The organism is Flavobacterium sp. CSZ (assembly GCF_015350725.1).
GTDB lineage: Bacteria > Bacteroidota > Bacteroidia > Flavobacteriales > Flavobacteriaceae > Flavobacterium.
In genome coordinates this window covers 1-108,761 of record NZ_JADKPQ010000025.1, presented here as the reverse complement: position 1 = coordinate 108,761, position 108,761 = coordinate 1, and the positions used below count along the sequence as shown (strand labels likewise).

Annotated in this window: 78 protein-coding genes; 45 read left to right on the top strand and 33 right to left on the bottom strand. The window is 35.0% G+C overall.

Features of this window, described 5'->3' with window-relative positions; all coding sequences use genetic code 11:
* The 5 genes from IRZ78_RS23085 to IRZ78_RS23065 form a co-directional block, all read left to right on the top strand.
* Positions 1-1,887 (top strand): gliding motility-associated C-terminal domain-containing protein (locus tag IRZ78_RS23085; protein WP_194619382.1); only part of this gene is annotated, 1,887 nt, incomplete at its 5' end.
* Between the two features lie 64 nt (positions 1,888-1,951).
* A complete protein-coding gene (locus IRZ78_RS23080; protein ID WP_194619381.1) occupies positions 1,952-2,857 on the top strand; it encodes a type IX secretion system membrane protein PorP/SprF in 906 nt (301 codons plus the stop codon).
* An 11-nt stretch (positions 2,858-2,868) separates the two neighbouring features.
* A complete protein-coding gene (locus tag IRZ78_RS23075; protein WP_194619380.1) occupies positions 2,869-4,809 on the top strand; it encodes an OmpA family protein in 1,941 nt (646 codons plus the stop codon).
* Positions 4,810-5,173: 364 nt separating this feature from the next.
* Positions 5,174-8,182: a TonB-dependent receptor gene (locus IRZ78_RS23070; protein WP_228520581.1), complete on the top strand. Its 3,009-nt coding sequence runs from the start codon at positions 5,174-5,176 to the stop codon at positions 8,180-8,182.
* 11 nt (positions 8,183-8,193) lie between these two features.
* The gene (locus IRZ78_RS23065; protein WP_194619379.1) at positions 8,194-9,801 is read left to right on the top strand and encodes a RagB/SusD family nutrient uptake outer membrane protein; all 1,608 of its coding nucleotides are present in this window, start codon (positions 8,194-8,196) and stop codon (positions 9,799-9,801) included.
* A 362-nt stretch (positions 9,802-10,163) separates the two neighbouring features.
* On the opposite strand, the gene IRZ78_RS23060 is transcribed toward IRZ78_RS23065, so the two are convergent.
* A complete protein-coding gene (locus IRZ78_RS23060; protein ID WP_194619378.1) occupies positions 10,164-11,006 on the bottom strand; it encodes an AraC family transcriptional regulator in 843 nt (280 codons plus the stop codon).
* A 138-nt stretch (positions 11,007-11,144) separates the two neighbouring features.
* On the opposite strand from IRZ78_RS23060, the gene IRZ78_RS23055 reads away from it, so the two are divergent.
* From IRZ78_RS23055 to IRZ78_RS22990, 14 genes are all read left to right on the top strand, one after another.
* The gene (locus tag IRZ78_RS23055) at positions 11,145-12,059 is read left to right on the top strand and encodes a dihydrodipicolinate synthase family protein (RefSeq protein WP_194619377.1); all 915 of its coding nucleotides are present in this window, start codon (positions 11,145-11,147) and stop codon (positions 12,057-12,059) included.
* A gap of 20 nt (positions 12,060-12,079) precedes the next feature.
* Positions 12,080-13,648, top strand: coding sequence for an aldehyde dehydrogenase (NADP(+)) (locus IRZ78_RS23050; protein WP_194619376.1), 1,569 nt, complete (start codon positions 12,080-12,082; stop codon positions 13,646-13,648).
* Between the two features lie 3 nt (positions 13,649-13,651).
* Positions 13,652-14,662 carry a 4-hydroxyproline epimerase gene (locus IRZ78_RS23045; RefSeq protein ID WP_194619375.1) on the top strand — a complete coding sequence of 337 codons (1,011 nt, stop codon included), beginning with the start codon at positions 13,652-13,654 and terminating at the stop codon, positions 14,660-14,662.
* A 77-nt stretch (positions 14,663-14,739) separates the two neighbouring features.
* Positions 14,740-15,975, top strand: coding sequence for an FAD-dependent oxidoreductase (locus IRZ78_RS23040; RefSeq protein WP_194619374.1), 1,236 nt, complete (start codon positions 14,740-14,742; stop codon positions 15,973-15,975).
* A 619-nt stretch (positions 15,976-16,594) separates the two neighbouring features.
* Positions 16,595-18,010: an amino acid permease gene (locus IRZ78_RS23035; RefSeq protein WP_194619373.1), complete on the top strand. Its 1,416-nt coding sequence runs from the start codon at positions 16,595-16,597 to the stop codon at positions 18,008-18,010.
* A gap of 382 nt (positions 18,011-18,392) precedes the next feature.
* Positions 18,393-20,642: a S9 family peptidase gene (locus tag IRZ78_RS23030; RefSeq protein ID WP_194619371.1), complete on the top strand. Its 2,250-nt coding sequence runs from the start codon at positions 18,393-18,395 to the stop codon at positions 20,640-20,642.
* A gap of 24 nt (positions 20,643-20,666) precedes the next feature.
* Positions 20,667-23,717 (top strand): beta-L-arabinofuranosidase domain-containing protein, encoded by a 3,051-nt coding sequence (locus tag IRZ78_RS23025; RefSeq protein ID WP_194619369.1) that lies wholly within the window; start codon positions 20,667-20,669, stop codon positions 23,715-23,717.
* A gap of 192 nt (positions 23,718-23,909) precedes the next feature.
* Positions 23,910-25,601 carry a DUF885 family protein gene (locus IRZ78_RS23020; RefSeq protein WP_194619367.1) on the top strand — a complete coding sequence of 564 codons (1,692 nt, stop codon included), beginning with the start codon at positions 23,910-23,912 and terminating at the stop codon, positions 25,599-25,601.
* An 87-nt stretch (positions 25,602-25,688) separates the two neighbouring features.
* Positions 25,689-28,379: a DUF5695 domain-containing protein gene (locus IRZ78_RS23015; RefSeq protein ID WP_194619364.1), complete on the top strand. Its 2,691-nt coding sequence runs from the start codon at positions 25,689-25,691 to the stop codon at positions 28,377-28,379.
* A gap of 7 nt (positions 28,380-28,386) precedes the next feature.
* Entirely contained in the window at positions 28,387-30,489 is a 2,103-nt protein-coding gene (locus tag IRZ78_RS23010; protein ID WP_194619362.1) for a beta-galactosidase, read from the top strand.
* Between the two features lie 387 nt (positions 30,490-30,876).
* Positions 30,877-33,027, top strand: a complete 2,151-nt coding sequence (locus IRZ78_RS23005) for a family 43 glycosylhydrolase (RefSeq protein WP_194619360.1) — start codon at positions 30,877-30,879, stop codon at positions 33,025-33,027.
* 190 nt (positions 33,028-33,217) lie between these two features.
* Entirely contained in the window at positions 33,218-34,429 is a 1,212-nt protein-coding gene (locus IRZ78_RS23000) for a Xaa-Pro peptidase family protein (protein ID WP_194619358.1), read from the top strand.
* A 245-nt stretch (positions 34,430-34,674) separates the two neighbouring features.
* A complete protein-coding gene (locus IRZ78_RS22995) occupies positions 34,675-36,873 on the top strand; it encodes an alpha-galactosidase (protein ID WP_194619356.1) in 2,199 nt (732 codons plus the stop codon).
* Between the two features lie 164 nt (positions 36,874-37,037).
* Positions 37,038-39,269 (top strand): DUF6055 domain-containing protein, encoded by a 2,232-nt coding sequence (locus tag IRZ78_RS22990; protein WP_194619354.1) that lies wholly within the window; start codon positions 37,038-37,040, stop codon positions 39,267-39,269.
* Between the two features lie 125 nt (positions 39,270-39,394).
* Here the strand turns inward: IRZ78_RS22990 and IRZ78_RS22985 are convergent, their stop codons facing one another.
* Together IRZ78_RS22985 and IRZ78_RS22980 are read right to left on the bottom strand one after the other, a co-directional pair.
* On the bottom strand, positions 39,395-39,664 hold the full coding sequence (locus tag IRZ78_RS22985; protein ID WP_194619344.1) for a hypothetical protein: 270 nt from the start codon (positions 39,662-39,664) through the stop codon (positions 39,395-39,397).
* A gap of 54 nt (positions 39,665-39,718) precedes the next feature.
* The gene (locus IRZ78_RS22980) at positions 39,719-40,111 is read right to left on the bottom strand and encodes a hypothetical protein (RefSeq protein WP_194619342.1); all 393 of its coding nucleotides are present in this window, start codon (positions 40,109-40,111) and stop codon (positions 39,719-39,721) included.
* 218 nt (positions 40,112-40,329) lie between these two features.
* Here IRZ78_RS22980 and IRZ78_RS22975 point away from each other — a divergent pair, with 218 nt between their 5' ends.
* The 9 genes from IRZ78_RS22975 to IRZ78_RS22930 all read left to right on the top strand — a co-directional run bounded on the left by IRZ78_RS22975 (position 40,330) and on the right by IRZ78_RS22930 (position 51,169).
* Complete coding sequence (locus IRZ78_RS22975) at positions 40,330-41,670, top strand: TolC family protein (RefSeq protein WP_194619340.1); 1,341 nt, start codon at positions 40,330-40,332, stop codon at positions 41,668-41,670.
* Positions 41,671-41,681: 11 nt separating this feature from the next.
* Positions 41,682-42,743: an HlyD family secretion protein gene (locus IRZ78_RS22970; RefSeq protein WP_194619339.1), complete on the top strand. Its 1,062-nt coding sequence runs from the start codon at positions 41,682-41,684 to the stop codon at positions 42,741-42,743.
* Positions 42,744-42,746: 3 nt separating this feature from the next.
* Positions 42,747-44,315, top strand: coding sequence for an MFS transporter (locus IRZ78_RS22965; RefSeq protein WP_194619337.1), 1,569 nt, complete (start codon positions 42,747-42,749; stop codon positions 44,313-44,315).
* Between the two features lie 11 nt (positions 44,316-44,326).
* Complete coding sequence (locus IRZ78_RS22960) at positions 44,327-45,016, top strand: two pore domain potassium channel family protein (protein ID WP_194619335.1); 690 nt, start codon at positions 44,327-44,329, stop codon at positions 45,014-45,016.
* 43 nt (positions 45,017-45,059) lie between these two features.
* A complete protein-coding gene (locus IRZ78_RS22955; protein WP_194619333.1) occupies positions 45,060-46,148 on the top strand; it encodes an AI-2E family transporter in 1,089 nt (362 codons plus the stop codon).
* Between the two features lie 20 nt (positions 46,149-46,168).
* Positions 46,169-46,372 (top strand): hypothetical protein, encoded by a 204-nt coding sequence (locus IRZ78_RS22950; protein ID WP_347349844.1) that lies wholly within the window; start codon positions 46,169-46,171, stop codon positions 46,370-46,372.
* A 388-nt stretch (positions 46,373-46,760) separates the two neighbouring features.
* Entirely contained in the window at positions 46,761-48,809 is a 2,049-nt protein-coding gene (locus IRZ78_RS22945; RefSeq protein WP_194619329.1) for a recombinase, read from the top strand.
* 433 nt (positions 48,810-49,242) lie between these two features.
* Positions 49,243-50,268 (top strand): LacI family DNA-binding transcriptional regulator, encoded by a 1,026-nt coding sequence (locus IRZ78_RS22940; RefSeq protein WP_194619327.1) that lies wholly within the window; start codon positions 49,243-49,245, stop codon positions 50,266-50,268.
* A 385-nt stretch (positions 50,269-50,653) separates the two neighbouring features.
* Positions 50,654-51,169 (top strand): ClbS/DfsB family four-helix bundle protein, encoded by a 516-nt coding sequence (locus IRZ78_RS22930; protein WP_194619325.1) that lies wholly within the window; start codon positions 50,654-50,656, stop codon positions 51,167-51,169.
* 501 nt (positions 51,170-51,670) lie between these two features.
* On the opposite strand, the gene IRZ78_RS22925 is transcribed toward IRZ78_RS22930, so the two are convergent.
* The 8 genes from IRZ78_RS22925 to IRZ78_RS22890 all read right to left on the bottom strand — a co-directional run bounded on the left by IRZ78_RS22925 (position 51,671) and on the right by IRZ78_RS22890 (position 60,715).
* The gene (locus IRZ78_RS22925) at positions 51,671-52,693 is read right to left on the bottom strand and encodes a hypothetical protein (RefSeq protein WP_194619323.1); all 1,023 of its coding nucleotides are present in this window, start codon (positions 52,691-52,693) and stop codon (positions 51,671-51,673) included.
* A gap of 244 nt (positions 52,694-52,937) precedes the next feature.
* Entirely contained in the window at positions 52,938-53,609 is a 672-nt protein-coding gene (locus IRZ78_RS22920; RefSeq protein ID WP_194619321.1) for a hypothetical protein, read from the bottom strand.
* A 78-nt stretch (positions 53,610-53,687) separates the two neighbouring features.
* On the bottom strand, positions 53,688-54,425 hold the full coding sequence (locus tag IRZ78_RS22915; protein WP_194619319.1) for a hypothetical protein: 738 nt from the start codon (positions 54,423-54,425) through the stop codon (positions 53,688-53,690).
* 16 nt (positions 54,426-54,441) lie between these two features.
* A complete protein-coding gene (locus IRZ78_RS22910; protein WP_194619317.1) occupies positions 54,442-55,245 on the bottom strand; it encodes an HmuY family protein in 804 nt (267 codons plus the stop codon).
* Positions 55,246-55,252: 7 nt separating this feature from the next.
* On the bottom strand, positions 55,253-55,972 hold the full coding sequence (locus IRZ78_RS22905) for an HmuY family protein (protein WP_194619315.1): 720 nt from the start codon (positions 55,970-55,972) through the stop codon (positions 55,253-55,255).
* A gap of 27 nt (positions 55,973-55,999) precedes the next feature.
* Positions 56,000-58,384, bottom strand: a complete 2,385-nt coding sequence (locus tag IRZ78_RS22900) for a TonB-dependent receptor (protein ID WP_194619313.1) — start codon at positions 58,382-58,384, stop codon at positions 56,000-56,002.
* A gap of 537 nt (positions 58,385-58,921) precedes the next feature.
* Positions 58,922-59,620, bottom strand: coding sequence for a LytTR family DNA-binding domain-containing protein (locus tag IRZ78_RS22895; RefSeq protein ID WP_194619311.1), 699 nt, complete (start codon positions 59,618-59,620; stop codon positions 58,922-58,924).
* 6 nt (positions 59,621-59,626) lie between these two features.
* Positions 59,627-60,715: a sensor histidine kinase gene (locus IRZ78_RS22890; protein ID WP_194619309.1), complete on the bottom strand. Its 1,089-nt coding sequence runs from the start codon at positions 60,713-60,715 to the stop codon at positions 59,627-59,629.
* 207 nt (positions 60,716-60,922) lie between these two features.
* Here IRZ78_RS22890 and IRZ78_RS22885 point away from each other — a divergent pair, with 207 nt between their 5' ends.
* Positions 60,923-63,271 (top strand): outer membrane beta-barrel family protein, encoded by a 2,349-nt coding sequence (locus IRZ78_RS22885; RefSeq protein WP_194619307.1) that lies wholly within the window; start codon positions 60,923-60,925, stop codon positions 63,269-63,271.
* 138 nt (positions 63,272-63,409) lie between these two features.
* Here IRZ78_RS22885 and IRZ78_RS22880 read toward each other — a convergent pair whose 3' ends face one another.
* Positions 63,410-63,769: a hypothetical protein gene (locus IRZ78_RS22880; RefSeq protein ID WP_194619305.1), complete on the bottom strand. Its 360-nt coding sequence runs from the start codon at positions 63,767-63,769 to the stop codon at positions 63,410-63,412.
* Between the two features lie 96 nt (positions 63,770-63,865).
* Positions 63,866-65,032 (bottom strand): hypothetical protein, encoded by a 1,167-nt coding sequence (locus tag IRZ78_RS22875; RefSeq protein WP_194619303.1) that lies wholly within the window; start codon positions 65,030-65,032, stop codon positions 63,866-63,868.
* A gap of 283 nt (positions 65,033-65,315) precedes the next feature.
* On the opposite strand from IRZ78_RS22875, the gene IRZ78_RS22870 reads away from it, so the two are divergent.
* The 5 genes from IRZ78_RS22870 to IRZ78_RS22850 all read left to right on the top strand — a co-directional run bounded on the left by IRZ78_RS22870 (position 65,316) and on the right by IRZ78_RS22850 (position 69,523).
* Complete coding sequence (locus IRZ78_RS22870) at positions 65,316-65,774, top strand: RNA methyltransferase (protein WP_194619385.1); 459 nt, start codon at positions 65,316-65,318, stop codon at positions 65,772-65,774.
* Positions 65,775-66,379: 605 nt separating this feature from the next.
* Positions 66,380-66,547, top strand: coding sequence for a hypothetical protein (locus IRZ78_RS22865; RefSeq protein ID WP_194619301.1), 168 nt, complete (start codon positions 66,380-66,382; stop codon positions 66,545-66,547).
* A gap of 47 nt (positions 66,548-66,594) precedes the next feature.
* Positions 66,595-67,107 carry a PRC-barrel domain-containing protein gene (locus tag IRZ78_RS22860; protein ID WP_194619299.1) on the top strand — a complete coding sequence of 171 codons (513 nt, stop codon included), beginning with the start codon at positions 66,595-66,597 and terminating at the stop codon, positions 67,105-67,107.
* A gap of 180 nt (positions 67,108-67,287) precedes the next feature.
* Entirely contained in the window at positions 67,288-67,695 is a 408-nt protein-coding gene (locus IRZ78_RS22855) for a hypothetical protein (RefSeq protein WP_194619297.1), read from the top strand.
* A gap of 193 nt (positions 67,696-67,888) precedes the next feature.
* Positions 67,889-69,523, top strand: coding sequence for an NADP-dependent glyceraldehyde-3-phosphate dehydrogenase (locus IRZ78_RS22850; protein ID WP_194619295.1), 1,635 nt, complete (start codon positions 67,889-67,891; stop codon positions 69,521-69,523).
* Between the two features lie 202 nt (positions 69,524-69,725).
* Here the strand turns inward: IRZ78_RS22850 and IRZ78_RS22845 are convergent, their stop codons facing one another.
* From IRZ78_RS22845 to mnmE, 5 genes are all read right to left on the bottom strand, one after another.
* Complete coding sequence (locus tag IRZ78_RS22845) at positions 69,726-72,794, bottom strand: efflux RND transporter permease subunit (RefSeq protein ID WP_194619293.1); 3,069 nt, start codon at positions 72,792-72,794, stop codon at positions 69,726-69,728.
* Positions 72,795-72,802: 8 nt separating this feature from the next.
* Positions 72,803-73,924, bottom strand: a complete 1,122-nt coding sequence (locus IRZ78_RS22840) for an efflux RND transporter periplasmic adaptor subunit (protein WP_228520580.1) — start codon at positions 73,922-73,924, stop codon at positions 72,803-72,805.
* A gap of 16 nt (positions 73,925-73,940) precedes the next feature.
* Positions 73,941-75,275, bottom strand: a complete 1,335-nt coding sequence (locus IRZ78_RS22835) for a TolC family protein (RefSeq protein WP_194619291.1) — start codon at positions 75,273-75,275, stop codon at positions 73,941-73,943.
* Between the two features lie 58 nt (positions 75,276-75,333).
* Positions 75,334-75,951 (bottom strand): TetR/AcrR family transcriptional regulator, encoded by a 618-nt coding sequence (locus IRZ78_RS22830; protein ID WP_194619289.1) that lies wholly within the window; start codon positions 75,949-75,951, stop codon positions 75,334-75,336.
* Between the two features lie 390 nt (positions 75,952-76,341).
* A complete protein-coding gene (mnmE, locus tag IRZ78_RS22825) occupies positions 76,342-77,742 on the bottom strand; it encodes a tRNA uridine-5-carboxymethylaminomethyl(34) synthesis GTPase MnmE (RefSeq protein ID WP_194619287.1) in 1,401 nt (466 codons plus the stop codon).
* Between the two features lie 184 nt (positions 77,743-77,926).
* Here mnmE and IRZ78_RS22820 point away from each other — a divergent pair, with 184 nt between their 5' ends.
* A complete protein-coding gene (locus IRZ78_RS22820) occupies positions 77,927-78,760 on the top strand; it encodes a universal stress protein (protein ID WP_194619285.1) in 834 nt (277 codons plus the stop codon).
* A 65-nt stretch (positions 78,761-78,825) separates the two neighbouring features.
* The gene (locus tag IRZ78_RS22815; RefSeq protein WP_194619283.1) at positions 78,826-80,598 is read left to right on the top strand and encodes a DNA mismatch repair protein; all 1,773 of its coding nucleotides are present in this window, start codon (positions 78,826-78,828) and stop codon (positions 80,596-80,598) included.
* Positions 80,599-80,938: 340 nt separating this feature from the next.
* On the opposite strand, the gene IRZ78_RS22810 is transcribed toward IRZ78_RS22815, so the two are convergent.
* The 6 genes from IRZ78_RS22810 to IRZ78_RS22785 all read right to left on the bottom strand — a co-directional run bounded on the left by IRZ78_RS22810 (position 80,939) and on the right by IRZ78_RS22785 (position 87,297).
* Complete coding sequence (locus IRZ78_RS22810) at positions 80,939-81,568, bottom strand: DsbA family oxidoreductase (RefSeq protein ID WP_194619281.1); 630 nt, start codon at positions 81,566-81,568, stop codon at positions 80,939-80,941.
* 559 nt (positions 81,569-82,127) lie between these two features.
* Entirely contained in the window at positions 82,128-83,246 is a 1,119-nt protein-coding gene (dnaN, locus tag IRZ78_RS22805; RefSeq protein ID WP_065448533.1) for a DNA polymerase III subunit beta, read from the bottom strand.
* A gap of 107 nt (positions 83,247-83,353) precedes the next feature.
* A complete protein-coding gene (gene gldG / locus IRZ78_RS22800) occupies positions 83,354-85,039 on the bottom strand; it encodes a gliding motility-associated ABC transporter substrate-binding protein GldG (RefSeq protein ID WP_194619279.1) in 1,686 nt (561 codons plus the stop codon).
* On the bottom strand, positions 85,039-85,764 hold the full coding sequence (gene gldF, locus IRZ78_RS22795; RefSeq protein WP_194619277.1) for a gliding motility-associated ABC transporter permease subunit GldF: 726 nt from the start codon (positions 85,762-85,764) through the stop codon (positions 85,039-85,041). Before gldF ends, gldG begins: the two co-directional genes overlap by 1 nt.
* A 174-nt stretch (positions 85,765-85,938) precedes the next feature.
* A complete protein-coding gene (locus tag IRZ78_RS22790) occupies positions 85,939-86,235 on the bottom strand; it encodes an antibiotic biosynthesis monooxygenase family protein (RefSeq protein WP_194619274.1) in 297 nt (98 codons plus the stop codon).
* 234 nt (positions 86,236-86,469) lie between these two features.
* A complete protein-coding gene (locus IRZ78_RS22785) occupies positions 86,470-87,297 on the bottom strand; it encodes an SAM-dependent chlorinase/fluorinase (RefSeq protein WP_194619272.1) in 828 nt (275 codons plus the stop codon).
* Positions 87,298-87,570: 273 nt separating this feature from the next.
* Between IRZ78_RS22785 and IRZ78_RS22780 the strand changes: the two genes are divergently transcribed.
* From IRZ78_RS22780 to IRZ78_RS22750, 7 genes are all read left to right on the top strand, one after another.
* Positions 87,571-88,521 (top strand): PhoH family protein, encoded by a 951-nt coding sequence (locus IRZ78_RS22780; RefSeq protein ID WP_078229967.1) that lies wholly within the window; start codon positions 87,571-87,573, stop codon positions 88,519-88,521.
* 135 nt (positions 88,522-88,656) lie between these two features.
* Complete coding sequence (locus IRZ78_RS22775; RefSeq protein WP_194619270.1) at positions 88,657-89,358, top strand: hypothetical protein; 702 nt, start codon at positions 88,657-88,659, stop codon at positions 89,356-89,358.
* 12 nt (positions 89,359-89,370) lie between these two features.
* Positions 89,371-89,733: a DUF1801 domain-containing protein gene (locus IRZ78_RS22770; protein ID WP_194619268.1), complete on the top strand. Its 363-nt coding sequence runs from the start codon at positions 89,371-89,373 to the stop codon at positions 89,731-89,733.
* Positions 89,734-89,872: 139 nt separating this feature from the next.
* Positions 89,873-90,697, top strand: a complete 825-nt coding sequence (locus tag IRZ78_RS22765) for a Cof-type HAD-IIB family hydrolase (protein ID WP_194619266.1) — start codon at positions 89,873-89,875, stop codon at positions 90,695-90,697.
* Positions 90,698-90,908: 211 nt separating this feature from the next.
* Positions 90,909-93,257 carry a prolyl oligopeptidase family serine peptidase gene (locus tag IRZ78_RS22760; protein WP_194619264.1) on the top strand — a complete coding sequence of 783 codons (2,349 nt, stop codon included), beginning with the start codon at positions 90,909-90,911 and terminating at the stop codon, positions 93,255-93,257.
* 211 nt (positions 93,258-93,468) lie between these two features.
* Positions 93,469-94,425, top strand: coding sequence for a phosphoribosylaminoimidazolesuccinocarboxamide synthase (locus IRZ78_RS22755; RefSeq protein WP_194619262.1), 957 nt, complete (start codon positions 93,469-93,471; stop codon positions 94,423-94,425).
* A gap of 352 nt (positions 94,426-94,777) precedes the next feature.
* A complete protein-coding gene (locus IRZ78_RS22750) occupies positions 94,778-95,158 on the top strand; it encodes an ankyrin repeat domain-containing protein (protein ID WP_194619260.1) in 381 nt (126 codons plus the stop codon).
* Between the two features lie 58 nt (positions 95,159-95,216).
* On the opposite strand, the gene IRZ78_RS22745 is transcribed toward IRZ78_RS22750, so the two are convergent.
* Positions 95,217-95,756 (bottom strand): SRPBCC family protein, encoded by a 540-nt coding sequence (locus tag IRZ78_RS22745; RefSeq protein WP_194619258.1) that lies wholly within the window; start codon positions 95,754-95,756, stop codon positions 95,217-95,219.
* 367 nt (positions 95,757-96,123) lie between these two features.
* On the opposite strand from IRZ78_RS22745, the gene IRZ78_RS22740 reads away from it, so the two are divergent.
* Entirely contained in the window at positions 96,124-96,504 is a 381-nt protein-coding gene (locus IRZ78_RS22740) for an ankyrin repeat domain-containing protein (protein ID WP_194619256.1), read from the top strand.
* 173 nt (positions 96,505-96,677) lie between these two features.
* On the opposite strand, the gene IRZ78_RS22735 is transcribed toward IRZ78_RS22740, so the two are convergent.
* The 8 genes from IRZ78_RS22735 to IRZ78_RS22700 all read right to left on the bottom strand — a co-directional run bounded on the left by IRZ78_RS22735 (position 96,678) and on the right by IRZ78_RS22700 (position 107,472).
* Complete coding sequence (locus IRZ78_RS22735) at positions 96,678-97,280, bottom strand: DUF2238 domain-containing protein (protein ID WP_194619254.1); 603 nt, start codon at positions 97,278-97,280, stop codon at positions 96,678-96,680.
* A gap of 145 nt (positions 97,281-97,425) precedes the next feature.
* The gene (locus tag IRZ78_RS22730) at positions 97,426-100,524 is read right to left on the bottom strand and encodes a CusA/CzcA family heavy metal efflux RND transporter (RefSeq protein ID WP_194619252.1); all 3,099 of its coding nucleotides are present in this window, start codon (positions 100,522-100,524) and stop codon (positions 97,426-97,428) included.
* Between the two features lie 59 nt (positions 100,525-100,583).
* Positions 100,584-101,849 (bottom strand): carbohydrate porin, encoded by a 1,266-nt coding sequence (locus tag IRZ78_RS22725; RefSeq protein ID WP_228520578.1) that lies wholly within the window; start codon positions 101,847-101,849, stop codon positions 100,584-100,586.
* A gap of 4 nt (positions 101,850-101,853) precedes the next feature.
* Positions 101,854-102,939 carry an efflux RND transporter periplasmic adaptor subunit gene (locus IRZ78_RS22720; protein WP_194619250.1) on the bottom strand — a complete coding sequence of 362 codons (1,086 nt, stop codon included), beginning with the start codon at positions 102,937-102,939 and terminating at the stop codon, positions 101,854-101,856.
* Between the two features lie 11 nt (positions 102,940-102,950).
* Positions 102,951-104,195 (bottom strand): TolC family protein, encoded by a 1,245-nt coding sequence (locus tag IRZ78_RS22715; RefSeq protein WP_194619248.1) that lies wholly within the window; start codon positions 104,193-104,195, stop codon positions 102,951-102,953.
* Positions 104,196-104,278: 83 nt separating this feature from the next.
* On the bottom strand, positions 104,279-105,640 hold the full coding sequence (locus IRZ78_RS22710) for a HAMP domain-containing sensor histidine kinase (RefSeq protein ID WP_194619246.1): 1,362 nt from the start codon (positions 105,638-105,640) through the stop codon (positions 104,279-104,281).
* A complete protein-coding gene (locus IRZ78_RS22705; protein WP_194619244.1) occupies positions 105,637-106,317 on the bottom strand; it encodes a response regulator transcription factor in 681 nt (226 codons plus the stop codon). The genes IRZ78_RS22710 and IRZ78_RS22705 overlap by 4 nt, the downstream gene beginning before the upstream one ends.
* 60 nt (positions 106,318-106,377) lie before the next feature.
* Positions 106,378-107,472 carry a M42 family metallopeptidase gene (locus tag IRZ78_RS22700; protein WP_194619242.1) on the bottom strand — a complete coding sequence of 365 codons (1,095 nt, stop codon included), beginning with the start codon at positions 107,470-107,472 and terminating at the stop codon, positions 106,378-106,380.
* Positions 107,473-107,553: 81 nt separating this feature from the next.
* On the opposite strand from IRZ78_RS22700, the gene IRZ78_RS22695 reads away from it, so the two are divergent.
* Positions 107,554-108,234 (top strand): DUF4294 domain-containing protein, encoded by a 681-nt coding sequence (locus tag IRZ78_RS22695; protein WP_194619240.1) that lies wholly within the window; start codon positions 107,554-107,556, stop codon positions 108,232-108,234.
* The last annotated feature ends 527 nt before the right edge of the window (positions 108,235-108,761 follow it).

The window sequence follows — 108,761 nt, the reverse complement described above, 5'->3', positions numbered from 1 at the left end:
ACAGGGTTAACTTTAAATTCAGATGGAACAATAACGGTTGATGCTAATACAACACCGGGTACTTATCCTATTACATATTCAATTTGTCAGGTTGCCAATCCATTAATTTGTGATACAGCAACTACTACAGTAATTGTAACTACAATAGATGCTACAAACGATACACCAACACCAATCAACGGAACAACGGGAGGAACAATCCCAACTGTTTTTGCAAATGATACTTTGGATGGATTACCATTCTTGCCAGCAGATGTAACATTAACAACATCAACAGCGCTTCCAACAGGATTAACTTTAAATTCAGACGGAACAATTACGGTTGATGCTAATACGACGCCGGGAACTTATCCTGTTACCTATAGTATTTGCCAAAAAGCGAATCCAACGATTTGCGATGAGGCTACAATAGATGTTATAGTTCAGGTGCCTACTATAGAAGTTATCAAAAAAGGAACTTTTAATGATGCCAATGGTGATGGCTTTGCTCAAAAAGGAGAAACGATTACTTATAATTTTTCAGTAGTAAATACGGGAACAATGCAATTAACCAATGTTGTTGTAACCGATCCAATGGTTACTGTAACTGGCGGCCCAATTGCGGTATTAAATGTTGGCACAAAAGACGATACCACATTCAGCGCGACTTATGTAATTACACAGGCAGATGTTGATGCAGGAACTGTAAACAATCAGGCTTTGGTAACAGCAACTCCAATTGTTGGAACTCCAATATCTAATTTATCAGATAGCAATGATCCTGCGTTACCAGGGAAAAATGATTCAACAATAACGAAGTTATCTCAGAATCCTGGCTTGAAATTATTGAAACACGGAATATTTGAAGATGCAAATCATGACGGATCAGTAAGTGAAGGCGACCGTATTAATTATGTTTTTAGAGTAATCAATACAGGAAACGTTACCATCAAAGATATTGTAGTAACTGATCCTATGGTTACAGTTACAGGCGGACCAATTTCACTGGAACCACTAGCTTTTGATATAACAACTTTTACAGCAAGTTATGTACTTACGCAATCAGATATCGATTTGGGAGCAGTGTATAATTTAGCTCTGGTTACCGGAAATGATCCAAAGGGAGTAAGTATCGATAATGATTCTGAAGATATTTCACCATTAACTCCACAAGATAAATTTTACGAACCTACTTGTCCTACTTGTACGGTTACTGTTTTGGAACAAAAATCAGGAATTGCCTTAGTTAAAACAGCGGTATTTAATGATGAAAACAATAATAAAAATGCCGAAGCAGGTGAAACCATAACCTATAGTTTTGTTGTTACCAATACAGGAAATGTGAGGCTAACAAATGTTGTTATTAACGATCCCTTACCAGGAATTGTTATGACAGGAGGACCAATCTCGTTATCTCCCGGAGAAAGTGATAATACTAGTTTTAAAGGAATTTATGCCTTAAAACAAAGTGATATCAATGCAGGAAAAGTTTCTAATCAGGCTTTTGTAACTGCAAAAAATCCTCTGGGTGTTACGGTAAGTGATGCTTCTGATGACAATGATAACACTGGAAATAATCCAACTGTTTCACAAATCGAAGGCTGTGTAATCAAGATCTTTAATGCGATGTCTCCAAACGGAGATACCAAAAACGAACGATTCTATATTCAGGGGATAGAATGTTATCCTGATAATACAGTAGAGATCTACAACCGTTGGGGAGTTTTGGTGTTCGAGCGCGAGAATTATAATAACGAAGAACGTGCTTTTAGAGGAATCTCTGAAGGACGCACAACAGTAAAGCAATCAGACGGATTACCGGTTGGAACGTATTACTATATTCTTAAGTACAAAGACAGCGATTCAAACGCACATCAGGAGGCAGGATATTTATACCTGAGTAAATAATAGTTAGAACAAATTAAAATGGCTTAGTCCCTAAAAAGCTAAGCCATTATTAAAAGAAAAATAAATGAGAAAATTAGTTTTAGTTTTTATGTTTTTTTCCGCTGTAGGATTTGCACAACAAGACGCGCAGTACACACAATACATGTACAACACCATCAATATAAACCCTGCTTATGCGGGTTCAAGAGGAGCAATGAGTCTTTTTGGCTTGTACCGTACGCAATGGGTGGGTCTTGACGGAGCACCGGAAACCAGTAGTTTTTCAGTAAATACCCCTTTAAGCAACAGTAATCTGGGAATGGGAGTTTCATTGGTAAACGATAAAATAGGACCAACAAACGAGAACACCCTATCTGCTGATTTATCGTATACAATCCCGACATCTGAGACTTTTAAGCTGTCTTTTGGAATCAAGGCAACGGCCAACCTTTTTAGTCTTGACGTAAACAAACTGCAGCCAGAACATCAGGGCGATCCGCAATTTCAGGATCTCAACAGTAAATTTTCGCCAAATATTGGAGCAGGGGTATATTGGCATTCAGATAAAGCCTACGTAGGATTATCAGTTCCTAATTTTATCGAAACCAATAGATACGATGATAATGATACGGCGATTTTCAAAGACAAAATCAACTACTATTTAATAGCAGGTTATGTATTTGATTTAGATCCTTACATTAAATTCAAACCGGCAGTACTGACCAAAATGGTCGAAGGGTCTCCGTTACAAGTAGACCTTTCGGCAAACTTTATGTTCAATGATAAATTTGTAGCAGGTTTAGCCTACCGATGGAGCGCTGCATTAAGTGCAATGGTTGGATTTCAGCTAACCGACGGATTGTTTATTGGATATTCGTATGACCGCGAAACAACGAGATTAAATAATTATAATTCAGGTTCACATGAGATATTCCTGCGATTCGAATTCTTCAATAATTATAGCCGTATCACTTCACCAAGATTCTTCTAAATCCTTTACAGATGAAAATTAAACATATAGTTTCTTCCATTTTTTTAGCACTTATAGCGCTAAAAGCAAACGCGCAAACAGCTAGTCAGAATAAAGCAGATAAAGACTATACCCAATATGCTTATATTGATGCAATTGGAACTTATGAAAAAGTTGCAGAAAAAGGATATAAAGATCAAACAATGTTTCAGAGACTTGGTAATGCTTATTATTTTAATGGTGAATTAATTAAGGCTTCCAAATGGTACGATGCCCTTTTTGAAATGAATGCCGAGCAGGAACCCGAATATTATTACCGCTACGCACAAACGTTGAAAGCAATGGGAGATTACGCTAAAGCGGATAAAATCCTCGAAGCCTTCAATAAAAAGACTACAACAGATAAAAGAGGTATTTTATTCGAAAATAATAAAAACTATCTCGAGCAAATAAAAGCCAATTCAGGAAGATTCCAAATAGCGAATGCAGGAATAAACTCCAAACAAACAGATTACGGAAGCGCTTATTTCAACAACAAAATTGTCTTTGCATCCGCCAGAGATACAGGAGGGGTAAGTAGAAAAACATTCAAATGGACCAATAAAGCGTTTACCAATTTATATTTGGCGGAATTAAAAGAAGACGGAACATTAGGAGAACCAGAACGATTTGAAAAGAAAATCAATTCTAAGTTCAACGAATCGACACCTGTTTTTACAAAAGATGGAAAAACAATGTATTTTACAAGAAACAACTATCTAAAAGGAAAAAGAGGTAGAGATGATCAGAAAATTACATTGCTAAAGCTTTATAAAGCTGAATTTATTAATGATAAATGGATAAATATAACCGAACTACCTTTCAATAGCAACCAATACAGCACGGCACATCCTGCACTTAGCAATGATGAAAAAAAGCTGTATTTCGCCTCTGATATGCCCGGAAGTTTAGGACAATCTGATTTGTATAGTGTTACTATTAACGATGATAAAAGCTTTGGTAAGCCAGAAAATATGGGGCCCGCCATTAATACCGAAGGAAGAGAAACTTTCCCTTTTATTGCCGCAGACAACCAATTGTACTTTGCCAGTGACGGACGACCAGGATTAGGCGGACTTGACGTATTTGTAGCGACAATTAAAAGCGATGGTAGTTTTACGGCAGTGCAAAACGTGGGCGTGCCAATAAACAGTAAACAAGATGATTTTGCCTTTATCATCAATAGCGATACCAGCAACGGATTTTTCTCTTCTAACAGAGAAGGCGGAATTGGAAACGATGATATTTACAAAATTACCGAAACAAGAAAACTGCTTTGCGAGCAAAAACTAAAAGCAACAATTGTTGATTTAGAAAACAGCAAAGTATTAGACAATGCCAAAGTAACTTTGCTCGACGAACAATTTAAAGTTATCAATGAGGTTGTTACACAAGCAGATGGAAGTTATACATTTAATGTAGAATGCAATAAAAAATACTATGTAAGAGCCACAAAAGAAGACTACGAAACCAAAGAAGTTCCGGTAACTATAATAGGAGAAGAAGGCGATACAAGTGTTGTAGTGGCATTAGAAAAACGAATAAAACCAATAGGGGCAGGAACTGATTTAGCTAAAACGCTCAACATACCTATTATCTATTTTGATTTGGATAAATCATTCATCCGTAAAGATGCAGCTTTTGAACTGGAAAAAATTCTGGCAGTAATGAAACAATACCCAAAGATGAAAATCGATGTTCGCTCTCATACAGATAGTAGACAAACCGAAGAATACAATAAGGCCTTATCCAACAGAAGAGCCAAAGCAACCGTGCAATGGTTAACAAAAAATGGTATCGCTTCAAATCGATTAACCGGAAAAGGATATGGCGAGAGCCAGCTCATTAATAATTGTGCAGATGGAGTTTCTTGTACAGAAGCTGAACATCAGTTAAACAGAAGAAGTGAGTTTATCATTATTTCGATGGAATAATTCTGATCAAATAAATTTCAATACAATGCCCTTTCTATAATTTTAGAAAGGGCATTTTCTATTATAGCACTTCAATTAAAAGTGCAATAGCGATTTAGGAAGACATTTCTATAAGACAATCATAAGAGATTTATTATCTTATAGTTACATTGAATACTTATAGGTGTTTTGCGTGTAAAATGATAGATAATATATTTTTTGATGTAATTTTTTGTTAAATAATTAACTGATTTGCTAAATAAGGATGCTTTTAGTAAAAAGAAGATAATATAGTATTATCATGTGGTAATATCAACAATTTTGTTAACTCCAATTTAACATAATTTTACAAGTGTTAAAAATACACTAACCAAAATGTTAAATTATGAAACCAACCACGCATGTTTTTAAAAGTACTGCAACATCCTCTCACCGAGACAAGATGTTCTTTACGATTTTGTTTTTGTTTGTTGTTTTTAGTTCGTTTTCACAACAGAAAATCAGCGGTAAAATTACAGATGCAAATAATATTCCTATACCGGGAGTATCAGTTCTAGAAAAAAACACGTCTAATGGCGTTGTAAGTGATTTCGATGGTAATTTTCAGATTACGCTTAAAAATAAAGATTCAAAATTGGTTTTTAGCTATATGGGCTTTGTAACTCAGGAAATTGCTGTTTTGAATAAAAATGTAGTAAATGTTGCACTTCAGGAAAGTAAAGAAGAGTTAAATGAAGTAGTTGTTGTAGGATACGGAACTCAGAAAAAATCAAGAGTTACCAGTGCTATAGCCAGTGTAAAAGAAAAAGATTTTACAAGAGGAGCTATTAATGATGCTTCTGATCTTATTAAGGGTAAAGTTGCAGGTTTAAGTATTAATAACGGTTCAGGAGATCCAGGTTCAACACCCAATATTACATTACGTGGATTCTCAACTCTAAAAGGAGGAACAGGGCCTTTGGTATTAATTAATGGAGTACCCGGAAGTATTGATACGGTAGCGCCAAATGAAATTGCTTCGATAGATGTTTTAAAAGATGCTTCGGCAGCAGCAATTTATGGAACCAGAGGAGCTAATGGAGTAATTCTTATTACAACAAAAACAGTAAATAGCGAAATAGCGCCAACAATTACGTACTCAACATTTGCTACAACATCAAGTTTTGCTAATAAAGCTAAATTTTTAGATGCGAGTCAGCAAAGAACTTTACGTTCTCAAGGTGTTACCCTTCCTTTTACAGACGGTGGTGCCAGTACAGATTGGTTAGATGAAATCTCAAGAACCGGATTTACTCAAAATCATAATTTAGCTTTAAAAGGCGGAACTGCTAAAACAAATTATATCGTAAACCTTAATTACGTAAATCAAACAGGAGCTTTTATTAACACCTATAATAAAGAGTACCGATTTTCATTTGATGTCAATCATACCATGTTCAATGATAAGTTAAAGATCAACTTAAGCTTACTAAACGGGACACAAGATATGGGACTTGAAGAGCCAATTACTGCTTATGCTTACAGACAGGCAATGATCAGGAATCCTACTGCTCCGGTATACAACCCAAATGGGACTTATAACGAAGATCTAAACAAGCTTCAGTATTACAACCCGGTAGCGATTTTGAATGAAACAACACAGGACAGAAATAGTACTTGGCAAAGATTTACGGCTAATTTAACTTTGGATTTATTACCAGGATGGGATGTAAGTGCACAGCTTTCAAAAAATAAAAATACAGCTTTAAATGGATATGCTGAAAGCAAACAACATTATTCAAATACTATAAATAAAAGAAATGGAGTTGCCTCAAGAAGTACAGGAGTTACAGATAATGATTATGTAGAAATTACATCAAAATACCATAAAGATTTAGGCAAGCATGATTTTACAGTACTAGGTGGATACAGTTATCAATATACCGTAAATCAGGGATTTGAGGCAAGGAATTCTGATTTTCCAACAGATGCCTTTTCCTATAATAATTTAGAGGCAGGAAATGGTTTGTCAGATGGTATTGGATTCATGGATAGTTATAAAAATGACAGTAAATTAATCGGATTCTTTGGCAGGCTTAACTACAATTTTGATAACAAATACGATTTGTTATTTAGTATCAGACGTGAAGGTTCTTCTAAGTTTGGAGACAATCACAAATGGGGTAATTTCCCGGCCGTTTCTGCAGGATGGAGTATCAATAAAGAGTCTTTTCTAAAAGATGTTGCGGCTATAAATACTTTGAAATTAAGAGGAGGTTACGGAGAAACAGGAGTAATACCTAATGATCCTTATATGTCTATGACTTTGTACAATTATGACGGCTATTTCTTTAGTAACGGAAAATGGGTCAAAGGTTTAGAGCCGGTAAGTAATCCAAATCCTGATTTGCGTTGGGAGAAAACGGCCGAGGTAAATATTGGTCTTGATTTTGGATTTTTCGACAATAGAATTTCAGGAAGTTTTGATATCTATAATAAAAAGACAAGTGATATGTTATGGGATTATGCTGTACCAACTCCTCCTTATTTGTTTCCTCAAATTACGGCAAATGTTGGAAAAATGGAAAACAAAGGATTTGAAATCCTTCTAAATACAATCCCTGTTAAAACAAAAGATTTCGTTTGGAACTCTTCTATGACTTTTTCGCACAATAAAAATAAGCTAACAAGTCTTTCGAATGATTTATATAAAATAGAAGGAGATTTCCTGAACACAGGAAACACAGGAGATCCAATTTCGTTTGAAACACACAGATTAGAAGTAGGACAATCAATAGGTAATTTCTGGGGATTAAAATCTGTTGATATCACTGGGGCTTCATCTGTACCGGAAGAGGATAGAAAATGGATAGTAGAATTACCTGACGGTACAAGAAAAACACTTACCACAGAAATGTATAACGATGCCAATAAGCAATATTTAGGAAATGGTATTCCGCAATACTATGCAGGGTGGACCAATACTTTCACATATAAAAAATTTGACTTAAGTGTGGTACTAACAGGAGCATTCGACTTTCAAATCCTAAATACCCAGCGTATGTTTTACGAAAACCCAACAATTGCTTACAATGTGTTAGAGAGTGCATATGATAAAGTTTATGGTAAGGAGATACTAAACTACAATCAAACCTATGTAAGTTATTATGTTGAACAAGGAGATTATGTAAAGGTAGATAATGTAACCTTCTCGTATAATTTTGATGTAACACCATTCAAAATTATAAACGCAATGCGCTTGTATGTATCCGGAAATAACTTAGCCACATTTACAAAATATAAAGGATTAGATCCTGAAATAAAAAGACAAGATCCTTTGTCGCAAGGAATGGACGGAAGGGATAAATATCCAAGTACAAGAGGTATTACACTAGGTTTAAATGTAACTTTTTAAATTAAATCAAAATGAAAAATAAAAATATAGTATACAAAATTCTTATTTCGGGCTTATTGCTTTTAGGAACAGGATGTACAAATTTAGATGAGACCGTTTACGACAAAGTAAGTGCCGAGGATACTAAATTAACTTCGGAAGATTTAGCCAGTATTGTTGCACCGGCATACAATTCATTCAGACAAATTTATTCAGATTGGGATGCTATTTACAACCTTTATGAAGATTCATCAGATCTAATGGTAACCCCTCAAAGAAACGGTATTGGCTGGGGAGATTACTATATTACAATGCATAAACATACCTGGGGTACCGCACTTCCTATGGCCGAAGGTAACTGGTATTATATGTTTACAGGAGTAAATAAAGTCAATAGAGCGATATATCAAATAGAGCAATTAGAAGGCGTTGACAACAAAGAAAATGTCATTCAGGAACTCAGAGCATTACGCGCCATTTATTATTACTTGTTATTAGATAATTTCAGAAATGTTCCTATTGTAACTTCATATATCAACCCTCCGGGATATTTACCGGTTCAAAATACAGGAAAAGAAGTCTATGATTTTGTAGAAAGCGAATTAAAAACAGCTTTGCCTTATTTAAGCGATAAGAATAATTCTTCGACTTATGGTAAAATCAATCAGTGGGCTGTAAAAATGACTTTGGCAAAATTGTATCTCAATGCCGGTGTTTATTTAGGAACACCTAAATGGGATGAAGCTTTGGCTCAGGTTAATGATGTTATCAATAATGGCGGGTTTAGATTGAATACTAATTATCGAGACAACTTCATGATAAAAAATGAATTTTCTACAGAACAGATACTATCAATCCCTTACGATCAGGTAAAAGCTCCGGGAACAAGCTGGCCGTACAGAACATTGGCAGCGGCAAGTCAGGCCACTTATGATTTGGCAGGAGGTCCATGGAACGGAACTGGCGGAATCCCTCAGTTCATCGATACTTACGATCCGGATGATCAACGATTAAAAGATTGCTGGATAGGAGGTAAGCAATTTACAAGTAAAGGAGAGCCAATAATGTTAGACGATAAAGTAACACAATTCGAATACATTAATTACATGACCAGCGTAGATGGTTGTGAGCCAAATGAAGGTTACCGAATGGTGAAATACGAAATTGGTCCTGGTGTTGTAGGACAAGCCAGTAACGATGTTCCTTTTTATAGATTAGCCGATGCTATGATGATCAAAGCGGAATGCTTACTAAGAAAAGGCGATGCCGGTGCAGCCGCAGCCATTGTTAGTGAAGTCAGACAAAGAAATTTCAAAAACACCAATCCTGCCAAGGCTGTAGTATCAGGCGCAAAACTTTTGGGAGGCAGCGTGTATAAATACGGAACTTATAAGGCCGGAGTAATTACAAATTACGAAGGAGGTGCTGATATTCAGTACGGCGGTTTCCTTGACGAACTGGCATGGGAATTTGTTGGAGAAGCCCATAGAAGACAAGATCTAATACGATTCGGAATATACTCAACAAAATCATGGTTTTCTAAAAAAGCAGATGCTAATGATAGTTTTAGAGCTATTTTCCCAATTCCTCAGTCAGAAATGGCTAAGAATAGCAATTTAAAACAAAATCCTGGTTACTAGAAATTAATATGAAGATTTTGCAAGTTGGTTGCTTGTAATTATAAGTGTGTGAAAAGCTGTTCCTTGTTTAGGAATGGCTTTTCATTTTTTTAGGAGCTAATCCCGCACCCCAGCCTGAAAGTACGAACTGGCGAAGCAATCTCCACAAGAAACTCACACAAAGTATTTCAAAAATTCTCGAGCGACTAACGGAGATCCCACGTTCCGGGATGACAAAAATGCGCAGACAACTATAGTCTTTAGCCAAATGTTTACATTTAGCTAAAGCCTTATTTTTTTGACAATTTATAAAAACAAGTTTAATAAAAACTTTGCGCCTTTGCGTCTTTGCGCGATTAAAAAAAATCTGCGTGAAAAAAAACTTAAAACTGAGCGCGATAATGCGAAGGCGAAATTCCTTTCAACTCCTTAAACTTTCTGTTGAAATTAGCAATATCCTGAAAACCGCAAAGTTCAGACACAGAAGCAATCGAAAGATCTTTTTTGTTGTGGAGTAACTTACAGGCATTTTCAATTCTGATTTCAATCAAAAACTGAAAGAAAGTTTTGTTGGTTCGTTTTTTAAAATAACGGCAAAAAGCATTTTTACTCATATTGGCTTTCTCTGCCACTTCATCAAGAGTAATATTCTGATGATAGAATTCTATGGCATATTCAAAAACAGCACTCATTCTGCGGCCTTCATCATCAGTATATTTCTTTTTGTAAACAAAAGACGAAAGAGGCGTTTTCTCCGAAGAAATAATAATATTGATAATTTTCAGGAAAGAAGCAATACGCTGAATTTTATTCTGCTTTTTTAATTTATTAAAATGATGTGTAATTTTCTTTTGATTCGAAAGGATTTTCATACCATACTCAGAATCTTTAAAAAAATCATCTACAGAACTCATATCATTAAGACTAAAAAAATCTTTACCAAAAGAAGTTTTCGTAAAGAACAAAGTCAGCATTACCGATTCCGGATTTGCCTCTACATTACTTCTAAAAACATGAGGAACATTCTCACCAATTACCAGGATATCCTCTTCCTTATAATCATTTATAGAATCTCCCACAATTAAAGTTCCGGAACCTTTTGCAATATAACTAATCTGAATTTCTTCATGCTGGTGCAATTGGTCATAGAAAACACGCTCGATATCTTCCTGATAAATTAGAGCTTCTCTTTCGGTTTTAGGTATTTTAAAAGGTAGAATTTTCAACGTGATATTTTTAGGATATGTAAATATTAACAAAAAAAACAGATTATACAATAGATGTGGTAATATAGTATTGATAAAGGCTAATAATCACACAGGAGCTCTTTTCTTTAAGCTTTATTTTTGATAAAAATTAAGAATATGAAAATAAATTGGGAAGGCGTAATGCCAGCTGTAACAACAAAGTTTACAGCAGAAGGTCAACTGGACCTCGTAATGTTCGAAAAGAATATTAAAGCACAAATTGATGCTGGAGTTAATGGAATCATTCTGGGAGGAACCCTTGGAGAAGCCAGTACATTAACTAAAGAAGAAAAAGAAGTTTTAATAAACAACACTTTACGAATCGTCGAAGGAAAAATTCCGGTTATTGTAAATATTGCCGAGCAAACTACCAGCGAAGCCATTACTCTGGCAAAACGTGCAGAAGAATTGGGCGTAAATGGTTTGATGCTTTTGCCGCCAATGCGATACAAAGCAACAGATCATGAAACAGTAGTTTATTTTAAGGAAATTGCTAAAAGCACTTCATTGCCTATTATGATTTACAATAATCCTGTAGATTATAAAATTGAGGTAACATTAGACATGTTTGAAGAACTTTTAAAACTCGAAAACATTCAGGCAGTAAAAGAATCCACCAGAGACATTAGTAATGTAACAAGAATCAGAAACCGTTTTGGAAACAGACTAAAAGTGCTTTGCGGAGTCGATACTTTGGCACTTGAGAGTTTAGTGGCCGGAGCTGATGGTTGGGTTGCAGGTTTAGTAGTGGCATATCCGGCAGAAACAGTTGCTATTTACAAACTGGTAAAAGCCGGAAAAGTAGCCGAAGCGTTAGAAATTTACAGATGGTTTATGCCATTATTAGAATTGGATATTTCTCCGCAATTGGTACAAAATATAAAACTGGCCGAAGTAGCCACCGGACTTGGAACAGAAAATGTAAGAGCACCAAGATTGCCATTGCAGGGTAAAGAAAGAGAACGCGTTTTGTCTATCATTGATTTTGCAATGAAAAACAGACCCGTATTGCCAGGTTATAAAAGTATTTAATTAAAGTTTAAAAGAAAGCGATGACTACAGGAAAAAATTATATTGGAGATGTGCTTTCGGCAAAAGGTAAAACGACCTATAAAACAATCAACCCCGAATTAAACTCGGAGAATGAAACTGTTTTTTACGAAGCTACAGACGAAGAAATTTCGCAAGCTGTAGCATTAGCCGAAGAAGCTTTTAAGACTTACGCAACAATTTCAGACGTAAAAAAAGCCGATTTTCTGGACGCGATTGCCGAAGAAATTGAAGCCCTTGGCGAAGATTTATTAACCACTTATATTCAGGAATCAGGACTTCCTGCCGGAAGAGCAAATGGGGAACGTGGCAGAACAACCGGACAACTTAAAGCATTTGCCACTATGTTAAGAGAAGGTTCGTGGGTAGAAGCAATCATTAATAAAACAGAAGGCAAACCCGACATCCGAAGATTGCAGATTCCAATTGGGCCTGTAGTTGTTTTTGGAGCAAGTAATTTTCCGCTTGCATTCTCTACTGCCGGCGGAGACACCGCCAGTGCATTAGCTGCCGGTTGTCCTGTATTGGTAAAATCGCATCCGCTTCATGCCGGAACAGGCGAATTAGTAGCTTCGGCAGTTATAAAAGCAGCCAAAAGAACCGGAATGCCAAATGGTGTGTTTTCTAACCTGAACAGTAGCGGTATAGCAGTGGGGACAGCTTTGGTAGAACATCCTTCCGTGAAAGCAGTTGGGTTTACAGGAAGTATAAAAGGCGGAACAGCACTTTGCAAAATTGCGGCCAATAGAGCTATTCCAATTCCGGTTTATGCAGAAATGGGAAGTATCAATCCCGTACTTATTTTGCCTTCAGCTTTAAAAAGGGAAAGCGAAAAATGGGCTAAAAATTATGCCGCATCAATTGTGGCAGGAACAGGGCAATTTTGTACAAATCCAGGCCTTATTTTAGGAATAAAAAGCGCTGAGTTAGATAATTTTATTGCTATTTTAGCTTTAGAGACAGACAAATTATCCCCAACCTGTATGCTGCATCCTACTATAAAAAAGCAATACGAAAACCTGAAATCAGAAGTGCTTGACCAGGAAGGATATACGCAGGAAACCAGTTTGGAGAAAGTGGTAAAACCAAATTACGCATTGCAAAATATAATTGCGGTGGATGGTGAAACCTTCTTAAAAAATAAAACATTTCACAAAGAAGTTTTCGGGCCATTTTCTGTAGTAGTCAAATGCGATGATGTGCAGCAGCTCAACACCATTATTCTGGAGTTAGAAGGTCAATTGACAGGAACAGTTTTAAATGCTGATTTACAGGAATGGGACAACTTCAGCGAAGTAATCGAAAGCCTTAAAAACAAAGTCGGACGATTGATTTTTAATAATGTCCCAACAGGGGTAGAGGTTTGTTCAGGAATGACACACGGCGGACCTTTTCCTGCAAGTTCAGACAGTAAATTTACATCTGTAGGATTAACAGCGGTGAAAAGATGGGTTCGTCCGGTAACTTTTCAGGATTGGCCAGATCAATTATTGCCAGGCGCTTTACAGGATAAAAATCCTTTAAATATTACCAGAACTGTAAACGATATACTAACAAAGAACCCAATATAATTTATGCCAAGAAAAACCTTTTTTTGTGTTGATGCACATACGTGTGGAAATCCGGTAAGAGTTGTCGCTGGTGGCGGACCCAATTTGGTTGGAAACAACATGAGCGAAAAACGACAACATTTTTTAAAAGAGTACGACTGGATTCGTAAAGGACTTATGTTTGAACCCCGCGGTCATGACATGATGAGCGGCAGTATTTTATATCCGCCAAGCGATCCAGAAAATGATTTCGGAATTTTGTTTATCGAAACTTCAGGTTGTTTGCCCATGTGCGGTCACGGAACTATCGGAACCATAACTATCGCAATCGAAGAAGGTTTGGTGACACCCAAAATTCCGGGAAAAATTAAGATGGAAGCTCCGGCGGGACTTGTTCAGATCGAATACCAGCAAACCGGTAAAAAAGTAGACTGGGTACGATTGACAAACGTAAAATCATATCTGGCAGCAGAAGGCCTTACTATTGATTGTCCGGAATTAGGCGAAATTGTTTTTGATGTCGCTTACGGTGGAAACTATTATGCCATTGTAGATCCGCAACAGAATTTCTCGGGCGTTCAGGATTTTACAGCCGGAAAAATTGTGCAGTACAGTCAGGAAGTGCGCAAACGCATCAACGAGAAATATCCAAATCTTTTTATTCATCCAGAGAATGATACTATTCGTGATGTAAGTCATATGTTGTGGACAGGAGATCCTATCGATCCAACTTCGTCAGGAAGAAATGCCGTTTTTTATGGAGACAAAGCCATCGATCGTTCACCATGCGGCACCGGAACTTCGGCAAGAATTGCACAGCTTCACACCAAAGGAAAACTAAAAAAAGGAGAAGATTATATACACGAAAGTTTTATTGGAAGTAAATTTATTGGCAGAGTAGAAGAAGAAACTTCTATAGGAAATATCAAAGCCATAGTACCAAGTATTCAGGGCTGGGCAAAAGTTTACGGTTACAACAATATCATTATTGATGAAGATGATGATCCGTATGCTTTTGGTTTTCAGGTGATTTAAAAAAAAATGATAATATAAAAAAATCATTGGTTTACAGAAAAACTTCTTGCCAATGATTTTTTAAATTTATAATACTAATGAAAAAAGTAAGTATAATTGGCGGAGGAATAATAGGTTTGTGTTCAGCCTATTATTTAGCCAAAGAAGGTTATGAAGTAGTTGTTTTTGATAAATCAGATATGAGTGACGGCTGTTCTTATGGAAATGCAGGAATGATCGTTCCGTCGCATATCATTCCGCTCGCACAGCCCGGCATGATTGCGCAGGGAATAAAATGGATGTTTGATAGTCAAAGTCCGTTTTATGTAAAACCCAGATTAAACATGGATTTAATGAAATGGGGATTACAATTCTACAAACACGCCAATTTAAAGCATGTTGAAAAAGCCATGCCTGCACTTTGTAATTTATCGCTTTTAAGTAAAGACTTGTATCAGGATTTTGCCAAACAAAACAACTCCTTTTTTTATGAAGAAAAAGGACTTTTGATGCTTTTTAAAACCGAAAAAACAGGCGAAGAAATTCAACATGAAGGAATATTGGCAGAAAAATTAGGATTAGAAGTCGATTTTCTTTCGAAAGAAGAAGTTTCAAAATTAGAAACAGGAACCGCTACAAACGTAATTGGTGGTGTGCATTACAAAAGTGACGCGCATGTTTATCCGCAAAAATTCATGCAATTCATCAAAGAAGAACTGAATAAATTAAACGTAAAAATTCATTTGCAAACTACCGTAAGTGATTTTGTTTTAAAGAATAACGCAGTCGCCGAAATCATCACCGATAAAGGCAATTTTACAACAGACCAAGTGGTTTTAGCAACAGGATCGTGGAGTCCTCATATTGCCAAAAAATTGAATGTAAACATTTCGATTTTACCGGGAAAAGGATACAGTTTTACGCTTAACGATCAAAACCATAAACCGTCGATCCCGACAATTTTATGCGAAGGAAAAGTTGCCGTAACCCCTATGAATAATGATATCCGTTTTGGAGGAACCATGGAAATTACTCACACCAATGACACCAAAATCAATCAAAACAGGCTACAGGGAATTGTCAATTCAGTAAATGACTTTTATCCGGATTTAAAAATTGAAATGCCAAAAGTAGAAGATACCTGGTTTGGTTTCAGACCTTGTACACCTTCAGGAATGCCAATTATTACCAGAGATAAAAAACTTAAAAATTTAACGTTAGTCACAGGACACGCCATGATGGGATTAAGTCTGGCGCCTGCCACAGGCAAAATAGTAGAAGAAATCATTTCAGGAAAAACGACTTCTGTAGATACCCAAATGTTTCAACTCTAATAAATCAGCTTCATTTTTAACCAAACATGAAGCTGATTTTTTTTATTCAATGACGTTTTGAATTCTTGCGAACAAATTTTTCAGAAAGGCATAAAGAGTTTGTCATTTCGACCCAAGCTCGACAAAGATTGGAAACAATATTGAACGCGGATGACACGGATTCGCTTTGCGAAAACACAGATTAAAACGGATTTTATCAGCTTAATCTTGTCATTTCGAGGAACGAGAAATCACACTAGGAACTCTACAAAGATTAGATTCTCGTTGCGTCCCGAAGCTTCGGGATTGTGAAGATTTACTTCGCCTGTTCGCTATCGTTCAGGTCTTCTTCGTCGAAATGACAAATTGGACGAGAATATTATTGTGAAAATGATTGCCCTAGCCCCGATAGAAGTGGAAATTCTTTTGTGCCGGTGTTCGGTACAAAAGATTGAAAGGGATTGCTTCGCCAATTCGCACTTTCAGGCTCGGGTGCGGGATTAGCTCCTAAAAAAAATATCATTAAAATCCTTTAAAGCTTCATGTTCATTACAACTCACAACATAAATTCTAAATACTAACCACATTTAAAATTTTAAAAAACAGATTATCGCATTCCTAAACAAAAAACAACCAAAAAATGATAGACAATAACAAGGAAGAATTTAAAAAAGAACTCGGACTTCTCGACGGAACCATGCTTGTAGTAGGTTGTATGATTGGGTCAGGAATATTTATTGTAAGTGCCGATATCGCCAGACAAGTAGGTTCTACAGGCTGGCTTATTTTGATATGGCTTATTTCAGGAATCATCACTATGATTGCAGCAGTAAGTTACGGAGAATTAAGCGCCATGTTTCCTAATGCCGGCGGGCAATATGTGTATCTTAAAGAAGCGTATAATAAACTAATCGCATTTTTATACGGTTGGAGCTTTTTTGCAGTCATTCAAACCGGAACCATTGCGGCGGTTGGCGTTGCGTTTTCGAAATTTACTGCCTATTTAATTCCGGCGGTAAGTGATGAGAATATTATTTACGAGATGGGAAGTTTTAAACTCAATGTAGCACAAATCGTTTCCATTGTAACCATCATTTTTCTCACCTATCTGAATACCCGCGGAGTAAAAAACAGCAAAATTTTGCAAACCATTCTAACGATCATAAAAATAGTATCGATTTTAGGCTTAATTATTTTTGGGTTAACATTAGCCGCAAAATCTTCTGTATGGAGCGCCAACTGGACAGATGCCTGGACACCACATTCCTTTAATACCGAAACAGGTTCGTGGTTTCCAATAGGAGGAACGGCTTTAATTTCAGGGATCTCTGCTACGATGGTGGGAACCTTATTTTCAAGTGATTCCTGGACCGGCGTTACCTTTATTGCAGGAGAAATAAAAAATCCAAAACGAAATGTGGGTTTAAGTATGTTTCTGGGCACTTTAATCGTCACCATCATTTATGTACTGACCAATATAATGTATATAGCCGTTATTCCGCTTAGCGAAATTGCTGGCGCAAAATCAGATAGGGTAGCGGTGGTGGCTTCAGACTATATTTTTGGAGATATAGGAACGCTGATCATCGCGATCATGATTATGATTTCGACTTTTGCCTGCAATAACGGTTTGATAATGGCAGGAGCCAGAGTATATTATACGATGGCAACTGATGGTTTATTCTTTAAAAAAGCAGCAGTATTAAACCATGCAAGCGTTCCTGCCTGGGCACTTTGGGCACAATGTTTATGGGCTTCGGTATTGTGTCTTACCGGAAAATACGGTGATTTATTAGACTTCGTAATCATCATAGTGCTGATTTTTTATATCCTGACAATTTACGGTATTATCATTCTTCGTAAAAAAATGCCCGATGCGGTGCGTCCTTATAAAGCGATCGGATATCCACTTTTACCCTTGTTGTATATTGTAATTGCCTCGGCAGTTTGTATTTCGTTATTGTTCACTAAATTCTCTACTTGTGGCTGGGGTGTTTTAATTATGTTAATGGGAATTCCCATCTATTATTTAATAAAAGAAAAAACGGCAAATTGATCTTTCACTACCTAACAGGTTTTTAAAACCTGTTAGGTCTCTTAAAATTTTGAATCAGGTATTAATGTAGATGCATTATTATGTGTCTAACATTTTGCATATCAACAAACTTTGCGTAGACGCACTGCTGTGCGTCTCTACAATATGTAATGCTTAAATAGGTGTATTGAAATTTGTTTTGGCTTAAGCCAAAAGAAAAAATAATTCGATTTACTTCATTTCATTTTTGAGGTTAAGAAAAACTGTTTTTCAAGACCTTACTTGCATTTAATAACTGATTTTCCTCACATTTTGGTTTCGATGGGTAATATAATATTAGTATTTGTTAATATTAACCCATAGATCTCAATAAATAATATATATATTTATTAATATTTAAATTATGAGAACAACTGGTAAGAAAATAAGTGTGTTTTTAACACTTTCGTATTGTTTAATAGCTCAGGCTCAGGGAACTTTGAAAGAGTACAAGAGAGCAAACGCTGTCGATTCTTTATTCAAAAATAAAGTAACTAATATTCCTAAAGAGTTTCATTGGGTAGGAAATGATTATGTATGGTATAGCAATAACCTGTTAAAAGGGAAAGAATTTCTTTTGGTAGATACTAAACAGCAAAAACAGCAACAAGCATTTGATACCGTTAAGCTTGGGCAATCCCTTTCGAAAATAGTGGGCAAAGAAGTAAACGCCAAAGATCTCCCAATTGAAAATTTAGAATTCGACAAAACATTGTCAACGCTTGTTTTTACAACCGATTCACTTAAAATTTCCTGTAATTTAAAGACTTACGAATTAACAAAATTAGGGAGTTATAAAAAGCCAGTAAAAACAAATGAGTATTGGGGCGGAAACTTTGATGAGCTCGGCAATAAACCTGTAGGTTCTCCAGATTCTTTGCACACAGCATTTATAAAGAATTATAATTTATATATAATCAACAAAAAGACAAAAGTTGAAACCCAGTTAAGTTATGATGGCTCAAAAGGTTTTTATTATTCATCATATTTACAGTGGTCACCAAATAGTGCCGAAATCATGGCATATAAAGTAAGACCGGGGGAAGAACACAAAATTTATTTTGTAGAATCAAGTCCTAAAGATCAGTTTCAGCCCAAATTACAAACCAGAGATTATTTAAAACCAGGTGATCAATTGCCATTCAAAAGTCCGCAATTGTTTGTGGTAGCTTCAAAAAAGCAAATTCCTGTAGCGACTGATTTATTTCACGAGCAATATGATCTTTCGGGGATCGAATGGAAAGACGACAGCAGCAGTTTTACTTTCGAATACAACCAAAGAGGACATCAGGTTTATCGCGTTTTGGAAGTAAATGCGACAACTGGAAAAGTGAAAATTATTATAGAGGAAACAAGCCCGACGTTTGTAGAATACAGCGGAAAAAGATATCGTTTTGATAGTAAAAAAAGCAATGAAATTATCTGGGCTTCGGAACGTGACGGATGGAATCATTTGTATTTATATGATGCTCTTACAGGTAAAGTAAAAAATCAAATAACAAAAGGTAACTGGCCAGTTAGAGAAGTAATTAAAGTAGATGAAGAAAAGAAACAAATCTATTTTACAGCAAGCGGACTCGACAAAGATCAGGATCCTTATTTACTGCACTTTTGCCGAATTGATTTTAATGGAAAAAACTTCACACGATTAACGACAGAAAACGGCAATCATAAAGTGACTTTTTCTCCAGATTATAAATATTATGTCGATCAGTATTCGCGTGTAGATTTTGCACCCGTTACCGTTTTAAAAAGTGTCGAAACACAAAAAGCTATTGTAGAAATGCAAAAAGCAGATATTACCGAATTACAAAAAACAGGATGGACAGCACCGGAGGTTTTTACAGCCAAAGGAAGAGACGGAAAAACAGATATTTGGGGCGTTATTGTACGTCCAACCACTTTTGATCCTAATCGTACATATCCTATTATCGAATATATTTATGCAGGACCGCAGGATTCATTTGTGCCTAAAAATTTCCAGCCTTATTACTGGGCAATGTCATCGCTGGCAGAGTTAGGTTTTATTGTGGTTCAGATTGACGGAATGGGAACTTCTAATCGCTCAAAGGCGTTTCATGACGTTTGTTTTAAAAATTTAAAAGACGGAGGTTTCCCGGATAGAAAACTCTGGATGAAAGCCGCCGCAGCCAAATATCCTTATATGAATATTGATAAAGTGGGAATTCACGGTACATCGGCCGGAGGACAAAATGCGGGAGCAGCCTTAGTATTCAATTCTGATTTTTATGATGTGGCCGTTGCCTCTTGTGGTTGTCATGATAATCGAATGGATAAAATGTGGTGGAATGAACAATGGATGGGATATCCTGTAGGTCCGGAATATGAAGCCTGTTCGAATACCGCCAATGCTGCGCAACTAAACGGTAATCTGATGTTGATTGTGGGAGAATTAGATGATAATGTAGATCCCGCATCGACCATGCAATTTGCAAACGCGCTAATAAAAGCCAATAAAAATTTTGAATTAGTAACCGTTCCCGGAATGGGACATTCAGCCGGAGGCGATTACGGAGAACGCAAGCGCAGAGACTATTTTGTGCAGCATTTATTGGGAGTTACGCCACCAGCATGGAGTGAAGTTTATAAGTAAAAAACGTTTTAAAAGAATTAGATTATGAAAAGATATAGGCTATTTATTTGTGTACTATTAAGTTTTTGGGCATCAGCTTCAACATCGGTAATGGCACAAGGAGGCGATCAGATCTTAGACGGAATTGGTGAGACAGGTTTAATTGCGCGCTATATATTTGACGGAAATGCAAAAGATTGGTCAAGAAATAATTTACACGGAAAAATTCAGGAATCGCAAGCCAAGTTTGTCAATGACGAGCAATTTGGTAAAGTACTTTCTTTACCAGCTGATGCAAAAGCCTTTGTTACCCTTCCGGGTGAAGCTTTACTAGGTGAAGAATCTGTTAGTATTACGGGCTGGATTTTTCTGCGATCTAAACAAAAAGGTCAGCGATTTTTTGATTTTGGAAAAAACACCAATGCTCATTTTTTTGTTGAACCAATAGCAATTGATGGCTCGGGTTTTGAGGCGGAAATCAGTAATGGTGCAGGAGCAAAATACAAAACAAATTCACCAGCCCTTGAAACCGATAAGTGGTATCATGTAGCAGTTGTAATCAATATTCCATCGAAATCTATTAGTACTTATGTAAACGGATTGCGTGTAAGCGAAACTAAAAATGTAGCATTAAATTTAGATCAGATATTCGATACTAAATCAGGGGATAAAAATCTGCTTTACATTGGGAAATCACTAGCAGATGGTCCTTCTCTTAATGCGAAACTGCACGATTTCAGAATCTATAGAGTTCCATTAAACGAAAAACAAGTTGGCAGAATCTATCATAATTCTTTAAAAGACAACCAGGAAGAAGAAACAGAAGAAGAACAGGCCAAAGATCTTCCGTCGTTTTCTAAAACAAGTCCACAATTGTATAATCATTATTTAACCAGTGTATCAGACATTACAGTAGAAACTGGAGTTGGATATCTTCCGCGATTACCAAGTTATATAAAAGGAGTTTACAAAGATGGCGTTCAGGGCCCGGAAGTGCGGGTAATTTGGCCTGCACCAACAGACAATAGTCAGGTATTAAAAACAGGTCAATATACCGTGACAGGAACGATTCCTGGAACTGATTTAAAACCAAAAGCTCTTGTAAAAGTAATTTCGGCAAAAGAAGCTGCAACACCAGAACGTAAATTAGAAGTTTTTCATCTCGATCAGGTGTCTTTAAATAATAATCTTGACGGTAACCAGACAAAATTTATAGAAAACCGTGATAAATTTATCACAACACTTGCGACAACAGATCCGGATTCTTTTCTGTATATGTTCCGTAATGCTTTTGGGCAGGAACAGCCAACAGGAGCAGAACCGCTTGGTGTTTGGGATACGCAGGAAACCAAATTACGCGGACACGCAACAGGACATTACTTGACTGCCATTGCTCAGGCCTATGCAAGTACAGGTTATGATAAGTCGCTTCAGGCCAATTTCAAGGAAAAAATGGAGTATATGGTGAATACACTATATCAGTTAGAACAGTTATCCGGAAAACCAAAAGAGGCTGGAGGTAAATCTGTGTCAGATCCTACAGCTGTACCTTTTGGTCCGGGAAAAACTAGTTATGATTCAGATTTAAGTCCGGAAGGTATTCGTACCGATTATGAAAATTGGGGAAAAGGTTTTATTAGCGCTTATCCGCCGGATCAGTTTATTATGCTGGAAAACGGAGCAACTTACGGAGGACAAAAAACTCAAATTTGGGCGCCTTATTATACTTTGCATAAAATTCTTGCCGGATTAATGGACGTTTACGAAGTAAGCGGAAACGAAAAAGCGCTTGAAACTGCCAAAGGAATGGGAGACTGGGTGTATGCCCGTATGAAAAAGCTACCAACAGAAACCTTGATAAGTATGTGGAACCGATATATAGCGGGAGAATTTGGCGGAATGAACGAAGCCATGGCAAGATTGTACCGCATAACAAAAGATCCTCATTATCTGGAAGTAGCCCAATTATTCGATAACATTAAAGTATTTTACGGCGATGCCAAACACTCGCATGGATTGGCTAAAAACGTAGACACTTTCCGCGGATTGCATGCCAATCAGCACATTCCGCAAATTATGGGTGCGCTTGAAATGTATCGTGATTCTAATACACCGGAATATTACAACGTAGCAGATAACTTTTGGTACAAAACCGTAAACGATTATATGTATACAATTGGAGGCGTTGCCGGAGCAAGAAATCCTGCCAATGCAGAATGTTTTATAAGTCAGCCTGCTACGATTTACGAAAATGGTTTTTCATCAGGGGGTCAAAATGAGACTTGCGCGACTTACAATATGCTGAAACTAACAGGAGATTTGTTCCTGTATGATCAGCGTGCCGAGTATATGGATTACTACGAACGCGGACTTTACAATCATATTCTGGCTTCTGTAGCACAAGATAGTCCTGCCAATACGTATCACGTACCGTTACGACCGGGTTCTGTAAAACAGTTTGGAAATGCTCACATGACGGGTTTTACTTGTTGTAACGGAACTGCAATTGAAAGCAATACAAAATTTCAGAATTCGATTTATTTTAAAAGCGCAGATACCAACACATTATATGTCAATCTCTACGTGCCATCTACTTTAGAATGGACAGAAAAAAAGGTGACAGTGGTACAAACAACTGATTTTCCTAATGAAGATTTTACCCGATTGACCATCAAAGGAAATAGCAAATTTGATATTAAAGTTCGTGTACCACATTGGGCAACCAAAGGATTTTTTGTCACCATTAATGGAAAACAGGAAAAGGTAAAAGCCCAACCTGGAAGCTATCTTACCTTAAAACGCAATTGGAAAAATGGAGACATAATTGAGTTGCGCATGCCGTTTGAGTTTCACTTAGAATCAGTAATGGATCAGCAAAATATCGCCAGTTTATTTTACGGGCCAATATTGCTTGCAGCGCAGGAACCGGAACCAAGAAAAGATTGGAGAAAAGTAAACTTAGACGTTAAAGATATCGGCAAATCAATACAAGGAGATCCTAAGAAATTAGAATTTGCTATCGACGGAATTGTTTACAAACCTTTTTATGAAAGCTATGGACGACATTCTGTTTATCTGGATGTTACGCTGAAATAAAAAAGTTCGCCGCGAATTAAATTTAAAAAAAGTTCGCCACGAATTTCACGAATTAGCACGAATTATTTTTTAGATCTATTTCAAATTCTTAAAATAATTTTCAAAAAATTCCATAAAAATTAGTGATAATTCGTGGAATTCGTGGCAAAAAAACAGTAGTAATTCCAGCATTAAAATCATCAAACCAAAAACATGAAAAAATATTTTCTAACCCTTTTTTTATTTTTAGCAATGGCAGCTCAATCATTTGCAAACGATCTCATTGATGTTATAAATACTTTTCAGGCAGATAAAACAGCCTTGCAGAATTTTTATTCAAACAATGAATCAGAAGAATATTATGTACGCTTTTCAAAATTTTACGATGATTGGTCCAAGACAATAAAAGCCATTGATTTTAAGAATCTATCAAAAGACGGGAAAGTAGATTATTTGCTGCTTAAAAATATAATCGATAAAGAAAATTATTTTTTACAAATAGAATATAAAACCTATAAAGAAGTAGCTCCCGTATTGGATTTTTCAGGTGATATTAATCTTTTTATTAAAGAAAGACGAAGAGGCAAGAGACCCGTTTCAAATCAGTTGGCAAAAGCGTTTGATCTTGCCGGAATGAGTATTGATAAAAAAACAGAGTTATTAAAAAACAAACCTTTCAAAGATTGGTTTGCAGCAGACAAAGCAGCGAAAACAGTCGTTTCTTTCGAGAAATCACTCAAAGAAGCTTATGAATTTTATTATAGTTATGATCCCGATTTTACCTGGTGGATGCAGAAACCGTATAAAAACCTATCAGAAAAACTTAAAATTTATGAAGATTTTCTACGATCAAACTATTCTAAAACAAGCGTAAAAGACGACGGAAGCGGGATTATAGGAAAACCAATTGGCAGAGAGGCTATCATCAAAAGTTTATCGTATGAATATATTCCGTATTCGCCAGAAGAATTGATAGCTACGGCACAAAATCAATTTGAATGGTGCAAGAAAGAAATGATCAAAGCTGCTACAGAATTAGGTTACGGAAGCGATTGGAAAAAAGCGCTGGAACACGTAAAAGACACTTACGTTCCTGCAGGCGAACAACCGCAAGCCATAACTGATTTATACAATCAGTCGGTTAAATTTATCGAAGACAGAGATTTAATCACCTTGCCGGATTTGACAAAAGAAACCTGGCAAATGATTATGATGACACCAGAACGCCAGAAAATAAATCCGTTTTTTACAGGAGGATGGGAAATCAGCATTTCGTATCCAACCGAAGATATGGATCAGAAAGACAAGCTGATGAGCATGCGTGGTAACAATCCGAATTTTTCGTTTGCAACGGTACAGCACGAATTATTGCCGGGACATAATTTGCAGTTTTTTATGAATAGCCGTTACAAATCGTATCGTCAGCCTTTTGATACTCCGTTTTGGATGGAAGGCTGGGCGTTGTATTGGGAAATCAACCTTTGGAACAAACAATTTCCGCAAACGCCGGAACAGAAACTAGGAATGTTATTCTGGAGAATTCACCGTTGTGCCCGAATCATTTTTTCATTAAAATACCATTTGGGCGAAATGACGCCACAGCAATGTATCGACTTATTAGTAAATGAAGTAGGACACGAAAGAGCGAATGCAGAAGCAGAAGTCAGACGTTCTTTTGCCAGCGGAGACGCACCCTTGTATCAGGTTGCTTATATGACGGGAGGATTACAATTTTATGCTTTAAGAAATGAATTACTCGCCAAAGGATGGACAGAAAAACAGTTTCATGACCGTGTTTTAAAAGAAAATATAATGCCGGTAGAAATGCTGCGAATTCTATTAGAAGATCTTCCTGTTGATGAAAATTATAAAACGAATTGGAAGTTTTCGACTGATTTTAAATAATGAAAAGAGCGTAAAGTCTGTCATTAAAAATATAAAAAAATAAGGCTGAAAAGTCGGTTTAAAGGGGTTAAAATAATAATAAGAAATATGAAAAAAATAACATTATTAGCTGTGATGATTTGTTGCTCAATTGCTTCAAATAATCTGCAGGCGCAGGAGTATTGGGATAAAATTAAAGCCGAAAAATCAACACTGGAAATCGATAAGGGATATCTTAATTTAAGTACCAAATCATTTCAGCTCAAATTATTAAAATCATCTCAAACCGTAGCCGCTTTGTCTCCCGTAGCAGATAAAACTTTTGATTTTACTCCCAGCGACCGACTTTCGATCAGGGATAAAGACGGACTTTACCATCTTGGAGATATTAATTTTAGAATTAAAGATGCCACTGGTGCCTGGAAAAATTATTCCAGTGCTGCCAAACGTGCTTCGGTAAAAGAATTACCCGTTTCAGGAACTACATTGGCAGCAGCAGATCTTTCAAATACTTTTACGGCAGGAACTCCGCTGACGGTAAAGCGTTATTATGAAGATAAAAACGGAGATTTAATAATGCGTTTTGAAATTACTAATAATTCAGCATCAGCAATAGAAATTGGAGCTTTAGGAATTCCTATGGTTTTTAATAATATTCTGGAAGGAAAATCACTGGATGATACTCACGCTCAAAATGTATTTTTTGATCCGTACATAGGAAAAGATGCAGGTTATCTTGAAGTAAAAAGATTAAGCGGTCACGGTCCTGCATTGTTATTACTTCCTGAAGAAAATATGCCATTTGAAGCCTATCGTCCGCTATTGGATGATATTACACCAAGAAGTATTGTATTTGAAGGATTTCATGAGTGGATGCCGTTAAGTAAAGCTTACGCCGAGAACGAATGGAAATCGGCAGAACAATGGAATACACCAACTTCGTTAACACTTGCTGCGGGAGCTTCGAAAAACTTTTCTTTAAAATTAGTATTGGTGGATGAAATTAAAAACATTCAAAAAACATTAATCGAAAAAGAACGCCCTGTAGCGATAGGGATTCCGGGATATGTATTACCGGAAGATGTAGACGGACAGCTTTTTTTACAATACAAAAAAGCCGTAAAATCCTTTAAAATTGAACCGGAAGGCGCTTTGACAATCGAGGCAAAAGGAAAAAACGAAAAAGGATATTTTCAATATAAAGTAAACGGAAAAAAATGGGGCAGAGCCAGATTAACCGTAACTTATGAAGACGGCTTAGAGCAAGCGATAAACTATAAAGTAATAAAATCCGAAAAAGATGTGGTGGCAGATTTTGGTCATTTCTCGACAACAGCACAATGGTTTGATGAGAAAAACGATCCTTTTCACAGAAACCCGTCTGTAATCTCTTACGATTACGAAACCAAAAAACAAATAACTCAGGACAGCCGTGTATGGATTGCAGGTTTAAGTGACGAAGGCGGAGCAGGCGGCTGGTTGGGCGCTATTATGAAACAATTGATCGAACCCAATAAAGAAGAAATCGTAAAACTGGAACAATTTGTTGATAAAACACTTTGGGGAGGAATTCAATACAATACAGCCGATACGCTTAAATATGGAGTTAAAAAAAGTGTTTTTTACTACGAACCTACTTTAATGCCGGAAGGAACTTATAGTAAAGGGGTGAATTATAAAACCTGGGCAGCATGGGACAAAAAAGGATCGGATGATCCGGGAAGATCTTACAATTACCCTCACGTTGCCGCAGCACACTGGACGATGTATCGTTTGGCCAGATACCACAAAGGTTTGGTTACGAATCATACTTGGGATTGGTACCTGAAAAATGCTTACGAAACCAGTATTGCTATGACAACACTGGCGCCATATTATGCTCAGTTTGGACAAATGGAAGGAACGGTTTTTTTATTGATTTTGAAAGATTTAAAAACCGAAGGATATACCGAAATGGCTAATAATCTGGAAGCCAAAATGAAAGCCAGAGCCGATCATTGGAGAACACTTAATTATCCTTTTGGGAGCGAAATGCCATGGGATTCTACAGGTCAGGAAGAAGTATATATGTGGTCGGATTATTTTGGATACAATGACAAAGCAAAGATCACGCTTGATGCTATTTTAGCCTATATGCCAACAATGCCTAACTGGGCGTATAACGGAAACGCGCGCAGGTATTGGGACTTTTTGTACGGTGGAAAATTGTCAAGAGTAGAGCGCCAGATTCATCATTATGGATCAGCTCTTAATGCGATTCCGGTTTTGGAACAATTCAGAAAAACACCGGATGATTTTCATTTACTAAAAGTAGGTTACGGAGGATTATTAGGAGGAATTTCTAATATTACCGAGGATGGTTTCGGACCTTCAGCATTTCATTCTTATCCTGAAACGCTTAGAATCGATTATTTATCCGGAGATTATGGTTCAGGTTTCTTTGGTTATGCCGTAAATACAGCCACTTTTATAACCAATGAAAAAGATTTGGGCTGGTTGGCTTTTGGAGGAAATCTAAAAGAAAAGGGCGATGAAGTTGAAGTAGAAATTACAACAGCGGCAAAATCTAAAGTATATATTGGTGCCAAAAAAATATGGTTAACATTAGACGCGGGAACGTTTCAAAAAGTAAGTTACAATACCAAAACAGGTGCAGTTAAAATTACTTTAGATCCCAAAAATGCCTATACTCCAGATGCTTATTTAAGAATTGATCAGGATGTAAAATTGTCTTACGAAAAAGTAAGAGGCGCTTATAAAATTGCATTGAAAACGAAAGCGATTCAAATTAAATTATAAAGATGTAATGAAGCAAAAATCAAAAAAACACTTTTTCAAAAAAATACTATTTACTGTATTTGGAGTACTTACGGGTTTACATTCCGGTGCTCAAAATTTCGATAAATTTTTCCCGAAAAAAGACCTGACCACAGTTGGGGTATATTATTACCCTGAACATTGGGATCAGAGTCAATGGGATCGTGATTTGAAAAAAATTGCCGAAATGGGTTTTGAATTCACTCATTTTGGCGAATTTGCCTGGGCACAATTAGAACCTCAGGAAGGTGTTTATGATTTTAAATGGCTGGATAAAGCGGTTGAAATTGCGGCAAAATACAAGCTGAAAATTATTATGTGTACTTCGACAGCCACTCCTCCGGTATGGCTCGTTCGCCAGCATCCGGATATTCTTTCAACTTATGAAGATGGTACCAAAACCGATCACGGTTCGAGACAACACGCATCATTTTCAAGTAATTATTATCGAAGCTATTCGCTGAAAATGATTGAGCAATTAGCCAAAAGATATGGCAATAATAAAAATATCATCGGCTGGCAGGTCGACAATGAACCGTCCCGTTTTCTGGATTATGGAGCAGATGCACAACAGCGTTATCGCAATTGGCTAAAGCAAAAATATACCACTATTGATGCCTTAAATCAGGCTTGGGGAAACAATTTCTGGAGCGGAACTTATTCTGACTTTAATCAAATTAATATTCCGTTACACAAAGAATGGGGAATGAATCTGCATTCTCAATTAGATCATTATCGATTTGCCGACGAGGAAACGGCAACTTTTCTGGACAGCCAGGCAGTTACCATACGAAAACAGGTAAGCAAAGACCAATGGATTACATCTAATTACAGATCCAACTATGATGAAAGTTTTGTTGGAATGAGTAAAGAACTCGATTTTGATTGTTATACACGCTATTTAGTTTACGGAGGAAGTTTGGGCATCGGACCAAAAGGATATCGTTTAGGCGATTACGCGAGTATAGGAATGTCGAATGACTTTTTTCGCCCTCTGAAAGGCATGTATGGTTGTATGGAATTACAGCCGGGACAAGTAAACTGGGGAAGTATTAATCCGCAGCCTTTGCCGGGAAGTATCCGTATGTGGTTGTGGCATGTTTTTGCCGGCGGAAGTAAATTTACCTGTACCTATCGTTTTCGCGCGCCATTGTACGGTTATGAGCAATTTCATTACGGAATTGTCGGCACCGATGGAGTAACGCCAACTGTTGGCGGAACAGAATTTCGCCAGTTTATAAAAGAAATTGATACACTGCGAAAAAAATACGATGCTAAAGCGACATTGCCGGATTACTATTTAAAACGTAAAACCGGAATTTTATTCAATGCTGATAATGTGATGGGCATTGAGCTAAACAAGCAAACAAAAGAATGGAATACATTGGGACATTTTTCAAAATATTATAAAGCGACAAAATCTTTTGGCGCGCCGGTTGACTTTGTGCGCGATACAACTAATTTCTCTAAGTATCCCTTTTTGATAGTGCCTGCTTATCAGATGATTGATCAAAAAATGATCGATAAACTAACACTTTATGCTAAGAATGGAGGGAATTTAATATTGAGTTGTCGCTCCGGAATTCAAAACCGTCAGGGACATCTTTGGGAAGCGAAATTTTACGAACCTATGTGGAATTTAATTGGATCTCAAATAGAATCGTATGATCTTTTAATGCCACAATCGCCTGGTACAATTAAATTTAATAATCAGGAATTTGCTTGGACAAGTTGGGGTGATTTATTGAAACCCAATAAAGAAACAGAAGTTTGGGCCACCTACGAAGGAGATTTTTACTCCGGGACGCCCGCTATTATTTCGCGTACTTTAGGTAAAGGAACCGTTACCTATATTGGCGTAGATTCTAAAAACGGCGAACTTGAAAAGCAAGTATTGAGAAAGTTGTACCAAAAACAAAATGCTCCCATAGAAAATTATCCCGAAGGCATTATGGTGGATTATCGTGACGGATTTGGTATTGTGGTCAATTATTCAGATAAAATATACAACATCAATTTACCGGAAAAGGCAAAACTTATTATTGGTACAAAAGCAATAAAAACTGCTGATGTACTGGTTTGGAAATATTGATAGAATTAATTGAAGCCAAGTTAATAATAGGTGTCAGGCAGAGCGTCCCGAGAGTTCGGGAGAAGCCCTGTTTGTTTAAATAGTGAGCCGCCTTTAGTTAAAAAAAACTATGTTTCTATATGTTTAAAATTTTCTCGCAGATTTGGCAGATTTAGCAGATTTTTTAAAATTTTCAGCCGTAGTATATAGATTTACTGCGCTGTTTTTAAAAAAAATCTTTTTACATCTTTTTTAATAAAGTCAAACCAAGACTTCCTAAAATAAATCTGCTAAATCCGCCAAATCTGCGAGAGAAAAATATGTACACAATTTTAAAATCAATATAGAATAAATGTGTCAAAATAATTATATCCAAAACAAAAGATCTTCAAAAAAATAATAATTACAATGCTGAAAAAGAAACTATTTTACAGTCTTATTGCACTTGTTTTTACAGGAAATATTTTTGCCCAAAAAGATATTCCTGTAAACACGCCCGGAGCTCAAAATCCTATTTTGCCGGGGTGGTTTGCCGATCCTACCATTAAAAAGTTTGGCGATATTTATTATATCTATGCCACGACAGATAATGAAATGCTGGCATCGGGCGCACCTACAGTCTGGTACAGTAAAGACTTTAAAAACTGGTACAATTATATCATGGAAATTCCGTCTTTTTCGGCAAAATCGATTACGAATTTCTGGGCTCCGGATATTGTAGAAGGAGACGATGGGAAATATTATTTGTATTTTGGAAATTGTGAAATAGGCTGTAATATTTACGGATATGTTTCAGACACGCCTGTTGGCCCTTGGAAAAAATTAAGCGAAAAGGATGTTCCCGTAATTTCAAACGGATATCCACGAGAAGGTTATCCGTCTCTGGATGCGCAGTTTTTTAAAGATACCGATGATAAAATCTACGGATATTGGGGAACCTGGGTACACTACAATGGCGGATATGCTGTGGGTGAATTAAACAAAAAAACAATGGGTGAAATGGTTCATTCAGCTAATATTCCTTTAGCGCAAACTCCGGAACCTTTTGAAGCCGCTTATATGATGAAAAAAGGCTCTAAATATATCTTGATGTATTCCGGAGCTTCTTGTCATGATGAAACCTACAACGTTCGCTATTCCTATTCTGATTCTCCTTACGGACCTTTTACGCCTGGAAAAAATAACCCAATTCTGAGTACGAATGAAGATCAAAGTGTGCACGGTCCGGGACATCATTCTGTTTTAAAAGAGAATGACGATTACTACATCGTGTATCATAAACACGATTATCCTATGACCCGGGGCGGACTTGCCAGACAGGTTTGTATCGATAAAATGATTTTCGAAAATGATTCGACTATAAAAAAAGTAGTACCCACAAGTAAAGGTATAAATGATCTTGTAAAATCTACTGTACCTGAGGATATTGGTTTTGGTAAAACAACAACAGCATCATCTTGTTATCACTTAAAATCGACCCAATACGATTACGAATATAAACCTTCGTATGCGACAGATGATAACAATGCCACAATGTGGAAAGCAGCGAACAACACATCGCCTCAGGATTTAACCATCGATTTGGTAACGGTTCAAACCATAAAAAGGGTGATGACGCAATTTGAATTCGCGAGTTATTATTACCAATACAAACTGGAATATTCTGTAAACGGAAAAAACTGGTTTGTCTATGCTGATCAATCTAAAAATCGTACAGCAGGAAGTCCAATGATTGATGATAATGATGTAACGGCACGTTATATAAAACTAACCGTTTTAGCGACGGAAAAAACCGGATTGTATGCAGCAGTTTGGAACATCAAAGTCTATAGTTCGTTATTTGATCTTCCGTTAACATTAAAAAATGTACCATCAAAAATACTTCCTGCCGTAAAAAGCACTAAGAAATTGTTAGTTGATCTTGATGCGTCTAAAATAGCGAACAATTCAGTTATAAATACCATTTCGAATAAAGGTTCGATTGGAGGAACTTTTACAAAAAGCGGCGAAATAGCGTTAGAAAAGCCGGATGGAATTAAAGCTTTTCATTTTAAAAATGGTGCATTGACATTAGATAAAGCAGTTCCAAAATCTTTAGCCTGGAATGGTTCTTATACCGTTGCGACTTGGGTTAAAAATCCTGACGTTGCCAAAGAAGGAGAAATTCTGGCATCATGGTGCGATCGCAATGAATTTAATTTAGCCAATTCGTACAATGCTTTGGCATACAACAGCGGAAGTTATGGCGCCGGAGTACATTTAGACGGTCATTTTGATATGAAATTTAATAAAGTTCCCGAAACTAATAAGTGGCATCATATCGTTTTAACTTTTGATGGCGTAGTAGAGAAAATATATGTAGATGGTGTTGTCGATAATTCGCAAACGATGCTGTTATCTTCTGCAATTGAAAAAGCTAAAATTATCATTGGAGCATCAGATATTGGAGAAAATTTCTCTGGTTTTATGGCTTCTTTGCGTTTGTACGATTATGCGCTTAATGCAAAAGATGTATTGGAAGTAATGAAACAAACAAAACCTAAAACTGAATTCAATTAATTTAAACACATAGAAACATAGATTTTATGGTTTTGGAAAAAAAGTAAATCAAAAAGAAACAAGTTTCTCAAACATAGTCCCGAAGCATCGGGATGTGTTGATGGAAGTGGAACGTCTTTTTTGAGTTCAATGATACTATGTTTCTATGTGTTTAATTAAATTAGCACTTTATAATTTTTAAATAGAAAAAATGACAATAGGTATAGGCGGTTCGACAGCTGCAATCGAATTAGAAAAAATACAAAACAGGACTCAGGATGTACAGCCAATTCAGTTGAAGGAATATCTGGAACGTATAAAGAAAGCAATTGGTTTAATGAAAGAACTTTCTGTTCAGGCCATTTATCTTAACGCGGGAACCAACCTGTATTATTTTACAGGAACAAAATGGAATGCTTCTGAAAGAATGGTCGGTGCATTATTGTTTGATGATGGTTCTTTAGAATATATAGTGCCAAAATTTGAAGAAGGTACTTTTAAAAAATACATGAAAGTTCAGGCCAATATTAATTGTTGGGAAGAACATGAGTTGCCTTATATTTTATTTGGTAAAATATTGAATGACAGAAGCTCTGAGTATGGAAGAATTGCCATTGATGAATCTTCGCCTTATTTTTTAGTAGATGGAGTTGCTAAAGCCAATACTTCATACGCTTTTATAAATGCGCAACAAATTACGGCGGCTTGCAGAATGCAAAAATCGAAGAATGAAATTGCCATTATTCAAAAAGCAAAAGACATTACTATGGAGGTTCAGCGTGCTGCAGCCAAAATACTAAGACCCGGAATTACAGCTGACGAAGTGGTTGATTTTATTAATAAAGCACATATTAAGGCAGGAATACCTTCGGGTTCTTATTTCTGTATTGTTTTATTTGCCGATGATACGCAATATCCTCACGGAGTTTCGGTTCCTCAGCCTTTAAAAGAAAATGATGCCGTGATTGTAGATACAGGCTGTAGGTTAGAAGGTTATCTTTCGGATATTACAAGATCATATGCTTACGGAAATCCTTCGGAAGAATACAGAACCATTTGGAATCTGGAGCAAAAGGTTCAATTCGCTGCTTTTGAAGCGGCTAATATCGATGCCACTTGCGGATCTGTAGATGATGCGGCAAGAAAAACTTTGGCGGAAGCCGGACTAAGCCCAGATTATGATTTACCGGGATTACCGCACAGAGTAGGGCACGGAACCGGATTAGACATTCATGAATTCCCGTATTTGGTACGCGGAAGCGAAATAAAATTGCAGGAAGGAATGGTCGTAAGTAATGAACCGATGATCTGTATTCCGGGGAAATTTGGTATCAGACATGAAGATCATTTTTACATGACCGAAAACGGAGCAAAATGGTTTACTACGCCGATGCAGAGTATTGATAATCCTTTTGGATATTAATTATCCACTCTGTTTGTCTTTTCGAGGAGCGAGAAATCTTCACAAGCAACTCTGTAAAGCAAAGGATTTTAGATTAGTTTGTCATCTCGACGGAGGATCACACTAGAAATTCCGCAAAAGGAGCCGCCAATCTTTGTCGAGTTTCTAGTGTGATCCTTCGTTCTTCAGGATGACAAAAATGAGAATTTATTGTGTGTAATAAAAACATTGTAATGCGGTGTATCATTAATTAAATAAATAAAAAAATGAAGCGATTTTTACTTTTACTGACTATTATGTATTTGCCTGTTCAGGCGCAGGAAAGTTCGATAATTAAGATAGAGACCGAAAGTTCGGCTTTAGTTTTAAAAGTTGGTAAAAACAAAAAATTGTATCAGACGTATTTGGGAAGAAAACTGAATAATAGCGCTGAATATGAAGCCGTTTCAAAAGAAAACACCAAAAATTTTGTGGTCAATGACGGAAATCCATTAATCGATCTGCGTCATGCAGCGTACCCCACTTTTGGAACTGATAATTTATTTGAACCCGCTATCAGAATTACCCATAACGACGGAAATCCTTCATTAGAATTAGAATATCAAAATCATACAGTTCAAAAAACAGATGATAATACGGCTGAGATTATTGTCAAATTAAAAGATCCTCAATATCCGGTTTTTGTCAATCTTCATTATAAAACATTCTTTAAAGAAAATGTAATCGAATCGTGGACAGAAATTCAGCACAATGAGAAAAAACCGGTAATGCTGTACAATTATGCTTCATCGGCATTGCATCTGGATGCAGATCAATATTGGCTAACACAATTTTATAGCGATGTGGTTGAGGAAGTTCGAATGGAAGAAAGTCAGCTTACCAGAGGTATCAAGGTTATCGATTCGAAATTGGGAGTTCGCACGAATATGTTTGCGTCTCCAAGTTTTTTTCTTTCTTTAAATTCAAAATCGGGCGAAAATACGGGTGAAGTGATCGCAGGCACAATCGCCTGGTCAGGAAACTTTAAATATACATTTGATATTGATAACAATAACGAGTTAAGAATTATTTCAGGTATTAACGAATTTGCATCAGAATACAATCTCGAACCTGGAAAAACTTTTAAAACGCCTGTTTTTATTTATACATTTTCGAATCACGGAAAAGGTCAGGCGAGTAGAAATTTGCATGCCTGGGCCAGAAAATATGGTCTTAAAGATGGCGAAAAACCACGTCTTACTTTACTGAACAATTGGGAAACCACTTTTTTTGATTTTGACGAAAACAAGTTGGCCAATATGTTTACAGATGCCAAAACATTGGGCGTAGACATGTTTTTGCTGGATGATGGCTGGTTTGGCAACAAATACCCAAGAAGCGGTTCTACATCTGGTTTAGGAGACTGGCAGGCTACAAAGTCGAAATTGCCAAACGGAATTGGTTTTCTAATGGAACAGGCTAAAAAAACCGATGTAAAATTTGGTATCTGGATCGAACCGGAAATGATCAACGAAAAGACAGAACTTTACGAAAAACATCAGGATTGGGTATTGAGTTTACCTAACAGAGAAAAGAATATTTATCGAACCCAATTGGTTCTTGATTTATGCAATCCGCAGGTTCAGGACTTTGTTTTTAAAGTTGTCGATGATATCATGCAAACCAAACAGGGAGTTGCTTTTTTTAAATGGGATTGCAATCGTATGATGACAAGCGCTTATTCGACTTATCTTAAAAATCAGCAATCGCATTTGTTTATTGAATATACAAAAGGTTTGTACAAAGTTCTTGACCGAATAAAAGCCAAATATCCTAATCTTCCTATGATGCTGTGTGCCGGAGGAGGAGGAAGGGTCGATTACGGATTTCTAAATTATTTTACTGAGTTTTGGGCGAGCGACAATACAGATCCTTTTGATCGTGTGTTTATTCAATGGGGATATTCTAATTTTTATCCGGCACTTGCAACTTGTAATCACGTTACCTCTATGGGAAATCAGTCCATTAAATTTAAAACTGATGCTGCCATGATGGGTAAACTGGGTTTTGATATTCACGTTGGAGGATTAAAGCCAAACGAATTGCAATTTTGTCAGCAAGCAGTTGCCAATTACAAACGACTAAGTCCGGTAATCTGGCAAGGCGATTTGTATCGCTTGATTTCGCCTTATGAAGAAAGCAGGGCAGTACTAATGTATGTGAATCAGGACAAAACCAAGTCGGTTGTTTTCTCTTATACTTTGCATCCATTAACAGATCCTAATTATAGTCTGGTACGATTAGAAGGACTCGATCCTTTAAAAAAATACATCGTCAAAGAAATCAATCTTATGCCTGAAGCCAAAAATACTTTTGAAGCATCAGGGAATGTTTTTTCGGGAGATTTCCTGATGAAAGTAGGTTTGAAAGTTTCTTCTTCAAAGCAGGAAAGCAGCGTTGTATTAGAGGTTACAGTTGTTGAGTAGTTTTTGGAATTGTAATTTTGTAACTTATTGTAAAACAGAAAAGTGTATTTAATAAAATAGGTAAAATAGTATTAAATGTAGATAATATTGTCTTATAAATAGATTAGTGTTGTTTTTACATTTACAAAAGAATGCTATTTCTTAACCTATTAATTAAATAAACTATGAAAAAACTTTTACTACTAGTTGTCGTTTTTCTGTCCAGTTATTTTGCAATTGCACAGAAAACGCTTTTTACTCCCACAGAATGGAGTGACCCCAACAATGAATTTTATAATAAAGTATCCAACTCCAGAAAGTACGAGTCGACAAATTTTGTATTGTATTGGGGCGATAAAGTAGGCACAAATCCTGCAGCTTATGCCGATGCTGCTTTACGATTTACTCCCCAATCGGTTGCAGATACGCTCGAGACTAGCTTTAAACGCTATATCACTGATTTGCATTTTGTAAATAATGCGCCAACAACCAATTTCGGGAAGTACAAGATCATTATTATGATGATGAACACCTGGAATTCTACAGATCCCAGATTAGAAGCTTTCGCACAAGCGAGTTCCTTTAGTAATACTATTGGCGCCATGTTCGTGCATCCCGAAGCGACCAGAGATGGCGGGGCATTATCGCATGAGTTTGCCCATACGCTGCAAATGATGATGAGCATTCAGGAAAATCCCGGTGCCGGAAGAGCATTTGCAGGATACGATTGGGCGAGTCCGTTTTACGAAGGACATGCCAATTTTATGCGTGCACAGGCGTATCCGCAATGGGCAGAAATTGACGGAACTCTGACCCGCTGGATACAAACCAAACATTTTATGTGGTCCTCTAACCGACATCATTACACCAATTTTCATTTGATGTATTATGTTCAGGAAAAAGAAGGTTTTGATTTTACCAGAAGAATGTGGGCAGAATCGATCAATGAAGAACATCCCCTTGAAACTATTAAAAGATTAAAAGGATTTACTCAGGATCAGCTCGACGATTATCTTTGGGGATATGCACAAAGACAACCGGCATTCGATTATCCTATTCAGTGGAATTCTCAAATCAACACAACCAGTAATTTCGGGAAAACCATCAGAAATGTTTACAATGCCATAAAAACAAATATGCCTCGTTACACCAGCAGACAGTACACGCTGCTTACAAAAGTAACAGGAACAACAGACCAATATTACACCAACAACGATTGGGCGCCACAGGATTACGGAATGAATGTGATTCCGTTATACCCAACCTGTACAGGAACGCAAAAGAAAGTTACCATTAAATTTAAAGGACATACAGAGGTAAATACCACCCAGGCCGGATGGCGTTATGGTTTTGTTACCACAAAAACCGATGGTACTATTTCGCGTTACAGTCCAATGTATAAAACCGATGGCGAAGCTTCTTTTAGGCTTAATACCTCTACAGAAGCCAATATGTATCTTGTAGTTTTTGCTGCGCCAAAAGTGCATGTCAATTATAATATGGATGTGGGTTACCCAAAACAAAGAAGATATCCCTATGAACTAAAAATTGCAAATGCAACTCCGGAAGGATTTCAGCCTGCCGCAAATTTTAGAAGTTTTCTTAAAACAAACGGACATTTACATACAAACGGAGGCGGATGGGTATCCAACAATGCAACTGTAGCTTCTACAGTATATGTAGGTCCGTATGCCGTTGTACGAGGCGGAACTATTTCAGGAAATGCACGTATCGATGATTACGCGTTGGTAGATGGCGGAACGATAAGTGGCAGTGTGATTGTAAGAGAAAATGCCTGTGTGTACAATGCGACTTTATCAAACAGCGCCATTGTTGAAGGGAATGCCTGGATGGAAGGTGGTTCTGTAAAAAATACAGCCAACATAAAAGGAAATGCAATGTTGTTTGCGGGAGACTTTGGCAGTTCGGTTGTAGTCGGCGGCGATGCAGAAATTGGTAGCTGCTCTACACCGGGTGTTTATTTGCAATTTCCGTATTGGAGAAACGGAAGAGACAATTGCGATGGTAAAGGCGCGAGTGATACTTCTAATATCGATATTAATGCGACATTTACCAACTTTACTGCTGCACAAATGGCTTTTAGCACCACTCCCAATTGTACTGTAACTACGCTTAGTACAAGTAAAGTATCTGTTGATCCGCAAACAGATTTAAATGTTTACCCAAACCCAACAAAAGGAAACCTGAACATTTCTTTTCTACAAACCGAACAAGAAAAAGTAACGATCGTATTGTTTGATATTAACGGACAAAAAATAGCTACAATTACGGATAAGGTCTATGAAGCTGGAAAAATCGATATTGCCTACAATTGCAATTATTTGCTTAAAGGTGTTTATTTGCTAAATATTCAGAGAGGAAGTAATACAGAGAGCAGAACATTTTTGAAGGAGTAATCAGGATTTAAATATTATTTCTAATAAAATAGAAACGCTATAAAGTTACTTTATAGCGTTTTTTTATTGATTGAAATCTTACCTGTAATTCTATTATTTCACTTTCGTGGAATTTCCTTTTCTTGCTAATAATACTGTAGTAAAATGCCAAAAGGTAAAGCTGTTAAAACGAAATTTAATATCCCTAAAATTAGAAGCTGTCTTTTCTTGTGTTCCTCTGTAACCAGAAAACGCAGGAACAGAATAACCTGAATAATCGTAATGGGAACCGAAAACACCAGCCATAAAAAAGGCCCGCTCACGCTATCATTTTTGGGAATGATATAAATAAAGTACATCTGAATTATATTTATGAATAAACAAAAAACGGATAACCATTTTAATTTTTGTTTCATATTAATTTAGTTTTACCAATTTATAATTCCTCCATATAAATTATTACAGATAGTTTATTGTCTTGCTTCTTTTTGGGCTTTTTTCAATGCTTTTTTCTCCGCCTGTTTTTTCTCAAAATCTTCATGCGCGGCAATAATGGTTCTTCCTGCTTCGAGGACGAAAATTAGATAAACGCCAACGCCAATAAAAATGTAAATGATATTAAAAATGACTCCAATAGTCGAGAAAGTAACCGAGGCGTCATACGGACTATTCATAGAAAGGGTTCCTACAGAATAGGCTAATGATTTTAGAAAAGGCAAATCTTCGACCAACCAAAAAAACATGGTACCTACCAAAACAAGTACAAAAAGTAAGAAACCTAATGTTCGAAATGTCTTGTCATTTCTTAATCTTTTCACAATGTCAACAATGAATTTTCCTGTTAAAGCAAGTTCTATTAGCATGGTTTTTGTTTTTTAAGTACCTCAATATTAGTAATTTATTTTTATATAACGAAATTTTTACTACTTTTATATTAACATAATTTAACATAATTTATTACTAATGCTTTATTTATTAGCGAAAGGAGTAATTGTAGTACTTGATTTTTAACTTTTTTGCTTAGAATAACACATTTTTATTTCCGGATTGTAATGCTGACCCTGTAAAACGAAAAAAAATAATGAAACATTTGTTATCAAAAAAACTACAATTGCAACATTTGATTTTACTACTATTATTTTTCGCTCATGTGGCAGGTTTTGCTCAGGACGATAGTTCAGGACAGCTGAAGACGGTTACTTTAGACGAAGCGATTCAGTTAGGAATTTTAAACAACAGACAGCTCAAAATGGCCCATACAGATGTAGCCATTGCAGCCGAAAATATCAGTCAGGCAAAAATCGCTAAAGTTCCCCGCGTGGGATTAAGTGGTGGATATACTTATATTGGAGATCCTAAATTGTATGAAGGATTTTACGAAAACAATATTACAGTAGATTATTTCAACCATCGGGCTTTCGCCAATATTGTATCAACAATGCCTATTTATGGCGGTGGGGTAATCAACTCCAAAATCGAACAGCAAAAGCTAATAGGCGAAATGCAGGAGTCAGTGGCGAGAATGACTCAGGCAGATGTCAAGAACGCCATAACACAATATTATTTTACACTTGAAAAATTATACCGGCAAATAGAGGTTACCAAACAAAATATCATTAATACAGATCTTAGAATAAGCCAGTTAAAGTCGCGCGTAGAGAATGGGCAAAACCTAAAGAGCGATTTAATAAGAACCGAATTGCAGCAGTCGAATTTTAAAGTTTCGGTTTTTAGAAATACCAATGATATAGAATTGGTCAGCAATTACTTGGACATCTTAATCGGACTTCCTGCCAATACAGTTTTAAAACCTCAGCTTACAGAAAATGCGATCCTTTTAGAAGAAGTAAACCTGCAAAAAAGCCTGACGGAAGCCTATCAAAACAGAGAGGAAATAAAACGCGCCACAATAGGTGTAGCCTTATCCAAATCGACATTAGATATTACAAAAAGCGGTTTTAGACCCAATATAAATGCCAATCTTATTCTAAATACCGAGTATCCTGCACAGTGGCCCAACTATGTCAATATTATCAATTACTGGGCGGCCGGTATTTCTTTAAATTGGGATATTTCGAGTTTTTATAGCGTAAAACACCGTGTTCGCGGAGACAAACTGCAAATAGAAAAAAGCAATATTGCGCTGGATGCCACAAAAGATCAAATCGATAAGGAAGTAAAAACAGCATTTGTTAAGTATGCCGAAAGTAAAAGAAATATAATGGTGTATAAAAAAGATGTTGAGCTAGCTTTAAGCAATTATAAAATCGTAAAAAGCCGGTACGACAATGACTTTGCCCTAATAAGCGATATGGTAGATGCTGAACTTCAGCTGAATAATTCTAAAATATCCCTTGTCAATGCCAATTTAGATTTAATCATTCAATATTATTCCCTGCAGTTTGCAATGGGTAAACTTTAAATAAAAAGAATATGAGCGAAGAAACCCCACAAAATGAAGCCATAAAAAAAGACAAAAAGAGAAACAGGATCTTAACGATTTTGTCCTTTATTTTTTTGATCGCCGGAGGTTTCTGGATTTTGAGTTTGTTTTTTGATTTTAATACTTACGAAACCACGAACAATGCTCAGGTCGAAGCTTATATTAACAGCGTTGCTGCTCGGGCAACAGGACATATTAAAGAAATACGGTTTGAATCGAATCAGCAGGTGCATAAAGGCGATACACTCATAATTCTGGATAATGCGGAGTATCTTATAAAAGTAAAACAAGCCGAAGCTGATTTGGCTATAGCCGAAGGAAACCTGCATTCGATGGAGCAATCGATAACAACATCAGCATCAAATCAGGCTGCCGGAAGAGAAAAACTGGCAGGAGACAGGGCAGGTTTGGAGAAAGCCCAAAAGGATTATGAACGTTTTAAAAAAATGTATGCCGATTCGGCCGTGACCAGAAATCAATACGATCAGGTCGTATCGAAATTAAAATCTGAAGAAGCGTATTTAAAAGCAGGCCAAAAAGGAGTAGAAGCAAGCAGTTCTATAACTAGACAAAGCAATATCAATATGGAAGCGTCGAGAGCAACCGTAGCCAGAAAAAAAGCTGATCTCGATGCGGCAAAACTTCAATTGTCTTATACCAGTATTCTGGCGCCATCTGATGGTTTTGTAGGCGAACGCAATGTATCGATTGGGGAACTCATAAATGCCAACCAAACCATTGCCACAATTGTACTCAACCAAAAATTATGGATTTCGGCCAATTTTAAAGAAACCCAAATCGAAAAAATCAAACAGGGACAACAAGTTAGCATTACTATAGATGCCCTGAACGGAAAAGAATTTAAAGGAAAAGTAGCAGGGTTTTCTCCTGCAACAGGAGCCAAATTCTCGATGGTTGAACCCGATAACTCGACAGGAAATTTTGTAAAAATCACCCAGCGAATTCCCGTTAGAATTGAATTTGAGGCTTCCGCCAAAGAGCTGGAAGAAGTAAAACCGGGAATGAATGTAACGGTCGAGGTAAAAAAATAAAAGATGTTCGCAGGAAAAAAAGGAAGCGTTTTCACCCTTATAGGATTGTACATCCTGACCATTCCATTTTTTAACGGACTCAATGTCACGGCTTATGACAATTCGCAGATTTTAGGACATTTTGGAGAATCTACGACCGTTTTTACCTATTCGATCTATATTCCAATTTTTGTAATGCTGGCTTTTATGCCTTTGGGATTAAAACTGGGAAAACAAATTAAGGTTCGCACCATGATATTATCAGCCAGTTTTTTGTCGATTATATTCAATACCGCTTCTTTGTATGCAGGGACTATAGAGTGGTTTACGTTCTGGCGTTCTCTTTTGGCAATTGTTTCGGTAATAGGAATTTTTGCATCGATGGTGCCTATTTTATTAAAATACAATCCGGCTTTTAATATGGCTTTGCTGTACGGAATCCTTCAGTTTATCCAGAAAGGAAGTCAGCATCTTTACCAGTATTTTGGTGCGCATTTTACCAGTTTTTACAATTGGACTTTTGGTATTTATTTCCTGAATATCAATTTTTTGGTCTGTATTATTCTGGCGTGGTATTTTTATAAAGCCGATGTTGCGCCGATGAAAACCAATTTTCAGTTTGACTGGCGGGGATGGATCATCATGATTTTGTTTTTTACCGTTATCCTTTTTCTAAGTGCCGAAGGACAAAGCCGAAACTGGTTTAATGATCCCAAAATAACTTTGGCAGTAGCTTTATTATTGATCATTTTAGGAATCTATTTAATACACGCCCGTTTTACGAGAGATCCTATAATTGATCCCCATGTTTACGCCTACAAAAATGTCGTTATTGGCGCATTCCTGATGTTTTATATTGGCGTGATGAACGGAACCGGAAGTGTGGTTACCGGATATATGACCAATGTCCTGGGTTTCGATTCGGTTTCAGGAGCCAGGGCACATTTGGCCTTATTGATTGGTTTGTGTATTTCGATTCCGTTATCGACCTGGCTTTTATACAAAAGAACGTATCTGGCAACGATCTGGATTATAGGTTTTTCCTGTTACGGATTGTATCATATTATTCTCTTTTTCAGGTTTTATCCCGGAATCGATTCATCCGATTTTTTTCTTCCTTTAATTTTTAAAGGATTAGGCATGGGGTTTCTTTTTCCGATATCATTGCTTTATATCTCAGAAGGCGTTCCTCCAAAACTAAGTGCTTCGCGTATGATGAGCGGGATTATTGCTCAGGCTATTTTTGCAGGCTTATTAGGAAGCGCCATTTTAGGAACATTTGTTTCCAATCTCAACCTACAGCACAAAACAGGTTTGAGTCAGCAATTGACCCAAGTGAATGTATTGGCACAAAAACAATTGGCCAGCGCCAAAAGAAACTTTTTATTTATAGGATTATCTGAAGCCGAAGCGCAAAAAAAAGCAGAAAAAAGCCTTTCGAATAAAACGGCGCAAGCCTCAATATTATTGGCATATAAGGATATTTATCTGGTGATGTCAGCGGTTTGTTTCCTGCCTGTTTTTATTATCCTGCTTTTTAAACTTTGGCGCAGACCGCTTAGAAGAGTAGAGTTGGAACCTATACCAATTTAATCAAAGCTATTATGATAAAACCCAAAAAAGACCGGTTTTTCTATCGCTTCTGGATCAAAGAAAGCGGACTTAGCAGTATGTTGGTGCTCCTTTTTGTTATGAATTTTATTGTAATTCCGCTGTTGGGGAGCCATTCATCATTTATGGTAATTTTAAACATTTTCTGGATGTTATTTTTATTGGCAGGAATTTATTCATTGGCCAAAAATAAACAGCAGGCCATTCGTTTTTCAGTCGTACCATTTTTGTTTGTGGTTTTCAATTGGGTCAGTATGTATAATACAAGCAATTTTGTTTTGCTTACAGATTTTGTTTTAACAATTGCTACAGTTTCCTTGCTTATTATATTGGTTTTAATAAAAGTTTTTGAACCCGGACCCGTCACCACTTACAAAATAATAGGCTCAATTGTGGTCTATATGCTGCTTGCCAATCTTTGGTGCATTGCCTATTTGTTTGTTTTTGAGCAAATTGAAGGTTCTTTTCATTTTACACCTTCTGCGTTTAAGATAAATAGTGATTTGGCTGGTTTTTTGTATTTCAGTTATGTAACGATTACCTCCACAGGATTTGGTGAGATTGTACCGCTTCATCCTGTTGCAAGATCGCTGGTTCAGGTCGAAGCTTTTACGGGCGTTTTGTTTCCGGTAATTCTCATTGGCCGGTTGGTTTCTGATGTGAATTTTTTTCAAAATAAATAATAACAAATCACGAATGTTTTACTATTCCCTAAAAAAATAAACAATGAAAACGTCTAATTTAAATAATCGAAAAGAACTATTTGAAACCATATTGCAACTCTTTTTTGTGGTCCTAATTGTTGGCTTTTGTTTCAAACTAATGCTGCCTTTTATTATGCCTATGATTTGGGCAACGATTCTGGCAATTATATTCTATCCTTTTTTTAATTTTCTGCAGCGAATATTAAAAGGGCGTAAAACACTGGCCTCTGTACTTCTCACAGTAACTATTGTAGGATTATTGATTCTGCCCATCGTTTATTTTTTAAGTTCGGCAACAAGTAATTTTTTAGAATTAAAAAACAGTTTTGAAGCCGGAACACTTAAAATTACACCGCCGTCTCAAACCATAAAAGAATGGCCCATAATAGGCAAATCTTTATATGACTTTTTATATTCCTTATCGTCAGATTTACAGCATAGTTTACTTAAATACAGTACGCAAATAACCGAACTGTCCAAAACGATTATGGAAAGCGTTTTGAGTTCAGGACTGGCTTTTCTTCAATTTATATTATCGGTTATAATTGCCGGGATTTTATTGGTATCGACCAGCGCTAAGAATTTAGCCGTAAAGTTTATTAAAAGAATTGCAGGCTCAAAAGCCGATGAAATTCTAACCATTTCTGTATCGACAATTTATCAGGTTGTAAAAGGAATAATAGGCGTGGCGATAATCCAGACCCTTATTCAGGCATTCGGACTTTATTTGGCCGGAATTCCTTATGCAGGAATATTGACTTTGCTATGTTTAATATTTTCTATTTTACAAATAGGCCCTACCATTATCAATATTGGCGTTATTATCTATCTTTTTTCTACCGGCGTTTCGGGTTATGCTATTCTGTGGACCATATTTTTTATCATTAGCGGATTATCAGACAATATTCTAAAACCACTTTTACTGGGCAAAGGCGCTTTGGTTCCAATGCTTGTTATTTTTTTGGGCGTTATAGGCGGTTTTATTATGTCGGGATTTATTGGCTTATTTGTGGGGCCCATAATATTTTCGATAGGTTATAAATTGTTCATTGCCTGGCTTGACGAAGATCCGGAGAATGAAGTTGTTATCATTGATGAAAATGCTAAATGAATTTTTTACTGATAAAATAAATTTATACAAAGAATCATTTATGGTTAATGCGAATTGGTTCTGATCATTTTTTTATGGGCATCACATACTTTGCACAAAAACAAATAGGCACTGTTCATCTCGCGCAGCTAAAGTTAGAAAGTCAAACCATAAAAAAAGATATTTCCTGGGGAAACATCAATGGTACGGAACAGAGTGTAGATCTTGTTTTGCCTTTTGATTGAGAGGTTATAAAAACAAATAGCAGTCTTGATCATTTCAGTCTGAATGTAAAATCTAACAAACAATGGTTTTTGATAGTTTCAAAACCAAATATTCCAGATCATATATTTCTGTCTAATTATGATTATAAGGAACTCTGTATGGCTTCGTAAGTCGCAACTCAACAAATTTGTATTGGTTTACCAATAAAGAAGTAAAATTATAACAGCAATAAAAACTGTCCGGAGATTAATTTTCGAACAGTTTTTATTTTTTACGGCAGAATTCTTTTCTACAGCACCCATAATCAAGAATTCATATAAAATACTTTTATTCACTACAGATTTGCCCTTTTTTGATAAAAAGAATGCGTTTATTTGCACAAAACAGCAATAATTAAATAGAATTAGAATGAAATTGAGAAGAAAAACAAAAATGGCTTTAAAGTCCTTTTTCGAAAAAAACTTTAATAATGAACAAGTATGGAAATCTAAGAAAGAAAATATAGAAGTGCTGGTAGAATTAGTAAATTTAATTCGTCCTAAAAATCCAAAAACAATAACCGAAGTCGATCTGTCTCAACTTATTTATCTGCTTCAGGAAAACCCAAATTATCGTGACGGTCTGATGGATTGCATCAGCACTAATTTAGAAAATAAAAAGTTTAATAAAATCCTTTCAGATGCAGGTATTCTTCAGGATGCCAATTTCTTTTTTGAAGTGCGCAAGAGAATTTTTGCCAAATTAATTCCTGAGCAGCCAGAAAAAGATACCTTGCAATTTATCTTAAATCAGGTCTTTTTTGTCAATACAGATTTACTGTGGATTGGTAAAATACCTCAGGAGCAAATCCTGCAGTTATTTTCACTGCTCAAATTTCGTTCTATTTACGGGGTTCGCGAAGAGAATTCATCGTTTAATGAACTGGTTTTTGCCATGGAAGTTATTACCTACCGTATTTGTGGATCTGCCATGGAAACAGATGTAATCAGGATGGTACCTGAATATGAAAATCTCGAGAGTCCTTTTATTGCCTTTCAGCGCGAATTATTGCTCATGAATGAAAAACTGTTACAATCTCCTGACAGTGTTATCAATGCCGAAGATTTAGACTATAAACAATTGATCATCCTGCACAAACAATGCACAGATTATATCGAAACGGCTTTTAAAAACAGTAATAAATTTGGTATTTCGCTGCATGTCAATCAAAGCCTTTTACGCATTCGCCAGCAACTCGACCGACTAAGATCCTTATTGCCGCTTTTGATACAAGGCAACGAGGAAGATGCGAACAGAAATACAATTTACCTTTCTTATAAACTGATTAAGTACAATTGTAATAAAAACAATATTCAAAAATTAGTCAACGAGAGCACACAGCTTTTATCTTATGAAATAACCCAGCATACCGCCAATACGGGAGAACATTATATTACAAACAGCCGTAAAGAGTATTATAAAATGTTTTTGTCAGCAGCTGGTGGTGGTTTTATTGTGGGTATACTGTGTATTATCAAGCTCTTATTAGGAAAAGTGCATGCCAGTGGTTTTGGTCATATGTTTTTATACAGCATGAATTATTCTATAGGGTTTATCATCATTTATATTTTGGGATTTACGCTGGCAACCAAGCAACCGGCAATGACAGCTTCTGCATTGGTAAGAGCGTTGCAGGAAGGTTTCAAACAACAAATACAAGAGAAAAAAGATTATAAATACAAAGAGTTTGCTATATTTTTTGCCAGAGTATTCCGTTCGCAGTTTATAGCCTTTGTAGGGAACGTTATTATTGCTTTTCCGGTTTCATTACTTGGAATCTGGGCTATTGATCAAATATTTCATTATAATATTGCCAAAGAAAAATGGCCAACTTTAATCAGTGATCTTAATCCTATTGATTCGCCGGCAATTTTTCATGCCGCTATAGCCGGGGTTTTTCTGTTTTTATCCGGGATTATTGCGGGTAGTAGTGCCAATCGCGACAAGCACAACCATATTTACTATCGCATTCAGGAACATCCGTTACTTAAAATGAGTTTAGGAAAAAGGTGGACGAAGAAATTAGCCTCAGTCTATGAAAATAAATGGGCCGGAATTATTTCCAATTTCTGGTTTGGAGTCTTTATGGGAAGTACTGTTTTTATTGGAATTTTCTTCGGATTAAATATTGACATCAGGCACATTACTTTTGCCAGCGGAAATTTCGCAATGGCTTTATATGGCGCTGATTTTTATGTAAGTCAACAAATGTTTTTCTGGTCAGTGATAGGTATTGGGCTGATTGGCCTGGTCAACTTTATGGTTAGTTTTAGTTTATCACTAGGGCTTGCGTTTCGTTCCAGAAATATTCCACTTTCAGAGTTAAGAAAAGTAGCAAGAGCGATCTTTCGATATTTTAGAAGTAAGCCTTTGCATTTCTTTTTTCCGCCAAAGAATAATAGTGCTGTTTCAGAATAGTAGTATGGTTATTTTGTTTTTTCTAAAATAATAGAATATTCCTTTTAACTTACAAATAACAAGGTCTGCGCTAGTTTTACTGTAGACTTTGCTTTTATGTATTTAAAAATCCTTTACGTTTTTTTTTATAGTTAACAATAAAAAGCTTGGCTTCTGCATATATTATTTATCCACAATTTCTTCCTGCTATTGAAGTTCTAAAATACTTAACAGCAATTAATTTAGAGAAATTTGCTGACTAATAGAATAAAGAAGCGATACCTCAATTAATCAATTTAAATCTGCGAGAAACAAAAAAAATGCAACTTGGCGTCTTGCGGGATTAAAACATTGTAACTGATTTCAAGTAAAATAGTACTAATTTTATACCACAATAATAACTTTACTACATTTGAGCAAAAATTGTGGTTCTAGATTAAAAAATGATTTTAAAATGAAGAAAAAACCTGTTTCTATTAGAAATATTGCCGATGAATTGAAGATATCTGTAACTACGGTATCTTTTGTATTGAATGGTAAGGCAAAAGAAAAACACATTTCTAAAGAACTTACAAAAAAGGTTTTAGATTATGCAAAATTAATAAATTACAGACCCAACCAAATAGCACAAAGCCTTAGAACCGGAAAATCTAAAATTTTGGTTTTTATGGTAGAAGATATTTCGAATAATTTCTTTTCTAAACTTGCCCGAATTTTTGAAGATATTGCATACAATGAAGGATATAAAGTAATTTTTTGCAGCAACGAAAATGATGATGAAAAATCGAATGAATTAATCAATTTATTTAATTTTCGTCAGGTAGATGGGTTTATTATTGTACCCTCTCCGGGAATAAAAGATACTATTGAAGGTTTAATAAAAGATAATATTCCTGTGGTTTTATTAGATAGGTTTTTTGAAGGATTAGATTGTAATAGTGTTGTTATTGATAATGTACAGGCCTCTTTTGAAGCGACGCAGCATTTGATACAAAATAAGTTTAAAAATATTAGTTTTATTACAACGGCTTCAGATCAGAGTCAAATGAAAGGACGTTTGTCTGGATACGAAAAAGCAGTCGAAGAAAATGGTCTAAAACCACGTACACTTCAAATTCCTTTTAATGAAATTATCAAAGGAAGAGCCAAGGAGTATATTAAGGATTTCTTCGAAAAACATACTGATTTAGACGCTGTTTTTTTTGCCACTAACTATTTTGCGCAAAGCGGATTGGAAGTTTTAAAAGAGAACAATCCAAAATTAATTAAAGATTTAGGCATCATTGTGTTTGATGATAATGACATGTTCAAAATCTACGATCCTATGATCACATCTGTTGCGCAGCCTTTGATCGAAATAAGTACTAAACTGATGGAATTGATGTTGCCTCTTTTAAAGAAAAAAGATGTGAGTGAACCTCATCACAGTATTGTACTAAGAACAGAACTAATAATACGCGAGTCATCGCTTGTGAAGTAAGATAATTATTGTGCTAATCGGCATTTAAAAAATACAACTTTTTTAGAAAATCTAAGACCCGATAAGCATTTATTGATTCTCAGTTTTTTTTATTTCATTTGCTTGCCAGCGGCCAGGCCTTTGGATGATCTGTAAACTGCATTCTTGCGGCTGTTACCAACAACACTTCCCTTTTTATTTTCTACCATCGGAGCCGGAGCTGTATTTTTAATTTTTGCAATAATGATGGTATTTCAATTGCTTTTCGTAATTTTTATAATGCCGGAAACCAAAGGAAATTTTTAGAAGAACTTCAGGAAACAATTTTTAAAATTTAAACGATTCATAGTTAATATGTTTTTTAATACTTTATAGTATTTTTGAGTAAGTAAAAATTAATAATTGTATGGCTGTTCCCATTAACCAATATGAATTGCTGGAGGCAATAATTGCAAATTATAATAAACTTAAAAAGGAACTTTTAAGTATTCCTGTTGAGTTAACCACATTGAAAGAACTGGAAGGTCATAGCAAAGGAACTTTGATGAGTATCAATAATCTTATGGCGTATCTTATAGGCTGGGGAGAATTGGTCTTAAAATGGAATTATAAAAAAATGAAAAACGATGCTGTCGATATTCCGGAAACAGGCTACAAATGGAACGAATTAGGAAAACTGGCTCAAAAATTTTACAAAGATTATGAAAACAATAGTTTTGAGGAACTTCTTGTAAAACTCGACAATAATGTAGCTTCAATTATAGCATTCATTAAAAGCAAATCGAATCATGAACTTTACGAAATACCTTGGTATGAAAAATGGACATTAGGGCGAATGATTCAATTGAATACTGCTTCGCCTTATACAAATGCCCGCGGGAGAATACGCAAATGGAAGAAAGAAAGGGATGGTTTGTTGTGAAAATTCCAAATTCTAATTTCTTGTAATAGTTGAATGGTTTGTAGTTTGCAAGGGAATTAACGCAGATAATACAGATTGGCTTTCGCGAAAGCGCTGATTTACGCAGATTTTTAAAAGCTCTGTAGGAAGAAAATATTTTGCAGAGATGGATTTTAATCAACTCTATGTGATATAATTGGAAAAAAAACGACCAATTTTATGGAGTCAGGGGTACGATTTGCTTCGCCAGTTAGCACTTTCAGGCTCCGGTAGGGGATTGCTGCTGAAAAAAACTGTTTAATAGACAAAAAAGCCTTTAGAATTCATAGAGGGCACTGAAAAAGTAGCTGTTTATCAAAAGAGGCTGTTTTCAATATTGAAAAAGGTGATGCAGAATACTTTTGTACAGACGATTCTGAGAGCCTCAATTTTACTTGTAAAACTACCTTTTCAACTTTAAAGGAATTTTTCAGTGACCTCAAATCATATCTAAAGGCTTTTTATTTTCAAAAAACAAAATTGTTACTTAATAGTTATAGTATAATTTAAAACTGAAGAACCATCATTGGTTGTAAATCTAATTCTATCATATATTCCTGCAGGAATTCCTGATGGTACTTTAAATACAGCTTTGTACGGAGTTAGGCTTACAATTTCGATAGGATAAATTAAAGTTTTAGCTTTGTTATTGTAAATCACTGCCGAGGTTATGGTATTCATCATTCCGCCACGAATTTCGAAGGTTTCACCGGATTTTTTCTCGATTGGAGAACCATATCTTTCTGCTGAAAAATAATCCGGTTCTGCAACCTCAACTTTAAATCTGTTATCTACGCTTGTGTTTTGCAATATATAAGCGCCATTCTTGATACGCATATCATATTGACCAGCAGGCATATTATCAGGAAGAAAGTAATATACTCCGTAAGCTGGAAATAATGTGGCATCGCCCACTCCTAAATAGACTAGTTCGGCAGTATATTCTGTTTTTTTATCGCTAGCTGCTACAAAATATACTCTTGTATCTTTAAGGCTTAACCATAAATTGTCAATACTATTTGATGAACCATTATTAGTCATGTTTTGCATAAAACCTTTGTACAAAAAGTCTCCGCCATTGTATGTCCAGCTTTTTGGTTCTTTTTGTCTAAGATCTATTTTGATGGTATATTTTTTAGTTGTTCCCGCTTTTGAAGTAACAGTATATACAGTGCCATCTTTAAAAGAAACTTCTACACCTGATGCGGGACTAACAGTTGCTTCTGTACCCAAAACAATTTCTGGTTTTATAGTTTCCGGAAGCGCCATATAACTGCTCCAGGTAATGATTATAGCATCATCTGTTATAGCACCACTAATGGCATTATTTTCGGTATCCTTAAAGGTAAATGATTCGATTTGGGTGTATCCGGGAACTTGCACTACATCACCGGGAATGTCATTTATTTTATCAACATATTCTGTATCACAGGAAAAAAAAAGTGTTGATAAGAAAAGTAGTATAGCCCTATGTAAAAATATACCGGTTTTGTTGCTTTTATCCATGATTCTATGGGGGATTTAATTTTTAAAAGATTTTATTTATTAATTTTGTAGCTCATTGATTAGCCTGCTTTTATTTTTTTAAAATGCCTGTACTTTCGATGCTTACGGTAATTTATAAAGCCGTTTGATAGTCATGGGGGAATGATATGATAGTGGTAATATGCAGAGATCGCCGGTCAGCTTTTGCTGCAAGTAACCTGTAAACATTTCGTGATCCCATGTTCTTTTTTTACGCCATTATTAATTATAGTACTTTTGTCCAGTTATAGTTTATTGTACTTGTTGATGTACCTGGAGTAACGCTTGTTACTTTTACCAAATAAGCTTCTGTTGCTGATGAAGGACTAGTAACTGATGTAGCATCTGTTCCTGAGTTTGTTTTCCAGATTACAATAGCTTTAGAAGGAGTCATAACATGCGTTGTGATATTGTATGAATAATATCCTAAACCGTAATTTATTCCTGATATAGTACCGTTATACCCTAATACATTGTATTTGTCAGTTGGAGCAGTACCAAGATTAGCTGCTGCATTTTTTACAGCAACCGCTGTTTTCCAGGTTCCCCACTCATCACAAGTTGAGCTTAGGTCTATTGTACCTACATACCATTTTCCAGTATTACCTACAGGACGTATAGAAGCACCGTAGATTCCTTCCCATTGAACATTTACACCGCCAATTGTTGCAGCAACCGGAGTCCAGTTGGCATCAACAGATGATGGAGCCTGCCATCTGTTAACAGTTACAGATGCTGTGGTTACAGTACAAAGATCAAGTAAAGCTTTTTTTGTTAGATTATTTGATCCTTCTTGATCTTTTGCTTGCGCTTGTGAGTCAGCAGTTTGGTCGTCATTGCTACAAGATGTCATTGAAATAGCAGCCAATGCTACAATTGATAAAATTAATTTTTTCATAATTTTTTATATTAAATAGATTAAGTGGCTTATTTCATTACCCCGGCAACGAAGACAGGCATTTTTTTATTTTCTTATTTAATTGGTGACCCTAAAAGGATATTTCATTGTTTTGGAGATATTATAGCTTTCCATTAACAACCAGTAATCAGTATCAGCCTGAAGACCATTTTCTATAGAAGGAAAAGAGTACATAACATAAAAACTAGCAATATCGATTCCATCATTATATTGTTTCAACTGGAATTTTTTGTTTCCCTGTTTGTCTACAATAAAAAGCTTTGTCACTTCATAAGAGGGTATAAAGTTTTCTCCTTTTACGGTTACAGAAGACCCTGCCTGAATGGTAAAAGTCTCGGTTTCTGTAGACAATTCTTTTAAAATTATTGAAGGCTGTTGTATTACAATCTTAACTGTATATACAGCAGTTGTTCCATCAGTTGCTTTTGTTGTATAGGTTACCGGAGTTTTACTAAATACCGGTAACAACTCAGTAGCAGCAGGAGAAATAGTCGTTTTTTCTGGTAATGTTATAGCTGTTTCCAGATATTGATATTCGTAATAAGAGGGCAAGTAAACTGTAATCGTTTTTTTTACGTTATCTACAGCGCTGTATAAAGCCTGACTTTCGCCTGGATTGGTCACTTTAAACGATATAATTCGTTTGGCATCAAGATTTGTTACGATCTCTTTGACCGTTTCTCCTTTTACATCTGTCCATCTGTCTTCTTCATTATCACATGAGGTTAAGAGACTAAATAATGCAAAAGCAGTAAAAAACAAAGATGTTTTTAATGGGGTAATTTTAATAGTCATGTTAATTAGGATAGGGTTATTTAATTGAAAATTTGGTGCTTCCGGCCGGCACCATTACATAATCGAAAGTGTAGTACATATGCGGAGTATCTTTGAACCACTCGGCAGAGGTATACACATCTTTATACACTGATATCATTTTTATTTTAGCATAATTGCCATTTGCAGTTTTAAGGATAACTGTCCTGGCAGGAATAACTTTTCCGTTAGCAATTTTAAGAGATTCTCCCAGTGCATACGCAACGTGGGCTTTTTGCGGATTAGTTCCGTCAGTCACCACTTCGCCACCAAAATCATACAAATACCATCCAGTTCCGTTACCAAACGAACCTGCATCATCTGTACCAATAAGGTCTATACCAGTCTTAAACTGACTATCAGCAGGAATATCAACCACTTCGCTAAAAGGTTTTTCTACGATTGTAATACCACCCTTACCGCCGGCAAGAGCACCGTTGTTTTGTGTATTACTGCTGTTATTTCCAGATAAAAAACTGGCATAAAGTCCGCCAAATGCAAGATCCCATTTTTTGGTTTTTTTATAAGAACCATCTACAGCTTTGTTTTCTTCAAGACTGTAATACAGCGTTGCTGATGGAGCAGTAGGGTTGTCATCAGAAGTGCTTCCCTGGTAATTTTTTACATGTACTACTTTATAAAATAAAACATTATCAGGTACTTCTGTTCCGGGATTTTCGCCGCCGTTTTCTGAGTCTGCGGGTTTATCATCAGATGAGCATGCTGTTAGTAATACCGCAAGGAATAAAAGAGGCAAAAGTATTTGTGGTATTTCCTTAATTAGGGTTTTAATTTTTTTCATGGAATAATTATTTTGTGCTTAAATTTTTGCTTCCGTCATTTTGAACATAGTATCTAAAGGTAAAATAAGGCGCAGGCCAGTTAAGATCTGTTACGGCAGGCGGATTGCCTTTGTAAGCATTTATAAGCTGTAGCTTGGCATATTTTCCGTTTGGAAGTCTTATGGCATATGTTCGGTTTGGAATGGACTGCATAATGTGACTGCTTAAACTGTAATAGAACCAGCCAGCAGAACTTTCAGATGATGCCCAGCCTATTTTGGTAACTTCGCTGCTATCAAAATTGGCATCAGAAGGAGCCTGGCTTACGTTTTTATAATCATCATTAACCAAAATTACAGCTGTTTTTTCGGCTGGACCACCAAAACCTGGATTGTATTGGTATTTGGCATTATTTACAAAAACCTCACTGTTATAAGGCCCTGTAAAAGCAATGTCCCAGTCGGCTGTTTTCATATATTGCAAAGAGTCAGCTTTTGTATGAAGCCATATTTGTTTCTGGTCGCTAAAACGGAAAAGAAAGGTGTGAAAACTCCTTTGTTCCTTGCCATTTGTACCACCACCCATAGAGGCTCCTGTATCTCCTGCAAGATCAGTAATTACGGTACTTTTACCATCTGTTAGAGAAGTAGTTTTATCATCTTCATTACTGCTGCATGAGGTGAATAATGTCACTGTAAAAAGTAATACCAGTGCGTAGTATTTTTTAACGGTTTTGTTTGTTATCATTTAGAAAGTATTAATGTTTATTATTTTTTATTGATCTTTAAAGAATCGGTAACTTACACCCGCCAGAAGTATTCTTCCGGGCTGCCCGGGCATTAACGGATCGGTATAATTGAAAATATTATCTGCAGTAAATCTGATGCTGAGATGGTCTTTTAGCAAACGTTTTTCCAGACTGGCATTGGTAAGGAAATATTCTTTTACAAAAATGTCATATTTATCGATGAATTGATTTCCGTTTCGATCTCCAAAAGGATATTTGCCTCTAAAGTTTACCCTGACATTTGCATTAAGTTTCCAGGGCGTATAATTGTAAAAAATCGAAGCATTTGCCATATGACGGGAACGATTTTCAATTCCCCAATAATCAGACGGACGCGGTCTATAAGAGTTTCCTTTAGCAGAATCGTGTATGTTTTGGCTATAAGGCCATTTTCCTGCACTGATACTGTCTTTTACACTAAGATCTTTCGCAATTAAGTATTGATATCCGGCGCTTATTTCCAGATTCTTAAGCGGACTGTATTTTAAGCCAATTTCAAAACCTTTGTTCACCGCTTCAGGAAGATTTTGATAGGTGTAGATAATCCTGTTGTTGGCACCTGTAGCAACTTGTATGCTATTGATTTGATTGGTTATTTTATGATAAAATAGATTTCCTTCGATTTTAAATTTTTTAGAAGGCTCTACAATTACTCCTGCATTATAAGATGTGCTTTTTTCAGCCTGCAGATTTCCGGCAGTTTGGTTAAGGACATATTGCCTGATTTCGCTTATTTGTCCGTCCTTTTGCATTTGCTGTAGTGTAGGAACGAGGACAGCATTACCAATGACCAAATAGTTACTGCTGGAATTGTAAAACACTAAATAATTGGTTTTAAAATCAGGAGCTTTAAAACCTGTACCAATACCGGCTTTAAAAGTTATTTTGGGAGTCATAAAATACTGTAATCCGAAACTTGGATTCAATCTTCCTCCAAAATTGTTGGTATGATCGTATCGCAATCCACCAACAGCTTTTAGTTTTTGAAAAGGCGTCCATTCACCCTGAATAAAGGAAAAGAAATTTTCTAATGAATTTACATTGTTAAGCGCGTTGTCATTCATATTTTCGACACTTGCGCCAATGCCTCCAACAAGCTGATAGGTGTTATTGTTGCTATACGAAAACTGCTGTTCAAATCGGTGTAGCGTTTGTTTAAACACATCCTGACTCACTGCATTATTGGTTTGCTGCCAGGCAACACTCATATCTGCAGTATAATAAGTGAGATAATATCTGGTAATGCTTCTGAGATTACTATTGAAACGATGATCGAAAGAGACAGAAAGATTAAGATCCTGCTCGTCCTGATTATCACCGGATATATGTCCCAGACCAAAATCCTTTTGCATAAAAGAACGGCGCAAACCATAACGCCCGCTTAAATTAAGAAAGCTTTTTTCATTGATTTGATAACGAGATCTTCCTTGTAAACTGTAATTATCATAAGGAGGAGAGGTGTTTCCTTTTATGTATTTCGAATTCGTATTGTAACCGTCTGTTCTATAATAGTTGGCAGCGAGATTTGCGGTTCCTTTGTTTTGTAAAAATGGTGTTTCGCCTTCGAGTGTGGCATCTATAATATTCAGCGATCCGTGGCTTAAAGAAGCCTGCATTTGCGGATCGATAACTCCATGTCTTGTAATAATATTTATAGTACCGCCAAGCGCTTCACTACCATAAAGACTCGACGAAGCACCTTTTATGATTTCGATACGCTCAATGTTGGAAACACTAATTCTCGAAAGGTCAAAATTGCCATTATTTCTGCCCACCATGGGCTGACCGTCTATAAGTACCATAATGTATTCACTCCCAAAACCCTGCATTTGCACGCCTACAGATCTTGCACCGCCACTAATATTATTGACAACAGCAATACCGGTTTGTTCTTTTAATACCTCATCAAGTCTTCGGCTACCCATTAATTCTATTGTTTTTCGGTCAATTATGGTTACAGGCATGGCGCTGTATTGAGCGTTGATTAAGTTTTCGGGATTATTCTTTGCAACGCGGCCCACAACACTTACCTCTTTTAGATCAATGCCAGCTTCCATCTTTATATGAAGATTTTTGGCAGCATGTCCGTCTAAGACAATCTCTTGTATGTAATCTTTAAATCCCATGTTAGTGACTGTTATCGTATATTTTCCGTTTGCTAATCCGTAAAATGAAAAAGAACCATTGCTGCCTGATGTTGCGATTTTTCCACCAGGTTCTAATACTATCATTGCTTTTGATAATGGATCTTCTGCTTGATAAACTGATCCTTTTATCGTATTTGTTTGCGATTGCATTAAGCTACATTGTAGCAGAATAAAACCTGTAATAATCATTTTTGGTATAAAACTGTAAGTAGTGGTATTTCTCATTGGTGAATTATCAATTGCTTAAATTCGAAAAAAACAAAGCAACTATTCTTATTTAGACTGTGTAAAAATAGTAATTAATGATTTACTAATAGTATTTTTTTTACACATTTGCCAATAGAGAGAAATTAGAAGATTATTTAGACTTAAATTTTTAGAAGAGGTTAAATTATTTTAAAGTCTGATTACTAAGTAATTATATTTTAGTAATAATTTTTAATGATTTTAATAATTAAGAATACTTTAACATAATTTTTAGTTAATTACAGTATGTTTTTATTTTTTTAATTGAATGAAAAATCTTAATTATTGGGTGTGTTTTATTAAAAAATTAAACAGATTAGCATCACTTATTCTTCTTTTTTTCGAAAGTAAATTAATAAGATGAAGAGTATCTCCACTTCTAAAAGTTAAATAATAAGATGCATTCCATTTTTTGAGTTGTCAATAAAATGATCAAAAAAAAGCCTGCAATACGATTACAGACTTAATGATTTTAAAAGAATAAATAAGTATAAAAATCCTTTTATTCGATTTTAATTATTTCAGCATTTTAAAAACATATTCTTTATAACTGGCGCCTATAGGAATTTCGATAGTACCAATTTCAACATCATAAGCTGTAAAGGCAGTAATATTTTTTAAATTAATGATAAACGAACGATGTATTCTAAGAAAGCTTTTATCTTGTAGTTCTATTTGGATATCACTAATCTTATATTTTGCATTAAGTTTAATGCCATCTTTCTGATGCACAATAATATAATCTTTTACACTTTCGATATATAAAATAGAATCAACATTGATTTTATTATATTTTGATGCATTTTTAATGTAAATAAAATCTTCCTGCGTTGGCATAATAACCTTATTATTTACAGGGCCGCTTATCCTTAAATAACGATCGACAGCCTTAAAAAAACGATCGAAAGTAATGGGTTTCAAAAGATAGTCTACAATATCAAGTTCGTAGCTTTCCAGGGCATATTCGCGGTATGCGGTTGTAAATATAACAGCCGGCGGATTTCGCAATGATTTCAAAAAATCAAATCCGGTAATTTGTGGCATTTTAATATCTAAAAACATTAAATCTACAGTAGTGTTTCTTAAAATCTCTGCGGCCTTTAGCGCGTTTGAACACGTACCAACAACTTCTAAATAGTCCAGCTTACTAATATGATTTTGCAATAAACTGATTGCCAAAGGCTCGTCATCGACTAATAAACACTTTATCTTCATTTCTATTTAAGCTAAATTAGATTCCGGAGAAAGATTAATTTTTAAATATGCTGTAAAATCCTCATCAGTTTTAGTAATATTAAAGGTATAATTTTCAGGATAAATTTTATCAAGCTGCTGAATAATATTGTTCAGACCAATTTTTCCGCCTTCTGTTTCGAGTATTGTTTTATTAATGGTATTTCTAATAATAAATTCGAAGTTATTGTTGAGTAATTTTAAATCAATATCAATTTTTGGTGCTGTCCCAATATCTTCTCCGGCTCCGTGTTTAAAAGCATTTTCGACTAATGAAAGCAAAATCAATGGTGCAATAGACCCGTTTTGATCCATTTCATGATTAAAAGTGACACTCAAACGGTCGTCATAACGCAGTTTTTCGAGCGAAATATAATTTTCAAGCAATGTAATTTCTTGCGAAACAGGAACGTAAGTGCTGCTGCAGCGATATAAAATGCAATCTAATATTTCTGACAAAACAGCAATAGATTGTGATGTAATGGGAGAATTTATGATAGAAAGCGAATAAATATTGTTAAGCGTATTAAACAAAAAATGAGGGTTTAATTGTGCTTTCAGGATTTTTAATTCGGTTTCAGCCTTTTGTTTTTCAAGCAGTAAAGACTTTTTTTGAATGAGATACTGGTCTTTTATCAATTTTATAAAAACAAAAAACAGAGATAACGAGTAGATGTGTAAAAAATAAGCCCAAAACAAAGTCGGCAAATCGGTCAGGATCTCACTAATAGGTTCCTGGACGAAAGGCTGTTTACGCACAAAAGGTTCTAAGCCATAAATCATTGCTATTCGGGCAGTTATTGATGTCAAATAACACACTGAAATAAATTCGATCCAAACCCAAATATGTTTTTGAGGAACCATCAAACGAGGTAAAATTCTATAGGATAAAAAATACGCCGCTATGATCGAAAAAATTTCATAATATACCGTAAACAGTATATCAACCCTTAATTCTTCAGGATCTGAAGAGGTGTTTTTACTAAAAAACATAATAAAAGTAAACGTCCAAAAAATGACGTGTGCGCTCAGTCTGTGAGCGGTAGAGAAGTTTAATAGTTTTTCGAATGGTGACATGTCCACAAAGTTAATATTTATTTATAATGACAAACCTGGAGTCGATAAAAATAGAAAAAACAACTATGAACAAATAAGAAATGGATATAAACGTGATTTATGTCGAATATTTAGATGTCTGTAGGCAATAGTGGTTCTTATGCCATGTGTGTGAATTTTGATTGCAATTTAAAAAGAGATTTGCTTAGAATTATAAAATCAATCAAAATGAAAAAGCTTCTATTATTAATCGCATTTCTTTTCGGATTCACGGTTTTCGCGCAATCAACAGAATTTAGTATCACCGGAAAAGTTATAGATTCTAAAACAAAACAACCTTTGCCGTACGCTACCATTATCTTGGTTTTATCATCCGAGAAAACAAAAAAAGTTTCTACAGATGATCAGGGAAATTATCTCTTGAAAAATACTTCAGGAAACTATCAACTAAAGGTTGAATTCATGTCTCATAAAACGCATACAACCAATAATTTTGAGCTGAATCAGGATTTAGTACAAAACATTTCTTTAGAGGAAGACATCAATCAATTAGACGAAGTAAATGTGATTGCCGAAAAATCCGGGGTGGAATTAAAACTGGATAAAAAAGTTTTTAATGTTGGAAAAGATATTTTGTCCCGCGGCGGATCGGCCAATGATATTTTGAATAATGTTCCTTCTGTAAACGTAGATGTAGCCGGTGTGGTAAGCCTGAGAGGGAATAACAGTGTAACCGTTTTAATTAACGGAAAACCTTCGATGTTAACGAACAATAATGGTTTGTCGCAAATTTCATCAGCAAATATTGAAAAGGTCGAAGTAATCACCAATCCTTCTGCGGCGTATGAAGCACAAGGCGGTGGCGGAATTATAAATATTGTTTTGAAAAAGAACAGCATTAAAGGTTTTAACGCTTCAGTTCAGGGCGGAATTGGAAATCCAACGAATTATAATATGAATGCTAATGTGAGTTATAAAACCGAAAAAATAAATCTGTTTTCGAATTTAGGATATCGTGATATGAATATTTACGCCTGGAATAAACAATATCAAAGAAATTTTAATAACGGTGTTACAACGATCTTAAATCAAAATGATGATATTAAAAGAAGCGATAATACAACCAGTATTTATATAGGGGGAGATTATTATATCAATGATAAAAATACACTGACGGGAAGTTATTATCATTCTAAAAATAAAAGTACAGATATCATCAAATACAATTACAACTATTCGGATATGATGAATAAAACGGATAGTATTATCTCGAGATCTCAAAAATATGAAGAACCTCAAATTTACAATGCCTTAGAATTAAATTATGTAAAAACATTTGATAAAAAAGACAAAAAATGGACATCAAGTCTGCAGTATGTTTTCTGGAATGATGATGAAAATCAATACATTGATCAGCAAAGAATTTATCCTGACGAATCGCCTGTTTCTAATTTATATACAAATGATATTGAGAGCAGTAATGATATTTTTATTAAATCAGATTTTGTTAATCCTATAAATGAAAATTCTAAAATAGAAATGGGAATTAGAAGCGACTTAAGAGCGATAAGAAGCGACTATTACACTATTTTGGATGATGTGCTGCAAAATCAATTTACGAATAAACTAAAATACGATGAAAATTTATATAGCGCCTATTTTCAATTTAGCAGTAAAATAAAAAGGTTTAATTATTTATTGGGCTTACGATCTGAATTATCAGATATAAAAATTAGTGACACTAAAAATACTTTTAATAATGCTAAGAACTACATCAATTTATTTCCGACGGTACATTTGGTTTATAATCTAACACCAAAAACTGATTTTCAATTAAGCTACAGTAAACGTATTAACCGACCAAGATTCTGGCAATTGAATCCGTTTTCAGGACTTTCAGACTTAAGAAATTTAACTGTAGGAAATCCTGATCTTGACCCAATGTTTATCAATTCATTTGAACTTACCGTTTTGACAAAATCGGGAAAATTTAGCCTCAACCCATCTGTCTATTACCAGCATACAAACAATTTTTTTGAATATATAGTAGAGCGTACAAGCGAGAATTACTTTATCAATACTCCCGTAAATCTGGGCACGGAAAATCGTTATGGAGCCGAAGTTTCTGCAACTTACAACCCAACAAAATGGTTACGATTATCATTGGACTTTAATTATTATGCTTTTAAGCAGGAGGGAAGTTATAAGGATGTAAGTTACAATGCCAAAGATCAGACTTGGCTGTCCAGTTTTCGTTCGATAATAAAATTTCCTAAAATTATTTCGGGAGATTTCAGTTTTAGATATCGCGGAAAAAATCAAGGTGTACAAACGCTTACCCAAGCACAATATAGTGCGAATTTAGGTTTAAGCAAAGATTTTTTTGGAGATAAAATGTCTGTGACTCTAAATGTAAATAATCTTTTCGATTCTCAAATTAGAAAAAGAGAAACCATCACATCATCCTACTATTTGCAATCTGAATATAAAACACAGGGACGATATGTAAATCTTACCGTCATATACCGATTTAACCGTAATAAAACCGAAGCAGACCGATTACCGGATAATATGTAATTGCCAATCTCATTTCACCATTAAAAAAGCTGATTGATTCAATCAGCTTCGATACAAACAACCTAATTGAATTTTCTTTGTGAAATTTAATTAGGTTGTTTTATTTTATAAAATTCTTTCAAACAATAGAAATAAGAACTAGTTGGGTTTCTCACTGGTTTCTATTCTTAGGCAATGTTCGGTTCCTAAATATAGCGGATTTCCATGTTTTTCGGACCAAAAACCATCCAGAACATCTTTGGTAATGCATCTGTAAACGGCAACTCCTTTGTAGGTTTTATTATCGTCACCTTTATAGCTAAAATTAATAACCAGAATATTGTCTTTAAAGAAACCGTAACCTTTTTGTTCCTGAGTGTTATTAATAAGCCATTTGGCAACAATTCGGGAGTTCTTGTCTAATGATAAACTCAAAACACCTTTGTAGGTTACTCCGTTATTCTCGTCCTGATTACTTCCGGAAATGGAATAATTGCCAATTAAATCTTGTATTGTCATTTAGTAATTTTTATAAATGTTTAGTAGGATAGAGGTTTGTAAAAATAGGTAACTAATAATAATTAATGATTAGTAGACTAATCGTATTTAGTTTTGTTATTTTTCATTGTTTATTAATTCCCAAACTTTGGCATTAAAATTTGTTTTTGATATACCTATAAGCTTTTCAAGTGCTTTAAAATAGTTTTCATTTGTTTTTTCATAAGGTCCGCAATTCAAAAATTCCCAAACACCTTCAAAGCCTTTTTCTTTTTCAATTTTCTGTATAAACAAAGCATTTAGTACATATTCGGGCATTAAATGAGTCGCTTTGCTTTCTCCAAAATTTTCAAATTTTCCATAGTTATTGAGCCAGTTCATATTTTTATTGGAACTTACTTTTGTCCTGAACTTAGTAAAAATATCTTTCCAGCTTATTCCCCAACTTCCACCATATAAATAAGCGCAGCCTTCGTCAATTGGTTTATTTACTTTTTTTCTTGAAATAACCAGGCTTAATCTGTCGTGCCATAAATCGTGTGGATCAAAATTATTGAATGTTGCGCTATTGCTACCTAATAGTATCAATTTTTTGTTTGAAATGCCTGAACTCAAAGTGCTCGCAGAGGAACTATTATATGCCAACTTATAATCGATACCAATCATCTTTTGTAACGCTGAAAAGTCAGAGGTTAAATAAAATTCACAATGTTTGTCTGATACTTTTAATTTTTTGTCAAACGAATTAGCCAGCTTTTCAAACTCCTTTATTTTTGAATGATTGACAGAGGACTCATAATGAAAAGTGTTATTTCCTGCTTTTAAGACTTTCCAATTTTTTGTATTCCGAATAAGTGTTGAAGAAAATACAAATGAATTGTTCTGTTTGTGAGCAATAAACTCAAAGCTTCCAGATAATATCGGTGTTTTTTCATTCACTCCCATATACGAAATCTGCACTAAATACTTGTCTTTTTCAATCGATACCACATTGGTCAAATAAGGTTTGTAGAAAAAATTTTCCTTAAATTTTCCGCTTTTTTCTATTCCATTTATTTCATCGAGTAAAATAAATGTTTCAATCTTTTGGCTTTCAAGCACCAACTTATTTTCTTCGTTTGGTTGTTGTGCGGCAACTAAAAATTCGTTTATAGAAGTTGTTAAAATATTACTTTCGATGCTGTCTTTTGGTAAAATAATATTTGAATTTAATTGCAAATTATTGGTTTGTGCATTCAGGAAAAGCGTAGTAATAAAGAGTGTTAAAGTATAGGTTAATTTCATTTTTTTAAGTTGTAAATTATGGGTTTGGTTTAGTTTTTAGATTTGTACATATAGCTTGTAGAGGTCATTAAACTCTAATTTGGTTAATTTATGCGACAAGGGATTTGATTTCTTTTAGGCGAATATAAGATATATTGTAGTACATTTTTTAGTTTTTTAGAATTAGAAATGATTCTTTAAGAGACGTATTTTCTTTTTCTCTGCTGTTACTCTGATTGGTTATATTCAAAATCAGAACAATAAAAAATTGACTGATGTACTTACAGTTTGTACTTTTGCCCTTATGAATGACAATTTTGTAAATGAATATTTTGGCATAGGGATACAAAATGGTAAAACGCCTGAAAATTTGGGTGTTTTGTGGCGATCCGCTCAAAATTTAGGCGCTACTTTTATATTTACTATAGGCAATCGATATGCTAAACAAGCGAGTGACACTCATGATGCTGTAAAATCGATACCTTATTTTCATTATGATACTTTTGAAGCTTTTTATGAAAACCTACCTAAAGGAGCGCGATTGGTTGGTGTTGAATTAGATGAAAAAGCTGCCGATTTAGAAACCTTCGAACATCCAAGACGTTGTGTTTATTTGTTAGGAGCAGAGGATCACGGGTTATCCAGAAAAGTAATGGATAAATGCCATCAACTGGTAAAATTTAAATCAGAAAAAAGTTTAAATGTGGCTGTGGCAGGAACTATAATTATGTACGACAGAAACTTGTCTAAACCACGATCTTAGAGACTAAACTTCAATGGTTCTACTGCATCCGGAGTTAAGCTTGCCTTTGTTTTTTTAAATTCTAAAATTAAACATTTCAACAATATTGTTGAACGAGACCATCGATTTATTTATAACTTTTAATCGTCTGCAAAGAGAACTCTTAGCGGAATTAAAGTGCTGCAATTTTTAAATAAAAATGATTAATCCCGGTATAACTATGTTTAAATCATTTTATTTTTTAATAGCGTAATTTTATACTGTTGTCATCTAAATTATGTTTTAATAAAACAGATATGACAAAACTTTCAATCAAACAATATCATAATTTCTTGAAATTGTATACTAAACAGGAATTAGTAGTTTAAACAATTTAATTTAAAACTACGTACCCAAATTAAACAACCTCTGATTTACTGGATTTCCTGATATTAGAAAAACTCCTTTAGATTTTACCTAAAAAAAACACTTGCCAAACTTTTGTATTAATCTCTTCTAATATAAAAAAGCTGATATGCTGGGAATTGTGTAACATCCTGCTGAAATTAAATACTTCTTTAGCTCATCTCATTTGTACCTTTAATAGTATTTAAAAAACTATTATATAAATCAAACAAAATAAAGTTATGGCAGAAATTAAAATTGAGAAAAAGAAGCCAGTATGGCCATGGATTGTAGCAGTCCTGTTGATTTCAGCACTTGTATACTATGTCTTTTTAAGAGATAACGAGGTGACAACTGAAAACGGTGTACAAATAGAAAATACTACAAGTACAGACAATACGACAAATTAGACAGTAAGAAGATCGGAAGATAATTGATAATACTAAAAAAAGAATTTATGGAAAATAAAGATAGAAATTTATACAGATTAGATGAACTTTCTGATTATAAAATTGCTTCAAACTATTCTGATGTACGAGGATGGAAAATAGTAGACGCTGAAAACCGCACTATAGGCACAATTGATAATCTTTGGGTTAATAAAGATATGAAGCGTGTTGTCTATTTGGATGTGAAAGCAGACAAAACATTAATTGAGGATAGCCGCAATGAAGTTCATGAGGCTATAGCGAAGGATAACGGCAAGGAGTTTATCTATAAAGATGGAGACAGCCATGTTATAATTCCTATTGGATCGGTCAGTATCAATAAAGATACGAAAACTGTTATGGCTAACACTATAGGATATGATACATTTAGAAACACTAGCAGATATAATAGTCAGCACAATTTTGACAGGGAGTATGAAAGAAGAGTTATGAAGTCTTATTATCCTGAAAATGATCCTGACTCTGTGTATTACAGTGATGATGATTCTTTTTACGAACGCAGGGAATTTGACAACAAATAAAATTTGTGCTAAGTTTTTCACAGCACGAAACCGACATTATTATTAAATTAAAAGATCAAACGTTTAACAATGTTTGATCTTTTTTCTGAATTATAGTTTTGATTTAATCGTCGGGAAACAAGAGTATAAAAAATTACTAAAGCAAAAGCTGCGACTTTCAACAAACTAAATTTTTAGATTATGAAAAAACAATTTAAAACAATAATAGCATATAGCCTCATTTTAAGCGGTCTTCTGTCTTCCTGTAAAAAACAGGACGGATATAGTGATGAAGTTACTACCACTCAACAAACACAAACATCCGACAGTACCCAGACCGCAGCAGATTCTTCAGCTACAAATACTACTGCAACGTCAGGCAATAGTTCTACCGGAGATGCAGGAGCTACTCCAAATACAGGAACAGAAAGTACAAATGTAGCAGGTCAGGGAACAGGCAGTGATGCTAATGAAGCAAAAGGAACCGGCACAGGAACAGGACCAGGGCCCAGCGTTAAGGATGGTGCAGCTTATTCAGGTCCTTCTGACCCGCAAAACGAAAAAATAAAAACCACAAAAAGCAAAGCAGCTCCACAAAAAGATAAGTAGCCCGGAAATTTATAAATAGGAGAAAGCAATGTTGCGTTATTTGGGATGTCACTGTTCTTAATAATAATTTTATGTTTTTATTTTAATCAATATCAGATCTTTATAGTTAATTTTTGTAAATTGACATTGGTTTTATTTTAATTAAAAAACATTCTTTTTTACCCATCAAAACCTGTTATAAATAATATTGTATATGGAAAATTCAAAAGCATCAATAACTGCGATAAACAGTTTATTTACAGATGAAAGTCTTATTCCCGATGAATATAAGATTTCAGAAATTCACCAGCGTGAATACCTTTTAAATGGTCAATTAGTACCCTGGAACGGGGAAATTACAGAAGTTTTTTCTCCTGTTTTTGTGGGGAAGGGGGAAGGACTCTCACGTAAACTCGTTGGAACAATTCCTCATACAACTGTCAAAGAAGCGATGGAATCTCTTGATGCGGCGGTTGCAGCGTATGATAACGGACAAGGCGTCTGGCCTACAATGAGTGTGGAGGATCGTATTGCCTGCATGCAGAAATTTGTATATCTGATGATCCAGCAGCGTGAGACTGTCATTAAACTCCTGATGTGGGAAATTGGCAAAAGCCTTGGGGATTCTACCAAGGAATTTGACAGGACTGTCGAATACATTAACGCTACAATTGATGCCTTAAAAGACCTTGACAGGCAATCCTCAAGATTTGAAGAATCAGAAGGGATCCTGGCTCAGGTTAGGAGATCATCATTGGGAGTGGTTCTTAGTATGGGACCTTTTAATTATCCTCTTAATGAAATTTTTACAACCCTGATTCCGGCATTAATTATGGGGAATACTATTTTGTTTAAATTACCCAAACACGGTGTACTGGCACATTATCCTTTGCTGAATGCTTTTAAGGAAGCCTTTCCTCCAGGAACTGTAAATACCCTATATGGACGCGGAGCAGAAATCATATCTCCTTTGATGGAAAGCGGCAAGGTCAATGTACTGGCCTTTATCGGTTCGAGCAAGGTGGCCAATAGCCTGAAGAAACTGCATCCAAAAGCCAATAGACTAAGGTCTATTTTAAGTCTTGATGCCAAAAATGCAGCCATCGTTACCAAACACGCGAATTTAGATGTAGCAGTAAATGAATGTCTTCTTGGCGCCTTATCATTTAACGGACAGCGTTGTACTGCGCTCAAATTAATTTTTGTGCAAAGAGAAGTTGCCGAGGAATTTGTTGCAAAATTAAGTGATGCAGTAGCAGCTTTAAAACCTGGGCTTCCATGGGACAAAGACGTAAAAATAACTCCACTTCCCGAAGTGGATAAACCAGCATATCTTAAGGAATGCCTTGACGATGCTTTGGCTAATGGTGCTAAAATTATCAATGAAAATGGCGGCCATACCAATAATTCGTTTGTTTTTCCTGCCGTTGTATATCCGGTAAATGATAAAATGAAACTTTATCACGAAGAACAGTTTGGTCCTATTGTACCTGTAGTGCCTTTTGATTCTATTGAGGAGCCTATAGAGTATCAGATCAATGCCTCACACGGAATGCAAGTTAGTATTTTTAGTGAAGATCCTCAGGAAGTAGCAAGCCTTATTGACCCGTTTGTAAACTTGGTAAGCCGTGTGAATATTAATTGTCAGTCGCAGCGTGGTCCGGATGTTTTTCCTTTTACGGGAAGAAAAGACAGTGCCGAAGGAACTTTATCTATATCAGACGCATTACGTTCTTTTTCCATTCGTTCGCTTGTGGCTACAAAGGCTACCGATGCAAATAAAACTTTATTTAATTCGATTGTAAGAGACCACGATTCCAATTTTCTAAGTACAGATTATATTTTTTAAGATTTTGAAAATATATATAACAAAAAAGACAGCTAATTGCTGTCTTTTTTGTTAAGATTAAATTGGAAATATCGCTCAATTCTTAACCATTAATTTTATCCTTATGGAACTGGCAAGTTCTTTTGATATCATATTTATTGTTCTGTAAGTCTTTATATATCAAGACTTAATTTATCCCATTAATATGTTTTTTATCTTAAATTTAATTAAGCGGTTCTTTAGTATCAATTTCGATACTTGGCGGCATGAGTTTGTACATCACCGGAGTTACAATTCTCGAGAGAATGGTAGAACTTACCAGTCCGCCGATAAGTACAATAGCCAGCGGTGCAATTAAAGGATTGGAATTTAAGGCTAGAGGAATAAGACCACAGATTGCCGTTATGGACGTTAGCACCACGGGTAAAAATCGGGTTTCTCCGGCAATGGCAATTGCCTCATCTATGGAGTATCCTTCCTGTCGGAGCTGATTGGTAAAATCTACCAAAAGAAGCGAATTTTTAACCTGAATACCCGACAGACCAATAAAACCAATAATAGCAACTAGCGACATAGGACTTCCGTTAATAAGCAATAATACAACCCCTCCTAAAATTCCTAATGGAATAATGGAAAGTACAATGATGATTCCTTTAAATGTTTTGAACTGCAACAAAAGTACACCTATGAAAAGGAATGTGCTCAAAATAATTACAGAAAGGAAATTTCCCCCCAGTGCATCTCCTTCAGACTCTTTTTCGCCAGATAATTTATAGTAATACCCTTTTGGCATTTTAAGTTGATCCAGTTTAGGAATAATTTCGACTAATAAATCATTAGCATAATAGCCTTTGTCTGATAATGCTGTAACCTTTGCAAAACGGGATTTATTGAAATGATTAATCGTTGTTGGAGAAGTTTCAAAAGAGATTTCTGCAATTTGGTTCAGCGCAATAGGAGTTCCTTGAATATTATTTACATACAAATTTTTTAAAGCGTCCAGATTCGAAAATTTATCCCTTGGCAGCGTAAGGGTAACATTTCTGGCATCACCTCTGTCATCGATATAATCTCCAACAGTTAATCCGGCTACAGCAAGACGTATTACTTTATCTGCCTCACTTGTCATCACACCTAATGTTCTTGCTTTTTCTTTATTAATTTTTACTTTGACATCTGTTTTGTACGTGTTTAGTTCATTGTTGATATAAACTGTTCCCTTCTGATTTCGTAAAATAGTTTCTACTTGCGAAGAAAGCTTACGCAGAACAGCGGGATCTTCTCCAAAAAGTCTCACTACAATATTAGCTTCAAGTGGAGTTCCCTGTTCAAAATCTTTAACTTCGATTTTAGCATAAGGCATTGTTTTGAATTTTTCACGAAGCCTTTCAATCAAAGCTGTTTTTTCGGTAGGTTTCGCTTCATCTTCCAACTGTACAAAAATCTGAGCAAAATCAGGTTTTCTGTCCTGCGGGTGCACATTGTAATAAATCTGCGGATTTCCCTTGCCGACATTGGCCGTATAAAATACAATTTCTTTATGGTTCTTTAATTCAGCTTCGACCAGTTTTGTCACCCTGTCGCTTTCTAACAGATTGGCCTGAAGCGGCATTTTTATATTAATAAGAAACATTGGTTTCTCTGAAGTAGGGAATAACTTAAATCCCGTAGCCTTAAAAAGTCCAAAAGCAGTTATGCTCAATACTATGGATATAGCGATTGTTGTTTTTGGAAATTGTAAAGCTTTCGGCATAATCCTGCTGTAAGATCGTGTCAGGAACTTTTGCAGGTATTGCAGAAAAACATTCCCTTCACCATGTTCGTGCGTTTTTAAAAACCTGCTTCCCAGAAATGGAACCAATGTCATCGCCACAATCATTGAGGCCAGTACACTTGTAATGATGGCCATAGGAAGGCTTCTTATAAATTCACCTGAAACATCAGGAAGAAAGGCAAGGGGTAAAAATGCAATAACAAGAGTGGCTGTACAGCCTACAACAGCAAGTCCAATTTGTTTGGTACCTTTTAAAACAGCATCCATTTTAGAATGACCTTCGCGAAGCCAGCGCTCTATGTTTTCTACCACCACAATACTATCATCCACCAGAAGCCCTAAAGCCACCACCAAACCTACAATACTTAATTGATTCAGGGAATAGCCAAACGCATTCATGACTATTAGCCCTAAGGCAAGTGAGAGCGGTATGGATATCATAACAATTAACGAAGCTCTTGATCCTAATGGTAAAAGTGTAATGATAACCAGAACAATCGCAAGGGTGAAATCAAAGCCCAAATGCCCCAGACGCTGCGATACCATATTGGCCTGGTCAAAGTTTTTAACCAGTTTTATGTTTTGAGGCAGGTCTTTAGAGAATTCCTCTACTATTGGCAAAAATTCTTTTTGAACATCAGTTATGTTTACGTTGTCTTTCATACCTACGGTAACTAAAACACAGCGATGACCATTTATACGGGTAATATGATCCACGGTTTCGGATTTGTAACCTACTTCGGCGACATCCTTCATGTAAATTATTTTGCCGTTTGCATTGTATATAACAGTATTGGCAACATCATCGGCATTTTTAAATTTACCGCTTGTCTTTACATTAAATACCTTACTGTCAAGATTGATACTTCCTCCAGGGATATCGGCAGCTTCACTTTGAAGACTTCCCATGACCACGTTTAATGGAATTTTTAACTGCGCGAGTTTGTCCAACTGCAGGTCAATTCTAATTTCCTGTTTCGGTATTCCGGTATATTTTACGTCTTTAAGGTTGGTAATTTTTTCCAGTCTTGTCTTCAATTCATCTGCGGCATCACGAAGTTTTTTATCCGATGCATTTTCTGAAATTAAGGCCACCTGAAGAATCTTCACATCTGAAGAAGCAATTTTCTCGGTTTTTATGAGGTAAATGTCTTTCGGAAGTTCACTGTTTTGAAGCGCATTCATTTCCGTAGAAATTTCCTGATACTTATTATCCACATCAACTCCGTACTTAAATTTTACCTGAAAGGCTGCCACGCCGTCTTCGACAGTAGTTAATATTTTATCGATATTTTCGAGTCCGTAAATTTTATTCTCAACTGGTTTTACCACCTGTTCTTCCATATCCTTTGGACTAGTTCCAGGATAAATAACTGTTATGAGATATTGGGGAGGATGAGTTGAAGGATCTTCTGATCGCGGCATCGAAAACAGGGTCAGGTACCCCACAACAGACACGAGAAGAAATATAATCAGTGTGAACTGATAGTTTTTAACGGCAAAGTTTGTAATCTTCATGGTGCTTATTATTTAATGATCTTAATCTTTGATTCTTCGTTTAGATACGCGCTGTTCGAGATCACGATCTGATCTGTTTTCTCAAGGCCGTCTTTGATATAGACGATTTTGTTTTCAAATTTGTAAATGGTCACAGGCTGTCTTCTCACTTTGTTATTTTCAACTAAAAAAACAAAAGCCTTATCACCGTCTGCTTCAATAAGTGCATCATAAGGGATTGTGATTAAATCCTGTACATTATCAGAATGTATTTGGGCTTTTCCAAACATGCCCACTGCAGGTTTACTGTTTTTCATGTCCAGTTTTAATTCCAGCTGAAACGATCCAAGTGCTGCATCTGCAGACTGAGATTTTCTAAAAACCACAGCATCAAAGTTTTGATCAGGATAACCATCAAGGGTAACCGATGCTTTCTGTCCGATTTTCACCGATGCCCATTCTTTATCTGTCAGTCCGATTTTTAACAGGTAATTATTGTTATGGGATGTTTCATTTATGGCTAAAATGGGAGAACCTGGCCCTGCAACTTCGCCCTCGCTGGCTATTTTTTGAGAGACAAAACCATCTGCAGCCGCATATATTTTAGCATAACGGGCATTAAAAGCAATGGCTTCTTTTTGTTTTCTGGCAATGTCAAGACCTGTTTTAGTATTTTGAAGCTGCTCCAGAGTATACACGCTGTCTTGGTAGAGACTTTTGGCGCGAGTATAATCTCTCTCATATTTTTTTACATTTAAATCCGTCTGGTTCAAACCCGCACTGATTTCGGTTTCGTCCAATGCGGCTAAAAGCTGTCCTTTTTTAAAAAACTGACCTTCTTCTACATAAATGTGTCTTACTATACCGCCAATTTTAAAGCTGTAATTCGCCTCATTTTCTGTTGTAACCAAACCTGAGGCGTTAATAGTACTTGTAAGTGCTAAAGCCCCGGCTGGCGCTATTTTAATGGAGACGATATCCGCAGTTTCAAATTGGTTATGCTCTTTTTTTTCCTCTTTGCAAGCATAAAAAACAGGAAAGACAAGAAAACATATGGCTATTGATTTTTTACTCACAAGTGTAAACATATTTTTTAGGTATTCGTAACCCGAGCCTGGAAGGCGAACGGATGAAGCAATCTTTGATTTCATAAGTATTGTTTTTGGATTATTTTAAAGTAAAAGTAGCATTGGCTCTTTCTAATTCTGCGAAGGCAATCCAGGAATTATAAAGAGAGATATTAGTATTTAGCTGTGCATTTACCCATTGATTCTGTGCATCCAGAAGTTCAATGTAGATAGCCTGTCCTTCTTTGTATAATTTGGTTATGTCCTCATTATATTTTTTGGCAGCTGATTTTTGATTTTTATCAGCATTGAATTGTTCCAAAGCAGATAGTAGATTATTTCGGGTAACCTGAAACTGGAGCAGCAGCTGCTGTTTTACATTATCAGTTTGTGAACTTATTTTTTTACTGTCCTCCTGAACCTGTTTAAGCTTGTATTTGTTTTTGTTACCTGAGAAAATAGTCCACTCTAAGGCAGCACCGGCAAAATAGTATCGAGATTGTTTATTTACTTCGAAATCAAAGTCCTGGAAACCGAAATCGGCAAAACCACTCAGCTTAGGATACCAATACGATTGGGTAAGCTTACTTACATTTTCATTTATATCTTTTGCCGTGGTAAGTTTTGAAAGTTCTTCTCTGCTTGTGGTGTTTTCCTGTACCAATGCACTCGGAAGGCTTTCTTTATCGGCATCTATTTCAATTTCGCTGTCAAGTTTTTGATTGATCAGAAAATTAAAATACGTTTTAGCATTATTGCTGACTTGTTTTGCTGTTTCAAGATTTGCCTCGATACGAATTACTTCATTATCACTTCTAAGAACTGCTGTACGGTTTATTTTGTCATTTTTAAATAAGGACTGGTTAACCCTTTGATTTTCTTTTACTAATGCTAAAGCATCCTGATATATATTAATTCCTTCAATTGACTGTAGGTATTTATAGTATGCTGTTTTGATTTCTTTAACCAACTCCCTTTGATAGATTTCAAGCTCTATTTTTTGTAAAGAAGTCTGCTGGCTTTTGATTCTCTTGTTATAGATAATTTCATAGTTCAGCAAAGGCATTGTCGTGTGAATTTTAGCATCATAGAAATTATCCGGATTAATCAGAACCGACTGGTTCTGCAAAGAAGGGAAAGCATTCGAATTGGTTATTTGATTGAGTGTGTTGTAAACAGGATTCAGCATATCCCCAATGGGAATATCAATTGTTCTTCCGCCATCGGCCTTAGTATAATTGGCATTAAAAGAAACAGTAGGGTAGAACAGGGAACGGGCCTCCTGAAGGGCATACAGACTTTTATTAATATCAAAATTATGCTGCCTGATTACCTCGTTGCTTTTTAATCCAATCTGAATGTAATTATCGAGTTTGCTTTGGGAATATCCTATAAATCCAAAACAAAAAATGGTAAATGTAATTGCTTTTTTCATTTTATTATACGTTGTTTTTAAATTGAACACTGTTCATTTTTTTGATCAAAAAAAAGGTTTAAAGTTTTTTTATTATTTTTAAATATTCATTATATCCTTCAGAAAGGATAGTATCCGGGTTAGAAAATTTCACACCTTTTGTTCTCTGACGTATTTCCAGACAGCACATTCCGTGTACTAAACTCCAAATCATAAAAGATAATGCTTCTAACGAATGCCCTTCAAAATGCCCATTGTCCATACATTCTTTTACAGTTTTCTTTAAAGCACCAAAAGTGTCAGCTCCTTCATTCCACGCTTCTTTTTCAGTACTTTCTATAAATTCCATTGGCGCTTTAACAATGAACATCAAATCGTACATTTCAGAATTTTCCATTGCAAATTTTAAATAGGTAAATCCCATTTTTCGAAGACGCTCCATTGGATCTTTAATAGCAAATAATTCGGTAAAATAGCCGCCTAGTTCTTGAAAACCAATAGAGTGGAGGTCGTGAAGAATTGCATTTTTATCTTTAAAGTAAACATACACAGTTCCAACACTGTAGTCAATTTCATCAGCGATATTTCGAATCGTAGTCTGTTCAATACCTCTCTCTAAGAAGAGCTTTTTGGCTCCTTTTAGGATTAGCATTTTTAAGGCTTCTTTTTCACGTGCTTTTCTTTCTGCTGTACTCATGCTGCAAATGTATGTATATTTTTTGAACACTGTTCATTTTTTTAAATAATAATTTAGAATTAGTGTGGTAGTGTATCATTTCTTCGTATTCCTCCTATGTTTTCGAAGGAATTATAGCGAGGAGCAACGTGTGATGTACTATACATTTTTTGAGTGAAAGTCCTTCGGACAGACTTATTAGGCGGGAAAAGCAATGTGTATTGTACTGCTTAAAATCTTATTTTGAGGGTCTAGTAGTTTGGACCATACTGTTTATTTGGACAATATGGTTGAAAAAATAACAAGTTAAGAAGTTGATTTAAGACTAACTATTTGCCATAATTTGGCATGTTGAAAAACGAACAAATATTTTTGCCTTTGAAGTACAATTGAGATACAAAAATCACTTACTTATTTGCCAATGCAAAAATTCGCGAAGATATTCCCCAATAATTCGTCATTTGAGACCTGACCTGTGATCAACCCAAATTGGTATAAAGCTTCACGAATATCAAGTGCAATCAGGTCACTAGAAAGATTGGTCTCAAGGCCATATTTTACTTTTTGTATTTCATCCAAAGCTTTTAGTAAAGAGTCATAATGTCTTGTATTGGTAACAATTGTTTCGTTATTACGAAGAGCACCGGTATTTACAAACGAAAGCAATTCATTCTTCAAATCATCAACACCAATTTTCTCTTTCGCCGAAATTAATAATAGCTTTGCATTCAGATTTTCAAGCTTAGTGGTAATGTTTGCTACTTCATCAGCAGACAGTATATCTTTTTTATTGACTACAATTACCAAAGGTTTAAGTGGATATTTATTCTTGATTTGTTCAATTTCAGAAACAAACTCAGAACTCGAAACCTGAAATTTTAAACCATCAAACAAATAGATTACTACTTGCGCCTGTTCTATTTTTTCGAAAGTTTTTTTAATTCCTATGCTTTCTACAACATCTTTGGTTTCGCGGATTCCAGCCGTATCAATAAATCTGAAACCAATTCCGCCAATAACCAATTCATCTTCAATAGTATCACGCGTCGTTCCGGCAATGTCCGAAACTATGGCGCGTTCTTCATTTAATAAAGCATTTAGTAAAGTCGATTTTCCTACGTTAGGTTCACCAACAATAGCAACCGGAATTCCGTTTTTGATCACGTTTCCAACTGCAAACGAGTCGATAAGACGTTTTAAAACAAATTCAATTCGGTTTAATAATTCATGAAACTGAGTCCTGTCAGCAAATTCTACATCTTCCTCTGCAAAATCAAGCTCCAATTCTATTAGTGAAGCGAAGTTTAAAAGTTCTTCACGCAGTTTTGCAATTTCATTACTAAAACCACCACGCATTTGCTGCATCGCAATTTGGTGTGAAGCCTCATTATCTGATGAAATCAAATCAGCAACAGCTTCTGCTTGTGATAAATCTAATTTTCCGTTCAGGAAAGCCCTTAAAGTAAATTCACCCGCATCAGCCATACGACAGCCTTTTCGCAATAATAACTGAATAATTTGCTGCTGAATATAGGTCGAGCCGTGACAAGAGATTTCGATTGTATTTTCGCCTGTATAAGAGTTTGGCCCTTTAAAAACAGAAACCAATACTTCGTCAAGTGTTTTCGAATCATCGACAATATGCCCCAAATGCAAAGTATGTGTTTTTTGCTTGGTTAAGTCTTTGTTTTTGATGGATTTAAAAACCGAATTTCCGATAGCAATCGCTTCAGAACCCGAAATTCGAATTATAGCAATAGCCCCGGCTCCCGATGGAGTCGCTAATGCAACTATAGAATCTTGATTTATCATGGCGCAAAGGTATAAAAAAAGCGATAAAGTTGAGCCTTTAAGACCATACCTAAAGCATGTTCTTTTCATCACTAAAAATATATTTATCAATAAAATATTAAATGTTAAAATACTGATAATTGTCAGAGTATTTTTATTATAGAATGACTAAATTTGAGAGAACAACTTCTAAATCACAATCAAAATGAAAAAAATATTATTCCCCACCGATTTTTCCGAATGTGCAACAAACGCATTTGTGCATGCTTTAGAATTTGCAAAAGTGGTCAATGCCGAACTTATTTTGTTACATACTTTTGAAATTCCGGTGTACGACAGCCAATTTTTTCCGGAAAACTATGCAGCGATTTACAGCTCGATAGAATTGGCAAAATTTGAAATGTTCAAAGACGAAATTCCAAAGTTAAGAACCATCGCAGAAGAAAGAAATTTAAGCGCTATTGTAATAAAACACCGTCTGATGGATGGAGATTTGATTTACAACTTAAAAAATGCAGTCGAAGAAGATAAGGTAGATTTTGTTATTATGGGATCATCAGGAGAAACAGACTGGACTAAATTCTTTCTGGGATCAAATACAAGCGCTGTAATTTCAGAAATTCAGGTTCCTGTTTTATGCATTCCTGCCGATACAAAATTCAAAAAAATAAAAAATATTGGTTTTACAACCCGTTACCGCGAAAAAGATAAAGTCGAACTTAGAAAAGTATTGGATATTGCAAAAAAAACAAATGCAAAAGTAAAAAGCTTGTACGTTAAAACATCAAGTTCAGACGTTTCTGATGTGACTATCAAAGAATGGGAAAAAGAATTTGCAAATGAAAATATTGAGTTTCTCGTACTGCCAAGCGATGAAGTAAAAGAAACTATACTTGATTTTATATTGTATAAAGATATAGACATTCTTACAACGATAACACACAAAAGATCATTCTTCGAGGGTCTTTTTGACTCTAGTTTCACTAAAAAAATTGCTAAAGAAGTTTCTGTGCCGGTTTTAGTAATGCACGAAACCTAAAATTTTGCTTTGATAGTAAATTTGTAAGTGTAAAACCTATATTTGTATTTCATTAAATTAAAAAAATGGAATCATATCAAAATAAAGTTGAGCACTATACTGCAATTTTCAATAAAATCAATAAAAGATACAATAGCATAAGTATCCTGCGTCTTTTAAGTGTTTTTCTTTGTTTGTTTTTATTGTTTTATTACATAAAAACAAATGAAATCTTATACGCCGCTTTTGCTTTTCTGTCTTTTGTTGGTTTTCTTTTTTTAATGAGAATCCATTCTAAATTGTCTTTTCAAAGAGAGCTTACAAAAGCGATTCTAAAAATCAATAAAGATGAAATTACGTATCTAAAAAGAGAAAAAATCCCTTTTGAAAACGGAATCGAATTCAACGATTTTCATCATCCTTATGCTTACGATCTGGATATTTTTGGAGAACATTCTTTATTCCAGAACATCAACAGAACCGCCACTTTTATCGGAAAAAAAACATTAGCCAATCAGTTATTGAACTTGTCTTCTAATGAAACCATTCTGGAAAATCAGCAAGCAATCGATGAACTTAAAACCAAAATCGACTGGCGTCAGGATTTCCTGGCTCTGGCAATGATTAGTAATGATTCTAAAAATTCATACGAATCACTACTTTACTGGAATTCATTTAAAAATAACACATTACCTAAAGTTATAGTTGCATTATCTGTTATTCTTCCAGTTCTGTTTTTAGGTTTTTTGGCAGCCTATTTTATAACTTTAAAAACGATTATTTTATCCTATCTCACGTATGTTTTTATTGCGAATCTGATTGTTTTAGGACAATCTTTTAAACGTATTCAATCTGAAATTGCAAAGGCAGATAACGTAGATAAAATCATCAAACAATATAGTTTATTGGTTCAGAAAATTGAAACCGAAACTTTTCAGTCAAAGAAATTAATCGACCTGCAACAACAGCTTGTTTTTAAAAACGCAACGGCAACCAAACATTTAAAAGACTTGTCTGAATTGTTTTCGAGAATGGATACCATTAATAATCTGGTAACCGCCATTGTTTTCAACGGAACATTTCTGTTTAATCTGCATGTTTTAAAAGCACTTTTAAAATGGAAAGACAACTATTCGACCGAACTCGAAAAATGGATTACAATTATTGGCGAATTTGAAGCCCTGAACAGTCTGGCAAATCTGGCCTATAACAATCCTGATTTTGTTTTCCCCGAGATCAATTCAGAATATAAAATCGGATTCTCAGACCTAAGTCATCCGTTGCTGAATCCTGCAACAAGGGTAGGGAATGACACTCATTTTTATCCGCAATCGTATATGATTTTAACCGGTTCGAACATGTCCGGAAAAAGTACTTTTTTAAGAAGTTTAGGAATCAATATGGTGCTTGGAGGAATAGGTTCAGTTGTTTGTGCTTCAAAGGCAAACATGCATCCACTTCCAGTTTTAGTTTCAATGCGATTATCAGATTCTTTGGCCGATAGCGAATCGTATTTCTTTGCCGAAATCAAGCGTTTAAAGCAAATTATGGATGCCTTAGAAGAACGTCCGGCTTTTGTATTATTAGACGAAATTTTAAGAGGAACAAATTCTGATGACAAACGTAACGGAACAATAGAAGTAGTCAAAAAAATCATCGCTAAAAATGCCATTGGCGCCATTGCCACTCACGATATCGAAGTTTGCCTGACAACAAACGAATATCCTGACATTCTAACCAATCAATGTTTCGAAGTAGAAATTCAAAACAACGACCTCCATTTCGATTACAAACTCCGCAACGGAATCTGTAAAAATAGAAGCGCCACTTTCTTAATGCAAAAAATGGGAGTTATTTAAGGATTTTAGATTTTAGAGTAGAGCTTTAGATTGTTTGGAATTTGGATTTTTTAAACTTGGGATTTAAATTTTAATCAGAAGCTATTTCCTGCTATCCGTTCCAATCTTTTGCTTTTTAAAGAAAATAGCAAAAGGATTTCCCCTTCTATCAGGGCTAGAGCAGTCGTTTTCAGTTAGAAAATTTATCTTAATTTATCACTCTGAGCAAAGAGTCGAAGAGCGTTTCAATTTTTCGTTTAATTTGTCATCCTGACGGAGGAAGGATCATAATAGAAACTCCACAATCTTTGTCGGGTCACAAGTGTGATCCTTCCTCCGTCAGGATGACAAAATTATTTTTTTACTTCAACCCTTCCTTAATCGTATTCACAAAAGCCTCAACCGGCTGCGCACCAGATACCGCATATTTCCTGTCAAAGACAAAAAACGGAACTCCCTGCACACCAATTTGATTTGCTTCATGAATATCAGAATGGACATTGCTTAAATAAAGATTTTCATTCTCAATAACTTCTTTTACTTCGTCAGCATCCAAACCAGCTTTAACGGCTAATTCAATTAAAGTTTCAGGATCGTTTAAATCTCTTCCTTCAGTAAAATACGCTTTAAAGAAAATTTCTTCCATTTCATCGCCTAATTTTTTGGTTTTAGCCAATTGTATAATACGATGAGAGGTTAAAGAATTTGAAATAATAGCTTTATCAAAGTGATAGTCTAAACCAACGCTTTTTGCGCGTTCTGTGACACCTTTATGCATTTCTATTGATTGCTCAACCGAAATACCTTTTCGTTCCGCCAGAAACGTAAAAACGTCTTTACCTCCTTGTGGAGTAATAGTGGGGTCAAGTTGAAAACTTTTCCACTCAATTTCAAATTCACCATCCGGAAATTCAGCTAAAGCAGTTTCCAGTTGTCTTTTTCCGATATAACAAAACGGACACATGATGTCCGACCAAATTTCTATTTTCATAGTTACAAAGTTATAAAAATTGTTTCAAGTTTTTATTTGTTTCAGGTTTCAGGTTTTCTTGCATTGTGTGGATTTTATCGCAAAGTACGCAAGAATCTTTTTATTGGGCTGAAAATGATCTCGCAAAGACGCAAGGACGCAAAGTTTATCTTCTTGGTAAGATATGCATCTTAGTTAAATTAACCGTAGAATGAGAGTATGAGCTTAAAAAACTTTGCGACTCTGCGAGATTAAAAAAGCGTAACTTATAAATTAACTTTACAAAAATGGAAGTTCGCAAAGTTTTTACACAAAGCTTTGCGTTCTTCACGTTTGTGAACACAATCTGAATACAAAAACCTTTGTGTTCTTTGCGGTAAAACCACACAAACCATATCGCATTTCAACTTGAAACCTGAAACAAAAAAACATGCCAAATAAAAAACCGCAAATCTTAAAAAAAGAATTGCGGTTTCTAGGTATAAAAAATGGTTGGTTAATAGCGATATTTTTTTTTTACAATGATATGTCTTTAATTCGAAACTAAAAAAAATCCCTGTAACAAAAAGAAGTTTTGATGTTAACTATTTAACATCACAGGCATTACCAACATTGTAACAGTTTCACCTTCTTCTAAACCATCAACTGGCGTTAGAATCCCGGCTCTGTTAGGTAATGACATCTCTAACATAATCATATCCGATTGTAAGTTGGTCAACATCTCTGTTAAAAAACGAGAGTTAAAACCAATTTGAAGATCGTCTCCCTGATAATCACAAGTCAATCTCTCTTCGGCTTTGTTAGAGTAATCGATATCTTCTGCAGAAACATTCAGTTCAGCTCCTGCTATTTTTAAACGAATTTGGTGTGTTGTTTTGTTTGAGAAAATTGCCACACGTTTTACTGAACTTAAAAATAAAGAACGGTCGATCATTAATTTGTTCGGATTCTCTTTAGGAATTACCGCTTCGTAATTAGGGTATTTTCCGTCGATCAAACGACACATTAAAATATAATTATCAAATGAGAAAGTCGCATTCGAATCGTTGTATTCAATTTTTACTTCAGCGTCAGAACTTCCTAAAATACTTTTTAAAATATTCAAAGGTTTCTTTGGCATAATAAAATCAGCTACCTGAGATGCTTTTACATCTGTGCGGGCATATTTTACCAATTTATGAGCATCTGTAGCAACAAAAGTTAAACCTTCCGGAGAGAACTGGAAGAAAACCCCCGACATTACCGGACGTAAATCATCATTTCCTGCAGCAAAGATTGTTTTGCTTACAGCAGTAGCTAAAACATCAGCAGGAACAAGAGTTACAGAAGGATCTTCAAGATTTACCGATTTAGGAAATTCTTCTCCCGCAGCATACGCTAAAGCATATTTACCGGAATTTGAACTAATTTCAACCGTATTGTTTTCTTCAACCGTAAAAGTTAAAGGCTGTTCCGGAAACGTTTTCAAAATTTCAAGCAAAAGCTTCGCCGGTACAGCAACACTTCCTTTGCTTGTAGAATCGATTGATAATGTAGCAGACATAGTAGTTTCAAGATCCGAAGCCGAAACTGTCAACTCATTATTGTCTAGTTCAAATAAAAAGTTATCTAAAATAGGCAACGTATTGTTACTGTTGATTACACTACCTAAAACTTGTAATTGTTTTAATAAGTACGAACTCGATACTATAAATTTCATCTCTTTTGTTTTATTTTTTTGCACTTTTCCTTAGTATTTCTTCAACTAAGATAGGTTTTACAAATATATCGTAAACAATCTTAGTTTCGCAATTTTTTTATTAACATCTATTTGCTGTATTTTCTTTTACGGATGTAAGTAAATACTAATCCAAAAACTAATAATATTAGAATTGGAAGTCCGATAGTTATGAATTGCGTCAGGCTGTAATTCTTGTAAACTTTCTCTCTGTCTAATAAAGGCAAGCTTACATCTTTGCTTCTAATGTTAATAAGTCCCGTGTCATCTAGCAAATAATTAATACAATTCATCATAAAATCTTTGTTGTCGTATAAATTACCTGTACGCTGATCGTAACCTAATTCTACCGGCATCATGTTTTTGTCTAATTGATTTCTGGCCAAATCACCATCGGCAATCACAATCATTTTGTTTGGTTTTCCTTTTGCTAAAAATGAATTTTCCTTAAAAGGCAAAACACGATTCTCGAAAGCCGAACGGAAAGAACCTTCTAATAAAACAGAAAGCGGTTTGTTTCCTGTGTTGATGTAATCCTGAGGCGAAGTTTTTTCGGTTACACTCCCTAAACTTATTTCTGTTGGAGTTCCAATTGCTTTCGAATATTGAGACGATTGTAATAAAACCGTTTTTTTAATTCCGTTTTTCAAAGTATCAATCGGACTGGCAAAATCAAATTTAATTTCGCCTAGATTTTTTACAATCGGATTATTGCTGGTTGGTAATACAACAGGGGCAAATTTCCAGATAAATTCCTGGTATTGTGTAGCACTTCCCTGTTCGCCAGTCGCTAATTTTAACTTGGTTCCTCGTTCATCTTTTACAAGATCAGGATTTATTCTGAATCCGTATTTAAAGAACATATCATTCAGGTTTAAATCTCTTGGATATGCTAAAGTCGATCCTGATTGATTGTACAAACTATCCATATCAGCCGCAACCTGATCGATTAACCATAAGGTTTTTCCACCGTTCATGATAAACTGATCCAGAACTTGTTTTTCTTCATCAGAAAAAGTTTGTGTTGGTTTTGAAATAATAGCTAAATCGTATTTTTTTAATGCGTCTAAAGTTCCGGTTGGATTTTTAGCTACAGAATCTAAAGTAAAAGGCCCGATGTAATAGCTTTCGCGAATTTGCATTAGCATTTTAGCAATATGCACTTCGTTTAACTCTCCGTTTCCTTTTATAATTGCAACTTTCTTTTGTCTGTCTTTGCTGATTTTATTGATGGCATCAGCAATAGAATATTCTAAATGCTGGATAGATCCGATAACTTTTTGTGTTGTCGAAGCACCCATTATATTTTTTAATAATGGAATGTTGACTTCTTTATTGTTGTAAACCGCAATTGCCCAGGGAAAAACCATTGCCTGAGATTGTTTTCCTTTATCGTCAACAGTAATGTTTATAGGAGTAAGTCCTTTTTGATACAAAGATTTTATAACATCCATGTTTTCTTCTCCGTTTTCTAACGGATTCACAAACTCAAAAACAATATTGCTGTTATAAGCCTGAAATTCTTCCAGTAATTGTCTGGTTTCCTGTTGCAGGCGTTTAAAATCTGCCGGCAAATCACCTTGCATGTAAATCTTGATTGATAATGGATTTTTAACCTGTTTTACGATCTGCAAAGAGGTTTCGGATAAAGTATAGCGTTTGTCTTTGGTTAAATCAAAACGGTTGAAAAATAAACTTCCCAATACATTTAAAACAATTAAAACAAAAACAGTTATACCTAACGTTTTGATATTTTGTTGAGTAGATGCTTTCATTACGCTTTAAAAGATTTTAATTGATAAACGGTAAAAGACAGAAATAATACTGTGATACTCAAAAAGTAAATCACATCGCGAGTATCAATTACGCCTCGGCTCATACTTTTAAAATGGTCCTGCATACCCAATGCTGAAATAATAGTAGACGATCCCGGAATTAATGAGGCTAAACCTTCAAAACCGAAATAAAAGATAAAACACAGAAAAACAGCAATGATAAAAGCCACAATCTGATTTTCAGATAGGGTAGAAGTAAAAATACCAATTGCCGAGTAAGCTGCTATAAGAAACAATAAGCCAAAATAAGAACCAATGGTACTTCCCATATCGATATTGCCTTCCGGAAAACCTAAATTCGAAATTGCTTTTACATAGACAAATGTTGGGATAATCGCTAAAATAATTAATAGGAGGGAACCAAAGAATTTTCCGTTTACAATTTCCCAAATCGATAAAGGTTTGGTCAATAACAATTCTAATGTTCCTTGCTTTTTTTCATCAGAGAAACTTCTCATGGTAACGGCCGGAATCAGGAAAATCAAAATCCAGGGCGCTAAGGTAAAAAATGGAGTCAAATCTGCATAACCGGTATTCAGTATATTATAATCTCCTTCAAATACCCATAAAAATAGCCCGTTGCTGATTAAGAAAATCGCAATGACCAAATAGCCAATAGGAGAGCCAAAAAAGGATTTTATTTCTCGTAAAATGATTGATTTCATGTAACTTATTTTTGTTTCAAGTTTTTCTTGTTTCAGGTTTCAAGTTGCTTTACTTTGCGAACTTTGTGTTTATCAAACCCTATTAAATATAATCTTTGCGTTCTTTGCGGTTAAATTATTCCAATTTTCAGCTTCAGCATACAACTTACAACCTGAAACCTGAAACAAAATAAACTAATTTAAGCTAACGAGCTTATCCACACTCCACGCTTCCGGTTTTGCATTAAACAACTGCTTTGTAAAACTCCAAACCGTATTAAAAAGTTCAGATTGTCTGTAATTTTCCAAATCTTCTTCGGTTTCCCAATAACTGTAAGTGAAAAAGATGCATTTATCATTTTTGTCCTGATACAATTCTAAAAAACGATTTCCTTCTGCATTTCGTATTTTGTCTTTCACACTTTCAAAATTCTCCAGAAAATCAGGAATTTTTTCTTCGTGAAAACTCATTTTTACTATTCGAACAAACATATTGCAATTTTAGATTTCTGAATTTAGATTTTAGATTTTTTTGGAGTCTAAAATTATTTCAGGTGCGCAAAAATACCAAAATAGATTGTTCTTTTTGTGAAAATTTAAAATATTATAAAAGTAAAGTTTTACCGCAATATTGTCATCTCGACAGAGGAAAGATCACACAAGGGAATCGGCCCAAATCCATTAAATCTGCGCATCATTTCAATCTAAAATCAGCAATCTGAAAATTTAATTGAATTTAATCGTAATCACATCTCGGTAATTCAGTCCCAATAAACTATTTGCAGAACCAACTTTTGAAGGATTACTTCTAAAAATGGCAATTTCAAGAAATCCTGCTTGGTTAAAAATAGCCAGTTTTTCTCCCTCGTAAGTTTTAATTGGATACTTATCTGAAGTTGCAATGGCGGAGTAATTAGGCAAAATAGTTTTGATGCTTCTGGGTTTCATTACGATTTCATACGGACGACCGCGCGAAACTTCTAAAAACTGTTTTTTAGATATGTTGGTCACAACGTTTCCTAAATGATCAATATAAATTACGTATCCTTTTAGTGTATTTCCATCTGCAGCCACAACAGCCTGTAATTCTGTAACCTCTTTAACGGCTTGAATTTCTTTGCCAATTACGTTCAATAATCCACCTTTTGCGATATGGCAGGCCACTTGTATAAAGATGTCCAAATCACTTGATTCTGTCGGAAAACGATCGTGTATGTTGATGGCAACAATTTTTTGCGGAACAATTTTCTGCGTTAGCATGCTTAAAATGCCATTGTCGGCACATATAAAGTAGTGATCATTCCATTGCATGGCAATATGCTGATTCTCTTTATTGCGCTCAATATCTACCCCAATTAAGTGCACGGTACCTTTTGGAAAACTCAAATAAGAAGCCCCAATAATGTAACTTGCTTCTGCAGTGTTAAATGGATCAACGTCATGCGAAATATCAATAATTGTAGCTTCTGTATACTCAGATAAAATTTTACCCTTAAGTGAACCAACAAAGTGATCCTTTAAGCCGTAATCGGTAGTAAGGGTAATTATTGACATAATTTTGTTTATAACTATTGGTAGTATTTAAATCTAATTTTCATTAAATTTGAGAAATGCAAATCTAAGAATACTAAATTCAAATTGAAAGAAAGAAAAGACAAATTGCGATAAAATATATAGTAGACTTAGTTTTCAGTTTCAGTTTTCAGTATTTTAACAAAAATGATTTTAAAACTGTGACTGCGATTAAAAACTGCGACTTTTTAAAACAAAACACCCGACAACCACTGATTATAAAACTGATTTATTTTTAATTTAAAATTAACTCATTTGAACGAAAGAATTATCGAGCTCATAGACATCGCTCCAAAAGACTTTTGGGGCGCTCAAGACACTCATCTTGAAATAATTAAAAAGTATTACCCAAAACTTAAAATCGTAGCGAGAGGTACCACTTTGAAAGCATTTGGCGAAAAAGAAGTTTTAGATGAATTCGAAAAAAGATTTCAGAGGCTTATGCTTCATTTTACCCGATACAACAACATTGACGATAATGTAATTGAACGCGTAATAATGAGTGATGGTCAGGATGAAAGAAAATCATTAGATCATGACAAAATATTAGTTCATGGAGTTGGCGGTAAAATAATAAAAGCCATGACACCCAACCAGCAGTTACTGGTAGATACCATCAAAAAAAATGATATGGTATTTGCTGTAGGTCCTGCCGGAACCGGAAAAACCTATACTGGTGTTGCAATGGCGGTTAAAGCGCTTAAAGAAAAAGAAGTAAAAAGGATCATATTAACACGACCAGCAGTAGAAGCAGGAGAAAATCTTGGTTTTTTACCCGGCGATATGAAAGAAAAATTAGATCCGTACATGCAGCCTCTTTATGATGCTTTGCGCGATATGTTACCCAACGAAAAGCTCGAAGACTACATTTTAAAAGGAATTATTCAAATTGCGCCATTAGCATTTATGCGTGGACGTACGCTTGATAATGCCTTTGTAATTCTCGATGAAGCGCAGAATACAACACACTCGCAAATGAAAATGTTTTTGACCCGTATGGGAAAAAATGCCAAATTCATGATTACGGGTGATCCCGGACAGGTCGATTTGCCACGCAGAACTATTTCTGGTCTTAAAGAAGCAATCCTGGTCTTGAAAGACGTTGACGGAATTGGAATTATTTATCTTGATGATAAAGATATCGTACGCCACAGATTAGTGAAAAAGGTAATTGATGCTTATAAACAAATAGAAAATCACGATTAACTTTATAAAATGTCAAATGTAAATCGTGAAATGTGTTTTGACATTTATTAATATTCGTTTTATGCATATCTTTATTAGAAATGTGTAAAACGAATATTTTTTTGAAATAACTTTATAAATTAAGAAATTCTTCGAATGGATAAGATCGAATCGGTAACTATTCTTGTAATAGGCTTATTATTTTTTGCTTTTAGATTAAACGCTCAAAATAAGGACAACTACAAAGGGAGCTTATCAAATAATAAATCAAAATTATCAGGTAAAGAAATTGTGGCAGAATTATCTAAACTTGATTTTTTTAAATTAACAGATAAATCAGATTTAAAAATAACAAAAGCTGAATTTGAAATTTCGTATAATGAACTGAGCTTTTTTGAAGGTTTAATGAAAGAAGATTTAATTTTTACTGATAATAGGTTTTACTTTATTGACTCTGAAACTTTATTTGAAGGAGGAGGATTGATTCAATATTTAGAAACAGTAAAACTTTCATTTGATAAACTCAATTTGAAACTTGTTTTTTCTGAGGAATATAATAATCAAACTGAAAAACATTGGAAACATACAATTAGGTTGAATGGAAAAGAATATGTAGCATTCGATAATGATTTTAGTGAAAATGATTGGGGAATTTCATATATAAACTTTATTGAAATGTTAAATAGTGAACTTAAATTACAACAGAGTAAAGAACAATTCTATCCGATTACTTCGGGAAATGATGGAAGAATAGTTTTATTAACGAATGAACAATTTGAGTTTGTGAAAGCAAATTATCCAAATAATGACGAGCATCCAAAAAAGGTTTCCGAATGGAAAAACAGCTACGGGTTTTAAAATTCAAAAGAAATGAAACAGCTAGATGATTTCTATTTAAAACAAGAAAAACCTGTAAAAGAGATATTTCTTGCCTTGAAAGAAATTATCTTAAAACAAGATTCAAACATTAGTAATGTCTTAAAATACGGAATGCCGTTTTTTTGTTATAAAGGAAAAATGTTTTGCTATTTATGGATTCACAAGAAATTCAATCAGCCTTATTTAGCCATAGTAGAAGGAAAACATTTTGACGAACCATTTTTGATTCAGGAAAACCGTTCGAGAATGAAAATCATGTTGCTCAATCCTGATGAGGATTTACCTTTAGAAAAGATAGAAACCATTCTGCAAAAAGCACTGAATTTATATAAAACAGGCATAATTAAAGTTTAAATTATTTAAAATTCAGTATTTGACGAAATAGTTAAATAAATAATAAACTTACTACAATTTAAGCTTTAAAGCCCATTTATCTTTGCTCTTCTTGCGGTAAAGCCGTAAATTTGCACATCATAAATATTTGATCTTTAATATGACAAAATTAAAAAATATAAAAGTTGTAGTAAGTGACCTAGACGGAACTTTACTCAACCTACAGCATAGAATATCAGATTACACCAAATCAATTTTTCAGGAACTTCACAATCAAAATTATCTTATTGTAGTAGCTACAGGACGTCATCATCTTGATGCCATGGCAATTATCGAAACTCTTGAAGTTCCGGTTTATTTGGTAAGCTCAAACGGAGCGAGAATACATTCACCTGAAAAAGAAAAACTTTTTGCTTTCAATTTAGATAGTGATGTTGTAAAAGCAGCATTAAATGTCGAAATCGATCCTGAAATCACAGTAGTTTTATTCAAAGAAAATGTTTGGCAAACCAATAAATGGAGCGAGAAATTAAATGCTTTCCAGGCCGATTTAAAATACCATCCGGAATTGGTTGATTATAAAAATCTGCAAGATTTTGGAGCGATTAAAATTTTCTTTTCATGTGATAATCATGAAAAATTAGTAAAACTAAAAGATGATATTTTAGCCCATTCTTCAGAACATTTACATCATGCGTTTAGTTTACCAACCTGTCTGGAATTTATGGATAAATCTATAGATAAAGCAGTTGCGATTGAAAGAGTTCTTGAAAAACAAGGATTTACTCTCGATCAGGCGGTTTCTTTTGGTGATGGTTTCAATGATGTTCAAATGTTATCAGCATCAGGAAAAGGTTTAATTATGGGAAATGCGCCGGCTTTATTAAAAGAAACTTTACCAAAGTTAGAAGTGATTCAAACCAATGCAGAAGATGGCGTAGCACATTATATTGCTACAAAAATTTTGAATAAAGAATTAGCTTAAAGCTAATGAAAAACAAGTAGCAACAATATAAAATGTAATCTTGAAAAATCAGATTTTTAAACTTTTGATAAAATTAGGATCCTTGAAGAATAATCTTCAAGGATTTTTTTTGTTAAATGAATATTGTGTAAAGAATTTCGCAAGGAAATGATGAAAACATTTTTTTAATAATTTTCAAAGTGTATTTTTGTTTATCAAAAAAACGAATACCATGACAAAAAACATTTTTATCCTTGCCTTTTTAATTTTTTCTATTTCGGGCAGAAGCCAAACATTGAAATTAGAAGAAATAATGAAAGGAGAGTCTTTTATTGGAAATCAACCCACAAATGGACGCTGGTCTCTGGATGGTAAAAAAGTGTATTTTGAATGGAATCCCACAGATGATTTAGGTGCAAGTACTTATTCATGGCAAAAAGGAGCAGCAAAACCAGTTTTGGCTCAACCAAAAGAGGCTGCTTTTTCGAAACAGGATTTTAAAAGAAAACCAAATTCTGATGTTGTTTATTATACAGATAAAGGAGGTCTATATTCGTATACCATTAGCACAAAAGCGGTTAAGAAAATTATTCAGCAAAGTAACCCAATTTCAAATCTTGAATTAGGAAAAGACAATGCAATATTATTCTTTGAGCAAAATGATAATATCTTTAAATACAATATTAAAGAAGGAACAGTTCTTCAAATCACGAACTTTAACAAAGGTGTAAAAAAAGAAAAACTAGCAGATAAAGATTCTTTCTTAAAGACCCAACAAAAAGAATTATTCCAGTTTACTAGAGATGCAGCAGCTAAAAAACAATGGAATGTAGCTAAAGCCAAAGCTGTTAAATCTGATTTTGCAAAAGAATATTTTTATGGAAAAGATAATTTCTACAATCTAAAAGCGAATCCAAACGGAAATTTTGCCACTTTTAGTTTAGTAGAAGAATCTGACGTAAAAAAAGAAAAAATGGAAGTTTTTATAACAGATGATGGTTATAATCAAACTCCTGATACCAAAGAAAAAGTATCAACGGCTAATTTTGTAAAAACGAAATTCGGAATTTATTCTGTAGCAAAAGATACCGTTTACTTCGTGAATTTTTCTACTTTAAGCCATATTCAGGATACTCCTAAGTATTACGAATCGTATGAGAATTTAAAGAGCAAAGCCAAAGAAGATAAACTAATTACAAGTCAGGCCCCTGTGTATAACGAAGACGGATCTTTGGCAATTGTAGAGATTAGAAGTCAGGACAATAAAGACAGATGGCTGGCAAGTTTAAACCTTGAAAACGGTACATTTAAAGAAATCGAACATCAACATGATGATGCATGGATCGCTGGTCCCGGAATTCCGTCTTATTCTTTTGACTCTGGAGTTTTGGGTTTTCTTGCAGATAACGAAACGATTTATTTCCAGTCTGAAGCTACGGGATATTCGCATTTGTATACATATAATTTAAAATCGGGCAAGAAAACACAACTAACAACTGGGAATTGGGAAGTTCGCGATGTAACATTATCTAAAGATAAAAAAGCATTTTACTTAACTACCAATACAACGCATCCTGGAAATAGAAATTTCTATAAATTAGCAGCAACAGGTGGGGCTTTAGAACCAATTTTAACAAAAGACGGAGCGCACGAAGTAGTAGTTTCTCCAGATGAAAAATCGCTTTTAGTTCGTTATTCGTATAAAAACATTCCATGGGATTTTTATATTGCCGACAATAAAAAGAATACGACTTTACAGCAAATATCATCTTCAGTATCAGAAAGTTTCAAAAACTATAAATGGAGAGAACCGGAAGTGATTACGTTTAAAGCACAAGACGGAACGCCTGTAAACGCGCGATTGTATGCTCCAAAAGCCGAAAACGCCAATAAAGCTGCTGTAATTTTTGTTCACGGCGCAGGTTATTTGCAAAATGCGCACAATTACTGGAGCAACTATTACAGAGAATATATGTTTCATAACATGTTAACTGATTTAGGTTACACAGTTTTGGACATCGATTATAGAGGAAGTGATGGTTACGGACGTGATTTTAGAACCGGAATTTACCGTTTTATGGGAGGAAAAGATTTATCTGACCATCTTGACGGAAAAAAAAATTTAGTAGAGAAATACGGAATTGATGCCAATAGAGTAGGTATTTACGGAGGCTCGTACGGTGGATTTATTACTCTAATGGGAATGTTGACGACTCCTGGCGAATTTGCTTCGGGTGCAGCTTTGCGTTCTGTTACAGATTGGGCACATTATAATCACGGATATACTGGAAATATTTTAAATTTTCCGGAAACAGATCCTGAAGCTTACAAAAAAAGTTCTCCTATTTATTATGCAGATAATTTAAAAGGAAATCTGGTAATGTTACACGGAATGGTAGATGATAATGTTGAATATAAAGACATTGTACGTTTGTCACAACGTTTTATCGAATTACAAAAAAAGAACTGGAGCCTGGCTTCGTTCCCAGTTGAATCTCACGGCTTTAAAGAAACCTATTCCTGGATTGACGAATATAGCAGAATCCTGAATTTATTTAATTCGACACTTTTGAAACAATAGTTTTCAGTCTTGGTTTTCAGTCGCGACGTAAAACAGTGATAGAGTATTTTGAATACACCAGTAAAACTTTGTCAAAGTTCAAGCAAAGATTTTGAAAGTATACTGAGACTGCGACTGCAAACTAAGACCGTAAACTGAATACTTAAAAACTTGCTTGCTCTTTTAATTAGTTTTAAATTTGCATTCATAAAAAACAACACAACTAAGAATAATGAGCAATACAATCACAACTACAAATTTTAATTTTCCAGATCAGAAATCAGTTTACCGCGGAAAAGTTAGAGAAGTTTACAACATCAACGACCAACTTTTGGTAATGGTAGCAACAGACAGACTTTCGGCTTTTGACGTGGTTTTGCCAAAAGGTATTCCGTACAAAGGGCAAATCCTGAATCAGATTGCGACGCGATTTATGGAACTGACAGAAGATATTGTACCAAATTGGTTGATTGCGACTCCGGATCCTAACGTTGCTGTTGGGCATTTATGCGAACCTTTTAAAGTAGAAATGGTAATTCGCGGTTATCTTTCAGGACATGCTGCCCGCGAGTATGCTGTAGGAAGAAGACAAATTTGCGGTGTAACAATGGCAGAGGATCTAAAAGAAAATGATAAATTTCCTGAACCTATTATAACCCCAACTACAAAAGCAGATAATGGTTCTCATGATGAAGATATTTCTCGTGAAGATATTCTGGCTAAAGGAATTGTTACAGAGGAAGATTATATCGTATTAGAAAGATTTACTCGTGATTTGTTTCAGAGAGGTACTGAAATTGCTGCAGAACGCGGATTGATTTTAGTAGATACTAAATACGAATTTGGAAAAACAAAAGAAGGTGTTATTGTTTTAATTGATGAAATTCATACACCGGATTCTTCTCGTTATTTTTATGCAGATGGATATCAGGAAAGACAACAAAAAGGAGAAGAGCAAAAACAGTTATCTAAAGAATTCGTTCGTCGTTGGTTGATCGAAAATGGTTTTCAGGGTCAGGACGGACAACAAATTCCGGAAATGACAGATGCTTACATAGAATCAGTTTCTGAAAGATATATTGAGTTATATGAAAATATTTTGGGAGAGAAATTCGTTAAAGCAGATATTGCTAATATCGATCAGCGTATTGAGAAAAACGTAATTGAATACCTTGCAAATAAAGAATAATTTTTGGTTTAAGTACTTATTTAAGCCATAAGTTTATTAAAAAAAAATGCCTTGTTATAGTAATAGCAAGGCATTTTCTTTTGTGCAAAATTGATAAAAGGCAAAAAAAAGCAACACAAACCGTTTGATGATTATAGTAAAAGTTCATTTTAGAATAAAGGCTGTAGAGAAGTAAAGAGAAGTGCAATAAAGGGTTTGTCCGGGTTGCACTTTTTTTATTTATAATTTTTTTTTGCCTTTCAGTGTAACGTATTGGATTGTTTAGACGACTACTATAGTAATCAAAAAAAATTAAGAATGACATTTAAGCATTAATTTAATTTTTACATCAATCATATAATCATCAATCAACATGAAAAAATCAGTAATTATTCTAGGTATAGCCATTGCTATGTCTACACAGGCGTTAAAAGCATCGAATGCCAAGCTATTAGTAAAAGATCCAATCTCTTCTCCCGCTGATGAAGTATCGTCTCTACATTACGCCGTATGTGAAGGAGATATTGAAAAGGTTAAAAAATTAATTGAATACGGAACCAATGTAAATAAGTTGGTCAGAGATATGTCACCTTTGATGTTGGCAGCCCGTTTTAATAAATTTGAAATTATTAAAGTTTTATTGGCTAGCGGAGCTAATCCCCGAATTGAGAATGAAAAAGGTTTAAGAGCAATAAATTTCGCAGAGTACGCAAAAGCAACCGAATCTATCGCTATTTTGAAAAATGCAAAATAAGACTAAATAAAAAAGCATCAGTTATAACTGATGCTTTTTTATTTATTAGAGGTATAAATTATTTCTCTACTTTATCCTTTAGATTTTCAAGACCTTTTTGTAAATCGTTACCAATCATCTGATCCATTCTCATCATAGGCAGCATGATATTCATTGGGTAGGGGATAACGCCATTAATTCCCCATTTTACTTTGGTCTGATTTCCTGCAACAGTTTCTGTAGACATAAACCCAACCGCGGTATCTTCCATTGGTTTTTTGAAACGTAAAGCAAAATCAATACGTTTTCCTTCGGTTATGTTTGTAATTTCCTGCTCGCCAACACCAACTTCTTTTACTTCACTTTCCCAGGCAGATTTAGAACCAACAGCTCCATCAGTTCCACTGTAAGTTACTTTCATTTTCGGATCAGTATTAGCCCAAACACTAAATTCGTTTTGATTCTTTAGAGATCTTACATAATTAAAAACACTGTCAGCAGGTTTATCAATGGTGATTTCTCTTTCTATAGTATAATTTTTAGGCATAATATAAGCCGCAATTAATACAATCGCTATAATCAGAATCAGGATTACCAGAATTTTTTTGATGATTCCCATAATTTGTGGTTTTTAGGGTTAGTACATGTTTTTTGTTATGGATATAAGGGTAATATACTTGTTTTAAAGGTGTTTAATTACAGTAAAGTTAAAAAAGTAAAGTTTTGAATTTGTGAAATTTCTATTTTTTTGATGATTTTTTGTTTAAATTTTAATTTCACTGTAACGTTTTTGATTTATCTGCGTCTATTATACAGAAGCTAGAAAGAGATAACGTAAACTTTAAGCTTAAACGACATTTGTTATCCAAACGTTAAGAATTAGTTAAAACATAGTACTTTGTTATGCATAATACGGTAATTAGCATTACATTTACATAGAATTTAAAAATCATCATTAATCAATCAATAATTAACAATCAATCATTATGAAAAATTCAATCATTTATTTAGGAGTAGCTCTAGTTGCATTTGCAAATGTTTCAATGGCATCAAATCAAACATCATTTGTACAACCACAAATGGAAATCGTACACAGTTTCTCAACTCCACTAAATGTGGCAGTAGGTAAAGGAGATCTTGAATTTGTTAAAAAATTAATAGAATACGGAGCTGACGTAAATGAAATTTCAGAAAATCTGTCCCCTTTGATGATAGCTGCACGCTATAACAAAGTAGAGATTCTAAAAGTTTTATTAGCCAACGGAGCAAAAGCATCTGTTAGAAATGAAAAAGGGTTTACAGCTCTGAAATATGCAGAATTATCAAATGCAACAGAAGCTATTGCCATTTTAAAAGATTTAAAATAAAAGTTTAAATCGAGTTTTGAGTTAGTATATAAAAACGACCTTCATTGAGCAGTAGGTCGTTTTTTTTATTGGATTATTTTTAGCCCCGATGCAAGAGAAAATCCTTTTTTCCGCCGCGGCGGAAAAAAGATTTGGAAGGAAAGCGGAAATAGCTCCTAAAAAACAGAATACTCTTAAAAGTCTATTTTTTGAATTTGCTTATCTTGTATTTTCGAAAACAGAATCAATCCTGTAATTGCCCCAATCGTTGCAAATAACATATCAGATTGCGTATCCCAGACATAACCCTGAGTTCCTAAAAATGCATCGCCGCCATCTCCAGTTGCTATCGATACAAACCATTCAATAAATTCGTACGCTGCGCTTATAGCCAGACAAATGGAAACTATAATAAAGTTGAAGAAACTTTGATTGGCAATTACTTTTTTACGAATAAATAGTTCTCTTATAATCATTGCCGGAACCAAGCCCTGAGCAAAATGACCTACTTTATCATAATTATTTCTGCTTTGATGAAAAACTTCTTTAATGTAATCAAAAAACGGAACTTCGGCATACGTATAATGCCCTCCAATAAACAGAATAATACAGTGAATTAAAATTAGGGTATAGGTAAAATTGGTGAATCTGAATTTTTTAAAAGTAAAAGCTAAAATCACAAAGCCAATAATTGCTGGAATTACTTCAAGAAAGCAAGTAAATCCTTCTTTTGGATTTATGATCGAGGCGAGTAAAGAGAGAAAGAAAATGGTAATCAAAAAATAGATGTATTTCATAAAATGGGCTTATATTAAAATTTTTGGTGCAAGATATAAACTAAAACTTGTTAAAATTAAAAAAAGCACCATTAAAAATAATGATGCTTTTTTTCTTTCAAACCTAATCAAATTAATTTAACTAATTAATCTATCTTCAATTTCTTTATTCGATGGGAATATGTTTTTTGCGGTTGAACACCCAAAATATAATCGGGAAAACCAAAAGGGTTAAAACGGTGGCCGTAATTAGTCCTCCGATAATAACAATTGCTAGTGGTTTTTGAGACTCAGAACCAATTCCGGTTGAAATTGCTGCAGGCATTAAACCTATAGAGGCCATAAGCGCGGTCATTACCACTGCTCTTGTTCTGGCTTTTACACCTCTGAATATCGATTCTTCGAGTGTGAACTTGGCTTTTAGATTATGATGAAATTCGGATATCAGAATAACTCCATTTTGAATACAAATTCCGAGCAGGGCAATAAAACCAACTCCTGCAGAGATTCCGAAATTCATTCGGGTAAGATGCAAAGCAATAATTCCCCCAATAATCGCAAAAGGAACATTAGCCAAAACAAGCAACGAATCCTTGATATTTCCGAATAAAATAAACAAGAGAACAAATATCCCAATTAAACTGATAGGAACCACCTGAGCCAAACGCGCACTGGCACGAACCTGGTTTTCAAATTCTCCTGTCCATCCTACAGTATAACCGGTTGGAAGTTTCATTTTAGCTACTTTTGCCTGCGCTTCTGCAATGGTACTTCCTAAATCACGATCACGAACAGAGAATTTTACCCCGATAAAACGTTTGGTGTTATCTCTGTAAATAAAAGCGGGACCTGTTATGGTTTTTAAATCTGAAATTTCTTTTAATGGAATTTTAATTCCGCTAATGGTTGGAACTTTAAGTTCTGCAATATCAGTTTCATCTTTACGATATTCTTTAGAAAAACGAACTCTGACATCAAACTTTTTATCGTCTTCATATTTCTCCGTTGCTGTTTTTCCTCCAAAAGCTAATTCTAAAACAGCCTGTGCATCACTTAATGTTACTCCGTAAGCCGCCATTTTATCTCTGTCAAGCACAACACTTATTTCAGGCTGACCAACATTTCTTAGAATTCCGGCATCTTTTATACCCGGAATATTTTTTATCTGAGCTAAAACTTCATTTGACAATTCATCTAATTTATCCAGATCATCTCCATAAATCTTAACAGCATTTGAGGCTTTAAAACCTGCCACAGATTCGGCTACGTTATCAATTACGGGTTGCGAATAATTATAGGTGATTCCCTGATGAACACGTAGTTTTTCATCCATTTCATTGATTAAATCATCCATACTAATTTTTCGCTTCCATTCTGATTTTGGTTTTAAATCAACCTGAAGTTGTATAAAACCAAATCCATTAGGATCCGTTCCGTCATTACTTCGTCCGGTTTGTGATAAAACATTTTTTACTTCAGGAAAACTTTCCAGATCTTTTCTAATTATTGCAGCCGTTTTTACACTTTCAGGCAATGAAGTACTCATAGGTAATTCTGCTGTAACCCATAAAGCACCTTCGTTTAATTGTGGCAAAAACTCTGTTCCTAAAAACGTCGCCGAAAAGAAAACCACGACCAAAAGTGAGATGGAACCAATAAGGGTTTGTACTTTATGTTTAAAAGTCCAGGCAAAACTTTTGCCTACAATTCGATCCCAGAAATTAACAAACGGATTGTTTTTTTCTTTTACATTTTTATTTAAAAGGATATGAGATAAAACAGGAACTAAAGTCAGGGTAAAAAGTAATGCACCCATTAAAGCAAAACCTAATGTATAGGCCAGGGGAGAGAACATTTTTCCTTCGACTTTCTGGAATGAGAATATGGGTAATAAAGCGGTAATAATAATCAATTTAGAAAAGAAGATGGCTTTCCCCATTTCGGCTCCGGTTTTCTTAATTAAACTTCCTTTGGCAATTTTATTATATGCTGTCATTCCTAATTGATGCGCCCTATGATCTAAGACGACAAATAATCCTTCGACCATTACCACGGCACCATCAATAATAATCCCGAAATCGACCGCACCTAAACTCAGTAAGTTAGCGCTCATTCCCATCATTTTAAGGCACAAAAAGGCGAATAATAAAGAGAGCGGAATCACAATCGAAACCGTAAAGGTAGTCCTCCAGTCGGCCATGAAAAGAAATACAACACAAGTAACCAGAATAATACCTTCGAATAAGTTGTGCATTACAGTTTCGGTCGTGAAATTCATTAAATTATCACGATCGTAAAAAGTCACTAATTTGATGTCTTTTGGAAGAACATTATCGTTCAGGTCCTTTATTTTTGCTTTAATTAATGCCAGGGTTTCCTGAGGATTTTCGCCTTTTCGCATCACGATGATACCCTCGACAACATCATCATTCTTACCTAATCCGGTTTGTCCAACTCTCGGCATGGCGCTTTCATAAACCGAAGCCAGGTTTTTTACTAAAATAGGATTTCCGTTTGCATCATCAACAATAATGTTTTCTATATCCTGAATCGATTTTAAAAGCCCAACCCCGCGAACAACAAAGGCCTGACCGTTTTTTTCTATGATATCTCCACCAACATTTAAGTTTCCTCCGTTTACAGCATTATAAACCTGAAGAGGTGTAATATTGTATTTTGCCAATTTTATCGGGTCAACACCAACTTCATACGTTTTGGTTTGCCCTCCAAAAACATTCAAATCTGCAACACCGGGAACAGAACGAAGCTGTTTGTCGATCACCCAGTTTTGGTAAGTTAATAACTCCCTACTATCCCTGCTGTCACTTTTTACAATATATCTGAAAATCTCACCCGTAGGCCCGTAAGGCGGCTGAACATCTGGTTCGACATCATCGGGAAGCGAGACATTTTTTAATAAATTATTGACCTGCAAACGGGCAAAAGTATCATCGACACCATCATCAAAAATAATTTTGATAACCGATAAACCAAACATCGTAATACTACGAACGCTTGTCTTTTTTTGAACCGAGTTCATCGAGATCTCGATAGGCGAGGTTACAAAACGTTCTACTTCTTCGGCACTTTTTCCGTTCCATTGCGTAATGATGATGATTTGAGTATTCGTTACATCCGGAAATGCGTCAATAGGCATATTTTTGAAAGAAATAAACCCGGCTACTGCCAATAATCCTACCCAGAAAAAGGTAAACGCTTTATTCTTAAGCGAAAAAGCAATAATATTTCTTATGAATTTGTTCATTTTAAAAAGTATTTTTAATGATGAATTTTTATTTTTTAAATTATATTTTCATTTTAAGCTTAGAACTCTGTATGGAAGCGTAATGCAAAAAACTGAACAGGACCTCTGTCTTTGTTATAAGCGGGATTCATTGCAAATTGGTAATCCGGAGAAAGTGTGATATGGGTTTTTGGAACCAAAAACGAATAGAAAACTTCTACGATTTGTTCTATTCCATAATTTAAAGTGCCGTCACCAATCATAAAACCATTTCCGCCCAATTTTTGATATTCTTCATGCGGATTTGATAATCCATTGGCAACAACTGCAATACCGGCAAAATCATCTTTACGGTTCCACATTTTTCCTTTTAGATTAATACCTAATTGTGCAGACCGGTCAATTTCTGTAAAGGCCCAGGTTTCATTTTTACCGTCATTGTAACTCATTCTTGCAAAAAGTCCCCAATTATCACCATGTGTATAATCCATATTCAAACCAATACCGTATTTTGTTCTGCCTTCTTGTCTGGTACTTTTGATATCAGGAGTGGTTACAAAATTTGAATTGGCTTCATCGTAGTTTCCCATTCCTGCTACATTTCGAAATCCTAGTAACTTAATAATGCTGGTGTCATTATTTGCAAAAACTATTTTCTTCTCAATTTCTATGTTTATCGCATTAGAGTCATTAAAACTAAATTCAACATTTGGACCATTTGCATACGTTGGTAAAGCCGATAACGCAGCTCTTACCTGCCAGGTGTCAAATTGATAATTTGCGTATAATCCATCGGTATATCCGCGGGTGTTTGCAGCATAATCCCAGGCTCCGTGGGTCATCAAAGACCAATTCAAAAACTGTAGTCTTGGATCGTGCGAATAATTATTATTATCGAAATAATCAGATAATCCGAATTTTCCAAAAACCAATTGCAATGATTTGTTATTTCGGAACTGAAATTTTTGTTCCAATAGCATTCTTGCTACATACACAACAGGCTTGGTATCTCCAATTCTAAAGGTTTCTCCGTTAGGAAATCCACCTAATCCTCTGGCTTGAGACAAACCCTGACCGCCTGACATTTCAGGATTAGAAGTTGCAGTCGCCCCTTTCCAGAGCGGAAGATCGAAATACAAAGTTGATGTTAATGACAAAGCGCTTTCTTCTTTGGGATTCATACTATTTGTTCCGGAATAATCACCATGAAAACCTGGGTGATACTGATAGATAGACGTCATTTGAAATTTTAGACTATATTTTCGTATCGAATCTGTTTCTTGTGAAAATGACAGCACTGAAATAAACAACGTTGCAAAACTCAATATGCTTGCAGATTTTCCCATGTAATTATTCGTTTAAAGCGCGGTAAATAAATAACTGATTATTGGTAATTACTTTTTCATTTTCTTTTAAACCTTTAGAAATATAGGTTATATCACCAACGACTCTGTAAACATCTACTTGTCTTGTTTCGATGTTATTACGATCTTTAAAAATCATAACAAAGTTTTTACTTTTATCAAAAACAATGGCCTTACTAGGTACGGCTATCATAGACTCTCCTTCGCTGTAAGATAGTTTGATATTGGCATTCATATCCGGTTTTAGCATATAGCCAGGATTCTGTAATTTTATACGTGCCTGCATTGCTTTAGTTTCCGGATCAATAACGTTGAAGATTTTATCTACTTTTCCTTTAAAAACTTTATCAGGGTAACTTAATGTGGTAACATCAGCATCAATACCCAATTTTACTTTATTAATGTCAATTTCATTGATATTGGCTAAAGCCCAAACTTCACTGATCTCAGCAATATCAAAAATGTTTTCAGAACGATCGTTTCGTAAAAGCATATCCTGATTGATGCTTTTTTGAATAATAAAACCACTAATCGGGGCCGTTACTTCATAAATAGAACCCGCCTTGATGTTGTAGATTTTATATGTTTCCTGAACTTTACTTAATTGCGATTGGGCCTTATTTACTTCAGATTTTGCCTGAAGAACATCGCTCTCAGAATTTAATTTTCCGTCGAATAATTCCTGAGCCACTTTTAATTGGTTTTTAGCCACCAATAGATCGTTTTTAGCATCGATAGATTGTTTTTCAAAATCAGCAATATCGGTACTTTTTATCGTAGCCAGTACTTGCCCTTTACGTACATAATCTCCAAGTTCTACATTTACTTTGATTACATTTCCACCAACAAGCGGGTAAACGTCGATCATTTTATTATTATCAGCTGTGATTTTTCCGTAAAAGCTCAAAACGTTTTTTACAGGCTGTGTTTGCGCTTCGGCTGTAGTGGTAGTCTTTAGCATCGAATCGCTTAAAGCAAAAGAGGTATTGGTATCAGGATTTTCTACTTCCTTTTTGCAGCTTGCGATTGATAAACTCACAAGAGCAATTCCTATAATTAGTTTATATTTCATTTTGTTTAGTTTTAGAATAAGTCTTTGTTGATGGTACTATTTAATTCTTCGCCCGAAAGCACTACTTTTTTCTTTAATTCATTTACCAGAATAGAAGCCTGATTGTAGCTTTCCATAAAATCAGTAAATTCTAATAAACTGATATTTCGTTTCTGAAAGTTGGTCAGGATTCCGTTGTACACAGCTTCAAAGTCTGAATTAACAGTAGGTTTTATCACAATATAGTTTTTACGGGATTCATCCCATTTGTTCCATGCTGATGTAATTTCAGTTTGTAATTGCAAGTCAAAATTTTGCTTCTCAATTTTTGATTGTTCTAAAATCGTTTGTGCATATTTAATATTTCCTCTGTTTTTATTCCAAAGAGGTAACGGAATTCCAAGAGTCAAGTTAGCTTCTTTATTAAAAGCTCCACTTCGTTGATCATAATTGGCCCCAAGAGTAAGATCCGGAATCGAAAGAGATTTTTGCCATTTTACATTGATTTCGTTTGATTCAATATCCTTTTGCTTGGCTAAATAATCCGGACGATTGGCAATTGCTTCATCCTGAAACGTTTTAAGGTCAAACGGAATTGTTACGAGGTATTTATTAAATTCCTCTTTAGAGATATCAGGAACAATGTTTTCAGCTGAATTCAATAATAGTTTTAAGTTGGCTTGTTCTTCTATATTTTCATTGACAACTTCCATGCGCTCATTTTTAAAATTCAAATAAAGCGATTGTAAACGAACAAGATCTCTTAAAGGAATATTTCCCTTTTGTACCTGAACAGAATAAGAGTTGATCAAATCTTCGATATGAGCAAGCTGATTGTCAGTAGTTTCGAGACTTTTTTTGTTGTAATACACCGTAAAAAAACTCTTTCTTAATTGCAGTTTTAACGTCCTTAATAAATCATTAAACTGTAGCTCTGCTAATTTTTCATTGGTTTGAGCCAGTTTTATTTCGTTACGTTTTTTTCCGCCTAAATAAATTAGTTGCTCAATACCAAATGCTTTTTGACCTTGTTTACCAATATCAAAATATTGATTCCTTTCAGGATTGTAAGCATTCAGTTCTGCTGTAAGTGTGGGATTGTCCCAAATTCGGGACTGAATTGTTAGTGCTTTTGATGCATCGATATTATATTGCGATGCCAACAAAAAAAGATTGTTTTTAAGAAATTGGCTTTCACAGTCTTGAAGGGTGACTGTTTTTTGAGCCAAAACTACCGGACCAAAAAGTACAAGTAGGAATGCACAGAGTTTTCTCATTGTATTATTTTTAACTATACAAATATGCTATCACCAGACTTTAAGACTCCTTAAAATCTACCTTAAAAATACCTTAAAATAATTTAAAAATGAAAAAATAACTGAAATAAATTCGTGTTAATGTCTGTAATTATGTAAGTTATGGTTGCCTTGTGCAATGTTAAGATGCGTTGCACAATACGCAAACCAAGGCCAAATCCTGAAGTTCCCTTTGAATTTTCGCCACGCATAAAAGGCTGAAAAAGGATTTTTTGTTCATTTTCGTTTAGCGTGTCTCCGGTGTTAGAAATAGAAATGATTAAGGTATCATCCTGAGTACTAATAATAACTTTTGCTTGTTTGTTATCAGAGTAAACACAAGCATTTTTAAGCACGTTACTTATAGCAATTTCCAATAAGTTTTTATTGCCTTGTATTTCTAAAGCAGTATCCATATTGTCGCTTTCTTCTATTTCGAACAAAATTAAAAACTCAGGATAGCTTTTATTTAAATTCTCTATAGCAGAAAATAATATTTCATCCATACGATGAACTTCATTATTTTCATGTTTTTTATTGTCTATTTTAGATAAAATCAATAATGAATTAATTAATTCAGTTAATTGATTTACGTCAGACAAAATATTTCTTAAGAAACTCTTTCTCTCAATGCTTGTATTAGTGTCAGCGATTACATTTTCTATTTGCGATGTAATTCTGGATAGGGGAGTTCTAAGTTCATGAGAAGCATGTGCGGTAAATTCTTTCTGTCTTTGGTAAGAGATTTCGATCCTGTCCATCATAAAATTGAATTCGTTCGCAATCAAATCAATTTCATCTTTATTGCTTTTAGATTCTACACGAGTATCAAGATTATTCTCGTTTATATTCTTTATTTTCTGATGAAAAGTATTTAGCGGACTCATTATTTTTTTAACCGTAATCGAGGTAATTATCCAGCAAATACATGTAAAGAGGATATAAGAAACTATGAGCGTATATCTTAGAAACAGCAACCTACGTTGACCAAAATTATCTGTGGCCGATATTAAAGCATAAAAATCCCTGTCTTTGGTATCGTAAAAAACACCATAAACCTCATAGTTTCCTTGTTTTTTAAAAAAGGTTTTGTGCTTTTTTAAATATTTTAAATCATCGATCGACCATTTAATTTTTGCATCATCAATACTACTATAGATAAGTTTGTAGTTAGAATCAAAAACCAGTGTTTTCTCATCGTATAGTTTATTGATCGAGTTTTGATCAATCATCTTCAAAAGCTGATTGTCGATTTCTTTTACATTTACAAGAAGTTTGATATTTGAGAGCGCTTTAATTTCAAGGCGATCTCTAAATTCGTCTTTCCGGAAATTAGAATATAAAACAAATATCAAAGTAGAAGCTAACCCAAAAAGGATTGTAAATAATAAACTTACTAAAAGTGATATTCGATTTTTTAATGTCATTCCTGATCGCTCAAATAATATCCGTAACCCACCTTGGTCCGGATAAGTTTTATTTCATGGTCCTTATCTATTTTTTTTCTCAAAAAATTAATATATACCTCAATCGTATTCTGATTCGTTTCGATATGATAATCCCAAAGTTTTTCGGCTATAAACTGTTTAGATAGCACTTTTCCTTTGGCATGAGCCAAAATCAAAATTAGTTTAAATTCCTTTGGAGTCAGTTTGATCTCTTCGCCTGAGCGAAAAATTTTCATATCATCTTCCAGAATTTCTAAATCGTTTATGATAATCTTGTTTTCACTTTGCTGCGGAATCTCTTTTCGTCTCAAAAGCGATGAAATGCGGGCATACAATTCTTCAAAATGAAAAGGCTTCACCAAATAATCGTCGGCACCATTATCAAAAGAAGATAATTTATCCTCGATATCACTAAAAGCAGTTAGCATAATGATTGGTGTTTTTTTATCAACTTCACGAATCCCTTTGCAAACCTCAATTCCGTTTGTACCGGGAACATTGATATCAAGAACAATTAAATCATAATTGTAAGGAAAATATTTTTTTAATAATAAACTACCATCATAATAAGGGAAACACTCGAATCCTTTTGTGGTAAAGAACGCTGAGATTTCTTTAGATAAAGTAAAATCGTCTTCGAGTAATAATATCTTCATGCAACTATTATATTTGCAAATTCGACTATTAAAAAAAATAACCGAATTTGCGTTTTTCAATCAGTTGTTATTAAAATAAGAAAAAGTTTCATTGTTTTCAATTTTCAGTAACGATTCATAAATCAACTGAATCACATTTTCTACATCTTCTCTATGAACCATTTCTACAGTTGTATGCATATAGCGCAAAGGCAAAGAAATCAATGCCGATGCCACACCGCCATTACTATAAGCAAAAGCATCAGTATCAGTTCCTGTAGCGCGAGAAGTTGCATGACGTTGAAACGGGATTTTATTCTCTTCGGCAGTATCCACAATCAAATCACGAAGTTTGTTTTGAACCGCAGGAGCATAAGCAATAACGGGACCTTTACCCATTTTAAGATCACCTTCAACCTTTTTATCAATCATAGGTGTAGTTGTGTCGTGGCAAACATCAGTTACAATAGCAACATTAGGTTTAATAGTCTGAGCGATCATTTCAGCACCACGCAAACCAATTTCCTCCTGAACAGAATTCACAATATATAATCCAAATGGAAGTGTTTTGTTGTTTTCCTTTAATAAACGAGCCACTTCGGCAATCATAAAACCACCCATTCTGTTATCAATAGCACGACAAACAAATTTGTTTTCGTTCAAAATCATAAATTCATCAGGATAAGTAATCACGCAGCCTACATGCACGCCCATTTCCAGAACCTGCTCTTTGGTCTCACAACCTAAATCAATAAAAATATTACTAATTTTCGGAGCCTCTTCCTTATCACGCAAACGCGTATGAATCGCCGGCCAGCCAAAAACACCCTTTACAATACCTTTTTTAGTATGAATGTGAACCCTTTTCGATGGAGCAATCTGGTGATCAGATCCACCATTTCTAATAACATATAATAATCCATCATCAGTAATGTAGTTCACATACCATGAAATTTCATCTGCATGTCCTTCAATAACCACCTTAAAAGGCGCATCAGGATTAATAACCCCCACAGCAGTTCCGTAAGTATCCGTAATAAAAGTGTCTACATAAGGTTTTAAATAATTCATCCAAAGTTTTTGCCCTTCGCTTTCATATCCGGTAGGCGAGGCGTTATTTAGGTAGCTTTCCAGGAAAGCAATCGAGGTATCTTTTAAGATAGATTCTGTGCTCATAAAAATATTTTTTTGCTAATTTATAAATTTGGTATTAGAGTTGTGTATAAATATATAATTTTACACTTAAATTATGATTCAATGAGATTCACCTACTGCATTTTATTCTTTATATTGATTTCGTTAACAAGTCAAGCTCAGGTTACACCCAAAGAAAACCAACAAATGGGTTACATCTTAACTGAGCAAGACTCCATTTTAAACGATACAATCCAATTGCCCGAGATTATTATTTCGAAAGAAAAACTCGATCCCGAAGCGCAAAAGCAATTTCTTATCCTTCAAAACAGGGTATATAAAGTATATCCCTACGCAAAACTAGCTGCAGATAGGTTAACAGCCCTTAATAGTGGAATGGCACGTTTGAAAACCAATCGTGAAAAGAAAAAGTACTTTAAAATAGTAGAAGACTACCTTAATAATGAATTCGAAGCAAGGCTTAAAAAGCTTTCCCGTAAACAAGGTCAAATTCTGGTTAAGCTTGTTCACAGACAAACCGGCATTACTACATACGAATTAATCAAAACCCTAAAAAGTGGTTTCAAAGCCTTTGTATCCAATACAACAGCCAATTTATTCGACATTAGCCTAAAAACCGAATACAAACCCTATGAAGTCAATGAAGATTATTTAATAGAAACCATTCTCCTCAGAGCATTTGAATCCGGCCGTTTAGTAAATCAAAAATCAGCCAATCCCGTAAACTACGATGATCTAATGAATCATTGGGAAGCAAAAGCAAAAACACTAAATAAAAAATAACCTTCCTAATATATAAGGTAAGATTTCAATCACCTAACCCGACAGTTTTCCAAAAGCTGTCGGGTTTATTTTTGCTAGCTATATATAAGAGTAGTTCTCAGTCCACAAAACGTGACAGGTTTTTAAAACCTCAAGGGTTTACTATGAATTCAGTTTAGAATTTGGAATTTTAAAAATTTTGTAATTTGAATAAGGAACCTAATCCCGCTATCCATTCCAATCTTTTGTGCTGAACCCCGGCACAAAGAGATTTCTACTACTATCGGGGCTAGGGGAGCAGCTTCCAAAAGAAATTCAGTGCAATAAAGAGACTGGCTTCAGAAGAAAACCAGCTCCCAAAATCAAAGCTTAGCGCCTTTGCGTCTTTGCGAGATTAATAAAGCAAGTCAAAATCCAGCTTTGTGTCTTATATAAGACTCACGGCAAACCAGAAAAACCAAGAAAAAACAAACCTTCGCGTCTTAGCGTCTTCGTGGTTCAACCACCCCAACCACCCCAACCACCCAAAACAGGCAAAACTCCAAAGC

What these genes read in the sequence shown, in the direction of transcription:
- IRZ78_RS22865 (WP_194619301.1), top strand. Translation starts at nt 66,380, where the DNA reads ATGGCAGAAATTAAAATTGAGAAAAAGAAGCCAGTATGGCCATGGATT.
- IRZ78_RS22770 (WP_194619268.1), top strand. Translation starts at nt 89,371, where the DNA reads ATGAAACAGCTAGATGATTTCTATTTAAAACAAGAAAAACCTGTAAAA.
- IRZ78_RS23045 (WP_194619375.1), top strand. Translation starts at nt 13,652, where the DNA reads ATGCCAAGAAAAACCTTTTTTTGTGTTGATGCACATACGTGTGGAAAT.
- IRZ78_RS22975 (WP_194619340.1), top strand. Translation starts at nt 40,330, where the DNA reads ATGAAACATTTGTTATCAAAAAAACTACAATTGCAACATTTGATTTTA.
- IRZ78_RS22790 (WP_194619274.1), bottom strand. Translation starts at nt 86,235, where the DNA reads ATGTTTGTTCGAATAGTAAAAATGAGTTTTCACGAAGAAAAAATTCCT.
- IRZ78_RS22755 (WP_194619262.1), top strand. Translation starts at nt 93,469, where the DNA reads ATGAGCAATACAATCACAACTACAAATTTTAATTTTCCAGATCAGAAA.
- IRZ78_RS23025 (WP_194619369.1), top strand. Translation starts at nt 20,667, where the DNA reads ATGAAAAGATATAGGCTATTTATTTGTGTACTATTAAGTTTTTGGGCA.
- IRZ78_RS22940 (WP_194619327.1), top strand. Translation starts at nt 49,243, where the DNA reads ATGAAGAAAAAACCTGTTTCTATTAGAAATATTGCCGATGAATTGAAG.
- IRZ78_RS22785 (WP_194619272.1), bottom strand. Translation starts at nt 87,297, where the DNA reads ATGTCAATAATTACCCTTACTACCGATTACGGCTTAAAGGATCACTTT.
- IRZ78_RS22955 (WP_194619333.1), top strand. Translation starts at nt 45,060, where the DNA reads ATGAAAACGTCTAATTTAAATAATCGAAAAGAACTATTTGAAACCATA.
- IRZ78_RS22890 (WP_194619309.1), bottom strand. Translation starts at nt 60,715, where the DNA reads ATGTCACCATTCGAAAAACTATTAAACTTCTCTACCGCTCACAGACTG.
- IRZ78_RS22745 (WP_194619258.1), bottom strand. Translation starts at nt 95,756, where the DNA reads ATGGGAATCATCAAAAAAATTCTGGTAATCCTGATTCTGATTATAGCG.
- IRZ78_RS22820 (WP_194619285.1), top strand. Translation starts at nt 77,927, where the DNA reads ATGAAAAAAATATTATTCCCCACCGATTTTTCCGAATGTGCAACAAAC.
- IRZ78_RS22990 (WP_194619354.1), top strand. Translation starts at nt 37,038, where the DNA reads ATGAAAAAACTTTTACTACTAGTTGTCGTTTTTCTGTCCAGTTATTTT.
- mnmE (WP_194619287.1), bottom strand. Translation starts at nt 77,742, where the DNA reads ATGATAAATCAAGATTCTATAGTTGCATTAGCGACTCCATCGGGAGCC.
- IRZ78_RS22830 (WP_194619289.1), bottom strand. Translation starts at nt 75,951, where the DNA reads ATGAGTACAGCAGAAAGAAAAGCACGTGAAAAAGAAGCCTTAAAAATG.
- IRZ78_RS22870 (WP_194619385.1), top strand. Translation starts at nt 65,316, where the DNA reads ATGAATGACAATTTTGTAAATGAATATTTTGGCATAGGGATACAAAAT.
- dnaN (WP_065448533.1), bottom strand. Translation starts at nt 83,246, where the DNA reads ATGAAATTTATAGTATCGAGTTCGTACTTATTAAAACAATTACAAGTT.
- IRZ78_RS22985 (WP_194619344.1), bottom strand. Translation starts at nt 39,664, where the DNA reads ATGAAACAAAAATTAAAATGGTTATCCGTTTTTTGTTTATTCATAAAT.
- IRZ78_RS22735 (WP_194619254.1), bottom strand. Translation starts at nt 97,280, where the DNA reads ATGAAATACATCTATTTTTTGATTACCATTTTCTTTCTCTCTTTACTC.
- IRZ78_RS22915 (WP_194619319.1), bottom strand. Translation starts at nt 54,425, where the DNA reads ATGACTATTAAAATTACCCCATTAAAAACATCTTTGTTTTTTACTGCT.
- IRZ78_RS22700 (WP_194619242.1), bottom strand. Translation starts at nt 107,472, where the DNA reads ATGAGCACAGAATCTATCTTAAAAGATACCTCGATTGCTTTCCTGGAA.
- IRZ78_RS22835 (WP_194619291.1), bottom strand. Translation starts at nt 75,275, where the DNA reads ATGAAAAAAGCAATTACATTTACCATTTTTTGTTTTGGATTTATAGGA.
- IRZ78_RS22760 (WP_194619264.1), top strand. Translation starts at nt 90,909, where the DNA reads ATGACAAAAAACATTTTTATCCTTGCCTTTTTAATTTTTTCTATTTCG.
- IRZ78_RS23050 (WP_194619376.1), top strand. Translation starts at nt 12,080, where the DNA reads ATGACTACAGGAAAAAATTATATTGGAGATGTGCTTTCGGCAAAAGGT.
- IRZ78_RS23075 (WP_194619380.1), top strand. Translation starts at nt 2,869, where the DNA reads ATGAAAATTAAACATATAGTTTCTTCCATTTTTTTAGCACTTATAGCG.
- IRZ78_RS23000 (WP_194619358.1), top strand. Translation starts at nt 33,218, where the DNA reads ATGACAATAGGTATAGGCGGTTCGACAGCTGCAATCGAATTAGAAAAA.
- IRZ78_RS22840 (WP_228520580.1), bottom strand. Translation starts at nt 73,924, where the DNA reads ATGAAATCAAAGATTGCTTCATCCGTTCGCCTTCCAGGCTCGGGTTAC.
- IRZ78_RS23020 (WP_194619367.1), top strand. Translation starts at nt 23,910, where the DNA reads ATGAAAAAATATTTTCTAACCCTTTTTTTATTTTTAGCAATGGCAGCT.
- IRZ78_RS22860 (WP_194619299.1), top strand. Translation starts at nt 66,595, where the DNA reads ATGGAAAATAAAGATAGAAATTTATACAGATTAGATGAACTTTCTGAT.
- IRZ78_RS23055 (WP_194619377.1), top strand. Translation starts at nt 11,145, where the DNA reads ATGAAAATAAATTGGGAAGGCGTAATGCCAGCTGTAACAACAAAGTTT.
- IRZ78_RS22970 (WP_194619339.1), top strand. Translation starts at nt 41,682, where the DNA reads ATGAGCGAAGAAACCCCACAAAATGAAGCCATAAAAAAAGACAAAAAG.
- IRZ78_RS22945 (WP_194619329.1), top strand. Translation starts at nt 46,761, where the DNA reads ATGAAATTGAGAAGAAAAACAAAAATGGCTTTAAAGTCCTTTTTCGAA.
- IRZ78_RS23005 (WP_194619360.1), top strand. Translation starts at nt 30,877, where the DNA reads ATGCTGAAAAAGAAACTATTTTACAGTCTTATTGCACTTGTTTTTACA.
- IRZ78_RS22880 (WP_194619305.1), bottom strand. Translation starts at nt 63,769, where the DNA reads ATGACAATACAAGATTTAATTGGCAATTATTCCATTTCCGGAAGTAAT.
- IRZ78_RS23080 (WP_194619381.1), top strand. Translation starts at nt 1,952, where the DNA reads ATGAGAAAATTAGTTTTAGTTTTTATGTTTTTTTCCGCTGTAGGATTT.
- IRZ78_RS23035 (WP_194619373.1), top strand. Translation starts at nt 16,595, where the DNA reads ATGATAGACAATAACAAGGAAGAATTTAAAAAAGAACTCGGACTTCTC.
- IRZ78_RS22875 (WP_194619303.1), bottom strand. Translation starts at nt 65,032, where the DNA reads ATGAAATTAACCTATACTTTAACACTCTTTATTACTACGCTTTTCCTG.
- gldF (WP_194619277.1), bottom strand. Translation starts at nt 85,764, where the DNA reads ATGAAATCAATCATTTTACGAGAAATAAAATCCTTTTTTGGCTCTCCT.
- IRZ78_RS22980 (WP_194619342.1), bottom strand. Translation starts at nt 40,111, where the DNA reads ATGCTAATAGAACTTGCTTTAACAGGAAAATTCATTGTTGACATTGTG.
- IRZ78_RS22850 (WP_194619295.1), top strand. Translation starts at nt 67,889, where the DNA reads ATGGAAAATTCAAAAGCATCAATAACTGCGATAAACAGTTTATTTACA.
- IRZ78_RS22960 (WP_194619335.1), top strand. Translation starts at nt 44,327, where the DNA reads ATGATAAAACCCAAAAAAGACCGGTTTTTCTATCGCTTCTGGATCAAA.
- IRZ78_RS22720 (WP_194619250.1), bottom strand. Translation starts at nt 102,939, where the DNA reads ATGAAATATAAACTAATTATAGGAATTGCTCTTGTGAGTTTATCAATC.
- IRZ78_RS22715 (WP_194619248.1), bottom strand. Translation starts at nt 104,195, where the DNA reads ATGAGAAAACTCTGTGCATTCCTACTTGTACTTTTTGGTCCGGTAGTT.
- IRZ78_RS22920 (WP_194619321.1), bottom strand. Translation starts at nt 53,609, where the DNA reads ATGAAAAAATTAATTTTATCAATTGTAGCATTGGCTGCTATTTCAATG.
- IRZ78_RS23040 (WP_194619374.1), top strand. Translation starts at nt 14,740, where the DNA reads ATGAAAAAAGTAAGTATAATTGGCGGAGGAATAATAGGTTTGTGTTCA.
- IRZ78_RS23065 (WP_194619379.1), top strand. Translation starts at nt 8,194, where the DNA reads ATGAAAAATAAAAATATAGTATACAAAATTCTTATTTCGGGCTTATTG.
- IRZ78_RS22930 (WP_194619325.1), top strand. Translation starts at nt 50,654, where the DNA reads ATGGCTGTTCCCATTAACCAATATGAATTGCTGGAGGCAATAATTGCA.
- IRZ78_RS22725 (WP_228520578.1), bottom strand. Translation starts at nt 101,849, where the DNA reads ATGGGAAAATCTGCAAGCATATTGAGTTTTGCAACGTTGTTTATTTCA.
- IRZ78_RS22730 (WP_194619252.1), bottom strand. Translation starts at nt 100,524, where the DNA reads ATGAACAAATTCATAAGAAATATTATTGCTTTTTCGCTTAAGAATAAA.
- IRZ78_RS22775 (WP_194619270.1), top strand. Translation starts at nt 88,657, where the DNA reads ATGGATAAGATCGAATCGGTAACTATTCTTGTAATAGGCTTATTATTT.
- IRZ78_RS22710 (WP_194619246.1), bottom strand. Translation starts at nt 105,640, where the DNA reads ATGACATTAAAAAATCGAATATCACTTTTAGTAAGTTTATTATTTACA.
- IRZ78_RS23015 (WP_194619364.1), top strand. Translation starts at nt 25,689, where the DNA reads ATGAAAAAAATAACATTATTAGCTGTGATGATTTGTTGCTCAATTGCT.
- IRZ78_RS22895 (WP_194619311.1), bottom strand. Translation starts at nt 59,620, where the DNA reads ATGAAGATAAAGTGTTTATTAGTCGATGACGAGCCTTTGGCAATCAGT.
- IRZ78_RS23010 (WP_194619362.1), top strand. Translation starts at nt 28,387, where the DNA reads ATGAAGCAAAAATCAAAAAAACACTTTTTCAAAAAAATACTATTTACT.
- IRZ78_RS22965 (WP_194619337.1), top strand. Translation starts at nt 42,747, where the DNA reads ATGTTCGCAGGAAAAAAAGGAAGCGTTTTCACCCTTATAGGATTGTAC.
- IRZ78_RS22810 (WP_194619281.1), bottom strand. Translation starts at nt 81,568, where the DNA reads ATGAAAATAGAAATTTGGTCGGACATCATGTGTCCGTTTTGTTATATC.
- IRZ78_RS22905 (WP_194619315.1), bottom strand. Translation starts at nt 55,972, where the DNA reads ATGATAACAAACAAAACCGTTAAAAAATACTACGCACTGGTATTACTT.
- IRZ78_RS22845 (WP_194619293.1), bottom strand. Translation starts at nt 72,794, where the DNA reads ATGAAGATTACAAACTTTGCCGTTAAAAACTATCAGTTCACACTGATT.
- IRZ78_RS23030 (WP_194619371.1), top strand. Translation starts at nt 18,393, where the DNA reads ATGAGAACAACTGGTAAGAAAATAAGTGTGTTTTTAACACTTTCGTAT.
- IRZ78_RS22705 (WP_194619244.1), bottom strand. Translation starts at nt 106,317, where the DNA reads ATGAAGATATTATTACTCGAAGACGATTTTACTTTATCTAAAGAAATC.
- IRZ78_RS22925 (WP_194619323.1), bottom strand. Translation starts at nt 52,693, where the DNA reads ATGGATAAAAGCAACAAAACCGGTATATTTTTACATAGGGCTATACTA.
- IRZ78_RS22910 (WP_194619317.1), bottom strand. Translation starts at nt 55,245, where the DNA reads ATGAAAAAAATTAAAACCCTAATTAAGGAAATACCACAAATACTTTTG.
- IRZ78_RS23070 (WP_228520581.1), top strand. Translation starts at nt 5,174, where the DNA reads ATGAAACCAACCACGCATGTTTTTAAAAGTACTGCAACATCCTCTCAC.
- IRZ78_RS22885 (WP_194619307.1), top strand. Translation starts at nt 60,923, where the DNA reads ATGAAAAAGCTTCTATTATTAATCGCATTTCTTTTCGGATTCACGGTT.
- IRZ78_RS22695 (WP_194619240.1), top strand. Translation starts at nt 107,554, where the DNA reads ATGAGATTCACCTACTGCATTTTATTCTTTATATTGATTTCGTTAACA.
- gldG (WP_194619279.1), bottom strand. Translation starts at nt 85,039, where the DNA reads ATGAAAGCATCTACTCAACAAAATATCAAAACGTTAGGTATAACTGTT.
- IRZ78_RS22995 (WP_194619356.1), top strand. Translation starts at nt 34,675, where the DNA reads ATGAAGCGATTTTTACTTTTACTGACTATTATGTATTTGCCTGTTCAG.
- IRZ78_RS22855 (WP_194619297.1), top strand. Translation starts at nt 67,288, where the DNA reads ATGAAAAAACAATTTAAAACAATAATAGCATATAGCCTCATTTTAAGC.
- IRZ78_RS22740 (WP_194619256.1), top strand. Translation starts at nt 96,124, where the DNA reads ATGAAAAATTCAATCATTTATTTAGGAGTAGCTCTAGTTGCATTTGCA.
- IRZ78_RS22815 (WP_194619283.1), top strand. Translation starts at nt 78,826, where the DNA reads ATGGAATCATATCAAAATAAAGTTGAGCACTATACTGCAATTTTCAAT.
- IRZ78_RS22900 (WP_194619313.1), bottom strand. Translation starts at nt 58,384, where the DNA reads ATGAGAAATACCACTACTTACAGTTTTATACCAAAAATGATTATTACA.
- IRZ78_RS22765 (WP_194619266.1), top strand. Translation starts at nt 89,873, where the DNA reads ATGACAAAATTAAAAAATATAAAAGTTGTAGTAAGTGACCTAGACGGA.
- IRZ78_RS22750 (WP_194619260.1), top strand. Translation starts at nt 94,778, where the DNA reads ATGAAAAAATCAGTAATTATTCTAGGTATAGCCATTGCTATGTCTACA.